Below are 115,343 nucleotides of genomic sequence, written 5' to 3'. Positions count from 1 at the left end.
CGAGCTGCGGTATCAACAGGGACCTTCGTCGCTCCCAGAAAGGAGATTCCGTCTGCGGCATAGAATTCAACCCCAAATGTCAGGTCAGCATCCCAATTCGCTTCGATGCGAGTGTTGATCAGATCGAATTGATACGCTTTTCCTGGCGTGGCAGCGATACCTTCCTGCCAAAAACTACCGGTATTGAACGCATCATCGGCGAAGATGCTGGCGTGGGGATTCCCCGGACCAAAGAACTGGTTAAAGCTAGTTGCTCCGAATTGACTCCAACCGTCACCGTAGTCCGTGCCCGGTGCGCCTCCCCCCCCCGGCACCAGATCGAAGAACCCGGGATTGGTAAGTAAATTCGTAACCGCCTGGGCCGTGTCAGAGACGACGAAAACGAAGCAAACCGCTAAACAGCTAATAATACATTTCATTATTTGATCCTCAGTAATAGTTCAACTTTGTTGTTGATCGTCCCGGTTCACAATCGGTCTCTCATAACACAAGCCTGACAAACAAACGCCTTAGAATCCGAAACTCTTCGGTGACTCTACAAAAACGGTTGGCGGCCCATTGGGCGAGCCGCCAACCAGCATTTCTTTTGCCTTTCGCGGATATTCCCGCGAAAGGTCTCTAGCTATCCCTTACCGATCCCTGCGACGCGACCCACACAGCAGGGCAACACTAGCCAAACCGGCAAGCGCTAACGAAGCTGGCTCGGGAACGACCGTTAGCGAGGCGTTATCAAACCAAGCCGAACCGGTTCCATTCGGATTCGCAAACTCGACCTTCGCCTGCGTTGTTCCGGCAGGTGCAGTGGCCGAAAGGCTCCAGGGCTGATAGACAACGCCTACGTCATAAATGTCTGGATCATGGATGCTGTCGGTAGTCTTGATCACGGTTGACGCCAGTTCAGCGTCAGCAGCATCCAAGAAAAACAATCGGACTTCTCCAGTAGGAAGCCACCACGCTTGCGCCCCGGCATCCACTGAAAGCTGATACTCGGTTCCCGCCGTGGCCGCTACGATCTGATAGACTCCCCCGCCAGCGTTCTCGAAGCCGCCGAGAGACATCTGATAGGAGCCATCGTAGTTCCCCGTATTATCCTGGCCATTATCCACCAGCATTGGGAATTCATGATTGGCCCATCCGCCACCGAACGTCCAGAGATTCCAAGAGTCTGGAGGAGCAGTGCTGTTGGGTGAATTAAAATCTCCATTCGAAAGGAGGTTGGCATTCGCAACGCCACCCATGAGACTGACAGCCGACAAGACTACCACCATCTTCTTCAATTGTTTGCAGACAAAGATTACCGAACTCATTAGTCGTCCCCACATTTACAAGTAACAAGTAAAAAACTCAAAAGTAGCTATCATAATTTATCGCGGCGCAACTCCGCCTGATAAGTCAACTCCTCCAACACCAGGCCACCATCCTCTCGAACTCCACCTCACCGCTAGAGGATTTCCTAACCAAGATTCCACTGCCCCATAATTCGGAATCTAATCATTGGCAGCAGGCACAATTGAGCAGAAAACCTGGCAATCAAGAACCTACGAATTTGATAAGACGGACGCCTTTTTCAATTACAAATACGTTGGCGCGGCAAAATCTGAACCGAAATATATTAGAAAACCTAGGATATGCCTAAACTGTTGCAATGACTAGGGTTAGATTGAAGTGGCAGCGACGCTGAAGGCCCGAAGTCCCCTGCCGGGTGGAAGTGTCGGCACGCCAAAAGGTACAGTTCGGCCATAAATTTTCATCCACGAAAACAGATTGAGCAATTTTTCGACTCACTTCTGAGCCGCTTCGCGTATTAGATATATAAGGCAGAAGACCGCAAGCTGCTTGCTCGGTCGTCGTGTTGAAATCGAACAGGGCTTGCTATGCGGATGTGAGGAGGAAAATGGAAAACTCTGACACTTCGCCAGAATTACCTGAATCCATGAGCTCAGAGCGAATGGCGGAGTTCGTCGATTTGTACTCCCAGTACTACCCCCGACTCCAATATTACCTGATGGCCCTCTTGCCTACGTCGAACGACGCAGCCGACGTACTGCAAGAGACAAGCCTCGTGCTGTGGAAAAAGTTTGGTTCGTTTGAGACCGGCACAAATTTCCTGGCTTGGGCATGTAAAATCGCCCGCTTGCAGGCACTAAAACACTATGAACGCTCAAGCCGGGCCGCCAAGCTGTTTGACACCAGCGTGATGGAAAAACTAGCGGTGGATGCGATGGATTCGGCGGAGAGTACGACAATACCTTTGGAAGTGCTGGAAAAGTGTATGGATAGACTTTCGTACTTCGATCAAACGTTGATTCGTCGGCGCTACGAACCCAATAGCAGCGTAAATATGCTTGCTAAGGAGATAGGACGTTCTGCGAACTCGCTGTCGAAGTCATTAGGTAGAATTCGACGCGCGTTGCTCGCTTGTATTGAACGAACAATCCCACAAGAGTGGTAGTATGCGCACGGTTGTAGAGATCCGAGATTTAACAATGCAACAGTAACAGAAAATTTCGTGCTAGACTCCCCTGACAACACGAACTCAATCGAGATTGACCAATCGACGGTGCGCGAACTGCATGACCTCTGTACGCGCTTGTACGATCAAGTGATCTCTGAAAAAGAGCTCAAGCGCTTCAACGACTTGCTCGATTCTCGGCGGTCGGCGCGGAGCTTCTATCTGCGCTACGTGTCGCTCCACAGCATGTTATTGACGAGCGCTGGCAAGCAAGAACGTATCGAAGCGGAAGCACTCAGCCGCCACGTTGCAGTGTCCGCGCAGACGGACCAACCAGAATTCCCTGTTTTCCTTGCGAGGAAACAAGGTTCTGGAGTTGCGGCGGATAGGTTTGAATCCCGAAAGTCGGCATCGTTTCTTTGGTTAGCAATCGTGGCTTCCTTGCTGGTTGCCATTACGGCTGTGGTCTGGACCGTCCGCAGTTCACACCAGATAGACTCCGTTGCGAAGAACAAGCACGATTCTCCGTCACTTAGAAAAGAGGGGCTTGCTGAGCAGACGACTCCGGTGGCCCGTTTGAGCTACGTCTCACCTGCGATCCACTGGCAGGGAGACATGACTATCGAGCAGGGTTCGGCAGTTTCTAGTGGGAGCCGACTCTGCCTGACGGAAGGGGATATCGAACTGACCTATAGTAGCGGATCGAAACTGCTATTGATCGGCCCAGCCGATTTTCATGTGGATGCAACCGGAGGCAAGCTTTGTCGGGGAGGGTTAGTCGCGGCGATCACGGAAGGTGGCCATGGATTTACCGTCAACACTCCCAACGGAAAAGTCGTCGATCTTGGCACAGAGTTTGGCGTCGTTGTGGATGACTTTGGCGTATCCGAGGTGAGTGTCTTCCAGGGCAAGGTCGAAGCCTTCCCGCAGGGGAGCGGCAGCAAGCAGGAGAAGTACGAACTCACCAAGGGGCGTGGATTGCAGTGGGATCAGGACAAGCTTGTACCACTTGATTCGGATCTTAGGCGATTCGCCTCCTCGGTTTTGGATCGCTCTAGGCAAGGTACACAGTCACCTGGTCAAGAGGCGTTGGTTGACCGATTCCGCAAGTCTAGGCTCGATCCCGAGCGGTGGAAATCGCTGGGCGATGTCGTTCCTTCCGATTCCGGCCTGCAAATGCTAGGCAGTGCTGCAGGCAACTCACGACCTTATTTGATTGCTGCGAATCAGTTGGATCCTGCTCAAGGATCGATCACCATTACTTGCGATTTTCGTTTCAGCGATCTTGATCCCGGGGACAAACCTTCTTTTGCGATCTTGACTCGCAGTGAAGACCAGCGAGGGTCGGCACCAGAGCCGTGGGCAAATACACTCGCATCGTGTGTTCGTAGTAGCTTTGGGTTTGTTGCCGATTCAGGAGATGACTTGCTGCAAACTGGCGTCAAGCTGGAGAGTGATCGCGAATTGAGCGGGGTTTCGTGGAGCAGTTTCTTGAAGCCAATGCCTGACACTCCCTATCGAGTTGTCATGCGTGATGATGGGGTCAATGTGTCGTTCACGGTCTCACTTCGCGATGATTCATCCACCGCCCGCACGGTAACTTGCCGGTCCTTGTTTAGAGGAATGGCTAATTATATCGCTCTCGAAGGTTCAAGTACTGGTACGACATTGATCGAACATGTGGAGATCTCTCAGGACCGTTCGACCTCTCCACTTACCAGCTACGCCGACTTCTCATCGCTGATTCTCGATGGTGGTGAGCAACGCAGATTGGAACTGCAGTTGCTCGCTGAGTTGGCTCCTGCGGATGCCACTTTGGTGTTGCGAGATGATTTTGCTTCGCGTGACCTTGACATGAACTCCTGGAGTTCGCTGGGCGATGTTGTTGTCAGCTCGGGTGGCCTTCAGATTGGGTTGCCGAACGCAGCATCCCACATTGACACATGGAAGCCACGGCCCTATCTGCTGACACGCAAACCACTCGATCCGACAGCGGGCACGCTAACGATCCTTGGCAAGATTACCTTCTCTGAGAATTTCCTCGCCGGCTATGGGGCTTCTTTTGCTGTTATGACCCGCGCCGACAACCAACTTGGCCGTGGCCCGGGTTGGGAGAACTCTGTCTTGCGGCGTGGTGTTCGCGCAAATTTCTGGCCCGCTGCGTGGGATACAGAACATGGTCTGGAAATCCATGAAAAGCCTGATGTTAATACCATCAGGCTCCTAGCCACCCAAGGATTTCCAGTGGATCCTCAGACGCGTTCCTACTTATTTCGAGTCATCGACGACGGCGATTCGATCATCATGACAGTTTATGACCCGAGTCGAACAGATACTTCCGAGACGATAGCGTCCTTAGCTAGTTCAAGCCTTCGTGAAGGATTCATTGGTTTTGAGAGCTCATGGGGATCACCCGTCATGCTCGATGACGTGCGAGTCTATCAATCCCCGCGGAGCGCCCAGAATGTGTCCACGACAGACGATGAATAAAAGCTACTACGTTGTCTTGCCACTTCCGGCCAAAAACCAATCAGCCACCCAGCACGTGGCGATCTCGGTGTTTTTCATCGCAGCCTTGTCTTTCTTGAGTGTTGGGATATCGGCTGCCAGTGATTCGGTTTCCCCTGTGTCTAATGACGAGGCCGCGCTCACGACCCGATTACTCAATGGCTACACCGCAGAGATAATGGGGCCACCAATTAGATCAAGCCGGGGCTACTTGCGTCACTGGCACAACGTCGATAGCGTTGCCTGCTGGAAAATCTACGTGAGCGAGGCCTGCAGTGTGGAAGTCGAAATAGACGGAGCGGTTGACGAGTCCTGTGCGGGAAGTTCCTTCAAGCTTGAAATCGGTGACAAATCTCTAGAGGGTATCTTGTCAGATACCAGTGGTTGGGAGGAGTATCAAACATTTTCGCTGGGAACTCTCGAAGTCGACGCAGGCGAACATACGGTGCGACTTCAGCCAACTAACTTGCCCAACGGTGTTTTTGGCAACGTGCGGGCAGTGCGTCTCACGGGTGCTCACCTGGAACAACCCTCCACGGATGAGCCGGTTGACATTTCAGGACCGATCAAGATGTATGCGACTGCTCGATATGATGGTAGTCGTCTCAGCCAACAAGACAGTTTGAACTTCATCCCGGAAACTTCGGAGGACGCAACGACCATCGTCGTTGATGTAGAAAAGCGGTTTCAAACCATCGAGGGTTTTGGTGGTGCATTTACCGAGGCTGCTGGCATCGTATTTGACTCTCTTAGTCCGGCTTGCCAGCGTGAAGTCCTTCAAGCTTATTTCGATGCAGATTTGGGACATGGCTTCCGCCTATGTCGAACTCACATCAACAGTTGTGATTTTTCTCTGGGGAGCTACGCTTACGACGAAGTGGAGGGCGACACCGAGTTGAATCATTTCAGTATTGACCATGATCGAGAGCATTTAATACCTCTCATTCATGCCGCACAGCAAGAAGCAGCGGATGATACCATCAAAGTACTTGCTTCGCCCTGGAGCCCCCCCGCCTGGATGAAAACTAATGGCAAGATGACCGGCGGTGGTAAGCTCAAACCAGAATATCGAGAGGCCTGGGCACGCTACTACTGCAAGTACATTGAGGAGTACGCCAAGGAAAACATCGACATTTGGGGTCTCACCGTTCAGAACGAGCCGGAAGCGACTCAGCGTTGGGAGTCTTGCCTCTACACAGCCGAAGAAGAACGCGATTTTGTTCGCGACCACCTTGGCCCCGCCTTGCACAATCACGATTTAGCTGACGTCCGCCTGATTGTGTGGGATCACAACCGCGATCGCCTCTTCGACCGATCCAAGACCGTTTTCGATGATCCGGAGGCAGCCAAGTACGTTTGGGGAGCGGGATTTCATTGGTATGTGACCGATGACTTCAACCATGTGCAGATGGTCAATGACTTTTACCCTGACAAAAAACTCCTCTTTACCGAAGGTTGTCTCGAACATGGGCCGCACATTGGCGATTGGTCGGGTGGCGAAAAATATGGCCGTTCGATCGTGAATGATCTCAATCATGGGGCAGTCGGCTGGATCGACTGGAATTTACTCCTTGATATCAACGGTGGTCCGAACCATGTGGAGAACTTTTGCAGTGCCCCCATACTGGCCGACGTCGAACACGACCGTTTGATCTACAATAATTCCTACTACTATCTCGGGCATTTCGCACGTTTCATCCGCCCCGGCGCCAAACGTATTCTATGCGGCAATACGGGCGAAGAACTCCTCTCGACAGCATTCTTGAACACTGATGGAAGTCTCGCAGTCGTAGTGCTGAATCTCCAAGAATACCCAATCCCGTTCGCGCTAGATTTGGGCGATCGACAAACCGAAGCAATGAGCCCTGAACATTCGATTTGCACGCTCATAATAGACCAGGACTCTACATCACTGGCAACAGCTAGAGCCAGTCGAATCGCTCCGGTTGGTTCCAGTAATTCCATCGGCGGAGGTCGCTCTAGTTCTGAGACAGCACATTAGAAGCGTCCGTTTCACTTTAGGGGGTTCGTTTCCTACGATTCCAACTCCATCCCTCCGGCGCTATCCACAAAAAGCACTCGGGGTAGCGCTCCGATCAGAGATTCCATGCGTTGATAAAAATCGGCCTCCTCACCTTCTGCGGGGGATTCGAATCCCAGCAGTACGACGGCCGCATTTTGTGAGGTCACTTGAATCGCCAGAGGAACATTTTCTGCGACTAGCACGATGGGTTCCACGCGGATGCGTGATATGGCTGCTAGCTGCACGATGTGCTCACGAACTTCTTCGACGGCTTCTTCGCTGGGAACAATCCGGATGACGCGGATGGAGTTGTGCCGCCAGTCAGGATTCTGATGCAGCATGTGCGCAAGCAGCATCATCAATGCACCATTCTTTTTTCCCCGCCACCAGACATCGATCGTTCCATTGGGAATTTCCCAGGCCTCGGCAAGCATCGCTTCGCGGTCCTCAGTAGCATATTGGCCATCGGAGATTTCCTCGTCCAATAGCAGCCGCGCACAGATCATGCTGCGGTTCAATCTAGCGACCAAACGCAATGTTGCGCCGAACGCTTCAGACTTGGATTCAGTCTTCGGCCAGCCGATTAGAACAGTATTGGGCTTCAATCCTCCAAGGCCATGGCACTGGACGAGCGATTCGATGCCGTCGGATAGATAGGCGTCAACAACTACAGCCGAGAACGCTTGGAGTTCCTCTTTCTCGATAAATTTGCGCAAAGAGCGTTCGTAGCTGTCTCGCCGTTCGGCGTGCTTCTCCACGTCACCACAAATGACCTGAGCCAAGGTTAGAACTCCGTGACCCGATGTGAGCCATTGTCCGTAGATGGCCAAATGGGGTCGGTGCCAGGCACTACTGGACAGCGCCAACACCACAGGTCGCCAATTCTTAGGATGGTAGGCAGTGTCTTCGAGTCTCAATAGTGCCCGACGAGCTCGCTCGAAGGCAACACCCCCTTGGAGATCACCCCAACGCGCCTCGATCTCACGATATTGAATCGAGCCATAAATGGCGGCCATTGCAACGATTGAACCCAACGCCACAGGCCAATTGATAAGAAGCATGACCCCCAGGCAACCCAAGGCTCCCAAAAAAGAAAGCGACCAGTGGCAATACCGAAACGTTGGTCGATAGCTGGGATTCTTGGTAACCGCTTCGTAAAAAGTTGCCAGATTCAGTAAACCGTATGTAATCATGAAGAACATGGTGATGATTGGAGCTATCGCATCAAGATCACCTAAGAGTACGCAGCACTGGGCAATGATAAACGTCAGCACGGTAGCGCGCCGTGGTTCGTGAGACTTCCCGCTCGCGGTCCCGAAAAAATTCAGCCATGAGAATATTTCATCCCGTGCGAAGGCTTGCATGATGCGCGGGGCACCCATCATCGATCCTAATGCACTTGAAAGCGTTGCAGCAAAAACACCCGCAGTAATCAGCACGGGCCATCGCGATACTTCACGAACGATCAAGTTATTGGTAATCAGTTCTTCGTGCGTGCTCACGCCGGCGAGTAAGAACGCCATGGAAAGATAGACTACTGCCGTGACGGCCACCGCAGCCAAAGTGCCTCGTGGGATCGAGTGGGCCGGGTTCTTGAGATCACCCGACATGTTGGCCCCTGCCATGATGCCAGTCACAGCTGGGAAGAAGAGGGCAAAGACAGAAAAGAAATTCTCCCCCTCGGTGTAGTGAGGTAAGAGGTTCGTCTTAAACTCGCTCATCGAAAAGTTGCCTACCGTCCCCACGTAGAACGAAGCCAATGCGGCTCCCAGCACTGCGAGAATTGCGTACTGCACTTTGATTGTCCATCCCGCACCAATATAGACGCAGACAAATGTAACAATGTTGACAAACGTAGCTATGGCCAGTGTGTCGTCAGCCAATGATGGAAATGTACTGGCCAGGGCCTCGGTAAACCCGATGACATACATGGCCACAGAGATAGCCTGGGCGAGAAAGAACACGATGCCGATGGCTCCGCCGAATTCGACTCCTAGGCTACGACTGATAATATAGTAGGCCCCTCCACCCCGGACCCGCGTATTCGACGCGATCGCCGATAGTGAGAGACTCGTGAGAGTCGTGATGACCTTCGAAGCTAAGACAATGACGATCGCGCTATAGAATCCCGCTTGTCCCACCACTTGGCCGAACCGCAGAAACATGATGACGCCCAGGATCGTGAGCGTGCAGGGGGTAAAAACGCCTCCAAATGCCCCAAACTTCTTCTCGTTATTATCGATACCCGAATCCTCTGCCGCCATGATCACTTCCTTGAGAACGAGTAACACCGCTCTTGAGCTACGCAGATCGTAGCGATTATTACCATTTCGGTACAATACACTTCGGAAAAAAGGTTTTAGAGTCCTTACCGGAGGCCACAGAAGCGAAGTCTGCTGGTAGTGGTCTTCCGAGTTTTGGGATAAGCACTAAGATAGTGAGCAGTCTGTTTTCAATCGAATCAAGAAGCCTGAGAACCGTCGATGATGTCCTGGGGAGCAAGTCAATTCAAGAGCCCAGCGCTATGGGTTTTCCTCACAGCGTTTGTCGCTGCCATCATCGTTGGCGTCCGCACGCCACCAACTTGGACGGTCGAACAAACCCCTCTGACGGTCGAGACTGACGACCTCGGTAGCCAGTTTGTCGTACTCGGTGGTGAACAGGTTGACGTTGATACGGCTATTCCATTGGCTGATTCGCCGCTAACTGTTGACAAGTTGTCGGCCTTGCATAGAGAAGGAGGCATGCCGAAGTCGGTCGAGCAATTCGTCTATGAACAACCTCAAGCTGGGGGAGATCAGGGGAAACAATACTTTCAGCAGTTTGCCTATCGGCATTGGGGATTCTGGTCCTTTTTACCGGCTCTCACGGCAATCGTTCTTTGCTGGATGACCAAGGAGCCGATCTCTGCGCTGTTGGCAGGAATCGTCGTCGGCGCCATGTTGATCGGCGAGTTCAATGTCTTAGGTGGTGTGCTCATTCCATCCATCGGAACGAAAACGGCTGCCACGATTCTTGTGTTGTATCTGTGGCTGCTGGGAGGTTTGATGGGGGTCTGGGCTAAGACTGGTGCTTCAGAAGCCTTTGCGGACTACATGGCAGCCCACTTTGTTCGTGGACCGCGCTCCGCCAAACTTGTGGCTTGGATGCTCGGCGTGATCTTCTTTCAGGGAGGTTCGATCAGCGCCGTATTGGTTGGCACGACCGTCCGGCCGCTTGCCGATGAAGAAAACGTTTCGCATGAAGAACTATCGCTCATCGTCGATGCCACCTCGTCGCCGATTGCAATCCTGTTAGCCTTCAATGCCTGGCCGATCTACGTGCAGGCGTTCATGGGAGTGATAGGAGTTTCGTATCTAGCAACCGAGACAGATCGCGTAGCTTTTTTCTTCCGAGCGATTCCTCTGAGCTTCTACGCGATTTTCTCAGTTCTCTTTACTTTACTAATCGCACTGGATAAGCATCCTTTGCTTCCCAAGAAACTCAAAGCCGCTCGTCAAAGAGCAAGAGAAACCGGCCAACTCAATGCCCCGACTGCCGAGCCTCTCGCCGGCGACGATCCAGGATACAAATTTGTTCCGGCAGGATATGCCCCCAATATTCTGGATTTCGTATTGCCCCTGATCACTCTGCTCACGGTCGCGGTGGGAACGTACTATCTCTACGGTTCTCCCGAAGTATTGTGGGCCTTTGGCACCGCGCTCGTGTTGGCGGCAATCATGGCTTGGCTGAAAGGAATGAACCTCCGCCAAATCATCACGGCCATTCTGGACGGGCAGAAAGGGGTCATTCTTGGCAGCGTGATCTTGCTACTGGCGATTACTATCGGGCAACTTTCGCAGGATGTCGGCGGCGGGCGCTATCTGGTTTCCCTGTTGGGTGCCCTTCAGTGGCATTGGTTGCTGCCAGGCACGGCATTTTTGATCGCCGTAGTGATTGCCTTTTCCACCGGCACCAGTTGGGCGACCTTCGCCGTAACTCTCCCATTGGTACTTCCCTTGGCCCATGCTGTGGCCATCAATCAGAACCTTGCCCATCCAGAACTTTTCATGTCGATCTGTTTTGCTGCCTGCCTCAACGGCGGGGTCTTTGGCGACCAATGCTCGCCCATCTCCGACACCACGATTTTGAGTTCGATGTGTACAGGTGCCGATTTGATGGATCATGTTACCACCCAAATCCCCGTCGCCATGCAAGCCGCCTTCCTGGCGCTCGTGGGTTGGACAGCGATCGCCTATTTCGGGGTGTGACTGGATTTCTCTCCTCCGTCACCGAAGGCGATGACTGAACTTACCGCAACCGTGGCATTCCAGATGCGGCGATTAGGGAAGAACTTGTGAATCCCCAAGCCCTCCTCTGGGAAATACTCCCTCGCGCGGGTAAAAATAGACCAAGTTCGATCTGTCACTTCGCAAGGGAATGACCATGACCAATCTGCTCCATCTGGGGAACATCCTTTATCTCGTCGCCTATTCGGTCCGCGATGTGCTCTGGCTCCGGATATTGATGGTGGCCGCGATGTTCTGCCTCTTGCCCTACTATTTCTGCTGTAGTGCGACTCCTTTGTACGAACCGATTGCCTGGCAGTCGATTTTCATTGCCGTAAACCTATTTCAGATCGGATTGTTGATCTTGGAGCGACGTCCTGTTTTCCTAGGAGAGGAAGAATTACGGCTCTATAGAACGATTTTCCGTTCACTCCAACCACGGGAGTTCACTAAACTCTTGTCCGTCGCTGAATGGAAAAAAGCCAGAGAGGGAGAAGTCTTGATGCAGCAAGACCAACCCGTTTCTGAATTATTACTGATTGCCAATGGCCGGGGCCGCATCGAAGTCGATGGTCGATCGGTCGCCGAAGTTGTTTCACACCAATTCGTTGGTGAGATGGGATTCTTGACAGAACAAGTCGCCAGTGCGAGGGTGGTCACCGTTCTTCCGACAGAGTATCTCTCTTGGCCCGTGGAAAAACTACGAACCTTGTTCGAAAATTCCCCCCAACTGCACATGAAAGTACAAGGAATCCTCGGAGCCGACGTAGTGGACAAACTCCGCAAAGAAGGCATCATCGCAGCCCATCCCTCAAAGATCATGGAGACCTACCAGAAACGAGGCGGGACTACTCAATGAAATCGCAATCCCGTTAACCGCGATGCGGAGCTCCAGCGCAGCAGAGCGCGCACTTCAAACGTCCCCCACCTACCGCGCCAATCGAAACCCCGAAAACTGCCACCGTGCCTCTGGTGGGAAAAAATTGCGATAGGTGCGACGGATATGATCCGATGATGTCGCGCACGATCCGCCGCGCAGTACGAACTGATTGCACATGAACTTGCCGTTGTACTCACCCAAGGCACCGGGCGGAGGCTGATAACCCGGGTAGGCCGTATACTGACTGGCGGTCCATTCCCACACATCGCCGAACAGGTGATCGAGTGGTCCTTTCTCGTCGATGCGACTACTGGGATGGATCGCTTGTCCTGCGGCCAAGAGCGAGTCAGCAAAGTTTCCTTCGATGGGAACCTCCTCGGCAGCCACTTCCCATTCCGCCTCGGTTGGAAGACGCGCACCTGCCCAACGGGCATAAGCGTCTGCCTCGAAGTAACTGACATGGGCAACTGGTGCAGAAGGATCGAGCAGGCGTAGACCAGCCAACGTAAATTCCTGCCATTCACCACATTCCTGATACCAATACTGCGGATGCCGCCAACCGCGGTCTTGCACCTGTCGCCACCCTTCGGATAGCCAATACTCTGGGCGAGAATAGCCATCGTCTGTGATAAACTTCAGAAACTCGCCGCTGGTCACCGGACGACTGGCAATCGCAAACGATTCCAAAAACACACGATGTAGCGGACTTTCATTGTCGTAGGAAAAACCTTCACCGGCATTGCCGATTCTGTGCTGACCTTCCTCAAAATCGATCCAGTCACATTCTGAGGTCACATTCGTGGTAGATGGCTGTGTGCCGGTGCGGAAAGTAGGCAGCAGTGGATTCAAGGAAAAGAGATGCTTCACATCCGTGAGAATCAACTCCTGATGTTGCTGCTCGTGGTTCAGTCCCAATTCAACCACTCGCGCGAGCTGAGGATCCGCCTCGATCCGTCCATTTGTAAACCAATCTGCAACGCATTGGTCTACTTTGTGCCGATAGTCGTAAACCTGAGCAACCGTAGGTCGCGACAGCATCCCTCGCAAGGCACGAGGGAATTGTTCTCCGACCGCATTGTAATACGAGTTGAACAAGACTTCGTAGTGGTCATCGAACACTCGATAGCTGGGATCTGCCTTCAGTAGAAACGTCTCGAAGAACCAAGTCGTATGAGCTAGGTGCCACCGAATAGGACTGGCATCCGGCATCGACTGGATACAACAATCTTCAGCCTGAAGTGTTTCGCATATTTGTTCCGTAAAGAGCCGCACTGCCGCGAAACGCTTAGCAAGATTCGTAGGGATAGATACGGTTTCAGTTTGGTTCGACATCGTTGGAGCTCACAGACAGTGGTTGCAGACCGGTGGGGACAAACCACCGTTCTCCCACTTCAAAAAAAACTTGCAAGAGAATCGCCATACAGGCTGCCGGAATCGCCCCCTGCATGATCAGACCTGTGTCGTTTAAACGTATGCCTGTCAGGATCGGCTGACCATACCCCCGCGCACCCACGAGGGCACCCAGCGTAGCAAAGCCTACGTTTAGGATCGCAGCGGTCTTGATGCCAGCCAGAATCGAAGGAGACGCCAGTGGCAATTCAATATGCAGCAGGCGAAAAATGGGCGAGAGCCCCAAGGCTGTGGCCGACTCAGCATACTCTGGCGAGATTGCGGCCAAGCCTGTAGCTGTGTTTCGCACGATGGGGAGCAAACTATAGAGAAACAAAGCGACTATCGCAGTTGCTGAACCCGCCCCCAGCGTGCCAAGCCCCAGATAAGCAACCGGGGCGATCAGCAACACCAGAAGTGCCAGAGCAGGAATCGTTTGTACGATACCAACTATGCCAAGAATCACTTGTCCCAACTTGGGCCGCTTTGCCGCCAGAATCCCCAATGGAATCGCTGCAAAAATCGCCGGGATCAGCGACCGGCGTACTAGATCGCAGTGTTCCAGAGTACGCTGCCAGATCTGGCTGGCCACCGAAGGATCAGCAACTTCCACATCCAGCGAAAACTGGTCGAGCAAGAAATCAGCCGCCACTTGCGGCTCGCGGATCTTACCCGTTTCCACCTGCGCATTGAGATCGAGAATCTCTTCTGCAGTGATCTGTGATTCTAATTTTGCAATCAGTGGAGGGACTTCAGGAAATCGCTCGGATAGGTCAGAGCGAAACAACACCACCGCATCATAACGCGGGAAGTAGGAGCGGTTATCCTCCAACAGCACGAGATCCATTCCCACCAAGCGCGCATCGGTCGTGTAGACATCCATCACGTCGATGACGCCTGACTCGAGCTGTCGATACGCGAGGTCATGGTCTAAACCCGTGACCTCTTCTTGGGGCAGGCCATATTGCTTGCGAAGATTCTTCCAACCATCCTTGCGATCAAGAAACTCATTGCTGAACCCCATTCGCAAATTATCATGGGCTGCCAGATCGGCGATCGTGGCCAGATTGTATTTTTCTGCGGTCTCTCGGTTGACTGCCAGAGCATAGCTATTGTTGAAGCCCAACGGTTTGCTGATGAGAACCCCTTGCTGTTCCAATAAGACCGAGAGATCTTCCAAGTCTTTAGCGTCCGAGCCTGAAAATATTTCTTCGATCAGCGTGCCGGTGTATTCAGGATACAAGTCGATCTCCCCTCGGCGCAGCGCGTCGAATACCAGTGTAGTCCCCCCCAATTCAGACAAATGGCTGGCACGTTGACCCGTTGAGCGGATGAGTTGTGTAAGAATCTCCCCCAATATGACCGACTCCGTAAACTTCTTGGAACCTACCCTCACGCCAGACAACTTCGATCTGCGCGGAAACACGGCCACCAGGAGCAACATGAGACATATTAACAGGGCACGTTTCATGCAAACACTTGCCGTTGGGCTTGGACAAACTTCGAAGCAAAGTCGTCTACCGGATTTTCCAATAACTCTTCGAAGGAACCTTGCTGCACGATTCTACCTGCTCGCAGCAACGTGATCGTATCTCCCAAAAAACCTGCTTCACCTAGGTCGTGGGTTACCAACACCACGGTCTTATCAAGCTCACGGAAGATCGTGCGCAAATCCTGCTGCAATTCGGCGCGGATCATGGGGTCGAGATCTCCCAACGGTTCATCCAGCAACAAGACGTCGGGGTCCAACATCAGGGCTCGCATCAAACTAACTCGCTGGCGTTGTCCTCCAGAGAGTTGCCGGGGAAAGCGGTCCAACAGTGTGGCGGGAAGTTGCGTTAGTTCGAGTAGTTCCTGGAGTCGAGCTTCCGTTCGCGTCGAATCCCAGCCTAGATAGCGAGGCATGATCGCTGCATTGTCCCTTGCCGTGAGATGAGGAAACAATCCACCTTCCTGAATCATGTAACCTATTCTTCGTCGTATTGTCTCGAGGTTCTTTTCCAACAGCGGCTCATTGTCAAAAAGAACCGAACCAGAATCGGGTTTCACCAGCCCAACCATCATCCGCAACAAAGTGGATTTCCCACACCCACTGGTTCCAATCAAGACCTGTGTCTTCCCCGTCGGACAATCCAGATCAATCCCGTCCACAGCCGTATGTGAGCCAAATTTCTTCGTGACACATTGCAAATGGATCATGCTGGGTCCTAATCCAATAAGGCAAGGTGCAACACTGCAAAACGCTCTTGTGGGTCGGTCCACGAGCGCCGAAGGGTTAAACCCACTTGAGCAGCCAACTTCGCGAAACCCACAATCGTGTATTTATGCGAATGTTCTGTGATGATCGACTCTCCTTCGTCAAATCGGAACGATTGATCGCCAATGGTAACTCGTTGCCGAGAACAACTAACCAAGGAGATCTCGACACGCTCCTCAAGATCATCATAGACAGCCCTGTGGCGAAATTGGTTGATGTCAAATTCTCCTGCCAGCTCACGATTGATCCGTTCAAGCAGATTCCTATTGAAGTCGGCCGTTACACCACGAGCGTCGTTGTAGGCCGCTTCAATCACGGAAATATCTTTCTGCAAGTCGATACCAATCAGCAAGCCACCTCCACGTCCACAAAGCTCAGCAATTTGGGAAAGCATGGCCCGCGCCGCAGAGGGTTCAAAGTTGCCTATCGTCGAACCGGGGAAAAACACTGCGCTATGAGTCGGCTCTCGCCGAGATTCTGGCAGAGTAAAAGCTTCAGTAAAATCTGCACAGACAGGCAAGACTTCAATGTGAGGATAGGCCTCTGAGAGCTGAGCCGCAGTAGCAGCCAGATGCTCGCGCGAAATGTCGACGGGCACATAGGCGACTGGGTCGGCAAGTCTATCCAGTAGAGCACGTGTTTTGGTGCTGCTACCGCTTCCATACTCCACCAGCATCACTCCAGGACCAATCTGGTCGGCCATCTCTTGAGCAAACTCTTTGATGATCTGATCTTCACAACGAGTAAGATAGTATTCCTCAAGTAAACAGATCTGATCAAACAGTTGCGAGCCCCGCTCGTCATAAAAATATTTGCAGGGCAATCGCTTGGGAGTGGCTTTCAGGCCCTCTATCACCTCGGAGAGAAACTGCTTGGAACTGGGCTCGAGATCGACTAGCGTCGTGGCCGAATCAGAGTTGTGCATGGCGAGTCCAAACGCTGACGTATGAATAGTAGTTGACTTCGAGCTACCATCTTATCGGCTACTATGCGATATGTGCAGGGACAATTTGTCGCTACTCAACCTTCGCTTTGGCAGACGTGACTTCTAACTTCCAGTTTTCGATGGGCGTTCCACTCAGGTCGATATTGCTGCAGATATAGTGCAAACGCTGCGTAGCAGGACCATTGGGTGCCGTTTCAAACAAGCTCTGTAAGAAATAAGGGGGAATCGCCTGATAATACAACTTGGCGCGCACTTCCAGTTGCTTGCGGTTGATGTCGGCGGGTAGCTTGATGCGGTAAACCACCTCGTCCGATCCGCTGCCGTCGGTATAGCGAGGATCTTTCTTTGCCATGGGGCCGGGGTGGGTCGCTTTGAGAAACTCCCCTCGCAGCGCGGGCCCCGGTCCCTCTGCTTTCCAGCCGCGGGGGAGCAGCCGGTTGTCTTTGATGACATCGGAGCCGTGGATAAAACTCGTCGTGTATTTATGCTTACCACTGTGCAGCAGCGTCTCATAGATCTGCACCTGTTCAGGTGAGGTAATCACCTCATGATGATGCTGGCATATCTGGGTATTCTCGGTTGGGTGTTCCGCAAAGAACTCTGAAGAGAGCGGTTTGCCCTCAGCATCGACCAATACGCCCAGTTCATTCGTGCGGCCCGACGACCAAACAATCTGCTCCTTGGTGCTGCCTGGTTTCTCGACCACCAGCAATTCGATAAATGCTCGGCGGAATCCAACGCCGCTAGGGAATCGATGTCCCACCTTATTCTGCACATCAACCGTTGCCACAAGCTCCTTGCCTTCGAGAGATGCCTCGACGGTAAGCGTCGCCACATCATTGCGGGCCTGATGAACAAAGTCGGCAATCGCGTGCGGGATGTCCTCGGTCGACCCGGTCATGAAATCGTACTTGCGTACACCCAGCACGTCGTCGAATTGATTGAACATCTCCAGGAGGAATACATTTAGCCCGCGGAAGTTGTGTCGAGAGTAGCCCTCCTTGCGATGGCGAATCTTGAGCTCCTTCTGATCGACCAAGTTCTCCGCGTCGGGAAACGTGTCGTCCTGAATCGCAGCGATACGAGTTTCGATGTTCTCCAGATGCAGATCCAAATCGTCATTGTGATAGTCACGTGCCATGTGACAATCTTGACACGTTTGGGCCTGCGGGTTGTCTGGATTGAACTCGTTTTCAAACTCGCTGTTGAGCCATTCCAAGTAGGTTGCCTGTTCCACATGATGACTATATTTCTTGAACAGAGGATTCTGTTCGGCAGCGATCAGTTCGTCAGGCTCTTCACCCTCAGCCAACGGCTTGTCCACAATGGGCAGATTTACCACATGACAGGTTCCACACATCTGAGACTGTTTGATGTACGGATTGAATTTTGGCTTGAATCCCAGCGCATGCTCCATGGAATACGGCGAAATCTCTTCATCCTTGAAGGGGCCATGCAGTTCATTGGCGTTGCCCACATGAATATTGCCGGTAATCGAGGTTTCCAGGAAAAACTCTAAGTAATGCCGATGGTCGTCTGCCGGCTGCTCGCGCGGCTGCATTTGATGGCAGATCGTACAACTGATGCCATCGCGGGCTAGCGCGCCGTAGTGCCAGTCCTTGTCGCTTTGAGACTGTGGGTCGTTCGATGCGAGCATTACATGTTCCATGCCGAAATGCCCCGAGGAATTACCATGGTCGAGCGTGAACTGGTGCTTCCCCATCGCACCATGGCAGGTGAGGCAGGTTTCAACGAGATTGTCGACATGAATTTTTGCTTGCTCCGGATCGTCGGCGAAATCTTCGCGCATCAACTCGATCTCGCTTTCGAGCTGGGCATGAAAAATCGGATCGCGCCCCGCCAAACCCATCGGCGTCCAGCGCCATTCCCCATAGGGCGAGAGGTGCACCCCCTCCGAACCGTATTCGGCATGCTCCCCCGTGGGAACAAACATCGTCGGCCCGAAGGGTTCCATGAGTCCAGCATGACAACTCATACATTGATTGGAAGTTACGAAAGGTTGCGTTTGCTGTTCAGAACTCGGGCGACGAACCACCCAGTCGTGGGTCACCGGCGGGAAGTACAGCACTTGATCTCGTGTTCGCGCTGCAATACTTGGGAAGAGCGTTAAGAATTCTTGACTCAGCGCCGGCTGGCAAAGTTCCGGATGCGGTGAGTTGCTACATCGGGGATGCGAAGTATCGGCAGCCAATTGCTCTACTCCGACAAGCAGCCCAGCGTTGCTCTCATCCTCCGGGATCTCTGCCCCCACCGGTTCCTCGTGATCGGTCACCTTGCGCCAGGAATCATCGACACGAAATAATAGCGGCTCCCCAGGGAAGCCTTTGATGTTACGAAGCGAGGCAAAAGTGAACTCGTTCGTCGCGCCTTTCGTTTGTGTGGAAGCATGGCAGCGGACGCAATAGATACCAAACCCCGAGATCGGATGATCAAACGGATATTGATGGTTGTCGACTACCTGCTGATCCTTGGCTGGGTTACTCCAGAACCAACCGTCATGGGAACTCTTGGCGTCCTTGACCATCACAGTCCAACTCGACAGATGCGCGAACAACTCATCATCATCCAGCCCTTCATAACGAGCAGCCGGTGGCTCGTATTGCTCCTTGATGATCATCGCCCCATCGGGAATCGCATCCTGCTTTCCTGCAACGAGCCAGTCAATAATTTCCGGCGAATAGTAGATCGAAACCGCCGGGTGGGTGCCATAATATTTGCCGTTGAGATACGGCCCCGTATCGCGCACCCGTTTGTCGTAAAACCAACCGAGTGCCTTGTAATGCCTTCTGTTGAGAAACTCGAACAACTGCTGTTCATAGTCCGCTACGTTCAAAGAACCAGGCAAGGGCAGGGGGCTCGGCTTGCCGAACGAAGTGGGAGGATCGAAACCCGTCTCGCCATGAATCGCGCCACAAAACCAAGGCAGCCAGAGAAGACCATAAATCCATGAATGTCGCATCAACGCACTCCCTCAGAAAACAGCAGCGACTGAGCCAAATTACCCAACCGCGAGCCAGTAGCATAGCAAACTGGTGCCCAAGAGCAGAACAGCTCTCTTGTGATTTTTCCCGTGGTGCGAATAATCTGTTCATAAGGCCAGGGTTTTCACGGATGAAACACGGACATAACGGAGGTCTGGGATCAAATTCGAGTAGATCCGCGTTGATCCATGGCTAACATTTCATCAAACGTGTGGCCTCATACAATACTCATGGGCATGTCAAGAGTTTAGGCACTCCTGCTGGCGGGTTTCTCGACTGCCAAAAGGATCCAACTAGAAAGCCGCGACCGCTGGTCGCGCATAACGCTGCTGGGTGCGACGTGCCCTGAACGCGTTACTGTGGGTTGCTGTGGGTTGCGGCTAGACACAATCGGGCATAAACACAAAAAGGCCGGGGCCTGCACGAGTGCATGACCCCGACCTTTTCTAAAATCAAACTTCCGGCCGAATTGCGACGGTGTGGAGTCGCTGGAAGAAAGGCGCGTGTCGGACAGTGCTGCGCACTGCCTTTTATTTGACGCGGGCCTATCCAAAAAATTGGTCCTCCCGACGGAATTATGACCGAGAAGTTTGGCTCCTTATCTCCGCACGAAGCGGAGGCTTGTTTGCTATGTTACGCGGTGTGAACGCTAAAGGGAAATCGGTAGTTGCTAGTTCCGCACTTCAGTGGAAATGCCAAGCGAGCGACGACTTATACAGATTAATTCTACTCCGAAAAAGAGTAGTGTGGGGAAAATTTCTCCGGCAATGTGGAATAGCAAACGCCATACCAGAACGCTGCATCAACGGCCCCTTGCTCTAAGGTAGGCGAGCAATCGAAGAAGTGCAAATAGCATGCCTTATCCGTACTACGGGTTATTTTCTAGGTACTCATAAAAGTGACGATAAAAAGAATAGAGATTAGCCGCTGACTTGCACGGGTTAGACACGGACTAGACGAGCGACTCAGTGGCATCCCTGATTCAGCCGTGTCGAGCCGGGGCCAATAACTGCCTAAAATAATCGCAAATGTCTGCTGGCATCCGGCAAGAAAATCAGGATTGGTCTTGCCATCTTCGAGCGAAGGTTCTACAAGTTGCCTTCGAAATAGGCCCAGACTGCAAAGGGTCTAGCAACTCTCCTCTCAATGCTGCAATCGAGGTGCACAAGTGTCTTCTTTCAAACGACGCCTAAAATCAATTTGCTCGACAAAATGGCTCTGCGATGACACCTGTTCTCTTGGCCTGACGTTGATGGTCGCGCTGTTATGTTTTTGCATCCTTCCCACCAATGGCCAGCAGTCTATCGGTCCCGATACTCAGCAGGGGCGCCAGCTTTCGCTCAAGCAGCAACTCACTCTCGGCCTCAAGGCAGTGACCCCAAGTGACAAGGAATTCATCGATTTGGTTGTCCTTAGGGTCGAACAGGGCAAACTCCCCCGCAGCCTGGTCGACAGCACCTTCCTCTGGGCTCGCCAGCGCGCCGATGCCAAGAGCTACTCACGATCCCTACGGCCAATGGTGTATTTCAAGCCTGGACTAATTGCCCGCACAAAGAAACTTCACATCGAACTGTGATCGGTTCTATGGAAATCAGGCACTTTTGGAGACTTGTAGGGGCATAATGTCTGCCTACACCGGTTCCCCATTTTAGTTAAGAGCAGTAGTCAAACCGCCCTTAATCAGATAAAATCCCGTCTTTCAATTGTCTTTCTCCCCAAAATGGGTATCTCAGGTCGAGTCGGCACTATGGCTAAGAAGACTGTCAAGAAGAAGGCTCCTGCTAAGAAAAAAGCAACGAAAAAAGCTGCCCCAGCCAAGAAAAAGACCGCAAAAAAGACGGCCGTCAAGAAAAAGAAAGTAGCAACCAAGAAGGTGGCAACCAAAAAAAAGAAAGCTTCCCCGGCGAAAAGCAAGACGGCAAAATCAACACCCGTCAAGAAAAAGAAGGTCGTGAAGAAGAAAGCTGCCACGAAGAAGGCGGCTCCTGCAAAGAAAGCAGTGGTCAAGAAGAAAAAAGCCGCTGCCAAGCCCCGCCGTTCTACGAAAAAAGTGGTTCGCCTGAAGGCCTTCTGGGGTGTCTTCAACCAGTCGCTCCGCCGGGTCGCTTTGTTCGAATTCAACGAACGCAAAAAAGCCGACGTTAAGGCCGCCGACCTGACCAAGAACGGCAAGTCTCCGCATTTCGTCATGCCGGTCAAGGAAGCGATCGAGGCGTAGGACGAGTTGCCGCATGCCGCGTTGCGGCACGACTTTATCCAAGTATCGGCTGGAGCTTCTCAAGCGTCTCCGGGTTGCCAAACTCTAATTTCCCAAACCCTCGCTTGGCACCTAGTTCCATGGCTGCATCCTGATGCTCCGCATGATTCGTGATGAGCATCACGGGGATATCTTTCAAGACAGCATCCGCCTTGATCTCGCGTAAGATTTCGATCCCATCGGAGTAATCACGATCGAGTTTGCGGTTAATCAGAACGAGATCAAAGTTTCCTTCTCGGAGCGCCGCCAAGCTATCCTCCATCCCGTGGGCTTGGTCGAGAGTACAATCAAAATTCTTGGTGAGAAATGCCTTAATCGACGAAAAGTCGGGGCCACAGTTTCCCACATCCAATACACGCTTGCTCATGGCTCAGTTCCTATGTAGCTATTGGCTATTAGTAGACAGCAAGGAAGCATTCTCTGGCTAACGACTGAGCGCTAACAGCTAACAGCTTTTCATTTTCCCTCGGGAGTAATCGCAAACAGATGGGTGCGATTGCTTATGTACAGCACGTCGTCCGCCACGATGGGAGTACTGTAGACACTATTACCCATGTCTTGAGTCCCGTAGTAAGGTTCGCCGTCTTCCATAGCTACTTCGGGGTCAGCCGAGTGTCGGAAGATCGCCACTTCACCATCTTCGTCGCCGATGTAGACCTTGTCTTCGACAATCAGCGGGGAGCCCCATGCCGCGGACAGCATGTCGTAGGTCCAATTCACCTTGCCGGTCTCAGCGTCCAAACAGTGAAACAATCCACTGAAGTCGGCGATGTAGAGAATTCCATCACGAATAGCTACCGTGCCGCAACTGCGGTGCATGGTTTCTTCGAAATCGATTTTGTCGTTCCCATTTTGGTCGACTTCACTGTAATGCCAGATAGCGGCGGAATTCGGATTGGGGCGGGTAAGGTCCCCCTCTTCGGGAACGACGGCCTGCACCCGCTTGGGTGGGATTTCTTGGGTCGGATCAGCCGAATTAAACGCCAGTTCGGGGCTCACGTTACCTCGTTTGGTAGGATCGATGCACCACAGATGACCGATCCCCTCACCATGCTCGGGATCTTGACCAACTGCCACATAGAGCTTGTCATTGCAGAATACGGGAGTTGCAATAATATTATTTCGCGTCCCCCGTCCACCTAACTCCCACCGGGAGGTCTTCGGATTCGCGTCGAATTTCCACAGCAACTTCGAATTTCCCTCGCCATCCCCAGCGGGATCAAAGCTGTAGACCCAGCCATCGCCACCGGCAAAGATCACCTGTGCTTGACCGTCCAGCTCAAAGTAGGTCGGCGACGACCATTGTCCATGCAGAATGTTGAGTCCCGGGGACTTGTCCGTCCACAGAACTTTTCCCGTATTCTTATCCATGGCAAAAAAGCTGGGAGCATCGGGAGCAGGAATGTAGTTGTGCTCCACGTCCACGCCATTGGAAGTATTCACAAAGAGAATGTCGCCCGCCCCGGTTACCGAGCAGCTACACATGTTGTGCTGCGAGATGCCCAGCTCTTTCATCATGTCGAAGACCCACACGACATCGGCTTCTTTATTCAGGTCGTATGGTTTTTTGGACTCTTTGAGTAATTCTTCTTCCGCCGTGTAGGGCCCATCATTCTCGCCATCATAGAATCCCTTGGTGTCGAGGCAGCGAACTTCGCCACGGCTCGTTACAAACCAAAGCCGATCTCCTTCGACAAACGGCGCACAACATATCCCCTGCAACGGCCAGTCGTGGACCCTGCCCGTGGGAAGCTTTTCGCTGCTGTGTTGCCACAGGAACTTGCCATCCTTGGTATCAAAACAAATCAGGCACCCTAAATCCACGTCACTAGGGTAGCGCTCGATCCAACCGCCACTGTTGTTCGTACCAACGTAAACCTGACCGTCGGCCACCACGGCATTGCCATAGGTTTGCGATCCCAGTCGCGCAACCCATTTGATGTTCTTGGCCGTCTTAGGATCCCATTCACCTGTGGTGTAATTAAATTTTCCCACGTTCCACTCAGTCGGAATATCGTGTCCGATCGGTGTATTGTTGTGCTGGGGTGTGCCGCCCCACTGGGGCCAATCGATCGTCCGATGGCCCGTGGCATGTTCTTGGGCAGCATGAGTTGCCAAGTAATCTACGCCCGCACCGGCCCACCAGCCCAGTGACGCTGCGACCACGAGCCAGGTAATTTTCCTATATTTCGTCTTCATAAAGAATGCCTACTTATTGGGATAGACTTTAATGTTGTCCACGAAGATTTCTGCGACCTCTGCCTTGCCAAACAAACCTGGACTTCCAAAGAGATGGGGAGCCGCGTCTTCCATCTCAATAGTCCAACTCTCAGGCTCGGCTTCGCCACGTGGCCAAAGCTTGCCACGCACGAGCGCCTTGTCGCCCTGGGGGTCCACTCGCATTTTCATTGTATACCACGTGTGCGCCGTAGGATCGAATTCGACCGAGGCGTTTGTGCGGTGATCGTGGGGGCTCCAGCTATAGATACGCAGCTCGTTGTTCATAGGTCGCACGGTCATTGAATAACGGCTATTCGTCAGCCCAAAATCGGGTAATTTGCCATCTTGCTCTTCGAGGGAGAAATCTGCCTCGATCGTGTAGTCTGCCATGTCCACAGGACCCATCGTAAGCTGGCTACGCGTGCCCAACTTATTGTTGGGATCATTGGGTGTCGGCAACTCGTCTCGCTTCACGGCAAATCGCTCACCATCTTTGTCACGAAGCACATACCGGACTCGTCCTCCGATCCAAGTGAGAGGCACATCCTCAGCGGTTTCGAAATCAAAGCTCCAGGGCAGGGGGGGGACTACCCGTACTCTGGCTGTACCAGTGAGATCACCCACCTTACATTGCACAAGGGCCACTTGGTGTTCATTCTCCGAGGGAGCCGTATAAGTCCCGTCGACGCTAATCGTACCGGGGCCATCTACTGAATAGGTTGCTTCACCGGCAGGAACCTCCTTCAAAAGTTGACCGCGCGAGTTATATAGCCGAACTTGGTAGGATTGCTCTTCGCCGGGGGTCAGCAGCACATCATAGGGCTCGACCTGTACGAGAGCAGGCTGAGGATCTTTATCAATTGGCGTTTCTTGTGGCCGTGGAGGAAGCGGATCAGCCGAGGGAGTCACACTCGCATCACCAAGACAATAGATGGCGTTCGAAGTGGGCACATAGATCCGCCCATGCGAGACAATTGGCGACCCGTCGTTGTCTTCTCCGAGCCGAAGCTTGTGTACGATTTCCACCCCATCAGCCGTGGGCTTGAGGATGTACCACCTTCCCGAATTGGTAATGGTGTAAACCTTGCCATCGGCAACCAGCGGCGTACTCCGCATCGCGGTGCCCAAGGCCTGCTTGTCAATCTGTTCGCCGGTCTCTGGATCAAAGACATAGAGTTTCGCACGATCGTCCACCGTCCAAAGCTTTCCATCCACCATCACGGGTGAACTCTTGCCGGACATGATTTGCGGCACGAACCATTTCTCTTTGCCGCTCAGGTTGCCGGACATGGTGCCATCGATCGCCACCAATGCCCCCATAGTATTTCCGATGACATTCTCTTCACTCTGTGAATAATAGACCGTGTCCCCCACAACCAACGGCGAGACATTCAAGCCGCGGCGAGATAGGGGATAATGCCAAATCGGCTGCCCCGTGCGAGGTTGCAATGCCCAGACCTCACCGTCCCCTGATCCGAAGACCAGGGCTGCCTGACCACCTAGAACGGTGACAGTCGGCGTACTATAGGTCGTGTCGTACGGCGAAATGCCTGTCCCATTCATCCAGCGAATAACGCCGGTTGATTTGTCGAAGCTCATGAAGCGGTGAGCGGGCTTTGCCAGGAATCCATACTTTGGTGCATCTCCCCAGCCAACAACCACAGCACTAGTGAGTACTTGATCTTCAAAAATAACGGGGACATTCGTGCGTCCTCCGTAGGTGTTAATCAAGCCAAACTCTTCGAGTAGACTACGGTCCCAAACGACTTCCCCGGTTTTGCCTTCCAAACAGCAAAAATAGCCGCTGACGCTCTGGACATAAATTCGCCCCGTCTCGGGGTCACCCAGGCAGCAAGACCAACCCACCCGCGAGTCGGGTACCTCACACAGGTAGAGGTTGATGCGATGTTCCCATTGCTTCTCGCCAGTGGCGGCATCAACGCAAACCACTTTCTCCGCTTCGACTTCGGTACCCGGCTGATCGCGGACAATAGTGTAGAGCAGGCCGTCCATCACAATCGGAGTCGATCGGCCTCCCAATTCTTCGTTCTTCCAAAGCAAATTGCTGCCCGCCCCTCCCTCGGGATCCCATGATTCGATCAGATCCTTCTCGGTCGAAGCGTTATTCTGCTGGGGTCCCCGCCAGTTAGGCCAATCGAGCGGATCTTCGGCAAGGACTTTCCCGCCCTCTGTAAGAATCCCCAATATAACCGTTATGCAGTAAATCAGCCGGAAAGAAAGTATTTCGGAATTCCGCCAGTAGTGTTTCATGAGTTAGCTCTTGGGTTATTCGCTTCCATTGCGAGGACGCCTAGTGTCTTGTCAAATCTAATTTCGATCCGCTCAATCTCAATTCTCAGCATTGACAATGAACCAGATAGTCCTTGACTCGGGGTCCAACAGTGGAGGGGTGTGCAGGGTAGGGATCAACGGAGGGCGTCGAAGGAAGGACAAATAGTCACCCGCAATCGCATGCTACCACCGAGTTTGACGCCTCAGGGAACATTAACGATTACGCAAATTCTTATCATTTCGCCTTGGAGCAACGAATCAGCAGTAGACGGTCGCAAAAGCAATCTTCCTATTCCCCCTTAAAATAACAGATTTCTACGATCTTCCAAGGTGCCCCATGGACACTGTGTGGCAAGGCAAAATCGTTATCAGAGGGAAGGTCCCCTTGGACGGTAAAGTTTGCCTAACACTTGTTCTAACTCAGTTCGTGAAAATTACTTCGGTCGACTCAAGGGTTCTATGATAGCTCGCCGATACGTCTTCTTGTCGGGGGCGATACCCAGAACATCGCCTTGCGACACACCATAGTTGGAAGCGTCTGCACCGGTCTGTTTTTTCGAGTCATGGATTGGCTCGACTAGTGTAGATGCCTGACCGTGGGGACCCACCGTAACGACCCACCTCGACCCCCCCCGACCTAGCAAGGTCACCTCACACTCCCGCCTACCTACCGCACACGGGCAAACGCCCACGCCAAAGTCGCAACGACTAACCCAGGGAGGGTGTGGCGAACTCAGCAGGATCGACCACGTCAGGCGCGTTCAGTACGTACGTCCCCTACGCATAGGAGATGTCATTCAATGAGATGGAACATGTTGGGAGCGCTCGTTTTCAGCGTATGTCTCGCTAGCCAAGGCTTCGGTTACGGCTTGCTCGACGTGATGCTGGGATGTGGCTGCGGTTGCGACAATTGCGCATCGCAGTCTTGTTGTGAGAAATCATGTGGCTGCTGCGACCCAGGTTGCGGATGCTGCGACCCAGGTTGTGGCTGTGCCGACCCTTGCTGTGGCGACGGTGGCTGCGACAGCGGTTGCTGTGACAATGGCTGCTGCAACAGCGGCTGCTGTGGCAAAAAGAAGGGTTGCTTGAGCGGCTTGTTCAAGCGTAAGCACAGCAATTGCTGTGACCCAGGTTGCGGTTGCGATGAGCACTGCTGTGACCCAGGTTGCGGATGCTGCGACCCAGGTTGTGGCTGTGCCGACCCTTGTTGTGGCGACGGTGGCTGCGACAGCGGTTGCTGTGACAAAGGTTGCTGCAACAGCGGCTGCTGCAAGAAGGAATGCCTTCTGAGCCGCCTGTTCAAGCGGAAGCACAGCAACTGCTGTGATCCCGGTTGCGGCTGCGAAGATCCTTGCTGCGACCCAGGTTGTGGCATCGCCGACCCAGGCTGTGGCTGTGCCGACCCTTGCTGTGGCAATGGCGGATGCGGCGACAACTGCTGTGGCAACAACAGCGGATGCTGTGACAACGGTTGCTGCAACAGCGGCTGCTGCAAGAAGGAATGCCTTCTGAGCCGCCTGTTCAAGCGGAAGCACAGCAACTGCTGTGATCCCGGTTGCGGTTGTGAAGATCCTTGCTGCGACCCAGGTTGTGGCATCGCCGACCCAGGCTGTGGCTGTGCCGACCCTTGCTGTGGCAATGGCTGCGGCAACGGTTGCTGCGACAACGGTGGCTGCTGTGACAGTGGTTGCTGCGACAGCGGTGCTCGTGCTGCTGCCCCAGTTTCCGCTGAGCCCACCGTGGTTGAGACTCAGGAAGAAGCTGCTCCTATCCCACCTGCACCAGCTGCTGATCCGAGTGCTCGGATTGCTCAGCCCCGCAAGGTTGTTAGTGCAAGCTTCGTTCGCTAGTCCCTAGTGAACGCTTTGATTCCCCCTCTGAGGACCTGTCTCGGGCTTTTTTGGCTCGGGGCAGGTTCTTTTTTTTGGTGAACCACAGCGGGGAGAGACTGCGTAAAGATTGTATCATCCTGCAACTCTATAGCCGTCGCCGCAAGGCGATGTTTGATGTTCAATGACCAATGACGAAGGCCCAATGACCAATGAGTTCTACGTACTTCCTTAAATTGGTCATTGGTCATTGCTTGTTGGTCTTTTGCTTGGCCTCGCAAGCAATCGCTGATCCCTCGCAGGCGTCGCTAGATTCTCAGCCAACTCTCGCTGTTCATATCGACGCCCCATCGACCTCCAGTCGAGCGCTGGCTGGCGCCTTTGCCAACCTGGTCAGCGCCTCGATCCCGACCGAATACGACAAGCACAAAGATTGGGGCAAACGGAAACGAATTGTCTCGGGGCTCAAGTTTGAGGACTTCGACATCAAGCGGCGTCACAAAGAGGTCAAACATGGTGTCTGGAAGCATTACAAGGTCAAGCTCACCGATCCAGAAAACAACCTACAAGTCCGCATCGAGCAGCTTCGCGCGTTAGATGGTAGCCGCGTCGCATTCACATTAGCCGTCCACGCCGATCTCTCGCTGTGGGGCCGCGCTAAAGTCTACGAATACGGCGTCCATCTGATTGCATTGGAAGTCGTCGGCCATACGACATTAGACCTTACACTCGACTGCGAAATAGGCGTCCAGATCGAATCACAAGAATTGCTCCCCGCTGTGGTCATCGATCCACGGGTCACCGACGCCACGCTGAACCTCTCTAAGTTCCGCATCGACCGTGTCAGCAATGCCCATGGCCCCTTGGTCAAAGAACTTAGTAACTCCGTGGAACGCTGGATCGAAGACGAACTGCAGGGGCCGAAGTTAGTGAAGAAACTCAATCACTCGATCGACAAACGACGAGATTCGTTGCGACTAAGCCCCAGCCAGTTGATCGATTCGTCGTGGTGGCCTCTCGCGGAATTGCCCGATGTGGCGTCGACAATTCGTTAGCCCTTAATTTCCTTCTATAGAGTCCTCCCGACACACTTATCTTGTTTTCGCGGCCAACTCCGCCAACGTTCATTCTTTCTGTAGCCCTGCCACAGTAGTCGATTACTTTGACAGGTAATTGCATTCCGCTTAGTATAGAGCTATTACACAGTCTATCGGAGTTGCGAGGTCTGCAGGAGTCGGCATGATAATGAAATCGCATCAAGGTGTTCTATTTGTCGTATTGTTGGTTTTGGCAGGCGCCACTCCCGCGACGCAGGCGGCATTGACCCCGATTAGCAACCTGCACCCGACTCTCAGCGAACCACAGCTTATTGGACCAGACCCTCTGGCGCCGACTCGAACGGACCCCTCGTTGCTGGAAACTTTGTATGGAGAGATCAACCTGCGGCGGGTGGACGATGCGCAGGATTCTTTTTTCCAGCATATGGACGCCGAGGCTTCGGTGCGGGCTGTCGCCAGGTTCAACAATCCCACGCTGAGTGAGCAGCTGTATTTTTATAACCGGGCGACCATGATTCAACAGGCTTTTCTCGGCTTTCAGCAGGTGGCTACTTCGCCTCGGCCGTTGTATCCGGTGGGAATCGATCCCCCCACGACGGGAAGCGGCTTGATACCACGCAGCGAAAGTGGCAATGTCTTCGAGTTGCGGCTCAACGGGCTACGGTCTTCGAACCGCCAGGCTCATCCCAGTGGGCAAGATTTTATGGTCACGTTCGAAATCATCGGCGCTGCCGGCCATCCAGACAATGTCGTGGGGAATTACATTGTCGGCTTCGAAGCATTTCCTAACGACGACCTGGACTATCAAGACCTGGTGTTCGAGCTCAGTGGTGTCGTGCCAGTGCCGGAGCCCGGCACCTGGCTGTTGGGACTACTCGCAGCGATGCAGTTTTCCAGCGGGTGGGTACGTTGCCGGCCCTGCTTGGAAGGAATCACCGTGCGAACATTGCGATCGTCCCGCGCGTGACAGTGGTTCGATTCGGAATCGTAGCCAGCGTCGGCCACAATCGTCGACAATCGAACGCGTGTTAAGGAAAAGATAAGCGTCGGGAGCCTTTGATCTGAAATGACTCGCGACCGGCTCTGTAGAAAACCCACCTTGGTAACAGAATCATGATGTTGTGGGTCAGCGCCATCAAGCGGAGGTCTCGGCACTGGCTCCAGTAGCTGCGGCCTCTTACGTGGGACCCCTGCCGCCGCTTAATCATCGACATTACGGTTTCGACCTGCACCCGGTTGCGGTAGGCCTCTCGGTCAAAACGGGTTTGCATCAACCGCAGGTAGTGTCCCGTTGCGGGCTTATCGGTCGGGCGACCATGCTTTGGAGGAATGATCGTTCGAATGCAGTGCTCTTCACGAGCAAAGCGGTGATTGGGTTCCGAATCGTACCCCGCGTCGGCCGACATCAGTGACACCCGCACAGGTGTCAGAGCATCAGAGACGAGGGGACGGAATTCATCCACATCGGGCCGGGGACCGCGGTCAGCACGAAAGGCAAGAATGAAGTGATCGCTTGTGTCGCAGACCACGCCCAGCTTGGGATAGTGATGGTAGACCACGGTTTTCCAAGGGGATCCGATCTTTTTCCGACGTCGTACGAAGTACGCACTCGCTGTACCGCACTGCAGGCCGGTGGAGTCGATCGCCGCCGACGGAACCCGCTGACGGCGTCCCCTTAATCCCCCTCAAGCAGCCAGCTGCTAACCTACTCGATCGCGAATTCTCAGCCGCCGCTCCGAATCGTAAATGGGTTACTGAGATCACGTATTAACCGACTGAATGTGGTTGGGTTTACTTGGCTGTGGTACTCGATTTGTTTAGCCGAAAGGTCGTTGGCTGGACTCTCGACCGGACTCTCAAGACTTCTTTGGTAAGCCGCGCCCTGCAAGATGCAATTGAATCGCGTCGACCATATGGTGCGCAATTGATGATCCACAGTGATCGTGGCTGCCAATATACAAGTGACGCCTTCCAAACGACGCTTCACTCGCTAGGTATCACCTGTTCAATGAGTCGCACAGCAACTTGCTATGACAATGCCGTAATGGAACGTTTCTTCTGGTCTCTCAAGCATGAATGGACCAAGTTCGATTGCTTCGAAGACATCGAGGAAGCGAAATACCGCGTCTTCAAGTACATCGAAACGTTCTATAACTTGAAAAGGATCCACCAGGCCCTCAACTCTAAGACTCACCCGTTAAAACTACGAAAGAACCCTTTTTTGTAATCGTAGAAGCGATTTCCATGGAAGGGACAGCCTCTGTCAAAGTTTGGTGCAGAAATTCAATAGACATGATTCTTTCCTGTCTATCTGCTGTGGAGCGTGCCAAGAATTGATAGACTACCCAGGAAGTGTAATAGATGATTCTAGTTCAAGGACCTCCCACACATGAAGCGATTCATCCGTCGATTTTTTGATCGGTACCGTTGGTTTTTCGTTGCCGAGGGGGTCTTCGGCAATTTTCTGTTTTTTCTAGGAAGCGTGCTTTTCTTATGGCCTGGCACGACACACTTTGGCGTGTGGTTATTTATTGCCGGGTCGGGTTTAATGTTCGTAAGCAGTTGTGCGTCGGCACTTGAGGAATATACCCACTGAGTAAAGCCATGGTCGCGGGATTGTCGGTCTGCGCCATACGAAGGGTCTTGATAGGAATATTGCAGCGGCGCCGCATTGAGAAGAGAAAGGGGACGCAGCTCATTTCCACAAATGAGCTGCGTCCCCTTGTTCTCCCTTGTCCTACTACAACACAGCAAACTGAGGCAAGCTCTTTCCCGCATAGGGTTGGTGAAACTATTGGACCCCGTTGCCAATAGTGCCCACGGTTTCTGGACTCTATCCAGTCACTAACGTTCGCGGCTTGCCAAATGTCGCTTTGCGGTTGTTTTTGGTGTGGCCCAAAAATTCTGGTGGAAATTCAATTGCGGATCAAGATAATGGAACCTGCCATCCTGTAGGCAAGTTCCTTGACAATTGAATAACAGGTCGGTGTGCCCGGCTGCGAAGTTGGTACGTCGCGGCTAGAGATCCGTAAATTGTTACCAGCCGCTTCGACGGCTTGAAGCAGCGCGAGTTTTGTCAGCGAGGAGCCGAATTTTATTTACAAAACTAATTCACGCATTTCAGGAAAGCACTGAAAAACAAGTGCGAAACGAGATTCAATCGCCGAGTTTTGTATTTTGTTTTTCCGTTTTCGAGAAATTGGCCACGACAAAACTCCTGCCTTGGTGCGCAGGATCTTGCAAAGATTGTTGGCTTTGCGCATCTTGCTACCGTGTGCTGTACGCCAACGTTTCGAGAACCCGAAAAAACCCGCGCGACAATTATGTCGCGCGGGTTCATTGTGACTTCTAATAGTCGCTCGGCAAACGCTCAAGGGCTCGCTGGCGGATCGTCATCGTCATCCAGTGCGAGAGGAACCGCGATTGCTGCGGCGATTCCGGCACCAGTGATAATCGGATGCTCCGCGACCCACTGGCCCATCGAGGTGAAGAAACCTCCACCGACCTGGCCGCGATAGACGTTTCGTCCCGACACCAGGTTCAATCCCGTTTGCGATCCTGGAGGGGCAGTACGTGGCGACCAGAAGCGATAAACCCCTTCATTGCCGTTGGTTGCGACGTGATAGACACCACCTTTAAGACTGGCAACGCGGAAGTTGCCCTGTTTATCGGTGCGGACCCGGGCAATATCTTTGTCCCCGGTATGCAGTGTGACAGGCACATTGGCCTGAGGTTGACCGGCAGTATCGACGACCTGACCAGTCACGACACCACCGTCAGCCAAGGCCACATCGGCAGGAGCCACGGCCACTGGATGTGTATTGGAATTCGGTACGTTGGTTGCCGATTCGGCGGCAATGAGGAGTTGCGGTTGAGCCACCAGCGCGATGCTCGCCACCCAGGACAGTTTCCTCTGGAAAGATTTAAAACAAAAACTCGGCATCGATCGATTTCCCTTTCCACCCCTCTAAGAGCCGTTGAGCAAACTGGAGAACGTCCTCCAATTAGTGATTCTCGTCTCTCGCCATTTACAACAGAGGCGGCAGATCGTAGCGATTTCACCAACCTTCGAGAAGGCCAACTCAAAGCTACCGTTGCTTACGGAGTAGCAGGGGAATCATCGTCGTCGAGTGCTAGCGGGATGGCGATTGCTGCCCCAATAACGCCTGCTGTCACCAAGGGATGGTCGAGCATCAAGCCCAGCAAACCACCGCCGTGACCTCCTCCACAGACTGCGCTTCCACAACCCACTCGCGAGCCACAGTTCTGCCCAAGAGCAACCGGATCTTGAGATACCACCAACAATCCCTGCTGGGCTGCTGGAGGCGCCGTGCCGGGAGCCCACAGCCGACAGTTGCCCTGAGTGCCTGCAGCGTCAACAGTTACCACGCCACCAGTGAGGCCTTCAATTTGAAACTCGCCTTGATCGCCAGTTATGGTGCGACCGACCTCCTTGCCGCCTGCAACGACGGCAACGGGGACACCCGATCGAGCATTACCCGAGGCATCTGCCACTTGCCCTGACAGAACGCCACCATTTTGCAGCGATATATCGAGTGTACGAACTGCTGTCACATCAGCCTGTACACTAGGTGATGCCACGACACTTAAGGTCCACAGCGCAGCCGCCAATACTCTCTTCGTTTCGGTTTTCATATCACCCTCATGTTTTAGAAAAGCGCGTTGAGATTAGGTGGTGATTCGAGAACCTCTCCACGCGGCAGGCTCTCCAACGACAACACACGAACGCGGATCACCCGACCAAATTCAACAGGCGAATTAGCGGACTGGCGACACAATGTCTTAGGCCTATCGGCTCGAGAGTAGGACTCTCTCAAATAACAATTCACAAAAATAGCACAACGGCCAAAAGTGCTATCTCCGCTGTCAAAGCCATCGCTAGAGCGGTCGAGGTTTTCTTACTTCGTTGAACTGGATGAAGTTTCCTATCTACTTCGACCACGACTTGAAATGCCCGATGAACTGATTCTCCAGGTCAGGTATTTTTGCCTTGAGACGTTCTGATAACTGCCCCGGCGGGTTTCCTCGACGGATGTCCGATAGAAAATGGACCAACTCCCGGTGTGCCGCCAGCGGTCCGTGAAGCATGAAGTGGACCCAGGCCCACGCAAAGCGATACTCAACGCCACCCATGGACTCGAGATCTCCACATGACTCTAGAGACTCGATGCTCCGCACCATTCCGAGACGAAAATTCCAACGCAGCTTAGCCATGTGGGGATTGCCAAACGCCCGCTCGTCGGCCGGCACCTCGAAATACTCGGCCAGCCCTTCGTCGAGCCACAACGGCACCATCGGTAGGCTTGCATGGAGCAAAGCATGGGTACATTCATGTCGCAGATCTACCGGCAAAGAGGGATTCTTGTAGGTGTAAACGCTCGACTGACCACCTCGCTGCACATACAGAGCCCGACGATAGGGCACCCGGGGGTAGAGTTCGGAGAGAATCTCTTTGTGCGATTCTTGGTCGCTCAATAAATAGACGTCAATACGGTTCTGTTCAGGTAGGACTGCCAGAGTCCGCTGCAATTCCAGCTCCAGCGAGGAAAGTTCCTGAAACAATGGGGTAAGGTCCCCCATCGGAAAAGTTGCCTGCAGTTGAAAAGGACCGTGGCTGCGAGAATCTTGCCATCGTGGAGCCGCAGAGCAGGGGACCGCCTGAACAGCCCACCGCAAAAAGAGCGCAGAGCCGCAACCGGCCAGAAATATCCGCCGCGAAAAATCAGGCATCAACCAACCTTTTTTGCGGAGAAGAATCCTGACCATCCACGCCGAGGTGTTGCCCTCACGCCACCTTCAATGGGTTTGCCACAGGCAACCAGTTCGGGATTGATCGTGCATAGATCTCCCGCAACGGCTTCACCAACAAGTTCGACGATGCGGTCATAGGCGCGACTCATCAAGGGCCGTCGTGCTTTGACGCCGTGGGCATCCGTTGCCACGAAATGTACTAATCCATGTTCCAGCATCCATTCGGCTAGTTCCTGGCTACGGGAACCAAACGTCCCCATCAAACTCCCAGCCGTGACCTGCATCAAACATCCCTGATCGACGAGTGGTTCGAGCAAACTCGGATCGCGCAGAATTCCCTGATTTCGCTCGGGGTGTGACAGGATCCCTGTCATCCCTTCCCGCTCAAGCGATTGCAGAACCTTTTCTAGGGGAAAATACAACTCGTGGGGCAGTTCTAAAAGCACATGCCTCCGATGATCTCCCAGGGAAAGCACCTCGCCGCTGAGGAGTTTTTCGATCATCCCATCTTCAATTCGCACATCGGCGCCAGGCAATATCTCCAGAGGGATGCGGCGTTCTGCAAACACTCTTTGCAGAAGAATGGTTTCCTGCCGAATGTCGTCCCCTTGGTTTCGCGAAAAATTACCCAGTTGATGCGGAGTCACTACGATGGTATGAACACCATCCGCAACTGCCATCTGGGCCATCGCAATGGATGATTCCAAGTCGGATGCGCCGTCGTCGATTCCAGGAAGCAGGTGACAATGAATATCCGCAAAAGAGCCGTACATGGGTGCTCCGCAGCTAGCAGAAAGTACTAATAGAATGGGGGAAACGTGGCGAGGAGAATAGGAACCGCCTACCTGCAGGTCAAGATGACTCCATCCCGGAGGCAAGTGTGCCTCCGGCTTAGCCGGACCGCCACGCTGTCCGGGAAGAACGGAAATTACAACCCCAGAGGATAGTCCGTCAGTTTTTCACACCCGGAAGCAGTGACCACATAATTCTCCTCCAGCCGAACGCCAGCACACAACTCTTCGTGATAAAGCCCCGGCTCAGCTGTGAAGAACTCTCCTTCGAGAAAGGTGTCGTCCCAATTCGGATTTAGATGGGGCCCTTCATGCGGTGCTAGCCCTACTCCATGTCCCAAGTGATGATTGAATACCCAGGGCAAACTCCGGTCCAATAAATCTTGAACTTCTTGAAAGAGTTGCTTGCAACTCACTCCCGGGCGCACAGTCGATTCGACTAGGGGAAATACCTCGGTCACCCGTTCCCATGCTAGCACCTGCTTTTCGCTTGGTTCGCCACCCACGGCAATGGTGCGCGCGTTGTCACTATAGTAGCCACGAAAGCCGACACCCAGGTCGAGAATATACAAGTCGCCCGCTTCAATCCTTCGATCTCGCGGGAGGCCCCCTCGTGCATTGCTGCGGAAGTCTTGTCCGAAGTATGTCAACGCCTCGCCCAACTCCTGCACGGCTGCGGCGTGGAGAGCATTATAGACCTCAAGTTCGTTCACCCCAGGACGCACGATTTCCCGTGCCAGCGCGTACATTACTTGATTGGCATCATTGGCCCGTCGCAGCATGCAAAGTTCGTCGTTGTCTTTTTGACGGCGCAGGCGAAAGACGACTGGCTCAATGTTCGTGACCTTCCCCTCGCAATCTGCTAGCAGGTCAGGTCCCATCTGTGACCACTCCCCGCCAACTCGTCGAAGTTTCAGCGGCAATGCACTCATAAGTACCGCACTACTGGCGGCGCGTTGCTCATCACGGAGCGTCGAATGCCATTTTTCCTCATAGGGTAGCACCTCGTCCGCCGCAACAGTCAGCGAAGTCTTTCGCGAAGGAAGCACGAGCGTCACTCGTCCCTCGGCATTCATTGCTGCAGCTGGTGCAAACAAGGGCCCCACATACGCCCCGGTCAGCCATTGCACGGATTCACCTCGCGTCAGCAGCACCCATTCGAGCCCATGCTCAACCATTTCAGCCAATAATCGCTGCTGTCGAGACCTGCATGCCTCCACATCGACTTCATACGGATCGTCACTCATGCCTAGTTCTACCTTCGGTCCCGAGTCCAAATACCAACGCCGATGCAGCTTAGCGGATTCGGGTTGCCTCGGAAATTAGTTTCCCAGAGTATCGAGAATCTCGATTCCGGACGAACGTCTCAAATCGGGATCAAATTGCCCGTTTCTGGATGTTTTTTAGCCCTTCTCATCCAAAAAGCCAGCACAGCAGATGTTGTCGTAACTCGTTTGTCAGTAATGGGTTACGGGATAAACCTGGCAGCCTACAGGAATCATTCACATCCATGGCATGCCCCTTGCTCGTATTTAGAGGCGTCGCAACACGCGATGGCACCTCTTGCAATAGAGTCACGCCGATATCACATCAGGTCTTATACTGGAGGGAAGTAAGGATGCTCGTATTAAGCAGAAAACTTGGAGAACGTATTCACATTGGCGACGATGTCTTTGTCGAAGTCCGTCGAGTAGCCGGAAATCGAGTTACTCTGGCCGTTTGTGCTCCCCAGAATGTTCGCATTCTGCGTGGCGAGCTTTTTGATGCCGCAGAGTCGTTCAACGTACTCGATGAGCCAGAAACAGCCCAGTCAGAAACAGATACGGTGATCATGCAGGCCAATCCATCACCTGAGATAGATAAACCGCAGACCGTATCATAGTCGATTCACGGCTTCGCGTGCTGCATCTTGATAGCCGCGACCCGCCTGCCTAGCCTCACGAGGCGGAGCGGAGCTCGTCGTCAACCACGAACAAGCGCCCAGGGACTAGATCCAAGGGCGTTTTTTTCTGTTCTTTTCTCAGATATCTATCTAAGAATCTTCGGTCCCGCGCATCTAACCTTATGGTTGCGGAGATCAAATGCTTAAGTCCCTAGATTATCATAACGTTGTTCCACCTCCTGAGTTACCGACAAGGCAATACAGACTTTTGGCCGCTACCGACGAACAACTCATTGCCAAATTTCAAGCTTCGGGTCAGCCAGCAGATCTGGATGAACTAGTCGCGCGGCATTTGGAACGGGTTCGTAACTTGGCGTACCGAGTAGTTCTTTGCAATGCGACAGCAGATGATGTAACCCAAGATGTATTCATAAAGGTTATCCGAAGTGCCCATACCTATCGGGGGCAGGCAAGTGTTGCCACTTGGATATATCGAATCACGCTCAATTCGGCTAAAGAGTATCTGAGAAAAAAAACACAGGCAGAGAAGCATTTACAAAGGAATTCGACTCCGAGCGAAGTCGGGAGTGATCAACCCGTCTACTCCGCAATGCAGAAAGAAATGGTTGGTGAGATTCACCAGGCCCTGTCCAAGCTATCCGTCAAATTGCGCTCAGCCATAGTACTCACGTCGATGGAGCATCTCCCACCCAAGGAAGCCGCGGCAATTGCCGGATGTTCGACGGCCACTATGCATTGGAGAGTTCACCAAGCCCGCAAACAACTGAAACAACTCCTTAACCAACATTTCAAGCCATGAACAACTCTCAAGATAAACAATTGGACCAGTTGCTCGTTGATTGGGCAAACGTGAATGTTGCCGACAATGCCGACTTGACAGATCTTCAGCGGAAGATCTGCGACCGACTGGCCGTCGAAGAACTCCAATCGTCAGTTGAACCCGGTACTTTGCAATCCACACCGAATCCCAGTCGACGGCCGGTGGCGACGGCAATGGCCATCGCTGCCATGCTGCTTGTAGCAGTAGGATTCTGGACCCTTGTCGTTGATCGTAAGGGCGAGAACGCGAAGCAAGTTGCTCACTCGGTCCAGGAATCCTCTTTCTCCAACGATATTGTCTCCCTCGATCATCAAATCGAATTACTGAAAGAATTTCGTACTTTGTTTGGGACCGAGCTTGCCTGGATTTCTGAAGAAGGGAAAACGGTAGAGGTTGGATTGCGTGCCGTCGATTCCACAAGTTCGTCGCCGGCGACGGAATACGTTGCCGTTCAACTCACGCTCTGGTCGCGTCCCGTTTCAAACGATAAGGGGGATCAGAATTGGTCGCAATTAGAGTCCTTCAACGTTTTAGCCGAGCGAGAGCAACTCGTGCAAGTAATTCCGCAGCGAGGCACCGGTTCGCCCTTGCTACTTTGGGCTTATCCCCTTGATAACAGCTTAGTATCGATTGACCTTGAATACCGCTCAGGCGTAGTTAGGGGTTTGTCGATTGACAGCAGCAACCTCCAGCCGATCGGCGAGCAGCATTCTATGAACATCCACAGTTTTGAGAAAGACGGAGTCGAATATCGACTCTACCAGACTGCCGACTTGGTCGACGCAGCCGATCTTGGATAGCACGCGCAACACTCATGTCCCAATCATCACCACTACCATTCCTGATTGTCATGTTAGCCATTTGCTTGCCTTGCCATCTCGTTTCGGGTCAAGAGCGGCCCGCCTCGCACGCGACTGATCTTGTGCCAGTCGACACGCGCTCCTGCTTTTTTGCGGACGATGAAGTCTCGTTGCTCTACTCTGCTGCGGACGAGGAGGCATTGCGCATCACTTGGTCACTCATGGCCAATGGAAGAACACTTGAACAAGGTACTAGCGAAGCAGCCGTTCTCGCCGATTCGTGTGTTCAGCAAATTGTCGTTAAGTTTCCCACTCCGCATCTTCGAGTTGGAATTGTGTTGGCTGCCGAATTGCAAACTACTTGGATTTCTGACAACGCAAAACATCATCTCAGCCGACCGCTGACCATTTTTTCTCGGGATCCATTCTCTTCCCGGCGGAGTTCTCTAGAGAATACACGCATCAAACTTTTCGACTCCGATGGTAAGACTGCCGAGCTGTTCGAAAGATATGATATCCCCCATACGCGACTGCTCAATCTCTCGGCAATCGAACTGGTGACCGAAGGGCTCGTGCTTGTGGGAGAAGGCGTCTCTTTTCGCAAGCAGCGACGTCTATCTGAGACCCTTTTGCGGGCAGCCCAACGCGGTGTCTCCGTTCTTTGCCTTGCTCCGTCGGACGGTAATTTCCCGTTGAATGCTCAACAAAGTGGCCAGCCAAGTCGGCTCATATTGGATCGTGGTGAGGTGGTGCGTCGCTATGATAAACACTTTGACTCACTCCCAACGATTTGCCCATTGTCGCTAGTGCCTCAACGGAAAGAAGTGGTCATTGGGTTCGCCCAGGGTAATTCGCAGTGGTCCTGGTTGAATATGGAGTTTCCGTCTGAATCGCCCAACGCATCTTCCACTAAACTAATTGTATGTGGCCTCGGCATGGTCACTCATTGGGAAGAGAGCCCGGTGCCCAGGTATTTATTCGTCCATTTGTTGGATGAGTTGAGCCCCGCTCAATTAACCGAGGAGAGTCAAGAAAATGTCCCTGCAGAAAACTAACCCCCTGATTTCGTTCGCATTGTACTTCCTCATGCAACCGCTCGCCGGCTTAGCGCAAGAAGACGCTGTTGTTGCAGAGCAGCCAGGGGCGGCAGAGGAATTCCAACTGGTAGAATACCCCATTGCGATTTTCCCGTTCCGCGAACGAGGCGAAGAAGTTGAGCAAATGGGCGGTCAGGTCGCTGACTTGATGTTTGCCCGGCTGGTGGTCGATCCCTCGTTGTTTCTCGTCGACCGCGAGGATCTCGACAAAACACTGGGTGAAGCGGAACTCAACCTGAGCGGGATCGTTAATCCGCAGGAGGCAATTACCATCGGCCAACTCACGGGCGCTAAACTCATCGTCACCGGCTCGGTTTTTCAAATCGAAAACACCGTCTATCTTGTGGCTAAAATCATTGGCACGGAAACGAGTCGAGTGATTGGTGCTTCGGTCAAAGGAGTTGCAGGAGACGGCCTGGATGGCTTGGCGAATCGGTTGGGAACTGAGGTCGTGCGTTCGATCAAGAAAAGCTCTGATTCACTTGTCGCAAAGCCGGTGGAAAAAGAGGATCGAATCGCTGCCTTGAGCAAGAAACTGGGCGACGCCCGGCGGCCAACCGTGATGATTTCGGTCGAGGAGCGCCATGTGGGCCGTACGACGATTGATCCTGCCGCCGAGGCTGAGTTAACCTTGTTCTGTAAGGAAACCGGTTTCACCGTCATCGACGCCGATCAGGGCAGTTCCCAACAAGCCGAGTACCTAATCCAAGGCGAGGGAATGAGCGAGTTCGCCACCCGCCACGGCAATCTGGTCTCGGTCAAAGCCCGGCTCGAAGTGAAAGTGGTTGATCGAGCGACGGGTGAAGTTGTAGCTATGGACCGGCAAACCCGAGTGGCAGTTGATTTGGTCGAACAAATTGCCGGCAAACAAGCTTTGCAAGAAGCAGCGGCAGACATCGCGGAGCGATTGTTGCCGAAATTGGTTCAACCCCCGTCCAAGTAGATCGTGTGGTTTCCATGTTGCTCACCAACTATCGATCAGCCTGTTTGATTGCCGCGACCGGCCTTTGCTGTCTGATAGTGCCTGTCAAACAAACGTGGGCCGTGGAAACACCGTTGCGCGTTGCCGTGATTGACACGGGGGACAATCTCGCGGCACCCCCTGCGCAGCTCGATTTGATCGTCGCTCAGCTCAGCCAACAGCCGGGGCTGGCACTCTTGGAACGTCAGCAGATCGATGCCGTGCTGCGGGAGCAGCAGCGTAACCTGGTGTTGAGTGAGAAGGAAACAACAGACAACTTCATTGCGGCGGGACGTATTCTCGGTGCCGACGTACTGGTATTGATCTCCTCGAGTCCTCCCAACGAGCAAGGTTTGCAGCCGATTGAGGTGCGGATCGTCGAAACGCGTCGCGGCATTCGCTTCGGTGAAACGGTACTGATTTGGTCGGCAGACGAACAGGCAGACGCCGAGCAATTTGAGTCCGCAACTGCGTTCATCACCAGCCGCCTCAGTCGGGTGCGAACATCCGAAAGAAAATACACTCTCGTTTCGCTCGCGGGGTTTCGCACCGATGAACTATCGCAAGAGGCACACCGCTTTAAGCGCAGCATCGAAGCCTGGCTTGAAGCGTGGCTCGCCAGCCAGCCGGGCATCGCTGTTGCAGAGCGGACTAAGGTTCTGCCACTTATAGACGAACGCAACCTCGCCAGCGACCTCCCCTCCGCTCTCGGCAATGCTGACGCGGCCATCGACGGCACGTTCAAGCTCGACTTCAGTGGAGACTTTCCGCAGGTTGAACTCACTCTGCGCGTCCTGCGGAAAGATCGCTCGGCGGTCAGTCGCACACTCCATGCACCCATCAGAGACTTGGCTAAGCTGCGAGAGTCCGCTGGCAAGGCAATTATCGAACTACTGGATCTCGTTCTCAAGGCGGCAGAGTTCGATGCCGAGGCAGAGGCACGACTGCTTACTGACGAAGCGGAGCGATTGTTATCGTTAGGACGCCGCTACGAATCGCTCCAGCGTCTTATCACTGCATACTCGCTCGAGCCTGATTCCCTGCGTACACAAACACTATTGCTAAACGCCGGAAGGCAGCTCGGTGTGGGACCGGATCTCAGTGGTGCGAAATTCGACGGGCCCTTCTATCCGACTGCGTTGCTTCTAAGCGATGTTGCGCGACAGGTTCTTGATCAGATAGAGCAGCAACGCCTTCGCCCGGGTGATAATAACCAATACGAGCGAAAAGAAATGTTTGCCCGCATTGGTGATTTCTGCTCGCTCATGTCTCAGATTCAATTCATCGTGTCTGAACCGACAGAGAGTCAATCGATCCAAGCTGAGTGGTTACGTCAGGCAGTGGAAGTCTTATTCGCTCAGTATCTTAATGCGGTTGAAAGAGTCGGCGGCACCCCCTATGAGTATGCCATTTTCACAGGTCTAAGTACCTCGCGTTACTGGGCAAAGAGTCCTGACAAAGCCTTGAATCAACGTTTCGAACTTTTCCAACGGGCCGCCAGACTTGACCAGCCGCAGCAGCTCGGCATCTGGGCGTTTACGACAGATCACCGCTTTCGACTTTCGGACGACAAGAATTGGACGCAGCAGCACGAACTTGTTCCGCTCTATGAAGCGTACTTTGAAAAGATGCAGGATTCGAATCAACCGCTCATGCAAGCAGTAGGAGAGCGAGAAGCTGCTCAATTTGCTCTGTGGTTTCTCAATGATAGCACTCGTGCGCTGGACCACTACCGGCGATTCATCGCACATATTGTCAATGAAATCATTCCCCAGTACCCTGCGTTTGCAGACCACGTTCATGGTCTATGGCTCGACTTGAACCATTGGTCAGGAGAGTTGGCACTTACCGACGAAGAAGCTGGTGCGTTGTGGAGCCAGGTGATCCTCGCCCGCTGGGATCCCCAGGGAAACTGTCCTCAATCTTCACAACCCTGGGAATACCGCATTACTCTTACATTGCAACTCCTCGAGCGGGCCGGACAGTTCGATAAAGCAAACGAACTATTACAACGTTGCATTGACGTGTTGCAGACTGCCCCAGAAGAACTAGCTGTACATGAAGTTTCTAGTCAGTGGCCTAGAACGTTGTCACGCTTGAATCAATTGCAACAAGGGTTGCAGGAGCGTCATCCTGGACTTGGAACAACGAGCAATCAGATAGCCGTGTTGCCTGTTGATTGCCAACCGCTGCTCCAAGCTGCAGGATTGCCCGAACTACTTAAGGCCCAAGATGTACCCGTCTCCTCCTGGCGTTTCACAGATCTTATTGCAACCAAAGACGGTTATGCAGTCACAAGCGAGGCACAAGAAGCGCAGGTCAAAAAGTTCCAGACCCGAGTGTGGCTAGCGGTTATTCGCTTGGACAGAAAAGGAAATGTCCTATCTTCGACTTTGTGTTCCAAACCGATGGAATTCGACTATCGTACTTCCCGACAGTCAGGCATCGCAGGTCAATTCCACCGCACGTTTGCTTCATCCGATGGAAACTTGTTTGTTGCGATCCCTGTGAACGGAATAGTTTGGTTTCCTTGGGATGGAGCACCGGTTCACTACTCTGCCAAGTATCTTGAAAACTCCGACCCGAACCATCGACCGGTTCCCTTTGAAGAAGCCAGGCAGCTTACGCCGATCAACGACAAGCTCTATTTCACCTCTGGCAAGGACTTGTTTCACCCACAAATCTTTGAACTCGACTATCGCAGCGGAAGAACAACTCTACTCTTCGACACACAATCGATAAACAAGAGGAGCCCGCTTCACGGACGGATTGGCTATTCGATCAGCGAAGGTCCTCCCGGAGAACTCCTCTTGTGGGCATGCCACGACCGCAATCAGAGAGACGAAAGCTTCTCTCGACCACCACTTGGCGATCTGTTCAAAGTAATTCTCCAGGACAAGTCGATTCACCAGGCGAAACCGCCGTTCTATATTGCACACCCCGGCACAACGCTGAGTGACCAACACCATCTCGGCTTCCAGAGCCCGCAGGGAGCTATGGCCCGCTTTAATCCCGCGACACTTTCGCTGGAATGGCTCCTTGGAAACCAGTCCGACCCTCCTTTCTCAGGCATTGGGCTGAGCTTGCAACAGTTTGTCTACAATGAAAAATACTTACTCACCCCGACGAAGCAACTCTACAAGACGTCTTCTCGCAAGTGGGATCTTCACGCGCATGGGAGCCTCTCACCGAAGCAGTTACTGGCCGATAATCTTCCCCCGCCAGAGAAGGTATTGCGATACCTAATCGACGACCAGAGGCAAGTACTCGTGATGACAAGCAAGGAATTGTACCGTGTTGAACTTTTTGAAGAGGAGTCTCGATAGATGCGCGTTCGATGCCAGTTAGCTACAGTTTTTTGTATGGCAGCCATGCTCATTAGTTCAGCCTGCGCTCGCGCAGCGAACACCGTCGCGATTTCCACTAAATCCTCAGCCAATGTCGCCGATAAACAGCTTGTGGATGCCCTGCTGCCGCTTTTGGAACATGCCGTCGGTGAGAAGAAGGGCCTTCAGGTCGTCGAGCGGGAACAGGCCGCCGCGCTAGTGGCGGAATTAGCCCGCAGTCTCGAATCAAATAACGCTAATCCGCTGGCAGTCGGCCAAATAGACCCGGCGAATCTACTTGTCACCGTCGAGCTTTCACCGGCCGAGGAGGACTCTAAGAACCGGTTTACCTTGGTTCGGATTACTGAGGGGGCGACTGCCGTCGTGCGCGGTGAGACGGCCGTGCCGATCAGTGCCGCGCTTATTGAAGAAGCCACCGCCGAGATCGCCGATTTCGTGGCGACCATCGCCCAGGGGCCAACCTCGCGAAGCGCCACCCTCGCCGTCTTACCCTTCGAATCAGTAGAGCGATTCGATCGCCTCCGCCCGCTTGAACGGGGCCTGCGCGATCTGTTTGTGGCGAACCTGTTACAGCTGGAAACTTGCCGCGTCGTGCAGCGCTCCAGTATGGAGCAACTCTTAGCGGAACTCGAATTGGTGCGGGCCGGACTGACCAACGAGGGCAGGGGACTCGAAGCGGCGCCTGAGCGCGAAGCGGCCTACGTGCTCCGCGGCGAGATCGACGAGCGAAACACTCCCAACGGCAACCTGGTCGTGATTGTTGCGGAACTGGTGGAGGTGAAGTCACTCAAGGTCGTGCTCCGTAGCGAGCATGCCTGCCTGCCGCAAGCTATCGCAGAGCAAGTTGCCGAAATCGCGACGGAGATTTCAAAGTTCGTCTCCGCCAGTGACGATCGACCAGTTCCGGCCAAGAACGCTGGCATCAAAGAGATCGACCGCCTCTATGAGTTAGCTCTACGTGACGTGTATCGCTTCAACCGCTATAACCCCGAGGATGCGGGTTACAGGCCATTCAGGATACCAAATGTTCAACAACCAGCGCATGTGCAACAGAGCGTTGAGCCAGAGAGTCCGCTCGGCGTCCACCTCTTGCAAAAATCGATTGACCGCCTCGAATCGATCCTCTTTCTAGAGCCAGAACGATTGACCGCGGCCCTGCCGCTGGCGTACTGCCTGAGTTTCCACATCGACGGAGTCTGGAATCCTGAGCGCTGCGAGCAACTGCTACGGCGAATTCGCGCAGAAACGACCGACAGCGAGATGTATGAAATCGCGAACGAACTACTCGCGGATATGTACTTCACCCACGAAGGGTGTTTGTTCTCAGAGCAAGATATCGCCGAGGTCGATCCCGAATTGTTAAGACTTGGTTTTGATCGTCGCCTGGAGGCATTTGCCACTTCAACAAAGGATGGTTTAAGTATCCCTCGGATAAGGATGTTGTATGTGTTGGAGAATATCTGCTCGCACACCCAAAATCAGCAACAATGGTCTCGACTGCTAAATACGTTGGCAAAAGTCGTGGAAGCACCAGTCACACAACAATCACCTCCAAAGGTGCAGGACCGTCTCTTGAGTCGATCTAGCGCATTTGCGGCGTCTATAGTTCGCAACAAGAAAGGCTCCGCACAAACACAGCGTGAAGCCGAGGCACTACTCGAGCGATGGCGAGACAGCGATGATCGTTGGCGTCGTCTCTACGGGAAGCGGCGACTCTTGGAACTGCACCCTTCTCCTCAGACGCAGCAGGAACTCGATGCCTTGCTCGAAGAGAGTTTCGTAAACGACACTGATCCCCATGTGCAGCAATCCTTGATTATGGAAAAGACGCAACTCGCAAAGCGCCTGCTGCATCAGCAAAAAGCAGTCGAAGCCTTGCGGATTCTGGAGGGAATCCAACCCCTGAATATAATTCAAATGGTAGAGCACGACATCACGAACAGCTACTATGGCTACCATTTGGGGCAGTGCTACGAAGCTCTGGGCCGCAAACGCGAAGCGCTGGATGTTTATCTGCATTACGTCGGGATGCCGCCTGGACACTTCCTTGGACTCGATGTCACAAAACGGATCGATGCCTTGGGAGGCGTGCCGCTCGACAAAAACCGTGACATCGACATAGAGTATCTAGACGTCTCAGCCGGCGAACCCTTCCACTGCAAGGTCCTTGCCACCGACGGCAATCGACTCTATTGCAGCGGCGGATTCGAGCTGGGACGACGTGGTCCACAGGCAGTTCCCCTGAAATCGGTGCGGCAACTTGACTTCGCCACCGGCGACTGGACCAACCTCGGCGGACCTGACGACCGCGTTTCTTGCTTGGCCGTGGCGGATGGCTTTCTCTGGGCGGGGACCGATCACGACGGACTGTGGAGAAGATCACTGAAAACCGGCGAGTGGCGCCAGTGGACCACCGACGATGGCTTGCCCACCAACTCCATTGTCGCGATAGCTGCCCACGGCCCCATCGCATATACAAGTGTGGCCAACATCGACTCCTTACGAAAGATCGTCTCCGGTGGAATCGTGCGTATCGATCCCAATGCCGACGCACCGATTCACATCTATCGCGATCAAGAGTCGCCCCAAACCGCACCCGCATCTATGTCTATCCACGCTGGACAGCTAGTCGTCCCCGGCGTCGAGGGTAGACTCCACTCGCTTGACTTAATAACGCAGCAGTGGCACGAGCTTTCTCAAAGTACAATTATTGTTGATGCCGGTCGTTCAGGCATTTGGTACACGCCATTTCAACATATTGCCCTGCTGCCACAAAGAAATGAAGGGTCCAGTAAATCCTACCCCCTCACTTCATCGCTGAAAAACTATCCGGGAGCCTATAGTTTCCCCAGTTTTTTCGTCGAGCACGACGGGCAACTCTGGATCGGCGGTCGCACCTGGCGACGCTTCAACCACAGCGGTTTATCCCGCCTCGACCTGACCACCGGTGAACTCACCCTCTACGGCCCCCCCGACGGCTTTCGCTACGACGACCAGAATCACTACGAATGCTACGACGCCGTCTGGGCCAAAGATCGCCTGTGGGTCGCCACCTCCTTCGGCCTCGCGGAAGTCGCCTTGCGTGATCCAGCGAACCAGAACGAAGCGACGCCGATTGAAAAGTATGCCCAGACGATCAAACCCCTTCTGCCGAAGGGGTGGTCTCTCACTGTCACGGGAAACATGATCAGCGTGCGCCGCGAACAACCAGTGCTGATCACTCCTCTCTACGGACGACCCGGAACCAATGAGGGAGAAACGGTGGAAGAGTATCTGCGACGCATCGGCTCGTTCATCCCCCTTGAAATCGATCTGCGCTTTATTCATCGACTCTCACCAAAAGAACTCGAGACACGCAAAGCCCACAACCATTTCCTCGAGCGGCAGGGAGCAAGGGGGTTTCCAGATAAAGCCCAATTCTCTAGACACTTGCAAATGCAGGAGCTAAACAAGTTGCCGGTGTACTTTGATGAGAATTATTCGATCTTCGTCGACGGAGTACCTCCACAATATACGATGCATGATGACGCGGCTCGCGGGGAGATGAAGACAATTTTTGCCAAGCTAAAGGACGTGTTAGAACCATACAAATAGGCGAAACTTTTGTCGTAGAAACATACTACGAGACACAATCAAGCCAGGAGCGAAATGGCACAGCATTCTTGCCTTGCTAGACTTCCTTGCGAAGCCCATGCACGAACCGCAGTTTCTCAACCACCGGCTGCACAAAGACCTGGGGCACCAAGTCCAAGAGCCCCATGTCTCGATTGAATTCGTTGGCGATCAACCCCACGCGGCTGTAGCTCTTGAGCATGGCGTCGAAATCCTGGATTCCACTATCCGTGACACCAAAGTGAGTGGCCGTGTCGACGACGCTGGCCATATCCAAGTAGGCTGAGAAAGTTTCCGCAAAATCCTCCCAAGGATGCATCGTCGCATAGGCCGAAATAAAATTGCTAGTCCAATTCAGAGCGGGGCCCTTCTGATAGTAATTTGTGAGCGCTTCCTTGTAAGTCGGAGTTCGTTCGTCGCCAAACAGGACGCGAAATGCTACTTCACGATCCCCTCTCACCAACCGATCCCAGAAGAAATGCCCTAACTCGTGGCGGAAATGTCCTATCAGGCTTCGTTGAGGCTCCTGCAACTCGACGCGTGATCTCTCCCGCTCCACACTGTCTGCTTCGCGGATATTGATCGTGATACATCCGTTTTTATGCCCTGTTGTGACGGGCTTCTCAGCGTCTGCCTTGAACTCAAACGAGAGCGTGGGTTCGCTATTCTCATCAACCCCGCGAAACTCTAATCCAATTTGGTCCAGAAGATAGAGCACGCGTTGCTTCGCTTGTTCCAGCCGTTTCCATTTTTCGTAGTTTCCCGCGATGGGCATATCGGGAATCACTGTGGTCAAGGTGCAATAGTCGCAGAGATTCTCCAGTTCTGCTTTCACGACAAGTCGATTACAGAAATCGTTCGTTTCCCCATTGAAACACTGGGTGACTTCTACACCACAGTCCGGGTTACCGCAACGACAAATACCGTCCACTTCTTCAATCACTGGTACGACCCGATTGCATGCCGGGCACATACCCGTGTTACGATTGCAACTAATGCAATAGGTACTGTGAAAGAAAAGAGAATTCCCGCAACAGCAATCAAAAGTTCTCATGGGAGGAATCTCGCCATGGCAATTATCTTAGGTAGCCGCTTGACCATCTGGATCCATCGCGATGAACGTGTGATCGAGGCCTTCGCCGACGTCATTCAGTTTCGTCTGAAGCGAGTCGAGAAACTCGTGCAACCCCAGGGCGATAATTTCATCAACTGTAGAGTAGGCCAACTCGCTACGAAGTCGTCCCAGTCTTTTCTCGGCGATATTCCAAAACGTTCCTTGCGGCGAACCGGAGATCGCGTGGAGCGAACGGTAAGCGGTATCAACACAGTGCATAATCGCTCGAGGAAACTGGCGATCGATTACCAGAAAGCCAACTACCCGCTTCGGTGTGATACCGTGGTGCTTTCTGCGAAACATCTCAAACCCACTGACACTTCGCAACACGGCCGACCACTGCAAGTCGTCGATCGGAGTCCCTACATCAGCCACACTCGGAAGCAATGTGAAATACTTCACATCTAGAATCCGCGAAGTCTTGTCGGCACGCTCTAAAACTCGCCCCAGTCTGGCAAAATGCCAGGCTTCGCCTTGTGAAAAGGTGGTGACAGTGATCCCCACGAACAAATGACTGGAATTCTTGACGTATTGAAAAAATTCATTCGGAGATCCTGGAAGTCCCATTTTCGCTGCATCGCGCACCGTGATATAGAACTGATTGAGCTGCTCCCACATCTCTGAAGATATCGACTCCCGCACACTTCGCGCATTTTCACGGGCCGCTTGCACACAAGAAAGAATCGAGCCCGAGTATTCACGGTCGAACGTCAAAAATTGAGTCACGTTCTCCCGCGTCGCCTCACCGTAGTGCTCTTCAAAATACTCTTGATCCCCTGAGGCATAGACCAACGCCCCCCACTGTTGCTCAGACCCGCGCGGCAGGTCGAGAGACATATTGTGCGTCACGTCGACGAAGCGAGCCAGATTTTCGGCCCGTTCGACATAACGGCTCATCCAGTAAATTGAATCGGCAACACGGCTAAGCATAGAGTTGGGGCTGGGGGCTGGGGGCTGGGGATTGTTGCAACTGACTACTCACTTCCTACGATTGTTGTTGCGACTGACTTTGCTGCGGCGATGAGCCAATCACCCAGGTGTCTTTGCTGCCGCCACCTTGCGAGGAATTCACGACGAGTGATCCCTTCTTGAGCGCCACCCGCGTGAGTCCTCCAGGCAAAACGAAAATATCTTCGCTGTAGAGAATATACGGCCTCAAATCGACGTGCCGACCTTCGAATTTATCCTCGACGATCGTGGGGATTCTCGACAAGGAAAGCGTCGGCTGAGCGATGTAGTTTCGCGGATTCTCTTGGATCAGTCCAGCAAACTTCTCGCGTTCTTCCTCGGTCGCATGGGGACCAATAAGCATTCCGTACCCGCCCGCTTCGTTGGCCGCTTTAACCACGAGCTTGTCGAGGTTGGCCAGTACATACTCTCGTTCCTTGTCATCATAGCAAACGTAAGTCGGTACGTTGGGGATGATAGCTTCTTCATCCAAGTAGTACTTGATCATTTTCTCTACGTAGGCGTAAATCACCTTGTCATCTGCAATGCCGGTTCCCGGTGCGTTTGCCAGTGCCACGCGGCCGTTTCGATAAGCCTCCATCAATCCCGGTACTCCGAGCATCGAGTCTTCTCGAAACGCCTTAGGATCAATGAAGTCATCATCAATGCGTCGATAGAGCACGTCGACGCGCTGAAACCCTTTAGTTGTCCGCATGCAGACGAAACCGTCGTGAATAACCAGATCACGTCCTTCGACCAGTTCGACCCCCATCTGCTGAGCGAGGAATGAGTGTTCGTAGTAGGCTGAGTTAAACACTCCGGGAGTTAAAACCGCCACAGTTGGCGACTCGATCCCTTCCGGCGCCAAGTATTCAAGCAATTGAAACAATCTTCCCGGGTAGTCGAGGACAGGCCGCACGTTGGATGCATCAAACAGCCAGGGAAGACTGCGTTTCATAATAAATCGGTTCTGCAAGACATACGACACTCCAGAGGGGCAGCGTAGATTGTCTTCCAGCACGTAAATTGTGCCATCTTTATCACGGACCAGATCCGTCCCCGTGATATGACACCAGATTCCCGCCGGTGGATTTATACCAATGCATTGCTCGCGAAAACTTTTCGCACTTTTGAGCATGACTTCGGGAACGACCTTGTCTTTGACGATCTTCTGATCGTGATAGATGTCATCAATGAACAGATTTAGGGCCCGAATCCGTTGCTTGAGCCCACGCTCCAAACGACTCCACTCCTCAGGCGCAATAATCCGAGGCACCAAATCGAAAGGCATGATCTTTTCCACGCCTTGGTTGTCCCCGTAAACATTGAACGTAATTCCCATCCGAAACAGCGACCGCTCAGCCATCTGCTGGCGCTGGAGTATTTCATCGTCGGGAAGTTCTTCAATCCGTTGCAGCAAGAGTTCTGCACCAGGCCGAGGCTTATCGTGTTCGTCGATCAGCTCATCGAAAAAGTCTTTCGTATCGTAACCACGAAAGTGGAGCTGCGAGGCGTTCGGCTGTGATTGATTCATCCGCAAGGGCCTTAAAAGTCCATCGTCTCCACTTTCCGTCGAGAGACATAACGACCGCCTGAGCCCCATGTTCGCATCTTGAAAGAAATTTGGCAAGTCCGCAATTTAGCAGGCACACTCTTTGCGCTGTGGCATTCTGTAATCTCTACTCAACCGTCGCCACGTCCACTGAGACATCTAACTTATGTTCCCCGCCACCGATGAACATCCCCGCCACAGGACAAACATCGCTGAAGTCGCGTCCCCAGGCAACGGTGATGTGTTCTGCTTGCGGGAAAGATGCATTGGTCGGATCAACATCGATCCAGCCCGCGTCGCCACAATATACAGAAAGCCACGCATGCGAGGCATCCCCCCCAACTAAACGCGGTTTTCCATTGGCCGGTTGCGTTCTCACGTACCCACTCACATAACGCGCTGCTAACCCGATCGCACGCAGACTTCCAAGCATCAAGTGGGCCATGTCCTGACAGACGCCCCGTCGATGTTCATACACCTCCAAAATGGGAGTGCTGATGGTCGTCGCCTTGGGATCGTACTTCACATCCGCATGCAAACGCTCGTTCAACAATCGCAATGATTCCAAGATCGGTCGTCCCGGTGTAAAGCTTTCGCGAGCATAGTCCGCAAGCTCTCCATGAATCGGAACGTGGGGCGACGGAAACGCAAATTGGTAGTTTGCTAATCCTTCCGCAGATAGATCAGTTCCCAAAGAATCGCGAACCACTTCCCAAGCAGAAGTACTGCTCTCAGCAGGCAATTCCCGCCGAAGGACCGTTACCGAGCTGCTCGCCGTAATCTGCAACAATTTGTGGCTGGTGGCAATGGAAAACGCGGACACGGCATTGCCAAAATAGTCCGTCCTCTTGGAATGGGTTGCGGGGCTAGGATTTACCGTCAATCGATGCCGCGCGCAAGACTGAACCTTCGTACTGCGTGGAGTGAGATAGACCACATTATGACATACCGGTACTGGCGCGTCGTAGTTGTACTTCGTTGTATGGGTAATTTTGTATTTCATTCTTTTTGACCGCGAAGCGCCTTCCGAACTATACAGGGCGGAGAGCGTTGTTTATCTCAATTTTTGGGCCCACCCCGATCCGACATCTGCCGAGCCACCCCAGCGTGGATCAAGTAGCGATGGCTAATCAAATCCGATAGCTTCGGTAACTGATCGACCACCTGCTGTAGGAACCGTTCCAATTTGCTTCGTTTGCCGCTGCTTGAAGGATTGAGATCGTCTACTTCAAGCATCCGCAAACTGTTCAACAGCGATAGAGCGATCCGCTCCTCCGGCGTACCAAGTGGTTTGGTTTCGTCGTGGGGAAGGTGAGCCACGTGATCAACAATCGATACCAATTGATACGCCAACGAGCGAGGATTTGTCTCGTCGGTCAAGAGCAGATCAAGTGCCGCTGCCCGACTCACGGCGGCCAAGTAGCGACTGCGGTAGGTCATGATGCTGTCGGCTACTTCTAACACCGCCTCCAGCACTCGACCTTCTTCCTTTTCTGGCATGGCTGGAATCGACTGCACAAGTGACACCACATGCAGGGACCTCTCCAATCTCCGACCTAACTCCAAAAAGCGCCACGCAGAAGTCCGGGTCATACTTTCACCAATCAAACCATCAAGTGCCGCCAGATTGACGATCAATTCGTCCAACAGCTCGTCAAGCTCAACCAGCCCAAACGGCTGCCTCTTAAGTGCTCCCACTTCGTCGGGTGTGAGCAACTCTTTCTCCGAATCTCCCGAGAGATGGATCTTCGTAAAAGGATCCACAGACTGTTCGAGCTGGGATGCTCGCATCACCAAACGCTCGATATGATGCACGATCCGCCAGCTGTCGAGCGACAATCGGTCTCGCACCAGCGAAGCATTTCGATGGGCCTCGGCAACCGAGCAACGTAAGCTGCCAAGCATTTCAGGATCCAGAACGGATGACGGCAGAATATGGGCAATCGTCGGCAAACGATCCTTCATGCCTTCGACTGCGAACCCAGGCTCGATGTGGCCTTGTTCCGCCAGACAATGTATCAAGTAGGCGAGTTCCTCCGAGCCTTCAAACTCCGTTTCACCTGTGAGCCTCGCGACAACAGGCCGCAACAAGCGACAAGTTCCCTGCGCCCGTTCGATCCGCCGACCGAGCCAGAACAGATTGTCGGCAACTCGACTCGGCAATTCTGTTCCACCGCGCCGTAACACGACCGGCTGTTTCGCGGTCGCGAGGAGTGTCACATTTTTTACGGGTTCGATCGCTTGAACCCAGACGTCCTTGCTCATGTGCCCACCAAGCACAGAATGGTCCAACGGCGCCGACTCACGGTCTAGTCGCACCAATCCCCCCGGCATCACATGATAAGAATTATCACTTGCCACCAGAAACACTCGCAGCGCCATATGCCAACGAGTCGGCGAATCATCGCACCACACTGGCGAGGTCGACCGTTTGACTGCCTCTTGAGCGATCAAGCTACGTGACTCAGTTTGCAATAGCTTTGCTATATCGGAACCACAATCACTCCGCAATCGATCTGACGCATCATTGCGCCCTACCCGATAGGCAGAGCGGATCGAAAGTGGATTCGATTCACCTTGAGCAAATTGCGACATCACATGGCTTCGGGCACTGTCCTGCCCGCACCACCAAGTCGCTACCGAAGGCAAAGTGAGTTCCTCGCCCATCCATTCCCGCGCGAGGCCCGGCAGGAAGGGCATGAGGGATGGCGACTCCACCAGCGAACTCCCCAGTGCGTTCGTTACTGTGACGTTCCCCAACCGCGCCGCCTGCAGTAAGCCAGGCACACCTAGTCCGGCGGTCCCTCGGAGTTCCAAGGGATCGCAAAACTCATCACTCAGCCGCCGGAGAATCACATCCACCGGCAAGAGTCCTCCGAGCGTCTTCAGAAACACATGGTCATCCCGAACCGCCAGGTCACCCCCTTCGACCAGGGTGTACCCGAGATAGCGCGCAAGATAGGCATCTTCAAAATAGTTTGGCCCACTCGGCCCGTGGCTCAAAAGTACGATGCGAGGATTGTCGCGATGACTTGGTGCAAGCTCGCGCAGCGTTTCTTGCAAAGTCATGAAGAATCCCGCGAGTCGCTCAACATTAAAGTTGTGGATTGCTTTAGAAAGCATCCGCGATGTCACGATGCGATTCTCCAGCGCGTACCCCAAACCCAGGGGAGCGTCGGTGCGATCTCCCACAACCCACCACCGTCCATCAGGCGCGCGTGCCAGATCGGCCGCATAGAAATGCAGGAACGTCCCTCCCGGTGGCGTTTGTCCAGAATATACCCGCCGAAACCCTGGGTGCGAATAAAGCCAATTCGCGGGGAGCATTCCTCGCGTCAGCGATTCCTGGGGGCCGTACAAATCCGCGAGCAATCGATTGAGTAAGTTTGCACGCTGCACCAATCCTGCGGACAACTCCGACCACTCTTCCGGACCAATCAACTGCGGCAATAGATCGAGTTCCCACGGTCGCACGGCACCTTCGGAATGATCATAGATATTGTAGGCGATACCAGTCTCATGAATTTCTTCCTGAGCCTGCAACCACCGGTTCATCAGTTCGGTGCGACCGATGCATGAAACTGCGGAAAGGAAATCTTTCCAGCCGGGTCTTACTCCACCCGTGCCGCAAAAGATTTCATCATAGAATGCATTGTCGGGTGCATACCCTGCAAAGATGCTTTCGCCTGCCCGTTGATTGATTTCGACACCTTCCATTAGTTCGGTTTAACCCGCCTCAAGTCCAGCGTCAACGGAAATAGAGGGTTCGATTCTTCAGCAGGGCAGGGCATCGGTCCGGGTGTATGACCCGCAGCGAAAAAGCGGGCCGCCCGGCGGGCCTCGGCCTCGTAGGCGTTGACTGGAAAGGTCTCGTAATTTCGACCCGCTGGATGGGAAACATGGTAGGTGCAACCCCCAATACTGCGGTCGTTAAACGTGTCGAAGATGTCGAACACTAACGGCGTGTGTACTTCGATCAAGGGATGCAGGCAACTGGGGGGCTGCCAGGCTCGATAGCGGACCGCCGCGACATATTCACCCTCGGTTCCCGTCGAACGCAATGGCACGCGCCGGCCATTGCAAGTTACCTGATGCCGCTCGTCAACCATCCCGGTCACTTTCACTTGCAATCGCTCGACCGAAGAATCAACGAACCGCGTCGTCCCTCCACCTGCTGGCTCCTCACCAAGCACGTACCACAGCTCGACCCCTTGTCGGAGTTCCATCTCAATCCCTCGTTGATTGATCGTCCCAATGCGAGGAAACCGAAATTCAAAATGCGACGCAAACCAATCCACCTCTAGTGGAATACCAAAAACACGACTCTCGCAGATCACTTCCCTCAGGTCACTCCACACAAAATGCGGCAAGAGGAATTTGTCATGCAGAGTCGTCCCCCAGTGGATGAGTTTTTCTCGATAAGGCGCTTCCCAGAAGCGAGCGATCAGCGATCGCAACAACAGCTGCTGTGTCAAACTCATGCGAGCGTGAGGCGGCATCTCAAATCCACGAAACTCCACCAGTCCCAAACGCCCCGTGCTTGTGTCGGGCGAGTACATCTTGTCGATGCAGAATTCTGCGCGGTGCGTGTTGCCAGTGAGATCTACCAAGATATTGCGGAAGATACGATCCACCATCCAAGGGGCAATTGGCTCGTCCGTTGCCTGGGCATCAGGCACCTGAGAGCAGGCAATCTCCAATTCGTACAGCGCATCGCGCCGCCCTTCATCAACTCGCGGTGCCTGACTTGTCGGCCCGATAAAGCTACTTGAGAATAAGTAGGAGAGCGATGGATGATTGTTCCAATACGCTACGAGACTCTTGAGCAAGTCAGGTCGGCGCAAAAACGGGCTGTCTTGCGGAGTCGCGCCACCCAGCACAACATGGTTTCCGCCCCCCGTTCCCGTATGGCGACCGTCGAGATCAAATTTCTCCGTTGCCAGTCGACTATAGAAGGCTTCTTCGTACAATGCCGTTGTCGACTCGACCAATTCGTCCCAAGAACTGGCCGGATGCGTATTCACTTCGATGACTCCAGGATCGGGCGTTACCTTAATGTTGTTGAGCCGATGATCCTGGGGCGGCACGTAACCTTCCAGCACGATCGGTGTATCGATGGTTTTCGCAGTCTCCTCAACTGCCGTCACCAGATCGAGATAATCTTCCAGTCGCTCCGTGGGAGGCATGAATACATGCAGTGTCCCGTTGCGAGGCTCGACGCACATCGCCGTCTTGACCACCTTGCTCCTCTTATCGAGTTTCTGTTCATTTTGCCGGCCAACATTGCCTTCGTCTGCGTTTTCGGTTGGGGCAACTTCCTGCTGCACACGTTGGGCGGGCTTCTCTTGCGCAGCAGACTTTTCTCGCTGACCAGCTCGGGCCTTCTGATAAGGGTGGCGGGGTAGGGGGTCTCGCGGTGCCGAGGGGTCCACCTCATAAAAACCTTCTTCTTCCTCCTCCGGAGTCCAGGGCAGTGTATCCAGCGGCAAACGCAGACCCACCGGCGAATCACCAGGCAGCAAAAACATGGCATCGGCGCGAATCGGCCAGGTGCTGCTCGTCCACTTCGCCTGGGCTTGCCACCATTGCCGACGGATCGGCAGCACATACCCCGCCACTTCGCCCAACCCTTGTTCGGCAATCCGCGCCATCCGCGCCCGCTGCTCGGGATCCTTGAGCTTGTTGTCGCGAGGATTCACATTCACCGGCAGTCGCCGTTCCTGGGCAATGTACTGACAGACATCTTCGTAAGCCGGAATAACATACTGCGGATCGATCTCCAGATTCTCGGCAAACGTCTTCACAAACCGTTCCGCATCCGCGGCCGTCCTACCATAACTCTTGCCCTCTTCGGCAATCAACTTCGGCTCGCTCCAAATCGGCTCGCCATCACTCCGCCAGTAGCAACTAAACGCCCAGCGGGGGAGCGACTCCCCCGGATACCATTTCCCTTGGCCAAAGTGCAACAAGCTGTTGGGCGCAAACCGCTGCTGCATGCGCAAAAACAACTCGGCAGCGCGCAATCTCTTAGTCGGACCCACAGCAGCCGTCGTCCATTCTTCCCCTTCCATGTCATCGACAGAGACAAACGTTGGTTCGCCCCCCATCGTCAGCCGCACATCTCCCGCCTGTAGTCGTTGGTCCACGTCACGTCCGACGGCCTCGATGCGTTGCCATTCTTCGTCTGTGTATGGCTTGGTCACGCGCGGATCTTCATGAATCCGCGTCACCGACATCGCATAGTCGAACTCCATTTCGCAAGCGTCGACCCCGCCCGTGATCGGCGCCGCACTCATCGGATCAGGCGTACAGGCCAGAGGGATATGTCCTTCCCCCGTCAATAACCCCGAAGTCGGATCGAGCCCGATCCATCCCGCACCCGGAATATAGGCCTCGGTCCAGGCATGCAGGTCGGTAAAATCCTTGTCCGTCCCCGAAGGCCCATCGAGCGATTTCACATCTGCCACGAGTTGAATCAAATACCCCGAGGCAAATCGCGCAGCGATCCCCAGGTTGCGCAGAATTTGCACCAGCAACCACGCACTGTCTCGGCAAGACCCCGACAGGTTTGTGAGTGTTTCTTCACAAGACTGCACTCCTGGCTCTAGCCGGATCAGGTAGCTGATGTCCTGCTGAAGTCGCTGGTTCAACTCAACTGCAAAGTTGACCGTGTTCCGCTTCGTTCGATCTACCTTGGAGAGCCACTCTGCCAACTTTGGCCCAGCAGGTTCGCATTCTAGAAATGGCAGCAAATCCTTTTCAAGCCAGGGATCATATTCAAAGGGCCATTCTTCCGCCTTCGGCTCGACAAAGAAGTCAAACGGATTGATGACCGTCATTTCCGCAATCAGGTCCACCTCGATGCTCAACTCGCTGACCTTCTCAGGAAACACACACCGACAGAGAAAATTCCCATGCGGATCCTGCTGCCAATTCTCAAAATGCTCCTCGGGTCGCACCTTGAGCGAATAGCTCGGCACCGGCGTCCTGGCATGAGGTGCCGGTCTGAGCCGAATGATCTGCGGAGACAAATTCACCAGCCGGTCATACCGATATCTGGTCCGATGATTCAGAGCAATGCGAATGGTCATGCCCCTTATCCTACGCAAGTCGCAACGTGACGAATAGACGAATAGATGAAACTTGCCTAGCGGCAACTCAAGACATTCCCCCGCATCACGAGGAATCCTACCTCATACAGCTGCGGGGCTACGCCCCGCAGGTCTTCTTGCTTTTTCTTAACAGGGCCCAGTGCCATAAAGCGAATACGTAACAAAGTGAAACATATCGCGTTTTGCCTGCGGTAGCACGGAGCGGAATCTTTCTTGGAGAAGATTAACTGCAAGATGGGATTCTCTGAACAGAAGTTCTAAGAATGATGGAATAAGAACTTTGCCTCAAGCGGCGTTTCGCATCGCTTCAGTTTCTGCAACCAGCGGCAGCAGCAATTGCACTGTTCGCTTGGTGGCTCCTTGCTGGGAGAGAACTAATTGTCGGGCCCGTTCTCCGAGGTTCTTTGCCCACTCTGGCTCATTGAGAGTTCGCCGTACGAATGCGGAAAGTTGCTGCTCGTCTTTGACGACCTCCGCTCCTTCGGCAGCCAGCAACTGAGCAACGATTTCGCGAAAGTTCCAAGTGTTGGGACCAAAGCAAGTCGCAACCCCGTAGGCCGCCGGCTCGAGCATGTTTTGCCCTCCGCGGTTGCCGAAACTCCCACCGACGAAGCCGATATCCGCCAGGCCCCACCAAGCTCCCAGTTCTCCAATCGAATCGACGAGGATAATTGTGGAGCGGGGGAGGGGGTAGGGTGAAGATTCGAGTTGGGTTCGACGAATCCAAGGCAGACTCGATGCTTCCAGCAGCGTAGCCACGTCAGCAAAGCGTTGTGGATGGCGCGGCACTATTACGAGTCGCAATCGTGGATGATCAGGTTTCAAGTCTTGATAGACACGCAGTGCCATCGCCTCTTCGGGGTCTTGTGTGCTGCCGGCCAGCAGTAGGATATCCTCCTCGGCGAGCCCCGCCAGCTTTCGAAGTTGCGTGGTTCGTGTATTGCAGCGGTCCGTGGTCGCCCCGTCAAACTTGAGCGAACCCGTTGTGAAGACGGTCTCCGCGCGGGCTCCCAATCGACTAAACCGCTCCCCCGTTTCCGCGTTCTGTGCTGCGATCATGTCCACCTGGGCGAGTATCCGCGAAATCAAGGGGCGAATTCGGAGATACCCGCTCAGGCTCTTGTCGCTCAGTCGACCATTTACGATAGCGACTTGTACTCCCTGTTTCTTCGCTTCGGTAATCAACTGAGGCCAAAGTTCCAACTCAGCGAGCACCAACAAATCGGGGCGAATGCGCTGGAGCGCCCGCTTGACGGCCCAACTGAAATCCAACGGACAATAGAAGACGGTATGGTCGGCATATTTCTGCCGTGCCAGCTCGTATCCCGTCTTCGTGGTTGTCGAAATGACCAGTTCCAAGTTCGGACGATTGTCAGCGAGTTCACGAATCAAATTCGCAAGGAGATTTACCTCGCCAACACTCACCGCGTGCAGCCAGATACATGGTTGATCACATGATCGGCGGGGAGCATTGCCCCAGAATTTCTCGGCGAAGCCTTCTCGATATTTACCGTGCCGCCACGCCGACCAGAGCAGCCAGGGCAAGGCAAGCATGATCGCACCGAGATAAGCGGCATTCAAGAGCCAATACTGAAAACGGGGCACGGGAATCCTTTCCCTTGGTTTGCTTTGCTCACTTACCGCAACAGTTCTTATACTTTTTCCCACTGCCACAGGGGCAGGGCTGATTGCGTCCAACCTTCTCCTGTCGATTGCGAATGGGCTCGAGTTTCTGCTGAGTATCTGATCCAGCGATTGCCGCCTGTTGCTGCTCAGCAATATCCGAAGTCGAAGGAGCTTCTTCGTGAATAGCAGCCGACTCGACCCATGTGCTACCGACAAAACCTTCGTCGAGCTGCTCCATTTTGAAGATCAGATTGGTGACGTAGTTGGCCACGCTACTCCACATCACTTCAAACATCCGCATGCCTTCGCGCTTGTATTCGACCTTGGGGTCGATCTGAGCATAGCCACGTAGGCCAACGCTCGAGCGCAAGTGATCCATACTCAGCAGATGCTCTTTCCAACTCTGATCAAGAATCTGTAACAGGACCGCTCGCTCCATGCGGCGCATTTCGGGGCGGTAGCGGTCTTCGACCAACTGAGCTACTCGTCTACGAGCGGCGTCATAATCGAGCTTGGCAAGTTCCTCTCGTGAAAGGGTTGAATTGCAAGACTTCGCAAGCCATTCACTCAAGTCATCAAGTTTGCCGTTATTGCCAGTAACCTGGCCGAGAGTAACGGCACTGCCGGACTCATTGAAGAGCGCCTCGACACGTTCTTGGGCTTCCGATGCAACCTTGTTGGCAGCAGCATTCATCTTGCGACTGTACTCGACCAGCATGCTGCGAATCTCTTCTCGCTGCTTCGTCTTGAGATCATCCAGAGACAGATCCGCTGAGAAACGTCGTTTCGCCCATTCGACCAACTCTTCCCGCTGCAGCCCACGTTGGCCTGCTTGATTGCGAGAAGCAAACCGATACATCCCCGCCAGCACAGGGTATTCCGACTCACGTTCATCATAGGATTGCTGGGCACGCTCTTGGGCAAGCTCAATGAATTCTGACGAACTAAGATCGGCGACTTCGTCTGGAGTTAGTTCGACCCCAAATTTGTCGTGCAGCCAGGCACATGCTGTCTTCACTCCGTAACCGGCTTCCAACAGCCGATCGCAATCCGAGAGATCGATTTCACCAATGGCTCCATTCGCATCTTTGATCATGACTTCAGCCAACTGATCTCGGCCAATCTTCTTGAGGTCCCGCTCACGATAGTTGGTTCCCCAGCGAATATTCGACCATTTGGCCAAAGCCTCCCAGTTCCATTCGGTGGCTTCCTCTTCCTCGGGAAGATTCTCTTCGATGGCGTCCAGAATCTGCGTTTCTGCCAGGCGATAGGCCTCATCGCGGGCAAGACGGTCAGCATCCTCCGGACTCACATTGCGAAAGTCACGGCTTTCAAGTTGAACATTGAGCAGATTTCCAGCGGCAGCTGCGAAGGAGTCAGTGCCGTAATCTGAATCGAGGAACTGTTGCAGGTACTCGTCGATTTGCTCGCGAATCATTTCCATGATTAGTTCACGGCAGTTGTCTCCATCGAGAATTCGCTGGCGGTATCCATAGACTCGCTTGCGTTGTTCGTCCATTACTTCGTCATACTCAAGCAGATTCTTGCGAATCTCAAAGTTACGCTCTTCGACCTTCTTTTGGGCTCCTTCGACACGGCGAGTCACCATCCGGCTTTCGATTGCTTCGCCGTCTTGCATCCCTAAGCGGGTGAGAATGTTCTTTACCCATTCCCCTGCAAAGATCCGCATCAAATCGTCTTCTAGGGAGAGGAAAAATCGGCTGCTACCAGGGTCACCTTGTCGACCGCAACGACCACGCAATTGCAAGTCGATACGCCGCGATTCGTGCCTTTCGGTACCAATGATATGCAGGCCACCAATTGATTTGACCTCTTGGCCCTGTTCTTTCATATTCTCACGACGTTCGATCTTGGAAACCAATTGCTGCCATTCTTCTTTGGGCACGTCCAAGCGAGAAGCATACTTGTCCTGCAACTCAGCCCACGCCATCGTTTCGGGATTTCCCCCGAGTACGATGTCCGTTCCACGGCCGGCCATGTTGGTTGCAATGGTCACTGCTCCCAAACGACCTGCTTGAGCAACGATCTCCGCCTCACGTTTGTGCTGCTTTGCATTGAGCACTTCATGGACAATCCCACGTTTGTTGAGCTGGTTAGAAAGCCGCTCGCTTTTCTCGATCGACACGGTACCAACCAAGATCGGTCGACCAGGGCGCTGGATATGCGCGATCTTGTCCCGAGCAAACGTTTCCTTGCGTCGCTCTTCAGGCATATCAAGAGTAACTGAACTTTCGTCCTCGCTCACCACTTTGCCCACAAACTCGGTGCCATTCTTGAGTTCCACGGTGGTGAAGCGATTGAGCCGTTCGATCTCCTCGGCAATAACGTTGTATTTTTCACGCTCTGTCCGCAGAATCATATCAGGATGTTCGATCCGCTTCATTTCCCGGTTCGTCGGAACCCCAATGACGTCGAGCTTGTAAATCTTCCAGAATTCGCCAGCCTCGGTGAGAGCCGTACCGGTCATACCCGAGATTTTCTTATAAAGCTTGAAGAAATTCTGCAGCGTGATGGTCGCCAGCGTCTGGTTTTCTTCCTTGATTTGTACCCCTTCTTTGGCTTCCACTGCCTGATGCAAACCGTCGCTCCATTGACGACCTTCCATTAGTCGGCCGGTGAACTCGTCGACAATGATCACACGACCCTGCTGCACGACGTAGTTGACGTCGAGCTTATAGAGGTTGTGTGCCTTGAGTGAGTTATCGATCAAATGGGGCCACTGCATGTTGCCCGCCGTGTAGAAGCTTTCCACGCCGGCAAGTCGTTCTGCTTCACGGACTCCTTCGTCGGTCAGATGTGCAGAATGCTCCTTCTCTTTCACCTCAAAGTGAACGTTGGGTTTGAGCTGCCGAGCAATCTTGTCAGCTTTCAAGTACTTCGTAACATCATCTTGCGCCGGACCAGAGATGATCAGTGGCGTGCGGGCCTCATCGATGAGAATATTGTCGACCTCGTCAACAATAGCGTAGTTGAGTCTGCCCTGGGCTTGTTGCTGGTGCTTGGAATAGCGATCGTCGCCGCGAGCGGCGTGCTTCATGTTGTCGCGGAGGTAGTCGAAGCCAAACTCATTATTTGTGCCATAGGTAATGTCGCAAGCATATGCCTGCTGGCGTTCATTGGGATCCATGCCCGACCAAATCGCGTCGACCTTTAGCCCAAGACCATTATATATTGGCGCCATCCACTCCATGTCTCGACGGGCTAGATAGTCGTTGACCGTAACAATGTGGACTCCTTTGCCTTCGATTGCATTTAGATAGGCGGGGAGCGTAGCCACAAGCGTCTTGCCTTCGCCAGTGACCATCTCTGCGATATTGCCTTCGTGGAGGATGATCCCGCCGATTAGCTGCACATCGTAGTGCCGCATTCCTAAGAACCGTCGACCCGCCTCACGACAGGCGGCAAAGGCTTCGACAAGTAAATCGTCGAGTGTCTCACCCGCATCAATCCGTTGGCGAAATTCGTCAGTCTTGCCTCGCAATTCTTCGTCGGATAGCGCCTGATAAGTTGGCTCGAGGGCTGTAATTGCTGCCACGCGCGAATGGGTGTGTTTGAGATAGCGCGCATTGGCAGACCCAAACAAGGCAGTGATTCCGCGTTCGAAGCGGCCTAATATACCGTTGCCAAACCCACTAAGTAGTTCCCAGATTCTTTCCAGTAGTTCCATCGATCACCCAAAATTGCAAGCAAGAAAGACCCAATCGTCTGCTAAACCGATCGATCCAAGTTTCTCGGCGTAGTGCCATGTTGACCAACTGCGCCAATATTCGACCTGAGTTGCTCCGCTCGATTCCCGCCTTAAATTATATAAGAAGGATCAAAATCAAAGGATTCAGAACCGGCAGACCTCCAGCGGACCTGTCTTCCTGGAAGCTGGCGGAATTGCGCAAATTATTCGTAGCAAAAAGTTTATTGCGATTCCGCTGAGGGGTCAAGATAGGTTACTAGCCTCGGAAAGCACGCAACTTGCTCACTGGAAACAGGTTATGGACGGTTTGGAGGGTCGGTCGTAGGCCGTTTTAGGGACCTTGCCTTGCCACACTTTCTCGGTATCTGGTTCATGGTGACCTGGCACGGGGCCACCCCACCTAACTTAATCTTCTCCTCGAACCAGTGTACTTACGAAAGAGTGTCTTGCTGTTTTCAAACTGGCAGGATCAAAGTGCGGCCTGAGAGTGTGTCGATCCAACGCGTCAGTCAGCCACGCTTACTCCAATCAGCAAGATCATGGACTACCGTGAGACTTAGTATCATGGTACTTTCGTCGTTCTGCAACAACTTCTTAGTTGATGATTTCAAGGACACTTGTTGCTGACCGACCTCACATGTCCTTTCCAGAATAGGGGAGCAAAATGAACTCTCCCGAATCGATTCGAGTACGATCAGAGCATCTTCGTATTGGTAGCAGACTTAGGCATTCTGCGTTGGACGAAAACGACGCCTTGGTCCTGACGGCGTCGACGGAGATATCTGAGTCGCTTAAACAGGACTTGACTGATCGCCAGATACTCGACGTCTTCTTGCACCCGGAGGACGCCTCTGCCATGTTCTCCTCTCCTAGGAGATCTCAGTCGCCAGATTCGGCTTCAAGGGATTCTAAGGGAGGCGATCCCTCGAAGGAATTTCCTCTTGAATCGATTACGCTTGTCAGTCAGCAAATCACTGAGCAACTGGAAGCTTTTGCTGCCAAGATACCAGCGGCTGTCGAAAACGTGGGGCCTCCTCTCAGGGAACGCGCCAATCGCATTGGCTGTGAGCCCTATAATCAGCATCAACAGGAACTTCTAACGGAGCAGTTTGCCACCACGAAAAAACTTATGGATACGATGATCCGCCATGCGGTCGCTGGCTTAAGTCAGGACAATCGGGCGATCCATACGGTAGCACGTAGGGCAAGTTCAGAATTGATACGAGACTCCGACCAGGCGTACTCTGCCTCTGCGGAAGTATCACAGAATCCCGGGCTGACTGACCGAGCTATCCGAACTTCGGTCTTGGCCATGGCTATTGCGATTGAAATGGGTTGGGACGAAAACCTCGTTCGTGAAGTAGGCGAATGCGGGCTGGTGCATGACTGGGGAATGCACCGACTACCCGAAGAGATACGCAACAAGAAGTCCGAACTGACTCAATCAGAAAGAAAGCTAGTCGCTCAACATCCGCTGCATACCTTTGACCTCCTAAGCAAAATGCAGAACATTCCCGATGGAGTGCGAATTGCAGCAGCACAGGTTCATGAAAAACTAGACGGCACAGGTTATCCAAGGGGACTAATGGGCGGACAGATCCACCCCTATGCCAAGATTCTTCACATCGCCGATACCTACGTCGCTCTGACAGAAGAAACTTGGGGCCGTCCGGCATACATTCCATACGATGTAATGACTTATCTCTTAAGCCAGGTAAGACTCAATACTATTAGCTCTGAAGTCATGAAAGCAATGCTGGAAGTGGTGTCCTTGTTTCCTATTGGTAGCCATGTTGAATTGACTGACGGAACCGAAGCACGTGTTATTCGTCGAGGACAAGGTCTTTATACAGAACCTGTCGTGCAGCGACTTGATAAGAATCGAAGTTTGCGAAAAGATGCAGCCCACGATTTATTAGTGGATATAGCTAATTCCAACGTCAAAGTCAGTGCTCCCCTTCCTCACCCAGCACGGGAAGAACGACGGCTGGACCAGGCGGCAATTCAGGAGATGCCACCAATTTAACCGATCCCCAGAAGCAATGACTATCCACGAAACTGCTGCAAGACATAGCCAAGAACAAACAAGCCTACCGAGAGCAAGAGAAACTGTAGCATTTTACCAGTCGAGATATTCTCGCTCAGTTGGGCGGCCATAGCCAAGGGTGGAATGATGAGGCCAGCAAGTTGTAAGATTCGTGCAAGTTTAACCATTTACGAAACCTAACGAGTTAAGCAGCTTCTCGCAAGTTCTTCACTGGAAGTGCCACATGGTCGCAACTCCTCCCACAGAACCTACACGGCCCGCACTCGGCATTTTGTTGCGACGTGCCTTACGGCTTAAATGCCCGGCGTGTGGGGAGCACAAGATCTTTCGCAGCTTGCTCACGATGGAAGACGCATGCCCGGCATGCGGACGCAATTTCGACCGCGCACCGGGGTATCTCTTGGGCTCGATCTACTTCAACTACGGTGTTACGGCCATGCTGGTCGTAATACTCTTTTTCTCCTTGTTCTTCAGCAAGACACTCACTGGCAATCAATTACTCTGGGTATTGAGCGGTTTTGGCTTGCTGTTTCCTCTATGGTTTTTCCGATATGCACGTGCACTCTGGATCGCCTTCGACGAGCGCTGGGATCCCTGGCCGAACGAGGAGGAGCAAAGACGCTTGGCATCTTCAAATGGCCGAGCTGCTCGCTCAGAATAAACTTGTGATCGCTCAGAGTAGGAGTCCCAGAAATGTCACAAGTCGCATGAGATCTTGTAAACCGTACTGCAAACGGAGCTCTGTGTGAACCAGTAGTGCCATAGGGGAGAAAAAAACTCGATGAACTGATTTCCCTCAAAGGTACTGTCGCTGGGACCGGCTAAGCAATTCATGGCCTATGGGCATTATAGAGCGCGTGTCTGGCGAATCAGATTCAAGAGTGACCGGGAGACTCAAATGGATGAACCGCTTATTCTTGGCTATCGCTTTTAAAGAAACTGCGTCCTAAGAGTAGAAGCAGGAAAAGTACTTGCGCCATCGCGGTCGCCGCATTTGCCACGTAGGTCATCGCTGCCGCAAAGAGTACCTTGCTGGCTCCTGCGCGATCTTCTGGGCTGGTGAATCCCATGGATTCCAATTCCTCCTTTGCCCGGGTGCTGGCATTGAATTCGATCGGCAGAGAGAGTACTTGAAACATCAAGGCCACTCCGAATCCGAGTAGGCCGTAGTGAACCAAAGACGGCGAACCGATGAAACTCCCAATAATTGCCGCCCAAGGACCGTACTGGGCACCGAGTGTGGCGATTGGCAGCACCATGTACCGCAGTTGCATTGGTCCATAACGGTCCTGGTCCTGAAGTGCGTGCCCGGTCTCGTGGGCGGCAATGGCAGCACTGGCAATGCTCGGCTCACGATAAATCTGGCCTGAGAGGGCAATATGTTTTTTTCGTGGGTCGTAGTGGTCGGTCAATTTTCCTTTTTGTTCGAGGACTCGAATAGAGGACAACTGATGCGACTGCAAAAGGTGTCGCGCCACTTCCGCACCTGAGAGATTCAAGGAGTTTTGAATGCGGCTCCACTTGGTATAGGTTCGACGCAGCCACGCTTGAATCGCAAGAGATAGCAGGAAGCCGGCACCGATGATCAGATAATAAGCTCCTAGCATATGTGCCTCAAACAATCAGGAGCATTCATGGAGGTAGACACTATGACTGAGGATGCCAATCTGCTAGCCATGCGGAGTACGCACCCTACATCGCTGATAGAGGAGCTTGCGGTTAACGGAGGGTCTTGTTGAGGAAATCGATAGTGCGTTGCCAGGCGAGGTTGGCAGCTTGTTCGTCGTAGCGAGGGGTGGTGTCGTTGTGGAAGCCGTGGTTGACGCCTTCGTACATGTAGGCTGTGTGAGTAACGCCTGCCTCTTTCATCGCTTTCTCATAAGCTGGCCAGCCAGCATTGATGCGTTCGTCGAGGCCAGCATTGTGGATGAGCAAGTCGGCTTTGATTTTCGAGACATCCTCGGCTTCGGGCTGGCGACCGTAAAAGGGGACAGCGGCGGCGATCACATTGGGGAGCATCACAGCAAGTGCGTTCGCAATGCCGCCCCCGTAGCAGAATCCGATGACTCCTACTTTGCCGGTCGAACGTTTGTACGTTTGGAGTATTTTGGCAGCTGCGATGAAATCCTCGGTCATTTCTCTGCCGTCGCGTTTTTGTTGCATTGTGCGACCTTCGTCGTCGCTACCAGGGTAACCTCCAAGCGGTGTAAGAGCATCGGGGGCGAATGCGAGAAACCCCGCGATGGCCAAGCGGCGTGTGACGTCCTCGATGTAGGGATTTAAGCCGCGGTTTTCATGGATGACTAAGACAGCGGGAAATCTGTCTCCTTCGGCAGGGTATGCCAAGTAGCCCTGCATTAAGCCGGCGCCTTTGGGTGACGCGTAGTCGAGAGTTTCGGTCTTGATGCGCGCGTCATCGGGAGCGACTTGTTGGGCCCAAGAGTAGTTCGGACTCAGGCTTTCGATGATTGCGCTTACGGTAAGACCGCCGATGGCAAATTTGGAGGCCTGCTCAGCGAAGCCGCGGCGAGTAATCCTTCCATGGGCGTAGTCGTCATAGAGATTGAGCAACTCTTGGTCGAAATCAGAGGCTTGTTTGCGAGTCATGATGGGTGGCTCGTAGTTAGTGGTGAGCGAACGGGCAATCGAGATGCAGGTTGTTGCTATTTGTCGGTGGAGAACTTCCATACGGTTTTCGAATCGTAGGTTTCACCGGGTTGTAGTATTGTGTTGGGGAAGTTCGGTTGGTTCGGGCTATCGGGAAAGTGTTGTGTTTCGAGGACAAAGCCGCCACGATAGTCGTAGGGTTTGCCACTCTTCCCTTTCAGATTGCCTTTCAAAAAATTGCCACAGTAGAACTGAACTCCGGGCTCGGTAGATAGCACTTCAAGTACCCGGCCTGAAGTCGGTTCCACCACGCGGGCAGCAAGATCCAGTTCGCCATCTTCTTTCTTACGATTGAGGACCCAGTTGTGGTCGTAGCCGCCACCAAATTTGAGCTGCTCGTCGGTTTGATCTATATCGCGGCCGATTTTCTTGGCCTCGCGGAAGTCGAATGCCGTACCATCGACTGGTGCTAATTCTCCTGTGGGAATGAGAGTGGCGTCGACCGGAGTATAGCGCAGCGCGTTGATCACTAACTCGTGATCGAGGATTGTGCCCTCGCCTTCTCCTTTGAGATTGAAGTAGGCGTGTTGCGTGAGATTCACTGGAGTTGCTTTGTCAGTGGTCGCGTGATAGTCGATCACGATCTCATTGTCATCAGTGAGGGTGTACTTGACACTCACACTGAGATTGCCTGGATAACCTTCCTCCATATCCTTGGCAAGGTAGCTAAATTTAACCCCTTTGTCGCCAACCATTTCTGCATACCATACAACTTTATCGAACCCGATGTTGCCACCATGAAGAGTGTTCACGCCATTGTTGAGCGCGAGAGTGTATTCGGTGCCCTCGAGAGTAAATTTGCCTTTGGCGATGCGATTGCCAAAGCGACCGACCACCGCGCCGAAGTAGGGCTTATCGACGGCATTCATGTAGCCGGAGACATCATCATAGCCCAGGGTAATGTCGGCGATTTTCCCATTGCGGTCGGGGACCTCGATTGTGGTGATAATCGCACCATAGTTTGTCGCCTTGACCACCATGCCGTTGCTATTAGTCAGTGTGAATAGTTCTATAGAGTCGAAGTCTGCGACTTTTACTTCTGCGGAAACAAGAGAAGCGTTGAGGGTTAGCAGGAGTGTGCATAAGAATAAAAGTCTTGGCATTTGGAAACTCTCAAAGATAGGGGTGGTAGCTTGCAATAGAACCGGCGATTTCCGCACAAATGAAAAGTGGCATCAATTCCTATTTTTCGTTTCTTCATGGCTTTCGCAAGTACCAATGTCTGCGATAATTGAAGATTCTGCTGCAGTCGAGTTACTCTGGACAAATCATGATTGAAATAAACCAACAACTTCAAGCTTCCGACCTCTTGCCTCGACTGGATGTTTTTTGGGAGGCCTCGGCCAATGCGATCGATGCGATAGAAGGAAGTTGTCCGCCAGGTTCGGCCTCGCCGGTGTTTACAGTGGCTGGCAGGTACACAGCCAAAGGTTGGACCGAGTGGACACAAGGATTTCAATACGGTTCGGCACTTCTGCAATTCGATGCGAGCAATGACACTCGCTATTTGGAGTTGGGTAGGGAACGCACAACCGAAGTAATGGCACCGCATTTAACGCACGTGGGGGTCCATGATCATGGCTTCAATAACGTGAGTACATATGGCAACCTGTGGCGGCTGATGAACGAAGGTCGGATCGCTGAAAATGCATCGGAACGTAGTTTTTATGAACTTGCCTTGAAGGTTACTGGTGCTGTGCAGGCAGCTCGATGGTCGGCCACGCTTGATGGGGGAGGGTACATCTACTCTTTCAATGGACCGCAATCACTTTTCGTCGATACGATTCGAACTTGTCGGGCTTTGGCACTTTCGCATCAGTTGGGGCACGCGTTGATTGGTGAGCGTGACGAAAAGCATTCGCTACTTGTGCGGCTCGTGCAACATGCCAATGCAACTGCCAGATACAATATTTGGTACGACGAAGGTCGTGATATTTATGATCTCTGGGGTCGCACTGCGCATGAATCCGTATTCAACACCAACAACGGCGAGTATCGTTGCCCCTCCACTCAGCAAGGATATTCGGGCTTCACCACGTGGACACGCGGACTCGCGTGGGCGATGGTTGGTTTTCCTGAACAGTTGGAGTGGCTTACCACACGCGAGGATGAAGAACTTGAAAGCGTCGGCGACCGTGCGGCAGTCGAGGCGATTTTCTTGAAAGCCGCTCGTGCGACTTGTGATTTCTATCTAGAGCATACGCCTGTGTGTGGGGTGCCTTATTGGGATACGGGAGCTCCCGGGTTGGCTCAAATGGGGAATTATTTGGAACGACCGGCCGACCCGTTCAATGATTTTGAGCCGGTCGATAGTTCGGCTGCTGCGATAGGAGCCCAAGGTTTATTGCGACTGGGGAACTATCTGTTGTCGCAGGGTGACGAAGCAGGAATACGTTATCGACAGGCAGGTTTGACGGTGGCCGAGACCTTGCTCGATGACCTCTATCTATCGACCGATCCTCGGCACGAGGGTCTGCTCTTGCATTCGGTATATCACCGCCCCAATGGATGGGACTACATCCCACCAAAACGAAAGGTTCCCTGTGGCGAGTCGAGTATGTGGGGAGATTACCACATGCGCGAGTTGGTCTTGATGCTTGGCCGTGAGGCCAAGGGGCAGCCTTACTACACTTTCTTTGGTCCTGTCGAGAAGTGAGTTGAAATTATGCCAAAGTCGGCACCCAAAAAGGATACGCCAAAGAAGGTTGCACTGGTAACCGGGGGGTCGCGTGGAATTGGCTTAGGGATCGCCCGACAGCTTGCGCAGGATGGGTTCAACTTAGTAGTGAATGGCAGACGAGAGGAAGCTGCAGTAGCTGATGCTCTGGAAGAATTAGAAGCTCTTGGTGCGATGGTGTTATATTGCCAGGCGGACGTGGCGGATGCCGACGGCCGCGCTGAGATGCTTAATTCGATTCGCTCTCGCTTTAGTCGGCTCGATGTGTTGGTCAACAACGCGGGAGTTGCTCCCGAAACGCGGGCTGATCTCTTGGATGCGACCGAGGAGAGTTTTGACCGTTTAATCGGGATCAATCTCCGCGGCCCTTACTTTCTAACTCAAGAAGTTGCACGCTGGATGATCGAACAGCGCAAAACAGATAACTCGTTGTCGGGTGTGATCGTGAACATCACCTCGATATCCGCGACGCTGGCCTCGGTCAATCGAGGGGATTATTGCATTTCGAAAGCCGGTGTGGCGATGGCGACGCAACTGTGGGCGGTGCGACTGGCGGAATTTGGCATTCAGGTTTTCGAGGTACGTCCCGGGGTTATTCTGACGGATATGACAAGCTCGGTAAGTGAAGTTTATGAGAAGAAAATTGCCGAGGGACTTACGCTCGATCCCCGCTGGGGCACTCCCGAGGACGTGGGGAGGGCAGTGGCGATGCTCGCTCGAGGAGAATTGCCATATGCGACGGGAAACGTGCTGATCGTGGATGGTGGATTGACCGTGCCGAGGTTATAAATGCGGCACTTCGTTTCAGGCGAGTAGATTGGGCAGTGCCCATCACTAGTATTATTAAGATTTTCGAAAGGCTTTTTATAGATGGTCGCTTTGGACTGGATGGTGGTTGCCGGGTACTTTGCACTCTTGTTGGTACTGGCGTGGTGGGTGATCAACAAGAGCAAGAATACCTCGAGCGACTACTTTCTGGCGGGTCATAGTCTAGGCTGGTTCATTGTCGGGGCTTCTATTTTTGCCTCGAATATTGGTTCCGAGCATCTGGTTGGATTAGCGGGATCGGGGGCGACAGACGGAGTGGCGCTCGCCCACTATGAACTCCATGCGTGGTGTTTGCTTGTGCTAGCCTGGGTACTAGTGCCGTTTTATTCACGGTCGCGCGTGTTCACCATGCCGGAATTTCTTGAAAGGCGATTCTCGCCGGCCTCGCGGTATGTACTGTCGATCATTTCGTTAGTGGCTTATATCGTGACGAAGATCGCCGTAGGCATTTTTGCGGGAGGGATTGTATTTGGCGTGTTGTTACCCGAGATGCGATTGGGGCCCTTCGATAGTTTTTGGATCGGATCGATTCTGGTACTCGTGATTACGGGTATCTATACAACCTTAGGTGGGTTTCGCGCGGTCGCTTACACCGAGGCATTGCAGACATTTATTCTGATCGCTGGTTCAGCGATGGTGACCTACTACGGGTTGGAGCATATTGGGGGCTGGGCTGCTCTGAGGGAAAACCTAGGAAGCGAAGCGTTCAATCTGTGGAAACCGCTAGTCCCCGCTGGGGTGGAAGGGACCTGGGCGCCGGTGGAAGTCGTTAACGAAGCGGGGCAGCTTACCAAGCAGGCCTGGTACTTCAACGGCAACTACCCTTGGCTGGGGATGCTTTTCTGTGCGCCGATTATTGGGCTCTGGTATTGGTGTACCGACCAATACATTGTTCAACGAGCACTGGGGGCAGACAGCGAGACCAATGCACGGCGAGGAAGCATTTTTGCCGGGCTTCTCAAATTGCTGCCGGTCTTTATCTTTATCGTGCCAGGCATGATCTGTCTGGCACTGGCCAAGTCGGGTGACATTGAAGGGTTGCGCTCGTTGGTTGATAGCGAGGGGGAAGTGGTCCGCGATCAGGCTCAGGCAGCGTTTCCATTGATGGTGCAGCATGTGCTCCCTGCTGGAGTGCGCGGTATCGTTGTTGCAGGGTTGCTCTCGGCATTAATGAGCTCACTAGCAGGTGTGTTCAATGCCTGTTCGACGCTTTTCACAATCGATCTCTATTCCAAGAAATATCCCAATGCATCGGAAGCAGACTTGGTTCGCATCGGTCGTCGGGCCACTTTGGCAATGGTGTTGGTGGGACTCGCTTGGATACCGGTCATTAAAGGCTCGCGAGGGTTGTACGACTACTTGCAGTCGGTACAAGGGTATTTGGCCCCGCCAATTTTTGTCGTGTTCTTTCTCGGTATCTTCTGGAAACGACTAAACGCGCAGGGCTGTTTGTGGGCATTGATCGTTGGGTTTCTAATGGGCATATTTCGACTGGCCGTGGATACGCTGCCAAAGGTCAAGGAGGGATTTGAGTACACCGAAGGCTCGCTCTTTTGGATCGTCAATAAGATTTACTTCCAGTATTTCAGTTTATTGATCTTCATTGTTAGCTCGGTGGTGATGATCGTCGTGAGCCTAATGACCCGGGCGCCAGACTACGAGCGAATCAGTGGCATTACCTACGGGACGCTGACCGATGCCCAGAGAAGCGAAACTCGGAGCAGTTGGTCGATGCTGGATGTAGTGGCGTCCGTGGCATTGGTCGCGTCGATTTTGGTGGCTTATTTGTTCTTCAGGGGGTAATGCGGAAGTTGAGTGAGCTATCCTGGCAGCCATTGCGTACCTAAATCCTTTAACTCTGCTTAGTTAACTTGTTTCTCGCTGAGTTGACCGCCCCCCCAGGCGTACTTAAACTAAAGGGTTTAGGGGACTTCGGTCGATTTTCGCCTTCTCGGACAACAGGCCAAACCTATCCCAGGATGTTGAACTCGGAACTTGCGCTGCTATGCTTGCCAAACGTGTGATCCCTTGCCTGGATGTAGACCGTGGACGGGTAGTAAAGGGCACCAATTTTGTGAAGCTCCGCGATGCAGGGGACCCTGTAGAAGTTGCTTCTCGATACGAGCAGGAAGGGGCTGATGAATTGGTTTTTCTTGATATTTGCGCCAGCCATGAGGGGCGCGATATCATGCTCGACGTAGTTCGGCGCACGGCCGAACAGGTATTCATGCCTCTAACGGTGGGTGGAGGAATTCGCAACCTGGATGATATCCGGCAACTGCTGCTCGCCGGGTGTGACAAGGTTTCCATCAATTCGGCGGCAGTGCGGGACCCGGAATTTGTCCGCGCAGCTGCACTTCGTTTTGGCAAGCAGTGTATCGTGGTAAATATTGATCCCAAGCGTGTGATGCACGAGGGACGTGAACTGTGGGAAGTATTTATCAATGGAGGCCGTGTTGGCACTGGTCTTGAGGCCGTCGACTGGGCGCGGCAGGTTGAGAGTCTTGGTGCAGGTGAGATCGTCTTAACAAGTATGGATGCGGACGGTACCAAGGACGGCTACGACTTGGAGATCACGTCGGCAGTGTCGGAAGCAGTATCGGTCCCAGTGGTTGCTAGTGGTGGGGCTGGGTGCCCGCAGCATTTGGCAGACGCCGTGACGATTGGCAAAGCGGATGCGGCGTTGGCGGCAAGTATATTTCACTTCGGCGAGTTTTCTATTCAGGAAACGAAGCGAGTGATGGCTGATTGTGGCGTGAACGTGCGAATGGCGGCTTGAGTAAATAGGTATCGGCGGAGGACATGATGGCAAAATCCCCCAGTCAATCTTCGATCAACGAATCGGACTACGATAGTTTTGTAGCCCGGCATCAAGAATTAGAAGTCAACAAGCTCTTCCGCGCATGTGTGAAACTCGAGGCGAGCGATTTGCATCTCAAAGTGGGTCGACCACCCATGGTACGCGTCGATGGTTCGCTGCGGCCGATGAATCGTGAGCCGATCGACGACGAAGAGATGGTTCGGCTTTGTTTTCCACTGATGAACGAGCGGAGCCGCAAGATTTTCGACCATGATGGGGGTGCCGACTTTGCCCATATGTGTGACGTGGATGGCACAAGTTGGCGGTTTCGCGTCAATTTGCTGCAGCAACTGGGACACATCGGAATGGTGGCACGGCGAGTGAATAGTTGGATCCCCAACTTCGAGGGTCTCAACTTGCCCCCTTCGATGGAGCGTCTTTGTACCTTCGACCAAGGAATGATTTTGCTGGCTGGGGTGACCGGTTCGGGAAAGAGTACTACCATCGCCTCGATGCTCAACTGGATCAACGCCCGTTACCGCAAACATATCTTAACTCTCGAGGACCCGATCGAATTCGTGTTTACCGAGGACAAATGTCTCATCAACCAGCGCGAAATCGGCCTGGATGTGGTCGACTTTGAGATTGGCATGAAGCACGCCGTGCGCGAAGATCCCGACGTGATGCTCGTGGGCGAAATGCGTGACAAGGAAACCTTCATGACGGCGATTCATGCTGCCGAGACGGGTCACTTGGTCTTTGGAACTATTCACGCTAGTACCGCGGCGTCGACGATCGGACGTATTTTGGATCTCTTTCCTCAGGATATGCACAGTGCCCTTCGGAGTGCGATTGCCATGAACATGCGGGGCATCGTCGCTCAGAAGTTGCTCAAGTCGATCAAGCCAGGTGTCGGTCGAGTGCCGACGGTGGAAATTATGACCTTCTCGCCCACCGTACAGAAGCTGGTTCTGGAAGAAGAAGATCATCGTCTCAATGGAGCGATCCGCGTCGGTAAAGAAGACGGCATGCAGAATTTCACACAGAGTTTGAAAAAGTTGGTAGACGATCAGCTGATCGACCGTGAGGTCGCGTTGGAGGTTGCTCCTAATCGCGAAGAATTGAAGATGGCACTTAAGGGAATCGACGTTTCGCAAGGCGGTATGATTTGATGCTGAAATTGACCAGAATTGTTTCACCGAGCGCAGCCTCGTTATTATTGTGTATTTTCGTGCAGACTTGGCTGACACCCGGTTCAGTCTGGGCTCAGACCAGTTTGGGTGAATTGGGAGCTACTCAGGCGATCGGCAACGAATTGGATACTGGCGCCGCACGGCGTGGCGGTGCAAACAATGATCAACCTGCCGAGGGTTCTGAACCGGCGTTGACCAATCCCAATGCCTCCAGTGGGAACGCGACGCCCGATTTTTCTCAGCGAGCTCTCACCCTAAGTTTCAATCTGGGGGTGCTTCTTAAATTGATTGGGCTCGTAGTGATTTTTTGGATGTGGGTTGCAGCGGGGGATTGGGTCAATCGTGATTGCCAGATCCATGGACTTGGCTGGCATAAGTGGAGCCTCATCTATTACTTGCCTTTTGTGCTTCTAACGGTGCTGATGTTTTTCCTTCCGGCGCCGACATGGCTACGAGCGCTCTTGATGTTTGTTGCTTTCGTAGCCTCCTGGGTGCCATATGTGCTAGTACACAATAAGAATGTCGAACCCCACGAGACGGTTCTAACGAGTTCTTGGTGGAGGTATGCGATAGCTACTACTCTAAGTAGTGTTGGCATCAAGATGAGTTCCGAACGCAAGGCGGACTATGAAAAGGGAGCCCCTGTCGAACTAATGGCAATGGGGGCAGAAGATCTTTCGACGAATAATGCGAATTTACTCGCAGCACGCCAATCACCGGGGTATCTGCTGCTCAAAGACGCGGTGGCTGAACTTGTACAGCGCCGAGCCGATAAACTCATGCTCGACTACACTCAGCAGGGCGTTACGGTGCGCCATGAGATAGATGGAGTCTGGCACAACGGTGAACCACGTGACCGCGAGTCGAGTGATGTGATGCTGGCGGTGATCAAGACTCTAGCAAATTTGAATGTCAAAGATCGCAAGAACAAACAGCAAGGCCAATTTGGTGCAAAATATGAAGGGAAGACATATATCTGTCCGGTGGTATCCCAGGGAGTTGCCACTGGCGAACGCGTTGTAGTGACTCGAATCGGCGAGAAGCAGAATATGGTGCACTACGATGATCTCGGAATGCGCGAGGGCCTGCAGAAGCAATGGGCCGAGCTAATGGGTGCTGAAGCCGGTTTGGTGATCTTCTCCTCACTCCCTGGTGGTGGTTTGAGCACCATGATCAACGTCTCGTTGGAGGAGACGGATCGGCTGATGAGAGATTTCGTCGCAATCGAGGAGGTCTCTAATCGTGAGCATGACATACAGAATATCTCAGTCACGACGTACGATGCGTCCAAGGGGGAAACCCCGGCGTCAATTCTTCCAACACTGATTCGTACCTATCCCAACGTTTACGTCTTGCGAGATATGACAGATGTAGAGACTGCGAAATTGCTGTTTAAAGAAGTGCAGGATGAACATCTTGTCGTGACAAGTATTCGAGCGAAAGAAGCTGCTGAGGCATTGCTGCGATTTTTGCAGTTGAAAATGCCCCCCAAAGAGTTTGCGAAGGTTACTAAGGGAGTGCTGTACCAACGGTTGATTCGCAAATTGTGTCCCGACTGTAAGGTGGGGTATACTCCGCCGTCAGATGTGCTTCGTAAGCTTGGCATTCCGGCTGGCAAAGTAGAACAGCTCTATCGGCCACCAAAAGGGGATGAGATTGAAAAACCGTGCAAGGCTTGCCAGGGTCTGGGCTATCTTGGTCGTACGGGATTATTTGAATTGCTTGTCGTGAACGACAAGATACGGGAAATCCTGATCAAGCAACCCAAACTCCCCTTGTTGAAGGAAGCAGCCCGGGCCTCTCGGCAACGTTCTCTGCAAGAAGAGGGAGTCTTGTTGGTAGCACAAGGAACCACGTCATTGCAAGAGTTGACGAGAGTGTTGAAACAATGACCGATACGGTGTAGTCGACTAAACCCAAAATTGATTTAAATTCCTAGGTAATTCTTATGTTGTACCTTGCCATCTTGATCTGTGCATTGTTGTTCGCTGGTGTTGCGATGACGGTAAACGAAGGGCTGTGGAGCAATGCTATTGCACTGATTAGTGTTATGCTAGGTGGCCTGTTTGGTATCTTCATTGGAGTGCCGGCGGGAAATTTTCTTGGGGAACAGGCGGGCAAGGGTCCAGACAACGCTTGGTATTTTGTGTTTGCGGGAGTGTGGGGTGTGTTTACGGTATCAGTACTGGTGATTCGAATCGTGGCAGATCGTACATCGCGGACCAAGATGCGATTTATCCCACTGGTAGACAAAATTGGCGGTCCGTTAGTGGGGGTTTTTGTCGCTGTCATGTTTGCCAGTTTCGCCGCCTACACGCTCGATCGCATCGCGATAAAGGCTGGCGAATGGAAATACTCCGATAGTCCTGGTTTTGCCCAAAGTGTCTTTACCTATGCTCGGGCGCCTTTTTGGAATGTCGCGAATTCGTTTGCCTCTGCAGAGGGCATTGACAAGACATTTACTGCGAGCAATCCCTAGACTTGTTCTGACAGAATTCATAGATCCTGCTTTTTCAAAGTCGGTCCTACAGTGAGCTACTTTCCGCAGTGGAGCAGATAATATGGACGCTTATGACGCAGACGAACTTATTTCGTATCGCTCTCTGAGTAGCCTGGCAATCTTGGCCTTAGTTCTTGGGTTGTTGTCTCCATTGGCTTTGATGGTTCCGTTGTTTCTAGTCCTCCCCATGATGGGTATAGCAGTGGCATTGTTGGCATGCGTCAGCATTCGATCTCACGCGGAAACACTTTCGGGTATGAACATTGCCAAGTTGGCACTTTTTCTTTCAGTTTTCTGTCTTGTGGCCGCACCTGTGAAAACGCTGGTCCGTTCTCAACTCTTCCAGCGGCAGGCCGATCAAGCGGCACGGCAGTGGCTCGATACAATTGTCGAAGGAAATATCTCGGGAGCCCTTGAGCAGCTTTCCCCTAGGGCGATCGGAGGGCTCGCGAAACCTGACGCAGCACCCGGTAATCCGTCTGCTCCTAAATCATCCAAACCTGCTGTTCAAGATTTTGTCGAAACGTTGAGTGAGGACCACTTCGTTGAGGATCTTCGTGCCCAGGCAAAGGTGGGGGCGATTGAATTTAAGCCAGTTTCGATGAGCGTTGACAGTGGCCGAGCTCAACCAACGGTATCCATCGATTATTCCTTGGACAACAAGAGTGGTTCCTCCTCAGTGCTAGTTCATTGCGTTCGGGTGAACAATCCGACTCTAGGCGAATCGTGGAAGATTGAGGCCTGGAAGCAAGCCGCAGATCATGTGCATTTACACTGATTGCACGTCAATCCCGTGGAGAAGTGAAAGCCGGAACAAGCCGTAGTCCTCTGCAGTGGATTCAGGGACTGCGATGATGGTGGCTTCTCGATTCCGGGACTCCCCCCGTGGCTTATTCACGGCCTCCGCTCAATTACCAAACCCAGGAAAGTAGGATGGGCTTGCAAAGCTTGGTACGTCGCTCGGTATATCGCGTTGCGGGCACAGAAAGCCTAGGTGCTTCCCACGCCTAGCATATTTCTCTTCTCGTCATTTGCCATAGTTTTGCGCAAGATTTTGGCCGCGCGATCTGTTAGAATCGTCGTTGCACACGATTGCGCTGCGCCGATCCTTGGAAATTGAACAGTTACCCCTGCTCAATGCAGCTAATCGCTCCGGTCCCGGCGCCGGATCGGATAGAGATCTGCCTGTCGTTGCCGGTTCGCTGTTTGCTCGAAGCGTTCCGCCTCGTTGTAGGTCAGAGGGGTATTGTATTACATAACAATTGCAGAATCTTCACCAAACCGCTGGAAAACAACAAAAAGACAGGGGGTTTTGTTTTGTGATAAAAGATTTTCACAAAATGGCCGCGAAAGAACTTCCGCCACGGTGCGCAGAATCGAGCTAAGAAGGATCGTCTCGTAGTCGCCCGCAGGATCCATTATCTGGCCGAGCAAAATAGGACAAATTGGGAACAGACTGGTAACACATAGGTAACATGCTTTTCCTAAAGTAACAGCCGTGGAATCCAATTTCTGGGTTTCGGCCGCTAGGGAGTATCCTAGCGGCACCCTTGTTATTTTAGAGTAAAGGAGCAACGTCATGTATTGTTTACGATCCACCCCGAGCCGACTGTGTTGGCTGAATCTAATGGCCAGTGTGGCACTTGTTACTGTCGCGGCACCGGCCAATGCTGCAACTGCGTCGGAGCTATTGGAAAAGGCAATCTACACCGAGGAGACGGTGGGTGACCTGGATCAAGCGATCAAAGTCTATGAACAAGTTGTCGCGGAAGGAAAAGCTGTCGAGAAGGTCGCTGCCCAAGCACAACTGCGGATTGGTTTGATCTATGCCAAGCAAGGAAAAACCGACAAGGCGACGGCGGCATTTCAGGCCGTGATTGACAATTATCCCCAAGCGGAAGATGTCGTCGCCGAAGCGAGAAAGCATTTGCCGAGAGAGCCTCAATTACTCCCCGTGCCGTGGGGAGCAGGAGACGAGTTGCTAATGGAGATGCAACTCCCGAATGGTATGGGAGTCGGACAGCAAATCTATCGCGTTTCAGCAATCGAGAAAGAAGGTCAACCCCATTGGGAATGTCAGACGTGGCAAACTGTTGTGATCAATGGCCAATTGGGCAAAAGTCGCGTGCTGATCAACAAGGAGACCTTTGCTCCCATTGAAAGCACTTGGAAGCACTCCATGCTGGGTCAGGCAACAGGAAGCTACGGCAAGAATGAAGTCGTAATCCAGTTGTCCAACGAAACCGATTCGACGACGCTGAAGTTCAAGGGGCAGGTCTTTGACAACGAGCAGGCTGCGGAAATGTTTCGCCTGCTGCCTCTCAAAGAAGGTTATAAGACGACAGCACAGATCATTTCTACATTGGGAACGACTTTGATTCCGCTGGAAATAGATGTTACGAAACTTGAGACGCTTGAAGTTCCTGCAGGGAATTTTGAGTGCTTTCGGCTTGAGTTGAACATTGGACAGACCTTCTGGATTTCTACGGATGAGCATCGGTACATCGTTCAGTTCCGCGGTGGCGGGGTGACTGCGAGATTGAGCGAGATTCGCGACAGCCCTTTCACAGATAGCACGAATGTAGAGGAACCGAGTTTTTCAGTGACGCTACCACCAAACTGGTTTGCCTACACTCCCAGTGGCGGAGAGAAGGACGCAAGCCCCACTACGACGATTATCGATCCTGATTCAATCGCGAATACGCGTATCGAGGCGGGCCCGCTGGAGCCCATCCGCTCGAAGTTCGACTCGCCTGAGTCTTGGCTAAAAGAGTCGATTGAAAAGTATCGTAACGAGACAGTAGATTTTAAGCTGGATGAGAAAGGGATTGAAACCACCTCGATCGGCGGTCGACCGGCTGCAAGTGCGATTTTCCAATTCAAGGAGGGGAAGAAGTCGATGACAGCGCGGCGGATCACGATCTTTGGCGAAACCTCGGCAGCGAATGTACGATCTGCGGTGGAGACCAAGCAGCTTGAGCAGTGGGAGCCGCAATTCGCAGAGATTTTGTCAACGCTTGAGGTGAAGTAGGATCTCTTCACATGCGAAGCTTCTGGCAATCCAGTTCTGAGAGCGACCGCCTCGCGTGGCCTATCTTGCTGCTTCTGCTGACGGTATTGGTGCCATCCGTAGGAACGGTGTGGATGATGCGCGAGGCGGTACGCAATGAAAGGCTTGCTACCGGGCAGCGACTGACCGAGGCGTATCAGGCGCACCTGCAATCGGCTAGCCAGGCCGTCGAAGATCGCTGGATCGCACAGCTTGAAAAGTTGTCAGAGCAAGTGGGGAAACAAACCCCGGCACAGGCGTTCGCTGATGGGATTTCCAACGGCATCGCCGACAGCTTGCTTGTTCGCGATGACCAAGGTCAGATCGTCTACCCGAACATGGCGACCACGACTACCGAGGAAATGCCAGAGAAAGTCCCTGCGTGGGAGAACGCCGAGCGATTGGAATTCATCGGACAGTGGCACAAGGCAGCCGAGGCATATGCACGAATCGCCGAGGATGTGTACGGGCCGGATGTGGCATCAGCCTGGCAAGCTCAGGTGCGTAGTCTCTTGAAAGGAGACAAACGAATCGAGGCGATTGAGGTGCTGCAGAAGCTGCGTGGGCAAGACGGGCTGCACGACGCGCAAGGAAGATCCTTTGCCGCCGCGGCAGAGTTGCGACTTCTAGAAGTGCTGGACCGCGACACAAAAGCGTGGAACGAAGTTGCCAACAGTCTGCAGCGCCGCCTGGGAGATTACCAACAGAATACTCTGCTGGCCCCACAACGGCGGTTCTTAATGAATGCCCTTCAGGAGTTGGCTTCCGAGCCCCTTAATTGGCCCACGCAACCGGCTGAGGAATTGGCTGCCAGGGCGATTTCAATTTATGAGCCGAGTTTTGCGACGCCACGATTACATCCCACGCCACTCGCCGGAATGTGGAGCTGCGCGTCGCAGGATGGCAGTGTGGTGGGGCTCTATCGTGCCGAGTCACTCCCCGAGCAAATCTTGAAGCTGACAAATGACTTGGCACTGCCGAAAGGCGTGAGCTTTGTCGTCTCGGGTCCCCAAGAATCTTCCGAAGCAATATTGGACACTTCGCTCGGGAAGTCGCTCCCCGGTTGGCGACTTGGGCTGATAGCCGACGGCAATCCCTTCGACGAAACCTCAAAGCAGCGCAAGGCCGTGCATGCCTGGATTGCTCTTTTGGTGGTCGCGGCGACCTGTGTGTTGGGTTGGCTATTGGCATCGACGCTTCAGCGACGGATGCGTCTGGCACAACTCAAGAACGATCTGGTGGCGACAGTTTCCCACGAGCTCAAAACGCCGCTTGCCTCGATTCGCCTCTTAGTCGACACACTTTTGGAATCCGAAAATGGTGAGCCGCGCCAGAGTTCAAAGAACAATGTGCGTGAGTATCTCAAACTCATTTCGCATGAGAATGCGCGGCTTACACGATTAATCGACAATTTTTTGACGTTCTCTCGTTTGGAACGGGACAAACAACGATTTGATTATCAAGTGATCGATGTGTGCGAGGTGATTCAGCAGGCAGCAGCCATTTTTTGCGAACGCTGGGACGACGAGTGTCTGCACGTCGTCGAAGGGACCGAGGCTTTGGTATTGGGCGACAAGGATGCGCTGGTCACGGCCGTGGTAAACCTGTTGGAAAACGCCAGGAAGTATTCGGACGAAAACAGAGAAATTCATCTGACCTCCGCAACCTTGGGCGACCAAGTGACCATCGCCGTACGGGACAACGGCATCGGTATGAGTCCTGGGGCGACGCGCCACGTATTCGATCGATTTTACCAAGTGGACCAACGCGTGGCTCGCAGCGAGGGAGGTTGTGGCTTGGGGTTGAGCATCGTGGCCGCGATCATGCAATCGCACGGTGGTGACGCAAAGGTCAAGAGTCAGCCAGGCGCAGGAAGCACGTTTACTCTTTACTTGCCAAAATTCCACGGGGACACCGCAAAGCAAGCCGCACCAGTTCATGTTGTAACAGTTCCTGCGGAGGACAATCGATGAGTCAAGTAAGTGCGAATCAGAGAGTCTTGATCGTCGAAGACGATGCGACCCTGCTGCGGGGACTGAGCGACAATTTCACCTCGGCCGGTTTCGACGTTCAAACGGCGACCGATGGCGAAGCGGGCATCGCGTATGTCTTGGCCGAGCCTCCTGACCTCGTAGTGCTAGACATCATGCTACCGCGGATTAATGGCTACGATCTCTGCAGACGTGTACGGCAGGCTAAACTTGAGATGCCGATCCTGATGCTTACGGCCAAGGGGCAGGAAGAAGATATCGTTCGCGGCCTGGAACTCGGAGCGGACGATTACATGACCAAGCCGTTCAGCATTCGCGAACTCTTGGCACGAGTAAAGACATTGTTACGTCGCCATGGCAACGAAATGGCTGAGCGCATTGTTATAGGTGACCTGATATTCGATCGCACTTCTCACAATTTGACTCGCGACGGACATGAAATCCCTTTGACCAGCAAGGAATACGCACTGCTGGAATACTTTGCATCACGCCCCCACCGGGCACTTACTCGAGGTGACATCATTAATCATGTGTGGGGGAGGTCAATCATCGTCAACGGCAGGAGCGTCGACCGCTGTGTTGCCACGCTGCGAAGCAAAATCGAGCCCACCCCAAGCCAGCCGCAATTCATTCATACGATTCGCGATGTTGGGTATCGATTTGGACTGCCTGAGTAGAGTATTTCTCGATACTCCAGGAAACTACTTCGGCGCCAGTGGCAAGTTATTGTTTCCTTCATCCGTATCTGATTTACGTGGGATGTTAAACTTTGCGGGTCGCGCAAGTATTCGCGAATACAGGTACTTTTCACCCCGCTTGGCGTAGGAGCCTCGAAGATGCTCGGAGTCATTTTGCGGCTCACGAGAAGCGAGAATCGTCACAATCCTCACGCTTTGCCATTTTTTGAGAGTTATCACTGTTCTTCTCTGAGAATCGTGAAGTACCGGCTCGATTGTCGTTCTTGGCATAGTCGATACATGAGAGCGAGGCGGACACATCACCCGCGAATACGGTCCCCCTGCTGACCGTCCTTGGGGACCTCAGTTCGTCAGATACAACCTTGCCCCGATGCATACGTTGGTTGGAACCTTCAGGCACACGGGCAGAACAGAAGGAGCTTTAAGGTGAAATTAAGAACTTGGACAGCAAGTATCGCTGCTCTCGTGTTTTCTGCGGCGCCAGTGTTCGCCGTTGAAGGCAACGTGCAGTGGACAAATGATGGCATGTTGCAACCAGCCAGTTGCGATACAGGTTGCTGCGATCCCTGTGATTGCGGCGAAGCATGCCACTGTGGAAGTGGCGTTGGTGGTGGTGGCCTCCTGAGCGGCATTGGTAACGGCTGCGTAGAAGGCTTCTCGTTGGCTGGCGCGCTGGGGATTTCCGCAAGCTCCCCATGGGAAGTCGGCGGCTGGACACAATTCGGCTACCATGATCTCTTTACACCGCTATCTTCTGCGGCGACTGGCCGCGGAACAGGGTTGGCATTTAATGACGTGCCTCAGAACCTTAATCTGCAACAGCAGTGGTTCTATCTTGGTCGTCAAGCGGATGGCTCGAACGGTTTGGATCTTGGTTTCCGAGTGGATGGCCTCTATGGTACGGATGCCCAAAAGACCCAAGCATTCGGAAATCCAGGTGGACAGTGGGATAACGCTTGGGACCATGGGGTCTATGGGTTCGCACTTCCTCAGGCATATGCTGAAGTTGCTGTGAATGATCTATCAGTCAAGATTGGTCACTTCTTCACCATCGTCGGATATGAAGTTGTGGCTGCTACCGGTAATTTCTTTTACAGCCATGCTTATACGATGTTCAATAGTGAACCGTTTACGCATACCGGTGTTCTGACCACATACACAGGTTTTGAAGGTTTGACACTGTACAATGGTTGGACACTTGGATGGGATACTGGTTTCACCAATGCCAACGGTGGTAGCAACTACCTTGGTGGTTTCGGTGTGGACCTGATGGACTCGGTCAATCTGACCTACGTCAACACGTATGGCAACTTCGGCCTCAAGGATGGGGGTGGTGACGACAGCTATTCTCATAGCATTGTCATCAACACGACCTTGACCGACAAGTTTAGCTATATATTCCAGACTGACTATCTCGATACAGCAGATGTCAATGATGCTGGTCAAGCCCCGATCAACAACATCGGTATTAACCAGTACTTACTCTACCAGTGGAGTGATGCAATTGGATTGGGAACTCGTATTGAGTGGTGGAAAGGTGCTGCACCAGACGTCACTCCACCGAGTCCGTTCAATACCCATTCCTCTCGCTATGAGATCACTGGTGGTGTGAACATCAAGCTGCTTGACAACCTAGTCATGCGTCCTGAAGTAAGAAAAGATTGGTGTCCTGCTGAAGATTTCGACCAGGACATGACCGCTTGCGACTTCATCTTGACCTACTAAGTTGAAGTCAAGAGATTATTGATCCCCCTCGCCGAGGGTCGTCTCCGGACGGCTCTCGGTTTTTTCATGCGCTTTTGTGATTCCCTTCACGACAGGAGACAAGCTGTTCAGATAAGGCACAATTGGTAACATAGGTGAGCTACTCCAACCAAATTAGTCTTTCTATTGAGAGGCTATGATATCTAACGATTATTACTCTTGTTAGTAAGAAATGGCTAGTATGTGATATAGGTGTTGTAACACGCCTAATTCATTTTCTAGATAGGTAAGTTGGAGTAGGAAATGAAGCCGCGTGTTTTATGGTTGCAGGTAATTGCCACTTTGTGCTTCGGGCAACCGACCCAAAGCGAGACGCTTGGAGAGCTATGGGAATTGCCTGCCCCTGAGAATTCCGTTAGCCTTATCGACGTTGCCTATGAGTCGACAGATACTTCCGCCACGTCTATCACGAATGAGGATGTAGAGTTTGTCAACTACGACGAAATCTACACGAAATCTGATGTGGGCCATACGTGGAGCGAGAAAAGTTACTTTCCGTTTGGCGATCTTCACAGGACGTGCCCAAAAGCTGGCCCCTGCGGGAATTCTACCTATCTAGAATATGGTTTGGTCGCAAGAGGGCTCTACTCCAATGATCAGAGAATCCAATGGTCAGGTGTAGAAACAACCTTTGTCGGGGAAGGCGCTGCCTATGTAAACTATCATGTCGACTCTGGCAATTGGGAGACCTCGGTTGAATGCGAAGTGTATCTCAATCAACCGACGGACAGAAATATCTTCTTAAATACCCCCGAACGTGAATCGTATGCTGCCAATTATGATTTCCGGCCCTTCGAATTGTCGCGACTTAACGTTGCAGTTCGAAATGGTGACTGGGAAGTTCGTGCGGGGAGGATGTGGACCCCGTTCGGGAGGTACTATTCGCAGCTTTGGACCAATCAACTAATCGATGCACCTTTCATCCGAACCGAAGCAATTCTTTGGCGTGAAACGGGGCTACTTCTACGGTGGGATCCTGGGATCTGGGTAATCGATGCTGGGCTGTTCAACGGCCATCATGGTCGAGACGCCAATTCCACGAAAGGTCTGGTTGCTCGCATCGGAGCGGAAGAGGAGAACTGGGCACTCGGCAGTTCAGTAAAGGTCCAGGACGGCTTTGGTTCGGAAAACCAAAAAACCTACAACAATCATGTTGGTCTTGATGCTATGGTAAGGCAAGGACGTTGGCGTCTGTTCTCAGAAGTTCTTTGGGACGAATATGGTTTGCGTCGCGATGATTTCGATCCCTTGGACATCTTTTGGGAGAAGAGCATTTACTTTCGTGACATAAATAAAGCAGATGGAGTACCCATTCAAGGGACCGGATACTATGTCGCGCTGGACTACTCAGGGCCCCTCTGGACACTCTCGCTTTCTTTCGGTCAATACTTCCCAGAAGATATCGGAAATGTGAAGCACGATCGCACTCAGAATCGAGGAGTTGTGAAACTCGCTCGTTCGTTCGGTGAAAACTTACAAGCCTACTCGGTTTTCATGAAAGAGAATGACGGCTATTTGGCTCAGCAGGATCGACCAAGAATTGGCACGGTGCTTATCTCTGGATTGCAATTCAATTTCTAAGCAGAGATGGTTTTATCTCAGTGAGCCGGGTCGTCCCCGACCCCGTCCAACAATAGAGTGTAAGATCCCCCTCGCCGAGGGTCGTTTCCGGACGGCCTTCGGTTTTTTTGCTTCTCCACTAGCAAGAAAAAAATGCTGTCCCCACTTAGCAAGATCACTAGATGTCAAGCGAACAATAGTGTGTTATAGCAACTCGTCTGACTTCAAGGACCTTCGATGTTTCTTACCAGCAAGCGATTCTGGAAACGTGTCGGCTACGGCTTTCTCATCCTGATAGGCGTCTTCATTTTAGCCTATGCCGCATTGAGTTTGTGGGCGAATCGTTTGTCAGCCCGACTTGAGGCACTCCGTGCTGAGGGTGAACCTACCTCCATTGCTGAGTTGGCGCCCGCACCAGTCCCCGGCGAGGAGAACGGGGCGGCTTATCTGAAAGAAATCGCTCTGGAAATCGAGGCCTTCGCTAAGGATGAATCTAAGTTTTACGAATCGCCCTTGGGGAAAATGTACGAGAAGAGTGAAGACAAGGGCGAGAAGCCCTCTCCGGAAGTCGTTGCAGAAATCCTCAAGATTCTTGATAAACATTCGGCAATCGAACTCATCCTTCGCCAAGCGATCGAGTGTCCAAATTACGCTTCTCGACTGGACTACTCACAGGACTTTCAACCTTTCTTAGCAATGCTACTGAATTCGGCACAGAATCTACGATCCGCTGTCCGTATGCTTGATTGGAAGTCGAGAGTATTGTTGGTAGAAGGGAACATCCCAGAAGCAGTGGAAACAGGATTGCTCGTATTTCAACTTTCCCAACTCCAAGAACAGGAGCCGGCTCTGGTCAACGGTTTGGTAGCCGTAGCATTGCGGGGAATGGGCACGCAAATAATCAATCGCGCATTGCGCGCAGGGCCTTTGGATCTCGACCTGCGCAAGTCGTTGGATGCAGAGCTGGCAACACATGACCAACTCGACTGGTTTATCCGTAACTTGAAAACAGAGCGCGCAGTTAACTTGAGCGCTGCTGTTGATCTATTTCCCAGTTTTCCGATGACTTGGCAAGGGACAATGCTACAAGGGGATATGATCTATTTCTACGAGAACCTTTTGCCCTTTGTTTCTGAGCCATATTACGTTTCTGCCAAGAAACTCTCAAACCTGCAACGAGATTCATATAGCACACCAATCAGCAATTCACTCATCGGCTTGCTCTTTCCAGCATTAGAATCAGCGCAAATAGCAGCCAATCGCGACTTGGCCCTCATTCGCTCCCTGCGCGTTCTCAATGCTCTCCAGGCATATCAAGCGGTCCATTCAAAGGAGGCAACCACGATTCCCGACCTTGATTTACCCGAATCGGCCACCATCGACCCGTTCGATGGCAAACCGCTAAAGCTCAAGTGGACTGATGAGGGGTGGATCGTTTACTCCGTCTTCAAAAATGGTGTGGATGATGGTGGCCTGTTCGACAAGCAACAAGACATTGGGCTGAGACCAAATGGATTGCTTCCATGACGGGCGAGCGGAGTAGCGTAAGCTCCATGCGTTCTCTGCCGTACGATAATCACAACTATACCGGATGCTTACGTAACCGGCTCGCCTTATCCCAAGATGACAGGTTTTTCTGCTTGACGTTTGTGCAACTCACTCGCAACTCTGTGCCGAGTCCACCACCATACTTTCGTACCTGATAGGTCCAACGTCACCAAGTTCGGCAAGCGGTCGACAATCGCTACGACCGCCTTGGTGACAGTGGCGCCAGAGAGGTCCAAATACTGTAGTTGCTGAAATGCCTCGCAGCGAATAATTGCCTTGTCAGAGACCTGACAGCCCGGCAGTTCTAATCGTGTGAGCTTGTCCAATGCACCTACCTGCTTGAGCATCGTGGATAGCATCGTCTCAGCCTGGCTTGAGTTCTCCAATCGAATTGAGGTGATCGACTCGGTCAAGTCAGCAAAATCACCAAAGGAGCGCTGGAGCCATTCGACTGCATTCGTCTCGACGTGGGCACCGAATGCTGTCAGCTCGTCGGTCAACTCGCGTGACTGGAGATAGCCATCCATTTGCCGAGCGATCCACCCGCGAGAGTTGCGCTTGAACTCCAGATACTGCGTGGCCTGTTCAAAAGCCTGATGCAGTGCATCAAACTCGTGGGGATCGCCTCCTCGATCGGGATGTAGACTCTTGGCCTTTTGAAAGTAGGCCTGTTTAACATCCTCCTCGGCGTAAGGAGGACCTACCCCTAGTACGACCATGAAATCTGGACGGCCATCGGCATCGCGGTGAACTTGAGGGGAAGGCATGCAATTCATTATAAAAGGCGAGCCGTGTAGCGTAAGCTCCCTGCATTCTCTGCCGCATTTCAATCTCAAATATGCCAAAGACATACGCAATCGGCTCGCCTTCAATACTCGGGGGTAAAGACTCCCCGGCTCACCTGCCCCGGTTGCAAACTCGCGTAACGCACCCGATAATGCGGGATTGTACCTAGAAATGGAGTTTCGCCATGCAGGAAAAGCTTCCCGCTGCTACCGCTTTGACTTTTGATGATGTATTGCTCGAACCTCGCTACAGCGAATTCGTGCCCTCGGATGTCGATGTTCGAACCGCACTCACCGAACGCATCGAGATGCGGTTGCCGATACTCAGTTCTCCCATGGATACGGTTACCGAGCATAAGATGGCGATCGCTCTAGCTCAGGAGGGCGGTCTCGGTGTCATCCACAAGAACATGTCCGTCGAGCGGCAGACAGAAGAGGTGGACAAAGTCAAACGGAGCGCCAACGGTATCATCGTGGATCCCGTCACGCTGCCTCCTGACGCTAGCGTTGCTGTCGCTCGGCAAACGATGGACGAGTCGAATGTGTCCGGCATCCCCATCACGAACGATGGCCGACTCGTGGGAATTCTTACCCGCCGCGATCTGCGGTTTCTCGAAGATAACAGTCTCCCCATCGCGGAAGTGATGACCAGTGAACCCTTGGTGACAGCAACGGGGACTGTAACGCTTGGGGAAGCTGAGAAGATTTTGATGGCAAAAAAGGTCGAGAAACTTTTGCTAGTTGACGAAGAATACAAACTGACGGGCCTGATCACGATCAAAGACATCGACATGATGCGGCGGTTTCCTCAGGCCTGCAAAGATGCCCAAGGGCGTTTGCGGGTGGGTGCGGCGATTGGCGTGTTCGATTTCGAACGGGCCGCGAGCCTCATCGACAAGGACGTCGACTTTTTAGTCGTCGATAGCGCACACGGGCACTCGTCGAACGTCATTGAAACAGTCAAACAGATCAAATCAAAGTGGGACATCGAGATCGTTGCCGGCAATGTGGCAACGGCCGAGGGTTGCCGCGACCTGATTGCAGCGGGAGCCGATGCCGTTAAGGTCGGAATCGGTCCTGGATCAATTTGCACAACGCGAGTGATCTCAGGAATCGGTGTTCCGCAAGTTACAGCAGTTTACAATGTTGCTCAGGCGGCGATTGGCTCGAAGGTTCGAGTCATTGCCGACGGTGGCATTCGTTTTTCAGGAGATATAACAAAAGCCCTCGCGGCAGGTGCCCACGTCGTGATGTTGGGTGGCTTGCTGGCGGGGTTGGATGAGAGTCCTGGCGAACGCGTGCTTTACAAGGGTCGTACTTTTAAGGCCTACCGAGGCATGGGTTCGCTCGGGGCTATGGTCCATGGTTCGAGTGAACGCTATCGCCAGTCGGAAAGCGGTGGCAATGGCAAGTTGGTCCCCGAAGGAGTCGAGGGCCGCGTGCCATACAAAGGTCCGCTGAGTCCCTACCTGTATCAACTTGTGGGGGGGTTGCGGGCAGGAATGGGTTACTGTGGTACGAAAACTATCGAAGAGCTGCGCACGCACGCCCGATTCATTCAGGTTTCGCCGGCGAGTGTGCGGGAGAATCATCCCCATGACATTGCGATCACGCAGGAAGCGCCTAACTACACCGCTGAGTTTACCGCGGTGGAAGAGCATTGATCTGGCTCAACTACTGGCAGCCAGTGTAGCGGTTGGTTTCTTTTTCCTTTCTCTTTTCTCTCCAGTCTTTGCAGGCGACCTCGGTTGGGGGCGTCCAGGCCAGGAGAGTTCGGCAGGGTTTTCTGACTCTGGTAATCCCCTGAGAACAGCGCAAGCCGAAGGGCTTGATCAAAGCGAAAGCAACCTAATTGCCGCTGCATGGGAAGAGGATGACGCGTTAGCTGCTGAGTTGGAAGAACCCATCTTCGATGAAACTCCGCCGCTAATATCAACACAGTCAGATATTGGCGAAGACAAAAGCGAGAATCCTTTGCACACGGTCGATCCGTTCGAAGCTGACGACCGCATTGCGCAGCTTGTCAAGGATCCTTTTGACGAACCGCTCGAAGGTCCCATTCCACCGTTGGATACAGACCTCGACGAAATCGAAGAAGCGCTGGATCGGGAGCGAGCACGCCGTGAGAAAGCGGAAAAAGAATCTGAAGCGGCTCTCGAATCTGATGTAGAAAAAGAAACTGTGAATATGGAAGAAACATTGGATGACGACGATTTCGACAAGAATAGTACACTAGAACAAGAAGAATCAATACAAATCCGCAGAAATGGAGCACCGAAAAGCGAATTCAATTTCGACTTGAAAGTGCCAAATGCAGAATCGAATTCGCAGCGTCCAAGCCAATTCCGTGACAGACGACTCGAAACAGACCGCTCTGCTGAGGACCAGAAAAACTGTGAAGAAGAGTTGGCCGCCGCCAAGGCTGACAAGGTGAGCAGCGTCGACCTGAACATCCGCGTGGAGGGGATTGCCGGCGAGGATTATCCTTACGAATGTGCCTTTGGCAACGAGCCTATGCAGCCGCGTTCCTGGTCTGAGATAACGTACAACTGGAAAGCCTCTGCCCTGTGCCACAAGCCTCTGTACTTCGAGCAAGATCAGCTTGAGCGTTACGGCCATTCCTGGGGACCATATGTGCAACCGATCATGTCTGGAGTGCATTTCTTCACCAGTGTGCCGATCCTGCCATACAAGATGGGGATCGAATCTCCTAACGAGTGCATCTACGCCCTGGGGCATTACCGCCCGGGTGATTGTGCACCGTATATGATCGAGCCCGTTCCATTTACTTGTCGAGCAGCGTTCTATCAAGCTGGGTTTGTAACCGGGGCCGCGTTTGCTATTCCGTAAAGGCATAGGGACAAGTCGCATTATTGGACTCTTGTTGATATACTATCTCCCATGGAGTCCCTTACCCGACAGCAAGCTCGTGACTTCGACATTCGAGCAACCGAAGAACTCGGTATCCCCAGTATTGTGCTGATGGAAAATGCCGGCCGCGGTGTGGTCGATGTGCTTCGGAGCCGCGAGGCAACGCCCCACACGGTCTTCATACTTTGCGGCAAAGGCAACAATGGCGGCGACGGTTTTGTCATCGCTCGGCACTTGGCGATTCGTGGTGTGAATGCGAAAGTGGCGTTACTCACTCCTCCTAGCGAACTCCAAGGCGATGCACAGACTAACTACCGAATCCTCGTTCAATCTCATCTGCCGCTGGTTGATTTATCGCAGGTTGACTCTCTCGATGAAGCCCTGAACAGGGAAGCAATGGGGACAGATTGGCTTATTGATGCGATGTTAGGAACTGGCGCCCATGGCGAACCACGCGAACCCTACCGCACGGCCATCAAGTGGATGAATCGGCAACAGGCTCAGCGACTGGCGGTGGATGTCCCCAGTGGGCTTGACTGCGATTCGGGGGAGGTAGCGGCTGTTACGGTGCGAGCTGAAGTGACTTGCACGTTTGTCGCTCCGAAAGTTGGGTTTGCCAACCCTACGGCGCGGAAATTTCTAGGCGAGGTGCATGTCGTGAGTATTGGAGTTTCTCCAAAGTCAGAAGGAAGTTAGGCGCGGACGAACGTGGCTTAATCGGAATTTTGTAGATTCTATGAATGACAATTCTTTCTCGCTGGATACATTGGATCGCATCGTTGCTGAGACGTTCATTGGTCAGATTGACTACAACCAAGAACTTTCCTCGACCAATAATCGTGGACTCGAGTTAGCCCGAGAACAAAGCGAGATTCCCATTGCCACGCTAGTACTTACCGAGAGACAGACGGCGGGACGAGGTCGCGGAAAGAATCGTTGGTGGTCGGGGGAAGGGGGGCTGGCATTCTCGGTCCTGGTTAATTGCGGGGCGTTGAAACTGCCTACCAGTTGTTGGCCCAAGATCTCTTTGACGACAGGGCTGGCGGTTTGCGATGCCATAGAGAAGACGATCGAAGTCGGCGACGCGAAGTTGAAATGGCCAAACGACGTCTATCTTAGCGGGTGCAAAGCTTGTGGTATCTTAGTCGAAGCGCCCGATAGTCGTCGCGCACGAGTTGTCATTGGAATTGGTATTAACGTGAACAATACTACGGCACTTGCTCCATTGGAATTGCGAGGACACGCGATATCGCTTAGCGATATTGCCCAGCAAAAAATTGAACCGACAGAGGTGCTTATTCAAGTTTTGCAGCAACTTGCAGAGCGACTGACTAGTCTTGCCAGGGGTACTCAGGATTTGCGGCGAGATTGGCACACGAGGTGTCTGCTCACTGGGCAATTAGTCGAGATCGATTTGGATACTCGACATCTAATCGGAGTTTGCCATGGTATCGATGATAACGGTGCATTGGTTCTGGAGACGGAGTTCGGGATTGAACGTTGCCTATCGGGAACGGTTTCGGATTTTACGTCCTGACTCTGACTATAGTATTCCAAGCGGTTCGTGTTGTGCGCTTTCGCAAGAGAATCGTGCGCGATTTGATGAGCGAGACATCAGAGTGTGATTCGTATTTCCCATGCTCCCCTCAGATACTGAGCAGGGAATTAATCTGCAAACTCTTTAATCTAATTTGTCCAATAGACTTCTCGTCTATCTACGCAAGCATTACACTCATGTCACAGGATTTGAGGCAGCTTCTCGCAAAGGGGCAGATGGCTGTTTTGTATCCTTTTAGATTTCACTTGAGCTTTTGACGCAGCAAATAGGTTAACTATGGTGTCTGACTCGCAACGCCGCTTGATTATATTAACTGAAGGACATACTGAACCCGTCACGGGAAAAACAGCTACCTGCGTGGTCCGCTATCGACCGGAGCAGGTGGTGGCTCTTTTGGATTCAACGCAAGCAGGCAAAACGGCACAAGAGTTGTTGAACGTCGGAGGAGACATCCCGATTGTGGGGAGCTTGGAAGATGCTCCGCAGGCGAATGTGTTGATGTTGGGGATTGCTCCTTCCGGCGGGAAAATCCCTGCACCGTGGCGCTCCATTATTTTGGCTGCGATTCGACGTGGGATGGATGTGATCTCGGGGCTGCATGAGTTTCTTTGCAGCGATGCTGAGTTTGTTAGTGCCGCGGCAGAGAAGGGAGTACAGCTCATCGATGTTCGCAAGAACAACGAGCGCGACGTGGCAAATCGAATAGACATTCGCGAGGATTGCTTGCGAGTTCATACGGTGGGACAGGATTGCAGTGTTGGCAAGATGCTCGTGTCACTGGAACTTTCCAATGCCATGAAGGCCCGTGGAATTCAGTCTAAGTTTATTGCCACGGGTCAGACAGGTATCCTAGTCGAAGGAGACGGCTGTCCGATTGATTGTGTTGTTGCTGATTTTCTCAGCGGGGCGGTTGAAAAAATGATTCTTGCCCATCAGCACAACGATGTGCTATTTATCGAAGGACAGGGAAGTATCTCTCATCCAAGGTACTCTGCTGTTACGTTGGGCTTATTGCATGGCTGCTTGCCACAGGCAATGATCCTTTGCTATGAGGTAGGTCGCAAGCATGTCTATGGTATGGAGGGTTTTCCGCTCAAGCCTCTTGATCAGCTGCTTAGAGTATATGAAACCATGGCGAATCTCGCAGTGCCATCCCGTGTGATTGGAGTGGCTATGAACTCTCGTAAAGTGTCAGCTGAGGAAACTGAAAAGGAGAGGGAACGCGTCCGCCAGGAATTGGGTCTGCCAGTATGCGATGTCATTCGTCATGGCCCCGATGAGTTGCTCGAGCCGATTCAAGCGATGCTGGGAGAGAAGTAGAGACTTGCGAGTTATTGCCAACCTTAATACCGGAATAGAATCGTGATATTGCTAACGCATGAGTTCGAATTACCGCTGCGGCACACGTTTACGATTTCACGTGAATCGACCAGCGTGCAGCCTACTCTCATAGTAGAACTCACTGATGGGAAACATCGTGGCTTCGGTGAAGCGACAACCAATAGCTACTACGGGATGACGCTTGAGGCGATGAAGGATGCGCTCGAGCAAGTAAGATCTTCGGTGGAAGAGTTTTCACCGCTCGATCCGGCCTCGCTATGGCAGACTGTTGCCCCTCAATTACAAGATTGTCCCTTTGCACTTTGTGCTCTGGATCAAGCGGCCTACGATCTCTGGGGCAAACAACAGGGCAAGCCCGTGTATGAATTATGGGGACTCGACGCTTCCATCATGCCCTACTCGAACTTCACGATCGGTATCGACGAGATCGACGTGATGCTTGCCAAGCTGAACGAGATGCCGGGTTGGCCAATTTACAAGATCAAACTTGGGACCTCGCACGATCTGGAGATCGTCCGCGAACTGCGGCAGTCAACTGACGCGGTGTTTCGCGTTGATGCAAATTGTGGCTGGACTGCCGATGAGACGATTCGCAATTCGCACGAATTGCGTGAGCTCAATGTAGAATTCATCGAGCAGCCGCTTCCTGCTAACGATTGGGAAGGTTACCAAATGGTGTTCCAAGAATCGGCACTTCCGATCATTGCCGATGAAAGTTGTATCACCGAAGCGGATGTTGCCCGCTGCCATGGACATTTTCATGGGGTCAACATCAAGCTAGTGAAGTGTGGCGGACTGACTCCTGCACGGCGTATGATTGCTGAGGCCCGTAAGTTGGGATTGAAGGCGATGGTTGGCTGTATGACGGAATCGAGTGTAGGGATATCCGCAATCGCGCAATTGTTGCCACTGCTGGATTATGTTGATATGGATGGAGCTGCGTTGTTGGCTCAAGACATTGCCACCGGGGTCGTTGTGGACAAGGGCAAGTGTACGTTTCCCGACGTTCCCGGAAATGGCGTGCGGCTATTGTCAGTCACTTGATACTCAAGAAGCTATTTGGAGTCGTTTCAATGTGTTCTGCCGATTCAATTCATAGATATAGGTTCTCGTGCGCAGCGTGCATTCATCTATTACTGGTCGGATTGATTTTCTCAGGGACGACTCATACGGTCGCCGAGGATCTGTCGAGTCGAATTCAGCCGTTGATCGATGCTTTCGACGGAGAAGTCGGCGTAATGGTCAAGCAGCTTGAGACGGGTGAGACCTTTGAATACAGTTCCACTGTGCCGATGCCGACGGCCAGTTTGATCAAGCTGCCGATAATGATTGCTACTTACAAGGCAATCGACAGCGGCAAATTGGATTTGGCCCAGAAGATTACTCTCAAAGCTGAGGACAAGGTGCCCGGCTCGGGAATCTTAGCGGAGCATTTTTCTGACGGTACTTCGCTTCCGCTCAAGGATGCGATCCATCTAATGATCGTTTATTCGGACAACACGGCCACCAACTTGGTAATCGATCAGGTAGGGCTGCCAAGGACGACCGAAGTGATGAAAGAACTCGGTTGCGATGAAACCGTTCTAAACTCGAAGGTTTTCCGACGCGATACGTCGATTTTACCTGAACGAAGCAAGAAATATGGCTTAGGGAGCACAACTGCCAAGGAGATGGTTTCTCTACTCGAAAAGCTGCAAGCAGGGCAACTATTGAGCAAACAAGCCAGCAAGCAAATGCTTGCCCATCTGCGTGCCTGTAACGACAAGACGAAGTTCTCTCGTTTGCTTCCTCCTGAAATAGTTGTGGCACACAAGACGGGATCAGTTTCTGACTCCCGAACGGATGCCGGAATTATCGAAAGTCCTGGCGGGCCGATCGCTCTTTGCGTACTTACTACCAACATCGCCGACCGCAGTTGGAACGACGACAATGCCGCCGAACTGCTTTGCTCGAATATAGCAAAGGCAGCGTATGACTATTTCAATTCGGACAGCACAGGAGAACCAAAGGGCCCTAAGTCGCTTAAATCTGGCGACTCTGGCCTGTTGGTGGAAGCTCTGCAACGCACCCTGAACGCCCGACTGAAATCCAAGCGCGAGATCGGGGTTGATGGGGACTTTGGTTCCGAAACTGAAAGTGCGGTTAAGGAATTTCAGCGTCAGGAAAAGTTGGAAGAGACTGGCAAAGTTGGATCAGAGACATGGGCTTCCTTGGGGCCGTTGGTCGAAGATAAGCCTGCTCCGGATCCGGCTGAATTTAACTCGGTTGTGATTGAAAAAGAGCCTGTTGAAGATTTATCTGAACCTCCTGTGACAACTTGCAAAGCGTGGGTGATTGGGGATAGCAAATCGGGCAACACCTTGTGGGGATTTCACGAGGACGATATACGTGACATTGCCAGTACCACGAAGATGATGACTGCTTATCTGGTGCTGAATTATGCCGAAGAACATCCTGAGGTGATGGATGAAATCGTCGAATTCTCTGAGCGAGCTGACAATACCGGAGGGTCCACTGCAGGAGTTCGTGTGGGAGAGAAGATCGCCGTTCGTGAATTGCTCTATGGGTTGATGTTGCCCTCGGGCAATGACGCCTCGGTCGCGCTGGCTGAACACTTTGGGACTCGCCTGGTAGAACTGGACCAGCAAGACAATCAGGATGCCTACGACAATTTTATCGATGCGATGAACAAGATGGCCAAGAAGTTGAATATGACTAACTCCAGCTTTAAGAATCCGAATGGGTTACCCGAAGATGGCCATCAATCCACTGCCAGCGATCTCTTGAAGTTGGCCTACCAAGCAATGCAAATACCTACTTTCCGCGACTATGTCGCAACGGCTCAACATGGTTGCACGGTCACGGGCCCAGGGGGGTACACGAGAAACCTGGCCTGGAAGAACACAAATCGACTATTGCGGAGGGAGGGCTACGACGGGATAAAGACCGGCACGACAAACGCCGCGGGAGCGTGTCTCGTTTCTCTGGGAACTCGGGACGGTGATTCATTGATCGTCGTGATATTGGGCGCAACTTCGTCGGACGGCCGCTACGTCGATGCCCGAAATCTCTATCGCTGGGCCTGGCAGCAACTTGACTCGGATTCAGGCGAGGGGAATTAAAACTACTACTGTGATCACCCACCATTCCTTCCTAGCCGCCGGCGGAAGCCCGCGGTTGTTACCATTGGCTAAAACTGCCAATGACTTTCAAAACCAATTCTCATTCGCATGACAACGCATCCCTATGGCTGGTTGAGCATCTTGCCTCCGTTGGTGGCAATTGTGCTCGCTATTACTACGCGGCGTGCGACCTTGTCGCTCGTCGTGGGGTTGTTCTGCGGTGTGTTGGTCACAAAAGGAGGGCATCTTGGGTTGGCTGTGCATGACTTATTTGAAGTGCATCTCTGGCCCACGTTCATCGACCCGGGCAAGCTCCGCGTGTTTTCATTCACCCTCATGATGGGGGCCATGATTGGCGTGATCTGTTACTGCGGCGGGATGAAGGGACTGATCGGGCTCATTTCGCCATTCGCCAAGACCCGACGTGGGGGGCAGTTGGTTACGTGGCTGTTGGGACTTTTGATCTTCTTCGATGACTATGCCAACTCCATTCTGCTGGGCAATACGCTAAGACCACTCTGCGATCGGTTGAAGATTTCTCGCGAGAAGCTGGCGTACCTGGTCGATTCAACCGCTGCACCAGTGGCAGGTATTTCTCTCTTGTCGACTTGGGTCGCTGTTGAAATCGATTATGTTCGCGAGGGAATCGAGGCGCTCGGCACCTCCACAGAATTGACTGCCATCGACTTGTTTTTGGGAAGCATTCCCTATCGATTCTACGTGCTAATCTCATTGGTATTAGTTCCGTTGGTTGCATTGACTGGTCGCGACTTTGGTCCGATGCTTAAGGCCGAGCGACGCCGTTTGCGCAGCACGCTCGATGAGGAAGCAAAGCTTCATCCCTTTGATGAACTCAACGAACACGACCGCGAGGGTATCTCTGCCCGGTGGTACAACGCAGTACTCCCTATCGTTTCCACCTTGCTGGTTGTAATGGGCTTGCTCTATAGCACCGGCTTGCAATCGCTCGACCTTGCGCCCGGTGATCCGACTCCGAAGTTGCGAGATATCCTTGGAGCGGCGGATTCCAGTTTGGCTTTGCAATATGGTGCTTTGGTGGGGCTGGTGCTGGCGGTCGTGCTGGCTCTGGTACAGCGGCTGGCCACTGAGAAAGAAATCATGCGTGCGATGGGGCAGGGGGCCAAAGTCGTCTTGCCGGCCATCGCTATACTGTGGTGTGCATCGTCCCTGTCGCGTATGACGGGGAGCCGCGCGGTCGATGGGACCATGAGTACCACTCCCTATGAATTCAAAAGTCATCGGCTCTACACGGGCGAATTCTTGACTCAGTTCTTGGTAGCTGAAGAGGACGACACGGGGCCATCCGCCTCGAGTGATAAGCTGACCACCTTCACCCGCCTTATGCCAACGACAGTCTTCATCTTGGCTGCGATACTTTCTTTCGCAACGGGAACCAGCTTTGGCACGATGGGAATCTTGCTACCGATTGTCGTTTCACTCACGCATTCGCTCTTAGGCGGTGATAGTGGTGAGCTTCCGGTGGGCAATGCGATCTTGCTGGCCTCGGTTGGTGGAGTGCTGGCGGGTGCCGTGTTTGGCGATCACTGTTCGCCGATCTCGGATACCACGATTCTTTCTTCACAAGCTAGTGGCTGTGATCATATGGCGCATGTAATAACTCAACTCCCGTACGCGTTGCTGGTGGGAACGATTACCATCCTATTCGGTACACTTCCTTTGGGCTGGGGGTTCTCGGTGTGGTTGCTGTTGCCTTTGCAAATAGTCGCCCTTTGTGTGGCGATGGCATTTTTTGGGCGAGATTCCGAAACTTCCTAGCATTATCCCGCGGAAAGACCTATGAACTTAGCTCCAATTTCCAGGCTAATCTTATTATTGGTCGTGATTGTTTCGCATCTAATTGCATTCGACTCCAATGCTAGTCGTGCTGAGGAGGTTGATATGAAACAAGATCGGTCTCCAGTGGTACTCACAGAACGTGCGCGCAAGCTCAATTCTCAGGCAATTGTTGTGGATGGTCACAACGATCTCCCTTGGGAATTGCGGGCGCAAGGTTCGCTCTCGTTTACACGGTTGGATATTTCTAAACATCAGAAAACTTTGCAGACGGATATTCCTCGGCTACGCGAGGGAGGGCTTGATGTGCAATTCTGGTCGGTCTATGTACCTGCCAGTACCGCTTATGATGGAACAGCTCTGACGGCGACGCTCGAGCAGATCGAGATGGTCCATGCGATGGTCGATCGCTATCCGGAGACTTTTGAGCAAGCGCTCGATGTGGCGGACATTCGCCGTATTTGTGCGGAGGGAAAAATTGCGTCGCTGATCGGTGTCGAAGGGGGGCATTCGATTGAGAATTCTCTCAATGTACTGCGACAATTGTATCGGCTCGGCGCCCGCTACATGACTCTGACGCACTCGGATACGCTCGACTGGGCAGATTCGGCAACCGATGAAGCGCGCCATGGAGGGCTGACACCTTTTGGCGAAGAAGTCATTGCAGAGATGAATCGGCTAGGAATGTTGGTCGACCTATCTCATGTATCCCCCGATACGATGAAGGATGCCTTGCGGATTACGAAAGCCCCTGTCATTTTTTCCCACTCGTCGGCCCGTGCAGTGGCCGATTGCCCTCGCAATGTACCTGACGATGTGTTAAAGCTGGTCACCAAGAACGGCGGTGTGGTGATGGTGAACTTTTTCTCCAGTTTTGTTGTCCCCGCGGCCGCGGAGCGTTTCACTAGACGACTCGCGCATGAGCGCGAAATTAAGAAGACCTTGGACGACGATACCAAGGTTCGCAGCGAGATGCGTAAATGGGATGCGAATGATCCCTCTCCGGGTCGAGGTACGATCCACGACCTCATCGATCACATCGATCACATTGCCGAGGTAGCGGGTATCGACCATGTTGGCCTCGGTAGCGATTACGATGGGGTGACTTCGCTCCCTACTCAATTGGATGACGTCTCCAGCTATCCCTATATTACCCAAGCGTTGTTGGACCGGGGTTATAGCGAAGCCGATATCAAGAAGATCTTGGGTGAGAACCTGCTGCGAGTGATGGAAGCAACGGAACACGTCGCGAAGCAGTTGGCCGCGGAAAAGAAATAAACTCGCCGTAGTACGGACACTCTGGCCCGTCTCCTATTCCACGGCCAGGATTGGCCGTTCTAGGGGAGCTTTCTTCTTGGCCTTTCTGTGCGCAAAGCTACTCATCTTTGCTCGATCCTACGCATGCATCGGAGGAATTTTGGCCCGTCCATTTTGTCGAAAACTTTCTCTACAAAACAAAACCCCCTCTCATTTCGCCGTTCAATCTCGCTGTAACTTGTGTGTTAGCAAGGGCTTGCGGGAATTCCGTTGCCTCGGGAGCGGAGGGGTTTTGAAAACAAAACTCCGTCTCAGCGAGACAAAACTACCGGGTGCTTCAAGTCATCGACAGTCCGATCTACCGACGGATCTCTAGCGTCTTCGGTTAGCAAGCTAAAGCCTGAACTCCAACAAACTCACCGGAACTCAGCCGGGGATCTGCTCAAGCTGAGCAAAACAGTTCGGTTTTCAAAGATCGTCACATTACAAACGTATGCAACGACGAGTCTAGCAAATCTGGTGGCCAATAACTTGTGTAAAGTTGCTGGAGAGGGGTAAAAAGAGAATCGTGGCATGCTGCCCAATAAATGTGTGCATAGATCAATCGGTTATCAAAAAATCAGATTGGTTCTGTAATCGAGTAGAATGAGGCGGAGAAACGAGCAAATCTCAATTATGATCTCTTATTGAAAGTAACGGCTCATGTTCCTTACCACTGCAATGCGGGCAATCAAGCGATCCCTTCCCTCTGCAGACATCACATTTTTCAAACGTCCTCTTCCAGTCCAAAATTGGTTTTCCTGTTGCTGGAAATCTTCCGACGACGACCTGTTCTCTATGAGCAACCTGTCCACCGTTGCACCCTCTACCTCTGCAAGGTAGTTCTCCAATTCCATTGCAGATAGCACACCAAGGGTCTTCAAATGCATTCCAACCTTGCTTTGATGTGACACCACGAATCTTGCTAATTCTCTCAGACCAACTAAGCCGAGGTGCGCGACAAACAAGAGCAATTTGAAAAACACTCGAATCGAGATTGGCCTCCTGAATGTCCACGATACCATTGGGGTCGCCCTGTTCTAGAGCAGCATATTCCCTACTAGTGGTTGACAGAAAGGAACGAATATTTCCTGAACTAATTCCACATCGTCTCCCTCCTGCAATTTGTGCTAAGTCTGATTCGCCCACATCGATTCCTATAATTCTGCCCTGATCATTCAGTAGTGGAGCACCTACGCAGCCACGATTGAGAGGTGAATCATAGACTAATCGCGTTACGTATCCTTGATCGTGAGCCGCTCTGGAATTATTGATATCCATAACTACACCATTAAAGATCTGGGCTTCACTCCCTAGTAAGCCTGGCTCTGGGTACCCAATAATCCGAAAAGGATCTGCCCTTCGTATTTCATTCTTTTCTAGAGATAATGGGCGAGCATTAAGCCCATTGAAACGAATCAATGCCAAGTCATAGTCGTTGGAAACTGCAACGATCCGCCCGGGAAGGTCCTTTCGAACATTTCCTTCATCTGAGACCCACAGTCCATATGCGTCTTTGATGTAATCCTTGGACGTCAGCAGATAATCTTGATCAACTGCTACTGCCGAAGCCCACCCGGCGATGCGGAATTCATTTTCTTCAGCTAACTTTACAAATTCCATTCGATCCTGATCTATATTCTCGTTGTCAGGTAATTCGATCTCTTCGAGAGCAGAGAATTTTGGAGTATCTATAAAAGGAATGAATAGCCAACCCACGCCGGCTGCGAAGGCATTAGATTGGTTGGCTACAGTAACAGCAGCGTATTGTTCAGAAATCCTGCGAGCTGTATTTGAGGAAACTCCCCAGTTTGTTAGCAGCCCAGCAAGCCTGGCGTAATATCCCAGATTTTGGACTAATTCTGGAGTCATGGGTTCCATTTCTATCGCTAGATCCCAATCTCTCATCGCCTGACTGTGTTTTCCCATTCTGGCATAACAAATGGCTCGATTGTTAAGGGCAGCGATTAGATTGGCCCTCTGAATGCCAGATGTGTTGTCTTGGTAGCTTTCTAGGCGTTTAACACACTTATTAAAACATTCTCTCGCACTCTTTGAGTCTTTCCCAATTAATGCGTGCAATATACCAAGGTAGAAGTCTCCTCGAATACTCTCTGGATTTTTCTTGCTGGCTTCTTCAAATCGCTCGCGCGCCATGGTCTCATTGCCAATTTCGATCAACCGGTGAGCTTCTTGAATAAGTCGATCTTCGTCTTCGATGTTTTCTCGAATTGTTTCGATTGGTACCCAACGATTCCCCCAACGCCAAAGTTCTTCGTTCGCTCGTTGTCGCCACACGTCAATACGCGATTCGGCGTGAGCTTTCTCATGTTCATCTAACTGTGGTAGGTTTACGAAGACCTCATACAATTCCAGGGCATCAACGGCCTTTCTTTTCTCCTTAGCAATTGATTCGAGTTCGTCCGCTCCACCAATGAGCATTGGTTTACGATCAAGGTCCTTTTCATCTCTTCTGTTGACAAGAGAGTCCACCAGTATCTGAGAAGCCTTATTGAATTTTTCGTAAGGAACTTTGATTTCTTTTGCGGAGTTGTCTCGGAGAACAACAGTTCCATTTTCAAAGGAAACAAATTCTGCCTCAACAGTGTGATTGCCCGATGAGTCTGTCCATTGCTCTGCCCTTGAGAGAAGAACAGGACAACTGACGAAAATGGAAAAACAAGTTAGAGAAGAGAAAAGAATGCGAGCAACTATTGGCTCGTAAGAGAAGGGGAATCGTTCAGGCATCGTAACTCCAAGGAGAGTACTCAAACAATACTTATTGACGAAGCGACGAACTGTTCCTTTTAGCAATATAGCTATTCGATTATCCTTTCGCAATCATTATATAGGGTATTTATTTTGTGTGTATTGACCGATCATTAATCTGTCTTCGCTTTCTCGTAGGACGGCCACTCTTGGCCGTCGTTGATGGGACAAAGAATAATGGCCTTTGATTGACGGGCAGGAGTGCCCGTCCTACGGGTGGAAGAGAGATTTTTTCACAGGCGAGAGTGGCCGTACTAGGATAGAATGGCCACATGGTCGATAATTCTTCTTTTCATCTTCCCCCACCGTCTGGGTTTCGGGGATTGCATCCTGATCTACCGATTCAACGGTACGAGCGACACCTTCCCCATTGGCGGCAAGCGGGTGCTACATACTTCGTAACTTTTCGACTGGCCGATTCGTTGCCTCAGTCGAACCTGCATTTGCTCAAACAACTCCGCTCCGATTGGGAGCGAACACATCCACCGCCTCGGAGCGAAAAAGATTGGACCGAGTATGCGCGAGAGGTGACTACCTCAGTAGAACATTGGCTCGATGAAGGGTATGGCGTATGTCACTTCCGCAATAAGCGTTGGTGTGAAGAGTTGCGATCTCGACTCCATCACTTCCAAGACCAGCGCTATCAACTCTCGTGCTGGGCGATTCTACCGAACCATTGCCACGCGATCCTACGACCTTTCGAGGGATACTCACTCGAAGACCTCGTGGGTTCGCTCAAGGGGGTGGCGGCCCGGAATATCAATTCCGTCTTGGGATTGAGCGGACAACTTTGGCAGGAAGAGAGTTTCGATCGTATCCTTCGCGACGAAGAACATTTGTGGCGTGTCGTCCAGTACATCGGTGCCAATCCACGAAAAGCAGGGTTGGAAAATGAAAATGCCTGGCGTCGTTGGATCCATCCGGATTGGGAAGCAGCCGGCTGGGGATTTCAAGACTCGTAGGATGGGCACTCCTGCCCGTCGCTGGTGGGATACAAAGACTGATGGTATTGATTGACGGGAAGACGGGCAGGAGTACCCGTCCTACGAGGGAAATAGTCCGACGGGCAGGAGTGCCCATCCTACGGAGGGAGTGATTTTAGCGGGTAACAGACCCGGCCTTTCCTGGTACGCGAGGGTCGTGTACGCCTATTAGTTTTCCGTTTGCGTCCAGGGCCACGGCTTGGGTTACGCCGCTCGAGCTTGTGCCTTCTATCTGGTGGCCGTGCTTCTTGAGGCCTTCGATGATCTCTTTGGGGAGCGAGTTTTCGGCGAGCACGCTATCCGGATACCACTGGTGGTGAATTCGGGGGGCCGCTACAGCGTCGGCCAAGTCTTCGTTCAGATCGAGTTTGCGAATGATCGTCTGCAGGACTTGGGTGATGATTTTAGGGCCACCGGCTGCACCAACGGTGAGAACTGGTTCGCCGTCGGAATCGAGTACGATCGTGGGGCTCATACTGGACAAGGGGCGTTTGCCTGGGGCGATCGAGTTGTTCTCGGCTCCGATCAGGCCGAACGCGTTGGGTACGCCCGGTTGGCTGGAGAAATCGTCCATTTCATTGTTCAGCACGATTCCGGTACCCGGGACGATTACTTTGGAACCGAAGGTCGTGTTGACTGTTGCGGTTATTGCAACCCAATAACCTAATGAATCCGCGGAGGCGATGTGAGTCGTATGTTTGCCAAAAAGGTTTTCTGACGCGCGGGGAGGATCGCCATGGAGCGGGACGGGGGTGGCTTTATTCGGATCGATTCGTTCGGCAAGGGTCTTGGCATAATCCTTATCGATCAATCCACGAGGCACGTCGACGAAATCGGCGTCACCCAGCCAGTAAGCGCGGTCGACGAAGGCGAGTTTCATTGCTTCAACAATGAGGTGCGAGGCACGGACGGGATCGTTCTTAAACTCTTGGGCGAGGTTGAAGTTCTCTAGGATGTTAAGCATCTGGGCCACATGCACTCCGCCGGAACTTGGCGGGGGGAATCCGACGATCTGCCAATCGCGATAGGTGGTAACCAAAGGTTCGCGCTGCTTCGATTCGTAGTCAGCAAAATCGGCCGCGGTCAGGATGCCACCGTTGTCGGCCATCCACTGTCCCACCTGTTTGGCAAACTCGCCTCGATAAAACCAATCCATGCCATGCTCAGCGATCTGGCGATAGGAATTCGCCAGGTCAGGCTGGCGAAGGATTTCACCCTCGGCATAGGGGGTTTCATCTGGCTTGAGTAGTGAGCATTTGCTGCCATTGACACGTGCCAAAGTTGCTGCGGTGGCCGCTAATTTGCGCGTGTAGACTCGATCGAGAGCAAAACCTTCAGCGGCGATTTCTGCCGCGGGCAGCAGGAGTTGGGGAAGGGAAAGTTGGCCGCATTTTTCCGTCGCCAGGGAGTATGCCGCCAGAGCGCCGGGCACGCCCACGGCTAAAGGTCCCGTGGTACTCAGCTCGGGTTGTGCCACACCATCGCGGACATACATGTCGCGGGTTGCCGCCGCGGGTGCTTTCTCGCGACCGTCGATGGCGACGAGCGAACCATCGGGCTTACGAATGAGGATAAAGCATCCGCCGCCTAAACCTGAATTGTGGTTGTCCACCACTCCCAAGGTCAGAGCGGTCGCGATAGCGGCATCGACGGCATTGCCACCCTCGGCAAATGCGTTCAGTCCAGCTTGGGTGGCGAGGGGATTGACCGAAGCCACCACACATTCTTCGGCCTTAGCAGCAGAAGCATGCATTGAACTGAATAGGACTGTTAGCGACAACAGGCCCAAGAGTTGTAACCCAAGTTTCATAATAAATACCCGCTTTCACGTGATAATTGGCTGTCAAATGGAGGGTTCTTGTCAGAACTCAGTATGCCATGTGGGCCAGACTTCTTATAGGCCCGAATAAGAGACACGTGATCCGGCATGGCCACACCTTAAGGCTAATTATTGCCGGAACTCGCGTTGCTCGTTCCAGCCTACAGATTGGGAAGTTCCAGTACTCTATCCGATATTTTGCGCACCGAATTGTATGCCTTGCGCAGACTTTGCCAATTCTTGCCAAACGCTGTTTCTTGGCGAAGCATCGAGTATAATAAGAGCTAGTAATAACGGAACATGGCACTCGCGATCCTTCCACTACGGTTCGCATTCTTAATCATAAATACCCTGATGGTATCCGATGAATCTTAGCTCGCTAAAATTATTCTCCAAGAGTTTTTCAACATCACTTAGCCGGCAGAAGGCAAGTAAGAAAAAACGTGACAAGCAGCTTCGCTACGAGCCGTTAGAACCTCGTTTGGCACTTGCCGCGGCAGGTTTGGTCGATGTAGGTGCGCAGCCAGAGGGGGCGCTTTCGGGGAAAATCGTTTACACGAGCGGTGGGCACGGAATCACTTGGAACGGTTCTAGTTGGGGTTTTCAGCGACCTCTCTTGTTGAACATGATCGAAGACCTGGGGAACCAGGATCAGATGACGTTTTTCGCTGACTATGCCTTCAATGCCGGGGCGACCGTCGTGCCGCTGCGTCCTGTCGGACACCAACCCAACGAGATCATCTTGGACAATGATGATGCCGAAGTGACCTTTTCCGGTGCGTGGAGCGACAGTAGCGCGGGTATCTATTTTGGAGACCCTGGCGACGTGCCCTATCGGTTCGCGAGTACCTCGGCTACCGAAACCGCAGTGGCAACCTATCGACCCAATGTCACCGAAGAGGGCTTCTATCCAGTTTATGCTTGGACCCGTGCCGGTACGGACCGGGCCTCGGATCAACTCTATCGAGTGAATCATTCGGGAGGAAGTACCGAAGTCACGATCAATCACCGCATGGTCGGAACAGGAATCATTTATCTGGGAACTTATCATTTCGAGGCGGGTACTGCTGGCTCCGTAGAAATTAGCAACCGCTCTGACGACCCAGGGCGTGTCGTGATTGCAGATATGATCCGTTTTGGGAACGGTGTAGGAGATTTGAGTTTTGGCGGTGGAGTATCTGGCCGCGATCGGGTCGATGAATTATCGCTGTACTGGCTGCAATGGCACACCGAACATTCCCAGGGCGTGCCTAGTTCCGCTCACGGTACCTCTCACGTCAGCGCGCCGGCGCGATACGCTGCGTATATGAATCAATCTGGCGAAGGTTCTCTCTCCGATCGCGTCTATGTCGGTTATCACTCCAATGCTGGGGGTGGCAGTGCTCGTGGAGTGCTGGGGCTTTATAACGGGAACAACACTCCAAGCTCAGCAACTCCGAACCAATTCTTGCTTGCCAATCTATTAGGAAGAGAAATCAACGACGATCTGGTCGATCAAGACGGACAGTTTGAGCATGATTTCTTTGATCGTACGGTTGTTACCTTGGATCGCAGCGATATTGAGTTTGGGGAAATCAACAATTCTGTTATCGGGGGCGAATTCGATGCGACGATTGTGGAAGTGGCCTTCCACGACAACCAGCTCGATGCCGAGTTGATGCGAGATGCAGACTTTCGAGCCGCCGCTGCTCGAGCCACGGTGCAAGGGCTGGTCAGGTATTTCAATTCTGTTGATGGCGGAGCGACTACGATCATTATGGCGCCCGGTAAAGCGACTGGATTGCGAGCCGAGACTGTTGGCAGCGGTAGCGTGACCGTTTCGTGGGATGCTCCTTCGGCGAACACCTACAATGGTGATGCAGCGACTGGATACATGGTCTACGGTTCGACCAACGGGTATGGATTTGATGGTGGGACATTCGTGGCCGGTGGGGGGACAACGACACACACATTCAATGGACTGGATTTGGATGAAGGACCTTATTATTTCAAAGTCGTCCCCGTCAATGCAGGGGGAGCAGCACCTGACTCAGAAGTCGTGGCGGCGAATCCTAATGTCGGTCCGAAGGACGTTTTGATCATCAATGGATTTGATAGGCTCAGTCGCCAGCAGAACCCGGTGCTATTCGGTGCCCAACGGGTTCGTCCACGGGATAGCAATTCCTATGATTACGTCGTGCAAGTCGCCTCGGCGATTGAAGCCAATTCACCGGGATTAGTGGTTGACACCACATCCAACGAAGCCCTGATCGCAGGCAATGTTCAACTTGCCGACTATGCAGCCGTCTTCTGGATCCTTGGCGAGGAATCGACGGATGATCATACCTTTGATCCGTCCGAGCAGTCGCTGGTGTCTAACTACCTTGCCAGTGGTGGACAGTTGTTCGTCTCGGGGAGTGAAATTGCCTGGGATCTGGATAGTCAGAACAATGGCCAAGCGTTTTTCAATAACAGCCTGCGGGCCAACTACCTTTCAGACGATGCCAATAGCTACAACGTACAAGGGGCTGCAGGTTCGATTTTTGAGGGGCTTTCTTTCTCCTTCGACAATGGTAGCCAATTCTATAATGTTGATTTTCCCGACGTGATCGCTCCCCAGGGAGGAGCGACTACGGCGCTGACCTACGTGGGAGGCAGCGGGGGTGGGGCGGGAATTCAATACGACAGTGGTGGTGCCACGAAAGTCGTGAATGTAGCGTTTCCATTTGAAACGATCACCAGTGAGTCCTTGCGAAACGACTTCATGGGCCGCGTGCTCGACTTCTTCAATTTTGATGTCGAACTGTCTGACTTGGAACAGATTCTCGACAACGACGATGGTCCAGCTGTTTACTCGGAGGCCGGCTCTTGGACCACGTCCACAAGTCCCGGATTCAATGGAGGCACCTACCGATTTGGCGTTACCGGAAATCCATCTGCCGCAACATGGAAATTTTATGCTCCCTTCGCGGGCAGTGGAGAAATATTCGTCCAATACGCTGCCGGATCGAATCGCGCGGATAATGCTGTTTATCACATCGACACGGGCAACGGCATCGAGGATGTCAGTATCAATCAAAAAGCGAACGACGCTACTTGGGTTTCGCTCGGTAATTATTCCTTTACGGCAGGGTCCCACGAAATAACCCTCGATGCCCAAGCGAGCTCGGGTGGATCGGTTGTGATTGCCGATGTGGTGCGTGTTTTCATACCCGTGCCTTCGACTGAAACTGCAGATTTCGACGAAGATGGCGATATTGATGGCCGCGATTTTCTCGCCTGGCAGCGTGGTTTTGGTAAGGTCAGTCCTGTACTCGCCGACGGTGACGCAAACGGAGACGACAGTGTCGACGGAATAGACCTCGGAATCTGGCAAGATCAATACGGCACAGTTCCAGTTGTCGCCTCACTTAGCAGTTCACTTATGGTTGACCAGTCAACAACGATTTCCGTTGCTCCTGTCTCCTATGAAACGGATGGTGAATTTACCGCTTTGGCCGGAATAGCGCAGGTCTCGCTACCTGTTCAAGAAGTTCTCCAGCCAACATTTGCCTCAGCGCGAGGTCAGGCAGTTGATTCGGTGATCGATCAAAACCAACCCAGTGAATTTGTGCCACTAAGGAATACTTCACACGACTCGCTTTATTCACAACTGGCCAAGAGTTCATGGCAAGAAGTGGAAGAAGACGAACAAGCTCTCGAATTGGCCTTTGAGCAGTTGGGCAGTGAATTTGGCCATTTTTAATGTGAGTCGAAGAACTGCCTGATGCAGGTCACGAATGCGTCGCCGTATTCTGTGAGTTTTTTCTCACCAACCCCGGAGACTTGGCGGAAATCGTCGAGCGTTGTGGGGCGACTACGGGCCATGTCACGGAGGCTTTGATCGCCGAATACGATGTATGCAGGGACACTCCGTTCATGAGCCAAGTCGCGGCGCAGCTTGCGTAGTTCCTCGAACAGACCTTTGTGGACCCCTTCCCATTGATCGCCATCTTCCTGCGTCCGAGTGCGCCGTGATCTCTGGGGCTCGGTTGGTTTTAGTAATCTCGGGGTATGTCCGCCACGGAGTAACTCGCGGCCATGTTGGGTAACGGAGAGCGTGTTATATTCGCCAGTTTTTTCCAAGAAGCCTTGGCCTACAAGTTGCTCGGTCCAATCTCGTACTGTACGCAAGGAGTGTTCTTCGAGGAGGCCGTGGGTGCTGAGATTCTCGTGGCCTCGTTCGATGATGCGCTGGTCATTGGAACCAATGAGAACTTTCGCGGTGTAGTCAGCGCCATAGCGTTCTTCTAATCGCAGAACACAAGAAAGTACTTTCTGGCCGATTACCAAGGAATCGTCAACTGTTTCGATTTCATTGAGGCAGGCGTCGCAGGCACCGCAGTTGTCGTGGTCGAGTTCTTGGCCAAAGTAGCCGACGAGCGTCCGATGGCGGCAAGCGGCCGAGTGGCAGAAGTCGGACATGGCGTTCAAGGCATCGAAGGCACCTTGGCGGCCCTCTTCTGCGCCCGACTGCGACTGTTCGCCTTGCTTGATAAGTCGGCGCCACAATGCCGCATCGCCTCCGGAGTAGAGCAGCAGACATTCCGCTTCGAGACCATCACGGCCCGCACGGCCACTTTCTTGTTGGTATTGTTCAAGTGATTTGGGCATGCCGGAGTGGATCACGTATCGCACGTTGGATTTGTCGATGCCCATGCCGAAGGCGACTGTGGCTACAATCACATCGACTTCTTCCTGGGCGAACTCGGTTTGGTGCCGTTCTCTTACATGGTCTTCCAAACCTGCATGATAAGGACGCGCGCGTATGCCTGTTGAAACCAACGACGCAGCTGTTTCCTCGACTTGCTTGCGACTGATGCAATAGACGATGCCTGCCGCTCCCGCGTGCCGCTCGATAACGGAGCGAATTTGTTCGGTAGCCCGGTTCTTTCGCTTCACACGGTAGACGAGGTTGGGGCGATCAAAATCTCCGACCATAATCTGGGCGTTTTCCAAGCCGAGTTGCTCGGCGACATCCGTGCGAACTCGCTCGGTGGCAGTCGCAGTGTAGGCGTGCATGCCCACGCCCGGCAAAGCATTTCTGAGGAGCCGGAGCTGTCGATACTCGGGGCGAAAATCATGGCCCCAGGAGCTGATGCAATGGGCCTCGTCTACTGCGATCTGGGAGACGGAAACCGACTGAAGGAAATCGATCGTGCGTGGTTGGACGACGCGTTCGGGGGCGACATAGAGCAACTTGAGTTCGCCGCTGCGAATTTCCTCGGCGATGCGGCGTTTCTCATTCGCTTCTACCATGCTGTGAATGCAAGCGGCCCGAACACCGCAGTCGGTAAGTGCGTCGACTTGATCTTTCATCAGCGAGATCAGTGGTGAGACGACTACCGTGAGCCCCTCAAGGCAAACTGCTGGGACCTGATAGCAGAGCGATTTTCCGCCACCCGTTGGGAGAACGACGACGGAGTCGCGGTGCTCCATCGCACATTGCATGGCCTGCAACTGCAAAGGGCGGAACTCTTCGTAGCCCCAATAGCGGCGCAAGGCATCTACAAGTTGCAGGTCGGCGGTAGTTGGGGCAGAAGCGTGGCTCATGGCCCGCCATTGTACGGGTCGGGGCAGTGGAGCAACAGGTTCTCAATAGCAGGACCCCGCCTTGCGACAGGGGCTAATTATCGCGGATGCTTTGACTAAACTCCCAACTCGCTGAACGCTTCGTCGAGAACGAGTTCGAATTCGATTTCAGATTCTTCTTCGTCCTCCCCTTTGGCATAGCCATCTGCAATTTCATTTGTCAGTTCTGATGCCTTTGATAATTGAGTCTCAATTCGGGCTTGCTCGTAACGTAGATCTGCGAATTCTTCAAAGAATTCTACTCCCGAATATGGAGTGGGTTGCTCGGGAAGGCTTAACCAGAACAGGGCAGGGGAGTCCGCACTTGCCATCGTTGTGGGGGCAGCTTCGCTGACGGAGGACACCGAGTTTGTCGGTGGAGAATTCTCATCTACTGAGAGGGCAGCAATTAGGTGAGCCGAACTGCTGTTACCATACTCTGCTTGCCAGGAAATGATTGCAGCGCTACTTGCACCGCTACGCTGTAGCATGAGGAAATCGCGACCATCCACGTCACCGTCACCATTGTAGTCGCTGGTCATCGACGAAGAACTTGAGTCAGTGTAGTTCGCAGACCACATAGTAAGATCACCACCGTCAATAATTCCGCTGTGATCGCCATCCGCAGCCATATTCTGGTTGGAACCATGGCTGCGTTGCCAAGCGAGGAAATCTCGGCCGTCCACATCGCCATCGCCATCGTAGTCGCCGTCCATGCCTCCCTGGGGATTTAGCGTTGGAATCTTAGTGTCATCATGAGGACCCAGTGGTATATCCACTTGAAGTGGAGCGACGGGCGGATCGAAGTTCCCCACTACTGGCAGGGCTAGTTCATCACCGAATTCAGCATAGATGTCGAATCCGAACGGAACAGGCGTGAAAGGGTGGTTGAGCGTGTTGGCTGATCCAGTGATCCGAGCCGTCCCGGCATAGTCGTTGGACAGCAGGAAATACCATTCGGCGATTATACGATCAGGCTGGGAACTATTGCGTGGCACCCAGAGCCCAATATCGTCGATGCCATCCTGGTCCATATCTGCGGCAACCGGGCGATCGAGCACACCCGGGAAGCCCCAGATGATCAACTGATCAGCCGCGTCCGCGAAGCCGTCATTGGCAAAGTTAAAAAAGAACTGGTTGTTGTTGAACACAGCCAGGTCATCGAGTCCATCGCCGTCGAAGTCACCTACGATCGGGTGTCCAAGCAACGTAGTGGAAATGATTTCGTTTGCTTGGATTACAAAATCGCGATTGAGGTCGAGTCCCCACTTGCCTTGATTGTAGAGACCAATTTCATCGCCATTGTCAGCGTCGAGGTCGAAATTGCCCGCCACAGGAATGGCACCAGCAACGTTGAAGTTGGCCAATGTCGGTTGAATCGTAATCATCTCACCATCTTGTAAGCTGACTACACCGTCGTGATTTTGATCTACGATCCAGCGAAAGTTTGGTGTAGCGTTGCCTGGTATACCTGCCGCAGACCAACCGTAGGCAGCCAACGTGTCAAATCCACTAATTGCTCCCATTG

At 52.8% G+C, this 115,343-nt stretch carries 80 protein-coding genes and 3 pseudogenes (2 of these 83 only partly in view); 46 read left to right on the top strand and 37 right to left on the bottom strand.

All coding sequences use genetic code 11. From position 1 onward, the window contains the following. Together Pr1d_RS18330 and Pr1d_RS18325 are read right to left on the bottom strand one after the other, a co-directional pair. Positions 1-419: the 5' portion of a hypothetical protein gene (locus tag Pr1d_RS18330; RefSeq protein ID WP_148074886.1), read on the bottom strand. Its footprint begins 976 nt before the window's first position; only the first 419 of its 1,395 coding nucleotides appear in the window; it begins with the start codon at positions 417-419; the stop codon falls past the left edge of the window. Between the two features lie 210 nt (positions 420-629). Continuing rightward, positions 630-1,307 (bottom strand): PEP-CTERM sorting domain-containing protein, encoded by a 678-nt coding sequence (locus tag Pr1d_RS18325; RefSeq protein WP_168205338.1) that lies wholly within the window; start codon positions 1,305-1,307, stop codon positions 630-632. A gap of 587 nt (positions 1,308-1,894) precedes the next feature. Between Pr1d_RS18325 and Pr1d_RS18320 the strand changes: the two genes are divergently transcribed. The 3 genes from Pr1d_RS18320 to Pr1d_RS18310 are packed head-to-tail and all read left to right on the top strand — an operon-like array spanning position 1,895 to position 6,962. After that, the gene (locus Pr1d_RS18320) at positions 1,895-2,452 is read left to right on the top strand and encodes a sigma-70 family RNA polymerase sigma factor (RefSeq protein ID WP_148074884.1); all 558 of its coding nucleotides are present in this window, start codon (positions 1,895-1,897) and stop codon (positions 2,450-2,452) included. A gap of 57 nt (positions 2,453-2,509) precedes the next feature. After that, positions 2,510-4,942, top strand: coding sequence for a FecR domain-containing protein (locus Pr1d_RS18315; protein ID WP_148074883.1), 2,433 nt, complete (start codon positions 2,510-2,512; stop codon positions 4,940-4,942). After that, complete coding sequence (locus tag Pr1d_RS18310) at positions 4,935-6,962, top strand: glycoside hydrolase family 30 beta sandwich domain-containing protein (RefSeq protein ID WP_210417768.1); 2,028 nt, start codon at positions 4,935-4,937, stop codon at positions 6,960-6,962. The genes Pr1d_RS18315 and Pr1d_RS18310 overlap by 8 nt, the downstream gene beginning before the upstream one ends. A gap of 32 nt (positions 6,963-6,994) precedes the next feature. Here Pr1d_RS18310 and Pr1d_RS18305 read toward each other — a convergent pair whose 3' ends face one another. Next, complete coding sequence (locus Pr1d_RS18305) at positions 6,995-9,274, bottom strand: amino acid permease (protein WP_238476534.1); 2,280 nt, start codon at positions 9,272-9,274, stop codon at positions 6,995-6,997. A gap of 192 nt (positions 9,275-9,466) precedes the next feature. Between Pr1d_RS18305 and Pr1d_RS18300 the strand changes: the two genes are divergently transcribed. Together Pr1d_RS18300 and Pr1d_RS18295 are read left to right on the top strand one after the other, a co-directional pair. Then, on the top strand, positions 9,467-11,233 hold the full coding sequence (locus Pr1d_RS18300; protein ID WP_148074881.1) for a Na+/H+ antiporter NhaC family protein: 1,767 nt from the start codon (positions 9,467-9,469) through the stop codon (positions 11,231-11,233). Between the two features lie 175 nt (positions 11,234-11,408). Beyond that, positions 11,409-12,110, top strand: coding sequence for a cyclic nucleotide-binding domain-containing protein (locus Pr1d_RS18295; protein WP_168205337.1), 702 nt, complete (start codon positions 11,409-11,411; stop codon positions 12,108-12,110). A gap of 69 nt (positions 12,111-12,179) precedes the next feature. Here Pr1d_RS18295 and egtB read toward each other — a convergent pair whose 3' ends face one another. The 5 genes from egtB to Pr1d_RS18270 form a co-directional block, all read right to left on the bottom strand. Continuing rightward, positions 12,180-13,463, bottom strand: a complete 1,284-nt coding sequence (egtB, locus tag Pr1d_RS18290; protein WP_148074879.1) for an ergothioneine biosynthesis protein EgtB — start codon at positions 13,461-13,463, stop codon at positions 12,180-12,182. Further along, a complete protein-coding gene (locus Pr1d_RS18285; protein ID WP_148074878.1) occupies positions 13,447-14,991 on the bottom strand; it encodes a glycine betaine ABC transporter substrate-binding protein in 1,545 nt (514 codons plus the stop codon). Before Pr1d_RS18285 ends, egtB begins: the two co-directional genes overlap by 17 nt. Continuing rightward, positions 14,988-15,719 carry an ATP-binding cassette domain-containing protein gene (locus Pr1d_RS18280; protein ID WP_148074877.1) on the bottom strand — a complete coding sequence of 244 codons (732 nt, stop codon included), beginning with the start codon at positions 15,717-15,719 and terminating at the stop codon, positions 14,988-14,990. The genes Pr1d_RS18285 and Pr1d_RS18280 overlap by 4 nt, the downstream gene beginning before the upstream one ends. 8 nt (positions 15,720-15,727) lie before the next feature. Further along, the gene (gene egtD / locus Pr1d_RS18275) at positions 15,728-16,702 is read right to left on the bottom strand and encodes an L-histidine N(alpha)-methyltransferase (RefSeq protein ID WP_148074876.1); all 975 of its coding nucleotides are present in this window, start codon (positions 16,700-16,702) and stop codon (positions 15,728-15,730) included. A 91-nt stretch (positions 16,703-16,793) separates the two neighbouring features. After that, positions 16,794-19,703: a cytochrome P460 family protein gene (locus Pr1d_RS18270; RefSeq protein WP_148074875.1), complete on the bottom strand. Its 2,910-nt coding sequence runs from the start codon at positions 19,701-19,703 to the stop codon at positions 16,794-16,796. A 1,190-nt stretch (positions 19,704-20,893) separates the two neighbouring features. Here Pr1d_RS18270 and Pr1d_RS18265 point away from each other — a divergent pair. Next, positions 20,894-21,301: a hypothetical protein gene (locus Pr1d_RS18265; RefSeq protein WP_148074874.1), complete on the top strand. Its 408-nt coding sequence runs from the start codon at positions 20,894-20,896 to the stop codon at positions 21,299-21,301. Between the two features lie 171 nt (positions 21,302-21,472). After that, complete coding sequence (locus tag Pr1d_RS18260; protein WP_238476533.1) at positions 21,473-21,943, top strand: hypothetical protein; 471 nt, start codon at positions 21,473-21,475, stop codon at positions 21,941-21,943. A gap of 34 nt (positions 21,944-21,977) precedes the next feature. Here Pr1d_RS18260 and Pr1d_RS18255 read toward each other — a convergent pair whose 3' ends face one another. The 4 genes from Pr1d_RS18255 to Pr1d_RS25860 form a co-directional block, all read right to left on the bottom strand. Beyond that, complete coding sequence (locus Pr1d_RS18255) at positions 21,978-22,349, bottom strand: response regulator (RefSeq protein ID WP_148074873.1); 372 nt, start codon at positions 22,347-22,349, stop codon at positions 21,978-21,980. A gap of 89 nt (positions 22,350-22,438) precedes the next feature. Beyond that, positions 22,439-24,181: an outer membrane protein assembly factor BamB family protein gene (locus tag Pr1d_RS18250; RefSeq protein ID WP_148074872.1), complete on the bottom strand. Its 1,743-nt coding sequence runs from the start codon at positions 24,179-24,181 to the stop codon at positions 22,439-22,441. A gap of 9 nt (positions 24,182-24,190) precedes the next feature. After that, a complete protein-coding gene (locus Pr1d_RS18245) occupies positions 24,191-26,473 on the bottom strand; it encodes a PQQ-like beta-propeller repeat protein (protein ID WP_148074871.1) in 2,283 nt (760 codons plus the stop codon). 959 nt (positions 26,474-27,432) lie between these two features. Continuing rightward, positions 27,433-28,029, bottom strand: coding sequence for a hypothetical protein (locus Pr1d_RS25860; protein ID WP_168205336.1), 597 nt, complete (start codon positions 28,027-28,029; stop codon positions 27,433-27,435). Positions 28,030-28,057: 28 nt separating this feature from the next. On the opposite strand from Pr1d_RS25860, the gene Pr1d_RS25855 reads away from it, so the two are divergent. From Pr1d_RS25855 to Pr1d_RS18230, 3 genes are all read left to right on the top strand, one after another. Beyond that, positions 28,058-28,351 (top strand): hypothetical protein, encoded by a 294-nt coding sequence (locus Pr1d_RS25855; RefSeq protein ID WP_168205335.1) that lies wholly within the window; start codon positions 28,058-28,060, stop codon positions 28,349-28,351. A 184-nt stretch (positions 28,352-28,535) separates the two neighbouring features. Then, on the top strand, positions 28,536-29,378 hold the full coding sequence (locus tag Pr1d_RS18235; protein WP_148074869.1) for a hypothetical protein: 843 nt from the start codon (positions 28,536-28,538) through the stop codon (positions 29,376-29,378). A gap of 190 nt (positions 29,379-29,568) precedes the next feature. Further along, entirely contained in the window at positions 29,569-30,348 is a 780-nt protein-coding gene (locus tag Pr1d_RS18230) for a hypothetical protein (protein WP_148074868.1), read from the top strand. A 61-nt stretch (positions 30,349-30,409) separates the two neighbouring features. Here the strand turns inward: Pr1d_RS18230 and Pr1d_RS18225 are convergent, their stop codons facing one another. After that, positions 30,410-31,024 (bottom strand): transposase, encoded by a 615-nt coding sequence (locus tag Pr1d_RS18225; protein WP_148074867.1) that lies wholly within the window; start codon positions 31,022-31,024, stop codon positions 30,410-30,412. Positions 31,025-31,167: 143 nt separating this feature from the next. Between Pr1d_RS18225 and Pr1d_RS26755 the strand changes: the two are divergent. Both Pr1d_RS26755 and Pr1d_RS18215 read left to right on the top strand, forming a co-directional pair. Next, a pseudogene (locus tag Pr1d_RS26755) lies at positions 31,168-31,608 on the top strand (IS3 family transposase); the annotation flags it as partial. Between the two features lie 162 nt (positions 31,609-31,770). Next, complete coding sequence (locus tag Pr1d_RS18215; protein WP_148074865.1) at positions 31,771-31,977, top strand: YrhK family protein; 207 nt, start codon at positions 31,771-31,773, stop codon at positions 31,975-31,977. Positions 31,978-32,751: 774 nt separating this feature from the next. Here the strand turns inward: Pr1d_RS18215 and Pr1d_RS18210 are convergent. From Pr1d_RS18210 to Pr1d_RS18190, 5 genes are all read right to left on the bottom strand, one after another. Next, positions 32,752-33,279, bottom strand: a complete 528-nt coding sequence (locus Pr1d_RS18210) for a carboxypeptidase-like regulatory domain-containing protein (RefSeq protein ID WP_168205334.1) — start codon at positions 33,277-33,279, stop codon at positions 32,752-32,754. A 200-nt stretch (positions 33,280-33,479) separates the two neighbouring features. After that, positions 33,480-34,037, bottom strand: a complete 558-nt coding sequence (locus Pr1d_RS18205) for a carboxypeptidase-like regulatory domain-containing protein (RefSeq protein WP_148074863.1) — start codon at positions 34,035-34,037, stop codon at positions 33,480-33,482. 294 nt (positions 34,038-34,331) lie between these two features. Continuing rightward, positions 34,332-35,132 carry a hypothetical protein gene (locus Pr1d_RS18200; protein ID WP_148074862.1) on the bottom strand — a complete coding sequence of 267 codons (801 nt, stop codon included), beginning with the start codon at positions 35,130-35,132 and terminating at the stop codon, positions 34,332-34,334. Continuing rightward, complete coding sequence (locus Pr1d_RS18195) at positions 35,132-35,926, bottom strand: tyrosine-protein phosphatase (protein WP_148074861.1); 795 nt, start codon at positions 35,924-35,926, stop codon at positions 35,132-35,134. Before Pr1d_RS18195 ends, Pr1d_RS18200 begins: the two co-directional genes overlap by 1 nt. A gap of 155 nt (positions 35,927-36,081) precedes the next feature. Then, entirely contained in the window at positions 36,082-37,191 is a 1,110-nt protein-coding gene (locus Pr1d_RS18190) for a M24 family metallopeptidase (RefSeq protein ID WP_148074860.1), read from the bottom strand. A 371-nt stretch (positions 37,192-37,562) separates the two neighbouring features. Here Pr1d_RS18190 and Pr1d_RS25850 point away from each other — a divergent pair, with 371 nt between their 5' ends. From Pr1d_RS25850 to Pr1d_RS18155, 7 genes are all read left to right on the top strand, one after another. After that, complete coding sequence (locus Pr1d_RS25850; RefSeq protein ID WP_168205333.1) at positions 37,563-37,826, top strand: carbon storage regulator; 264 nt, start codon at positions 37,563-37,565, stop codon at positions 37,824-37,826. Positions 37,827-38,025: 199 nt separating this feature from the next. Continuing rightward, on the top strand, positions 38,026-38,646 hold the full coding sequence (locus Pr1d_RS18180) for an RNA polymerase sigma factor (RefSeq protein ID WP_148074858.1): 621 nt from the start codon (positions 38,026-38,028) through the stop codon (positions 38,644-38,646). Next, entirely contained in the window at positions 38,643-39,467 is an 825-nt protein-coding gene (locus Pr1d_RS18175; RefSeq protein ID WP_148074857.1) for a hypothetical protein, read from the top strand. Before Pr1d_RS18180 ends, Pr1d_RS18175 begins: the two co-directional genes overlap by 4 nt. A 14-nt stretch (positions 39,468-39,481) precedes the next feature. Further along, on the top strand, positions 39,482-40,522 hold the full coding sequence (locus tag Pr1d_RS18170) for a hypothetical protein (protein WP_148074856.1): 1,041 nt from the start codon (positions 39,482-39,484) through the stop codon (positions 40,520-40,522). After that, positions 40,503-41,507 (top strand): CsgG/HfaB family protein, encoded by a 1,005-nt coding sequence (locus Pr1d_RS18165; protein ID WP_148074855.1) that lies wholly within the window; start codon positions 40,503-40,505, stop codon positions 41,505-41,507. Before Pr1d_RS18170 ends, Pr1d_RS18165 begins: the two co-directional genes overlap by 20 nt. A gap of 14 nt (positions 41,508-41,521) precedes the next feature. After that, on the top strand, positions 41,522-44,851 hold the full coding sequence (locus Pr1d_RS18160; RefSeq protein ID WP_148074854.1) for a hypothetical protein: 3,330 nt from the start codon (positions 41,522-41,524) through the stop codon (positions 44,849-44,851). Positions 44,852-44,896: 45 nt separating this feature from the next. Next, positions 44,897-48,466 (top strand): CsgG/HfaB family protein, encoded by a 3,570-nt coding sequence (locus Pr1d_RS18155; protein ID WP_210417766.1) that lies wholly within the window; start codon positions 44,897-44,899, stop codon positions 48,464-48,466. A 76-nt stretch (positions 48,467-48,542) separates the two neighbouring features. Here Pr1d_RS18155 and Pr1d_RS18150 read toward each other — a convergent pair whose 3' ends face one another. The 10 genes and pseudogenes from Pr1d_RS18150 to Pr1d_RS26855 form a co-directional block, all read right to left on the bottom strand. Further along, positions 48,543-49,538 carry a putative zinc-binding metallopeptidase gene (locus Pr1d_RS18150; protein WP_148074852.1) on the bottom strand — a complete coding sequence of 332 codons (996 nt, stop codon included), beginning with the start codon at positions 49,536-49,538 and terminating at the stop codon, positions 48,543-48,545. A 27-nt stretch (positions 49,539-49,565) separates the two neighbouring features. Further along, on the bottom strand, positions 49,566-50,528 hold the full coding sequence (locus tag Pr1d_RS18145; protein ID WP_148074851.1) for an alpha-E domain-containing protein: 963 nt from the start codon (positions 50,526-50,528) through the stop codon (positions 49,566-49,568). A gap of 55 nt (positions 50,529-50,583) precedes the next feature. Further along, on the bottom strand, positions 50,584-52,080 hold the full coding sequence (locus Pr1d_RS18140) for a circularly permuted type 2 ATP-grasp protein (protein ID WP_148074850.1): 1,497 nt from the start codon (positions 52,078-52,080) through the stop codon (positions 50,584-50,586). A gap of 145 nt (positions 52,081-52,225) precedes the next feature. Next, positions 52,226-53,101: a transglutaminase family protein gene (locus Pr1d_RS18135; protein WP_148074849.1), complete on the bottom strand. Its 876-nt coding sequence runs from the start codon at positions 53,099-53,101 to the stop codon at positions 52,226-52,228. A gap of 56 nt (positions 53,102-53,157) precedes the next feature. Then, complete coding sequence (locus Pr1d_RS18130; RefSeq protein ID WP_148074848.1) at positions 53,158-55,815, bottom strand: circularly permuted type 2 ATP-grasp protein; 2,658 nt, start codon at positions 55,813-55,815, stop codon at positions 53,158-53,160. Next, positions 55,815-59,189 (bottom strand): transglutaminase family protein, encoded by a 3,375-nt coding sequence (locus Pr1d_RS18125; protein WP_148074847.1) that lies wholly within the window; start codon positions 59,187-59,189, stop codon positions 55,815-55,817. Before Pr1d_RS18125 ends, Pr1d_RS18130 begins: the two co-directional genes overlap by 1 nt. A 306-nt stretch (positions 59,190-59,495) precedes the next feature. Further along, positions 59,496-60,815, bottom strand: a complete 1,320-nt coding sequence (locus tag Pr1d_RS18120) for a 3-deoxy-D-manno-octulosonic acid transferase (protein WP_210417765.1) — start codon at positions 60,813-60,815, stop codon at positions 59,496-59,498. A 28-nt stretch (positions 60,816-60,843) separates the two neighbouring features. Beyond that, on the bottom strand, positions 60,844-62,475 hold the full coding sequence (locus Pr1d_RS26865; protein WP_449241590.1) for an SEC-C metal-binding domain-containing protein: 1,632 nt from the start codon (positions 62,473-62,475) through the stop codon (positions 60,844-60,846). Then, positions 62,476-63,216 (bottom strand): annotated as a pseudogene (locus tag Pr1d_RS26860) (preprotein translocase subunit SecA); the annotation flags it as partial. A gap of 81 nt (positions 63,217-63,297) precedes the next feature. Then, positions 63,298-64,524, bottom strand: a pseudogene (locus Pr1d_RS26855) (preprotein translocase subunit SecA); the annotation flags it as partial. Between the two features lie 685 nt (positions 64,525-65,209). Here Pr1d_RS26855 and Pr1d_RS18110 point away from each other — a divergent pair. Next, positions 65,210-66,571, top strand: coding sequence for an HD-GYP domain-containing protein (locus Pr1d_RS18110; RefSeq protein ID WP_148074845.1), 1,362 nt, complete (start codon positions 65,210-65,212; stop codon positions 66,569-66,571). A gap of 20 nt (positions 66,572-66,591) precedes the next feature. Here the strand turns inward: Pr1d_RS18110 and Pr1d_RS25845 are convergent, their stop codons facing one another. Further along, the gene (locus Pr1d_RS25845) at positions 66,592-66,759 is read right to left on the bottom strand and encodes a hypothetical protein (protein WP_168205332.1); all 168 of its coding nucleotides are present in this window, start codon (positions 66,757-66,759) and stop codon (positions 66,592-66,594) included. 56 nt (positions 66,760-66,815) lie between these two features. On the opposite strand from Pr1d_RS25845, the gene Pr1d_RS18105 reads away from it, so the two are divergent. Further along, positions 66,816-67,253 (top strand): DUF983 domain-containing protein, encoded by a 438-nt coding sequence (locus Pr1d_RS18105; protein WP_148074844.1) that lies wholly within the window; start codon positions 66,816-66,818, stop codon positions 67,251-67,253. Positions 67,254-67,503: 250 nt separating this feature from the next. On the opposite strand, the gene Pr1d_RS18100 is transcribed toward Pr1d_RS18105, so the two are convergent. The 3 genes from Pr1d_RS18100 to Pr1d_RS18090 all read right to left on the bottom strand — a co-directional run bounded on the left by Pr1d_RS18100 (position 67,504) and on the right by Pr1d_RS18090 (position 70,362). Then, positions 67,504-68,199 carry a zinc metallopeptidase gene (locus tag Pr1d_RS18100; RefSeq protein ID WP_148074843.1) on the bottom strand — a complete coding sequence of 232 codons (696 nt, stop codon included), beginning with the start codon at positions 68,197-68,199 and terminating at the stop codon, positions 67,504-67,506. 112 nt (positions 68,200-68,311) lie between these two features. Then, positions 68,312-69,199 (bottom strand): dienelactone hydrolase family protein, encoded by an 888-nt coding sequence (locus Pr1d_RS18095; RefSeq protein WP_148074842.1) that lies wholly within the window; start codon positions 69,197-69,199, stop codon positions 68,312-68,314. Positions 69,200-69,255: 56 nt separating this feature from the next. Then, complete coding sequence (locus Pr1d_RS18090; protein ID WP_148074841.1) at positions 69,256-70,362, bottom strand: aldose epimerase family protein; 1,107 nt, start codon at positions 70,360-70,362, stop codon at positions 69,256-69,258. Positions 70,363-70,529: 167 nt separating this feature from the next. Here Pr1d_RS18090 and Pr1d_RS18085 point away from each other — a divergent pair, with 167 nt between their 5' ends. The 14 genes from Pr1d_RS18085 to Pr1d_RS18020 all read left to right on the top strand — a co-directional run bounded on the left by Pr1d_RS18085 (position 70,530) and on the right by Pr1d_RS18020 (position 89,846). Next, complete coding sequence (locus Pr1d_RS18085) at positions 70,530-71,915, top strand: glycoside hydrolase family 88 protein (protein WP_148074840.1); 1,386 nt, start codon at positions 70,530-70,532, stop codon at positions 71,913-71,915. 9 nt (positions 71,916-71,924) lie between these two features. Further along, positions 71,925-72,725, top strand: coding sequence for a 3-ketoacyl-ACP reductase (locus tag Pr1d_RS18080; RefSeq protein WP_148074839.1), 801 nt, complete (start codon positions 71,925-71,927; stop codon positions 72,723-72,725). 81 nt (positions 72,726-72,806) lie between these two features. Continuing rightward, positions 72,807-74,567 carry a sodium:solute symporter gene (locus Pr1d_RS18075; RefSeq protein WP_148074838.1) on the top strand — a complete coding sequence of 587 codons (1,761 nt, stop codon included), beginning with the start codon at positions 72,807-72,809 and terminating at the stop codon, positions 74,565-74,567. Positions 74,568-74,769: 202 nt separating this feature from the next. Then, positions 74,770-75,543 (top strand): imidazole glycerol phosphate synthase subunit HisF, encoded by a 774-nt coding sequence (hisF, locus tag Pr1d_RS18070; protein ID WP_148074837.1) that lies wholly within the window; start codon positions 74,770-74,772, stop codon positions 75,541-75,543. A gap of 23 nt (positions 75,544-75,566) precedes the next feature. Then, a complete protein-coding gene (locus tag Pr1d_RS18065) occupies positions 75,567-76,736 on the top strand; it encodes a type IV pilus twitching motility protein PilT (RefSeq protein WP_148074836.1) in 1,170 nt (389 codons plus the stop codon). Further along, complete coding sequence (locus Pr1d_RS18060; RefSeq protein ID WP_148074835.1) at positions 76,736-78,649, top strand: ATPase, T2SS/T4P/T4SS family; 1,914 nt, start codon at positions 76,736-76,738, stop codon at positions 78,647-78,649. The genes Pr1d_RS18065 and Pr1d_RS18060 overlap by 1 nt, the downstream gene beginning before the upstream one ends. A gap of 56 nt (positions 78,650-78,705) precedes the next feature. Next, positions 78,706-79,236, top strand: a complete 531-nt coding sequence (locus Pr1d_RS18055) for a CvpA family protein (protein WP_148074834.1) — start codon at positions 78,706-78,708, stop codon at positions 79,234-79,236. Positions 79,237-79,318: 82 nt separating this feature from the next. Then, positions 79,319-80,035: a hypothetical protein gene (locus tag Pr1d_RS18050; RefSeq protein ID WP_148074833.1), complete on the top strand. Its 717-nt coding sequence runs from the start codon at positions 79,319-79,321 to the stop codon at positions 80,033-80,035. A gap of 801 nt (positions 80,036-80,836) precedes the next feature. Then, entirely contained in the window at positions 80,837-82,288 is a 1,452-nt protein-coding gene (locus Pr1d_RS18045; protein ID WP_238476531.1) for a DUF3108 domain-containing protein, read from the top strand. An 11-nt stretch (positions 82,289-82,299) separates the two neighbouring features. Then, positions 82,300-84,279, top strand: coding sequence for a sensor histidine kinase (locus Pr1d_RS18040; protein WP_238476530.1), 1,980 nt, complete (start codon positions 82,300-82,302; stop codon positions 84,277-84,279). Beyond that, positions 84,276-84,974, top strand: a complete 699-nt coding sequence (locus Pr1d_RS18035) for a response regulator transcription factor (protein WP_148074832.1) — start codon at positions 84,276-84,278, stop codon at positions 84,972-84,974. Before Pr1d_RS18040 ends, Pr1d_RS18035 begins: the two co-directional genes overlap by 4 nt. Positions 84,975-85,421: 447 nt before the next feature. After that, on the top strand, positions 85,422-86,720 hold the full coding sequence (locus Pr1d_RS18030) for an outer membrane beta-barrel protein (protein ID WP_148074831.1): 1,299 nt from the start codon (positions 85,422-85,424) through the stop codon (positions 86,718-86,720). 282 nt (positions 86,721-87,002) lie between these two features. After that, complete coding sequence (locus Pr1d_RS18025; protein WP_148074830.1) at positions 87,003-88,340, top strand: hypothetical protein; 1,338 nt, start codon at positions 87,003-87,005, stop codon at positions 88,338-88,340. 216 nt (positions 88,341-88,556) lie between these two features. Next, positions 88,557-89,846 (top strand): hypothetical protein, encoded by a 1,290-nt coding sequence (locus tag Pr1d_RS18020; RefSeq protein WP_148074829.1) that lies wholly within the window; start codon positions 88,557-88,559, stop codon positions 89,844-89,846. Positions 89,847-89,932: 86 nt separating this feature from the next. Here the strand turns inward: Pr1d_RS18020 and Pr1d_RS18015 are convergent, their stop codons facing one another. Beyond that, a complete protein-coding gene (locus tag Pr1d_RS18015) occupies positions 89,933-90,634 on the bottom strand; it encodes a J domain-containing protein (RefSeq protein ID WP_148074828.1) in 702 nt (233 codons plus the stop codon). Positions 90,635-90,837: 203 nt separating this feature from the next. On the opposite strand from Pr1d_RS18015, the gene guaB reads away from it, so the two are divergent. From guaB to Pr1d_RS17970, 9 genes are all read left to right on the top strand, one after another. After that, on the top strand, positions 90,838-92,316 hold the full coding sequence (gene guaB / locus Pr1d_RS18010) for an IMP dehydrogenase (RefSeq protein WP_148074827.1): 1,479 nt from the start codon (positions 90,838-90,840) through the stop codon (positions 92,314-92,316). Next, positions 92,249-93,502: a hypothetical protein gene (locus Pr1d_RS18005; RefSeq protein ID WP_148074826.1), complete on the top strand. Its 1,254-nt coding sequence runs from the start codon at positions 92,249-92,251 to the stop codon at positions 93,500-93,502. Before guaB ends, Pr1d_RS18005 begins: the two co-directional genes overlap by 68 nt. 51 nt (positions 93,503-93,553) lie before the next feature. Continuing rightward, entirely contained in the window at positions 93,554-94,219 is a 666-nt protein-coding gene (locus tag Pr1d_RS18000) for an NAD(P)H-hydrate epimerase (RefSeq protein ID WP_148074825.1), read from the top strand. 40 nt (positions 94,220-94,259) lie between these two features. Next, on the top strand, positions 94,260-95,060 hold the full coding sequence (locus Pr1d_RS17995; protein ID WP_148074824.1) for a biotin--[acetyl-CoA-carboxylase] ligase: 801 nt from the start codon (positions 94,260-94,262) through the stop codon (positions 95,058-95,060). A 297-nt stretch (positions 95,061-95,357) separates the two neighbouring features. Next, complete coding sequence (locus tag Pr1d_RS17990; RefSeq protein ID WP_148074823.1) at positions 95,358-96,401, top strand: DUF1611 domain-containing protein; 1,044 nt, start codon at positions 95,358-95,360, stop codon at positions 96,399-96,401. Between the two features lie 42 nt (positions 96,402-96,443). After that, positions 96,444-97,466: a dipeptide epimerase gene (locus Pr1d_RS17985; protein WP_148074822.1), complete on the top strand. Its 1,023-nt coding sequence runs from the start codon at positions 96,444-96,446 to the stop codon at positions 97,464-97,466. Positions 97,467-97,495: 29 nt separating this feature from the next. Beyond that, complete coding sequence (locus Pr1d_RS17980) at positions 97,496-99,544, top strand: serine hydrolase (RefSeq protein ID WP_148074821.1); 2,049 nt, start codon at positions 97,496-97,498, stop codon at positions 99,542-99,544. 108 nt (positions 99,545-99,652) lie between these two features. Then, positions 99,653-101,341, top strand: coding sequence for a Na+/H+ antiporter NhaC family protein (locus Pr1d_RS26120; protein WP_148074820.1), 1,689 nt, complete (start codon positions 99,653-99,655; stop codon positions 101,339-101,341). A 123-nt stretch (positions 101,342-101,464) separates the two neighbouring features. Beyond that, a complete protein-coding gene (locus tag Pr1d_RS17970; RefSeq protein WP_148074819.1) occupies positions 101,465-102,637 on the top strand; it encodes a dipeptidase in 1,173 nt (390 codons plus the stop codon). 648 nt (positions 102,638-103,285) lie between these two features. Here the strand turns inward: Pr1d_RS17970 and Pr1d_RS17965 are convergent. Next, positions 103,286-105,403: a trypsin-like peptidase domain-containing protein gene (locus Pr1d_RS17965; protein WP_148074818.1), complete on the bottom strand. Its 2,118-nt coding sequence runs from the start codon at positions 105,401-105,403 to the stop codon at positions 103,286-103,288. Between the two features lie 293 nt (positions 105,404-105,696). Between Pr1d_RS17965 and Pr1d_RS17960 the strand changes: the two genes are divergently transcribed. After that, entirely contained in the window at positions 105,697-106,386 is a 690-nt protein-coding gene (locus Pr1d_RS17960) for a transposase (protein ID WP_148074817.1), read from the top strand. 136 nt (positions 106,387-106,522) lie between these two features. Here the strand turns inward: Pr1d_RS17960 and ggt are convergent, their stop codons facing one another. Continuing rightward, a complete protein-coding gene (ggt, locus tag Pr1d_RS17955) occupies positions 106,523-108,217 on the bottom strand; it encodes a gamma-glutamyltransferase (protein ID WP_148074816.1) in 1,695 nt (564 codons plus the stop codon). Between the two features lie 373 nt (positions 108,218-108,590). On the opposite strand from ggt, the gene Pr1d_RS17950 reads away from it, so the two are divergent. Next, positions 108,591-111,950, top strand: a complete 3,360-nt coding sequence (locus Pr1d_RS17950) for a golvesin C-terminal-like domain-containing protein (protein ID WP_148074815.1) — start codon at positions 108,591-108,593, stop codon at positions 111,948-111,950. Here Pr1d_RS17950 and recQ read toward each other — a convergent pair. Both recQ and Pr1d_RS17940 read right to left on the bottom strand, forming a co-directional pair. Next, on the bottom strand, positions 111,947-113,797 hold the full coding sequence (recQ, locus tag Pr1d_RS17945; RefSeq protein ID WP_148074814.1) for a DNA helicase RecQ: 1,851 nt from the start codon (positions 113,795-113,797) through the stop codon (positions 111,947-111,949). The two genes, Pr1d_RS17950 and recQ, sit on opposite strands and share 4 nt — an antisense overlap. Before the next feature lie 95 nt (positions 113,798-113,892). Then, positions 113,893-115,343, bottom strand: partial view of an Ig-like domain-containing protein gene (locus Pr1d_RS17940; protein ID WP_148074813.1) — the final stretch only. The gene runs 4,648 nt beyond the window's last position; 1,451 of the gene's 6,099 nt are visible here — the last part of the coding sequence; its start codon lies off the right edge, out of view; its stop codon occupies positions 113,893-113,895.

The organism is Bythopirellula goksoeyrii (assembly GCF_008065115.1).
GTDB classification, from domain to species: domain Bacteria; phylum Planctomycetota; class Planctomycetia; order Pirellulales; family Lacipirellulaceae; genus Bythopirellula; species Bythopirellula goksoeyrii.
Note: the sequence above shows the minus strand (reverse complement) of the source record. Positions and strands in the feature narration are given on the sequence as shown.

Excerpts from the sequence above, each read along its gene's own strand:
- Pr1d_RS18325 (WP_168205338.1), bottom strand. The coding sequence starts at position 1,307 with ATGAGTTCGGTAATCTTTGTCTGCAAACAATTGAAGAAGATGGTGGTA.
- Pr1d_RS18320 (WP_148074884.1), top strand. The coding sequence starts at position 1,895 with ATGGAAAACTCTGACACTTCGCCAGAATTACCTGAATCCATGAGCTCA.
- Pr1d_RS18310 (WP_210417768.1), top strand. The coding sequence starts at position 4,935 with ATGAATAAAAGCTACTACGTTGTCTTGCCACTTCCGGCCAAAAACCAA.
- Pr1d_RS18300 (WP_148074881.1), top strand. The coding sequence starts at position 9,467 with ATGATGTCCTGGGGAGCAAGTCAATTCAAGAGCCCAGCGCTATGGGTT.
- Pr1d_RS18295 (WP_168205337.1), top strand. The coding sequence starts at position 11,409 with ATGACCAATCTGCTCCATCTGGGGAACATCCTTTATCTCGTCGCCTAT.
- egtB (WP_148074879.1), bottom strand. The coding sequence starts at position 13,463 with ATGTCGAACCAAACTGAAACCGTATCTATCCCTACGAATCTTGCTAAG.
- Pr1d_RS18285 (WP_148074878.1), bottom strand. The coding sequence starts at position 14,991 with ATGAAACGTGCCCTGTTAATATGTCTCATGTTGCTCCTGGTGGCCGTG.
- Pr1d_RS18280 (WP_148074877.1), bottom strand. The coding sequence starts at position 15,719 with ATGATCCATTTGCAATGTGTCACGAAGAAATTTGGCTCACATACGGCT.
- egtD (WP_148074876.1), bottom strand. The coding sequence starts at position 16,702 with ATGCACAACTCTGATTCGGCCACGACGCTAGTCGATCTCGAGCCCAGT.
- Pr1d_RS18270 (WP_148074875.1), bottom strand. The coding sequence starts at position 19,703 with ATGCGACATTCATGGATTTATGGTCTTCTCTGGCTGCCTTGGTTTTGT.
- Pr1d_RS18260 (WP_238476533.1), top strand. The coding sequence starts at position 21,473 with ATGGCTAAGAAGACTGTCAAGAAGAAGGCTCCTGCTAAGAAAAAAGCA.
- Pr1d_RS18255 (WP_148074873.1), bottom strand. The coding sequence starts at position 22,349 with ATGAGCAAGCGTGTATTGGATGTGGGAAACTGTGGCCCCGACTTTTCG.
- Pr1d_RS18250 (WP_148074872.1), bottom strand. The coding sequence starts at position 24,181 with ATGAAGACGAAATATAGGAAAATTACCTGGCTCGTGGTCGCAGCGTCA.
- Pr1d_RS18245 (WP_148074871.1), bottom strand. The coding sequence starts at position 26,473 with ATGAAACACTACTGGCGGAATTCCGAAATACTTTCTTTCCGGCTGATT.
- Pr1d_RS18235 (WP_148074869.1), top strand. The coding sequence starts at position 28,536 with ATGAGTTCTACGTACTTCCTTAAATTGGTCATTGGTCATTGCTTGTTG.
- Pr1d_RS18230 (WP_148074868.1), top strand. The coding sequence starts at position 29,569 with ATGAAATCGCATCAAGGTGTTCTATTTGTCGTATTGTTGGTTTTGGCA.
- Pr1d_RS18215 (WP_148074865.1), top strand. The coding sequence starts at position 31,771 with ATGAAGCGATTCATCCGTCGATTTTTTGATCGGTACCGTTGGTTTTTC.
- Pr1d_RS18205 (WP_148074863.1), bottom strand. The coding sequence starts at position 34,037 with ATGAAAACCGAAACGAAGAGAGTATTGGCGGCTGCGCTGTGGACCTTA.
- Pr1d_RS18200 (WP_148074862.1), bottom strand. The coding sequence starts at position 35,132 with ATGCCTGATTTTTCGCGGCGGATATTTCTGGCCGGTTGCGGCTCTGCG.
- Pr1d_RS18195 (WP_148074861.1), bottom strand. The coding sequence starts at position 35,926 with ATGTACGGCTCTTTTGCGGATATTCATTGTCACCTGCTTCCTGGAATC.
- Pr1d_RS18190 (WP_148074860.1), bottom strand. The coding sequence starts at position 37,191 with ATGAGTGACGATCCGTATGAAGTCGATGTGGAGGCATGCAGGTCTCGA.
- Pr1d_RS25850 (WP_168205333.1), top strand. The coding sequence starts at position 37,563 with ATGCTCGTATTAAGCAGAAAACTTGGAGAACGTATTCACATTGGCGAC.
- Pr1d_RS18180 (WP_148074858.1), top strand. The coding sequence starts at position 38,026 with ATGCTTAAGTCCCTAGATTATCATAACGTTGTTCCACCTCCTGAGTTA.
- Pr1d_RS18175 (WP_148074857.1), top strand. The coding sequence starts at position 38,643 with ATGAACAACTCTCAAGATAAACAATTGGACCAGTTGCTCGTTGATTGG.
- Pr1d_RS18170 (WP_148074856.1), top strand. The coding sequence starts at position 39,482 with ATGTCCCAATCATCACCACTACCATTCCTGATTGTCATGTTAGCCATT.
- Pr1d_RS18165 (WP_148074855.1), top strand. The coding sequence starts at position 40,503 with ATGTCCCTGCAGAAAACTAACCCCCTGATTTCGTTCGCATTGTACTTC.
- Pr1d_RS18160 (WP_148074854.1), top strand. The coding sequence starts at position 41,522 with ATGTTGCTCACCAACTATCGATCAGCCTGTTTGATTGCCGCGACCGGC.
- Pr1d_RS18155 (WP_210417766.1), top strand. The coding sequence starts at position 44,897 with ATGCTCATTAGTTCAGCCTGCGCTCGCGCAGCGAACACCGTCGCGATT.
- Pr1d_RS18150 (WP_148074852.1), bottom strand. The coding sequence starts at position 49,538 with ATGAGAACTTTTGATTGCTGTTGCGGGAATTCTCTTTTCTTTCACAGT.
- Pr1d_RS18145 (WP_148074851.1), bottom strand. The coding sequence starts at position 50,528 with ATGCTTAGCCGTGTTGCCGATTCAATTTACTGGATGAGCCGTTATGTC.
- Pr1d_RS18140 (WP_148074850.1), bottom strand. The coding sequence starts at position 52,080 with ATGAATCAATCACAGCCGAACGCCTCGCAGCTCCACTTTCGTGGTTAC.
- Pr1d_RS18135 (WP_148074849.1), bottom strand. The coding sequence starts at position 53,101 with ATGAAATACAAAATTACCCATACAACGAAGTACAACTACGACGCGCCA.
- Pr1d_RS18130 (WP_148074848.1), bottom strand. The coding sequence starts at position 55,815 with ATGGAAGGTGTCGAAATCAATCAACGGGCAGGCGAAAGCATCTTTGCA.
- Pr1d_RS18125 (WP_148074847.1), bottom strand. The coding sequence starts at position 59,189 with ATGACCATTCGCATTGCTCTGAATCATCGGACCAGATATCGGTATGAC.
- Pr1d_RS26865 (WP_449241590.1), bottom strand. The coding sequence starts at position 62,475 with ATGCAAGACGGCGAAGCAATCGAAAGCCGGATGGTGACTCGCCGTGTC.
- Pr1d_RS18110 (WP_148074845.1), top strand. The coding sequence starts at position 65,210 with ATGAACTCTCCCGAATCGATTCGAGTACGATCAGAGCATCTTCGTATT.
- Pr1d_RS25845 (WP_168205332.1), bottom strand. The coding sequence starts at position 66,759 with ATGGTTAAACTTGCACGAATCTTACAACTTGCTGGCCTCATCATTCCA.
- Pr1d_RS18105 (WP_148074844.1), top strand. The coding sequence starts at position 66,816 with ATGGTCGCAACTCCTCCCACAGAACCTACACGGCCCGCACTCGGCATT.
- Pr1d_RS18100 (WP_148074843.1), bottom strand. The coding sequence starts at position 68,199 with ATGCTAGGAGCTTATTATCTGATCATCGGTGCCGGCTTCCTGCTATCT.
- Pr1d_RS18095 (WP_148074842.1), bottom strand. The coding sequence starts at position 69,199 with ATGACTCGCAAACAAGCCTCTGATTTCGACCAAGAGTTGCTCAATCTC.
- Pr1d_RS18090 (WP_148074841.1), bottom strand. The coding sequence starts at position 70,362 with ATGCCAAGACTTTTATTCTTATGCACACTCCTGCTAACCCTCAACGCT.
- Pr1d_RS18085 (WP_148074840.1), top strand. The coding sequence starts at position 70,530 with ATGATTGAAATAAACCAACAACTTCAAGCTTCCGACCTCTTGCCTCGA.
- Pr1d_RS18080 (WP_148074839.1), top strand. The coding sequence starts at position 71,925 with ATGCCAAAGTCGGCACCCAAAAAGGATACGCCAAAGAAGGTTGCACTG.
- Pr1d_RS18075 (WP_148074838.1), top strand. The coding sequence starts at position 72,807 with ATGGTCGCTTTGGACTGGATGGTGGTTGCCGGGTACTTTGCACTCTTG.
- hisF (WP_148074837.1), top strand. The coding sequence starts at position 74,770 with ATGCTTGCCAAACGTGTGATCCCTTGCCTGGATGTAGACCGTGGACGG.
- Pr1d_RS18065 (WP_148074836.1), top strand. The coding sequence starts at position 75,567 with ATGATGGCAAAATCCCCCAGTCAATCTTCGATCAACGAATCGGACTAC.
- Pr1d_RS18060 (WP_148074835.1), top strand. The coding sequence starts at position 76,736 with ATGCTGAAATTGACCAGAATTGTTTCACCGAGCGCAGCCTCGTTATTA.
- Pr1d_RS18055 (WP_148074834.1), top strand. The coding sequence starts at position 78,706 with ATGTTGTACCTTGCCATCTTGATCTGTGCATTGTTGTTCGCTGGTGTT.
- Pr1d_RS18050 (WP_148074833.1), top strand. The coding sequence starts at position 79,319 with ATGGACGCTTATGACGCAGACGAACTTATTTCGTATCGCTCTCTGAGT.
- Pr1d_RS18045 (WP_238476531.1), top strand. The coding sequence starts at position 80,837 with ATGTATTGTTTACGATCCACCCCGAGCCGACTGTGTTGGCTGAATCTA.
- Pr1d_RS18040 (WP_238476530.1), top strand. The coding sequence starts at position 82,300 with ATGCGAAGCTTCTGGCAATCCAGTTCTGAGAGCGACCGCCTCGCGTGG.
- Pr1d_RS18035 (WP_148074832.1), top strand. The coding sequence starts at position 84,276 with ATGAGTCAAGTAAGTGCGAATCAGAGAGTCTTGATCGTCGAAGACGAT.
- Pr1d_RS18025 (WP_148074830.1), top strand. The coding sequence starts at position 87,003 with ATGAAGCCGCGTGTTTTATGGTTGCAGGTAATTGCCACTTTGTGCTTC.
- Pr1d_RS18020 (WP_148074829.1), top strand. The coding sequence starts at position 88,557 with ATGTTTCTTACCAGCAAGCGATTCTGGAAACGTGTCGGCTACGGCTTT.
- Pr1d_RS18015 (WP_148074828.1), bottom strand. The coding sequence starts at position 90,634 with ATGCCTTCCCCTCAAGTTCACCGCGATGCCGATGGCCGTCCAGATTTC.
- guaB (WP_148074827.1), top strand. The coding sequence starts at position 90,838 with ATGCAGGAAAAGCTTCCCGCTGCTACCGCTTTGACTTTTGATGATGTA.
- Pr1d_RS18005 (WP_148074826.1), top strand. The coding sequence starts at position 92,249 with ATGACATTGCGATCACGCAGGAAGCGCCTAACTACACCGCTGAGTTTA.
- Pr1d_RS18000 (WP_148074825.1), top strand. The coding sequence starts at position 93,554 with ATGGAGTCCCTTACCCGACAGCAAGCTCGTGACTTCGACATTCGAGCA.
- Pr1d_RS17995 (WP_148074824.1), top strand. The coding sequence starts at position 94,260 with ATGAATGACAATTCTTTCTCGCTGGATACATTGGATCGCATCGTTGCT.
- Pr1d_RS17990 (WP_148074823.1), top strand. The coding sequence starts at position 95,358 with ATGGTGTCTGACTCGCAACGCCGCTTGATTATATTAACTGAAGGACAT.
- Pr1d_RS17980 (WP_148074821.1), top strand. The coding sequence starts at position 97,496 with ATGTGTTCTGCCGATTCAATTCATAGATATAGGTTCTCGTGCGCAGCG.
- Pr1d_RS26120 (WP_148074820.1), top strand. The coding sequence starts at position 99,653 with ATGACAACGCATCCCTATGGCTGGTTGAGCATCTTGCCTCCGTTGGTG.
- Pr1d_RS17970 (WP_148074819.1), top strand. The coding sequence starts at position 101,465 with ATGAAACAAGATCGGTCTCCAGTGGTACTCACAGAACGTGCGCGCAAG.
- Pr1d_RS17965 (WP_148074818.1), bottom strand. The coding sequence starts at position 105,403 with ATGCCTGAACGATTCCCCTTCTCTTACGAGCCAATAGTTGCTCGCATT.
- Pr1d_RS17960 (WP_148074817.1), top strand. The coding sequence starts at position 105,697 with ATGGTCGATAATTCTTCTTTTCATCTTCCCCCACCGTCTGGGTTTCGG.
- ggt (WP_148074816.1), bottom strand. The coding sequence starts at position 108,217 with ATGAAACTTGGGTTACAACTCTTGGGCCTGTTGTCGCTAACAGTCCTA.
- Pr1d_RS17950 (WP_148074815.1), top strand. The coding sequence starts at position 108,591 with ATGAATCTTAGCTCGCTAAAATTATTCTCCAAGAGTTTTTCAACATCA.
- recQ (WP_148074814.1), bottom strand. The coding sequence starts at position 113,797 with ATGAGCCACGCTTCTGCCCCAACTACCGCCGACCTGCAACTTGTAGAT.